Origin of the sequence: Cobetia sp. 1CM21F, from assembly GCF_023161745.1 — a bacterium.
Lineage (GTDB): Bacteria > Pseudomonadota > Gammaproteobacteria > Pseudomonadales > Halomonadaceae > Cobetia > Cobetia amphilecti.
In genome coordinates this window covers 115343-227839 of sequence record NZ_JALNTQ010000002.1, presented here as the reverse complement: position 1 = coordinate 227839, position 112497 = coordinate 115343, and the positions used below count along the sequence as shown (strand labels likewise).

The 112497-nt window shown below is 62.5% G+C and carries 105 protein-coding genes and 1 pseudogene (2 of these 106 only partly in view); 63 read left to right on the top strand and 43 right to left on the bottom strand.

From position 1 onward, the window contains the following. A protein-coding gene (locus MSG32_RS06600; RefSeq protein ID WP_248378842.1) for a DUF3445 domain-containing protein crosses the window boundary here: on the top strand, window positions 1–692 show its 3' portion. It extends 364 nt beyond the left edge of the window; 692 of the gene's 1056 nt are visible here — the last part of the coding sequence; its start codon lies beyond the left edge, outside the window; the stop codon is at window positions 690–692. A 118-nt stretch (window positions 693–810) separates the two neighbouring features. After that, a complete protein-coding gene (locus MSG32_RS06595) occupies window positions 811–2157 on the top strand; it encodes an ammonium transporter (RefSeq protein WP_248378841.1) in 1347 nt (448 codons plus the stop codon). Between the two features lie 251 nt (window positions 2158–2408). Here the strand turns inward: MSG32_RS06595 and MSG32_RS06590 are convergent, their stop codons facing one another. The 7 genes from MSG32_RS06590 to purU all read right to left on the bottom strand — a co-directional run bounded on the left by MSG32_RS06590 (window position 2409) and on the right by purU (window position 10737). Next, the gene (locus MSG32_RS06590; protein WP_107334959.1) at window positions 2409–3254 is read right to left on the bottom strand and encodes an IclR family transcriptional regulator; all 846 of its coding nucleotides are present in this window, start codon (window positions 3252–3254) and stop codon (window positions 2409–2411) included. 141 nt (window positions 3255–3395) lie between these two features. Then, window positions 3396–4091 (bottom strand): hypothetical protein, encoded by a 696-nt coding sequence (locus MSG32_RS06585; RefSeq protein WP_248378835.1) that lies wholly within the window; start codon window positions 4089–4091, stop codon window positions 3396–3398. A gap of 1 nt (window position 4092) precedes the next feature. Further along, window positions 4093–7101: a 2Fe-2S iron-sulfur cluster-binding protein gene (locus tag MSG32_RS06580; RefSeq protein WP_248378833.1), complete on the bottom strand. Its 3009-nt coding sequence runs from the start codon at window positions 7099–7101 to the stop codon at window positions 4093–4095. Next, window positions 7098–7409 carry a sarcosine oxidase subunit delta gene (locus tag MSG32_RS06575; protein WP_054555966.1) on the bottom strand — a complete coding sequence of 104 codons (312 nt, stop codon included), beginning with the start codon at window positions 7407–7409 and terminating at the stop codon, window positions 7098–7100. The genes MSG32_RS06580 and MSG32_RS06575 overlap by 4 nt, the downstream gene beginning before the upstream one ends. A gap of 114 nt (window positions 7410–7523) precedes the next feature. Next, window positions 7524–8765 (bottom strand): FAD-dependent oxidoreductase, encoded by a 1242-nt coding sequence (locus tag MSG32_RS06570; RefSeq protein WP_248378831.1) that lies wholly within the window; start codon window positions 8763–8765, stop codon window positions 7524–7526. 38 nt (window positions 8766–8803) lie between these two features. Next, window positions 8804–9751 carry a bifunctional methylenetetrahydrofolate dehydrogenase/methenyltetrahydrofolate cyclohydrolase FolD gene (folD, locus tag MSG32_RS06565; protein WP_248378829.1) on the bottom strand — a complete coding sequence of 316 codons (948 nt, stop codon included), beginning with the start codon at window positions 9749–9751 and terminating at the stop codon, window positions 8804–8806. Between the two features lie 107 nt (window positions 9752–9858). Then, on the bottom strand, window positions 9859–10737 hold the full coding sequence (purU, locus tag MSG32_RS06560; RefSeq protein WP_054555969.1) for a formyltetrahydrofolate deformylase: 879 nt from the start codon (window positions 10735–10737) through the stop codon (window positions 9859–9861). Between the two features lie 453 nt (window positions 10738–11190). Between purU and MSG32_RS06555 the strand changes: the two genes are divergently transcribed. The 6 genes from MSG32_RS06555 (at window position 11191) to phnE (MSG32_RS06530) (ending at window position 16807) form a co-directional block, all read left to right on the top strand. Beyond that, complete coding sequence (locus MSG32_RS06555; protein ID WP_248378827.1) at window positions 11191–11535, top strand: hypothetical protein; 345 nt, start codon at window positions 11191–11193, stop codon at window positions 11533–11535. 627 nt (window positions 11536–12162) lie between these two features. After that, window positions 12163–13110, top strand: coding sequence for a phosphate/phosphite/phosphonate ABC transporter substrate-binding protein (phnD, locus tag MSG32_RS06550; protein ID WP_248378825.1), 948 nt, complete (start codon window positions 12163–12165; stop codon window positions 13108–13110). A gap of 251 nt (window positions 13111–13361) precedes the next feature. Beyond that, window positions 13362–14309, top strand: coding sequence for a phosphate/phosphite/phosphonate ABC transporter substrate-binding protein (gene phnD, locus MSG32_RS06545; RefSeq protein ID WP_153635599.1), 948 nt, complete (start codon window positions 13362–13364; stop codon window positions 14307–14309). Between the two features lie 22 nt (window positions 14310–14331). Then, entirely contained in the window at window positions 14332–15168 is an 837-nt protein-coding gene (phnC, locus tag MSG32_RS06540) for a phosphonate ABC transporter ATP-binding protein (protein ID WP_153635600.1), read from the top strand. Window positions 15169–15224: 56 nt separating this feature from the next. After that, entirely contained in the window at window positions 15225–15986 is a 762-nt protein-coding gene (gene phnE, locus MSG32_RS06535) for a phosphonate ABC transporter, permease protein PhnE (protein WP_225996452.1), read from the top strand. Between the two features lie 5 nt (window positions 15987–15991). Then, window positions 15992–16807 (top strand): phosphonate ABC transporter, permease protein PhnE, encoded by an 816-nt coding sequence (gene phnE, locus MSG32_RS06530; protein ID WP_248378815.1) that lies wholly within the window; start codon window positions 15992–15994, stop codon window positions 16805–16807. Between the two features lie 189 nt (window positions 16808–16996). Here the strand turns inward: phnE (MSG32_RS06530) and MSG32_RS06525 are convergent, their stop codons facing one another. Next, the gene (locus MSG32_RS06525) at window positions 16997–17887 is read right to left on the bottom strand and encodes a LysR family transcriptional regulator (RefSeq protein WP_248378813.1); all 891 of its coding nucleotides are present in this window, start codon (window positions 17885–17887) and stop codon (window positions 16997–16999) included. 122 nt (window positions 17888–18009) lie between these two features. Here MSG32_RS06525 and MSG32_RS06520 point away from each other — a divergent pair, with 122 nt between their 5' ends. The 7 genes from MSG32_RS06520 (at window position 18010) to MSG32_RS06490 (ending at window position 23857) form a co-directional block, all read left to right on the top strand. Next, window positions 18010–18300 carry a putative quinol monooxygenase gene (locus MSG32_RS06520; protein ID WP_248378811.1) on the top strand — a complete coding sequence of 97 codons (291 nt, stop codon included), beginning with the start codon at window positions 18010–18012 and terminating at the stop codon, window positions 18298–18300. A 99-nt stretch (window positions 18301–18399) separates the two neighbouring features. After that, entirely contained in the window at window positions 18400–19128 is a 729-nt protein-coding gene (locus tag MSG32_RS06515) for a glycine betaine ABC transporter substrate-binding protein (RefSeq protein ID WP_054555973.1), read from the top strand. 166 nt (window positions 19129–19294) lie between these two features. Beyond that, window positions 19295–20461 carry a major royal jelly family protein gene (locus MSG32_RS06510; protein WP_248378809.1) on the top strand — a complete coding sequence of 389 codons (1167 nt, stop codon included), beginning with the start codon at window positions 19295–19297 and terminating at the stop codon, window positions 20459–20461. Between the two features lie 336 nt (window positions 20462–20797). Continuing rightward, window positions 20798–21811 (top strand): zinc-binding alcohol dehydrogenase family protein, encoded by a 1014-nt coding sequence (locus MSG32_RS06505; RefSeq protein WP_248378807.1) that lies wholly within the window; start codon window positions 20798–20800, stop codon window positions 21809–21811. 157 nt (window positions 21812–21968) lie between these two features. Then, on the top strand, window positions 21969–22364 hold the full coding sequence (locus MSG32_RS06500) for a VOC family protein (protein WP_348983963.1): 396 nt from the start codon (window positions 21969–21971) through the stop codon (window positions 22362–22364). 235 nt (window positions 22365–22599) lie between these two features. Further along, window positions 22600–23037 (top strand): RcnB family protein, encoded by a 438-nt coding sequence (locus MSG32_RS06495; protein WP_248378803.1) that lies wholly within the window; start codon window positions 22600–22602, stop codon window positions 23035–23037. Between the two features lie 391 nt (window positions 23038–23428). Further along, window positions 23429–23857: an RcnB family protein gene (locus MSG32_RS06490; RefSeq protein WP_248378793.1), complete on the top strand. Its 429-nt coding sequence runs from the start codon at window positions 23429–23431 to the stop codon at window positions 23855–23857. Window positions 23858–23955: 98 nt separating this feature from the next. Here the strand turns inward: MSG32_RS06490 and MSG32_RS06485 are convergent, their stop codons facing one another. From MSG32_RS06485 to MSG32_RS06460, 6 genes are all read right to left on the bottom strand, one after another. Beyond that, complete coding sequence (locus MSG32_RS06485) at window positions 23956–25347, bottom strand: amidase family protein (RefSeq protein ID WP_248378784.1); 1392 nt, start codon at window positions 25345–25347, stop codon at window positions 23956–23958. Then, window positions 25344–26027, bottom strand: a complete 684-nt coding sequence (locus MSG32_RS06480) for a DUF2848 domain-containing protein (RefSeq protein WP_248378782.1) — start codon at window positions 26025–26027, stop codon at window positions 25344–25346. Before MSG32_RS06480 ends, MSG32_RS06485 begins: the two co-directional genes overlap by 4 nt. Window positions 26028–26141: 114 nt before the next feature. Then, window positions 26142–27422, bottom strand: coding sequence for a TRAP transporter large permease (locus MSG32_RS06475; protein WP_248378780.1), 1281 nt, complete (start codon window positions 27420–27422; stop codon window positions 26142–26144). After that, window positions 27422–28027: a TRAP transporter small permease gene (locus MSG32_RS06470; protein WP_248378778.1), complete on the bottom strand. Its 606-nt coding sequence runs from the start codon at window positions 28025–28027 to the stop codon at window positions 27422–27424. Before MSG32_RS06470 ends, MSG32_RS06475 begins: the two co-directional genes overlap by 1 nt. 235 nt (window positions 28028–28262) lie before the next feature. Continuing rightward, window positions 28263–29309, bottom strand: coding sequence for a TRAP transporter substrate-binding protein (locus tag MSG32_RS06465; protein ID WP_248378776.1), 1047 nt, complete (start codon window positions 29307–29309; stop codon window positions 28263–28265). Window positions 29310–29490: 181 nt separating this feature from the next. Then, window positions 29491–30291, bottom strand: coding sequence for a putative hydro-lyase (locus tag MSG32_RS06460; protein WP_248378774.1), 801 nt, complete (start codon window positions 30289–30291; stop codon window positions 29491–29493). A 368-nt stretch (window positions 30292–30659) separates the two neighbouring features. Between MSG32_RS06460 and MSG32_RS06455 the strand changes: the two genes are divergently transcribed. Then, window positions 30660–31172, top strand: a complete 513-nt coding sequence (locus tag MSG32_RS06455) for a hypothetical protein (protein ID WP_248378772.1) — start codon at window positions 30660–30662, stop codon at window positions 31170–31172. A gap of 178 nt (window positions 31173–31350) precedes the next feature. Here MSG32_RS06455 and MSG32_RS06450 read toward each other — a convergent pair whose 3' ends face one another. Further along, the gene (locus MSG32_RS06450) at window positions 31351–32253 is read right to left on the bottom strand and encodes a LysR family transcriptional regulator (protein ID WP_248378770.1); all 903 of its coding nucleotides are present in this window, start codon (window positions 32251–32253) and stop codon (window positions 31351–31353) included. 132 nt (window positions 32254–32385) lie between these two features. Here MSG32_RS06450 and MSG32_RS06445 point away from each other — a divergent pair, with 132 nt between their 5' ends. The 6 genes from MSG32_RS06445 (at window position 32386) to MSG32_RS06420 (ending at window position 37920) form a co-directional block, all read left to right on the top strand. Then, a complete protein-coding gene (locus tag MSG32_RS06445; protein ID WP_043332127.1) occupies window positions 32386–32577 on the top strand; it encodes a hypothetical protein in 192 nt (63 codons plus the stop codon). Between the two features lie 102 nt (window positions 32578–32679). Then, entirely contained in the window at window positions 32680–33660 is a 981-nt protein-coding gene (locus MSG32_RS06440) for a LysR substrate-binding domain-containing protein (protein ID WP_248378768.1), read from the top strand. Between the two features lie 408 nt (window positions 33661–34068). Continuing rightward, complete coding sequence (dctP, locus tag MSG32_RS06435) at window positions 34069–35097, top strand: TRAP transporter substrate-binding protein DctP (RefSeq protein ID WP_054555987.1); 1029 nt, start codon at window positions 34069–34071, stop codon at window positions 35095–35097. Between the two features lie 214 nt (window positions 35098–35311). Further along, the gene (locus MSG32_RS06430) at window positions 35312–35878 is read left to right on the top strand and encodes a TRAP transporter small permease (RefSeq protein ID WP_248378766.1); all 567 of its coding nucleotides are present in this window, start codon (window positions 35312–35314) and stop codon (window positions 35876–35878) included. Then, window positions 35875–37152 carry a TRAP transporter large permease gene (locus MSG32_RS06425; protein ID WP_192838143.1) on the top strand — a complete coding sequence of 426 codons (1278 nt, stop codon included), beginning with the start codon at window positions 35875–35877 and terminating at the stop codon, window positions 37150–37152. The genes MSG32_RS06430 and MSG32_RS06425 overlap by 4 nt, the downstream gene beginning before the upstream one ends. Window positions 37153–37158: 6 nt before the next feature. After that, the gene (locus MSG32_RS06420) at window positions 37159–37920 is read left to right on the top strand and encodes a M15 family metallopeptidase (RefSeq protein WP_248378764.1); all 762 of its coding nucleotides are present in this window, start codon (window positions 37159–37161) and stop codon (window positions 37918–37920) included. Window positions 37921–38046: 126 nt separating this feature from the next. On the opposite strand, the gene MSG32_RS06415 is transcribed toward MSG32_RS06420, so the two are convergent. Further along, window positions 38047–39324 carry a Zn-dependent hydrolase gene (locus MSG32_RS06415; RefSeq protein WP_248378763.1) on the bottom strand — a complete coding sequence of 426 codons (1278 nt, stop codon included), beginning with the start codon at window positions 39322–39324 and terminating at the stop codon, window positions 38047–38049. Window positions 39325–39447: 123 nt separating this feature from the next. Beyond that, window positions 39448–40284, bottom strand: coding sequence for an FCD domain-containing protein (locus tag MSG32_RS06410; protein ID WP_248378760.1), 837 nt, complete (start codon window positions 40282–40284; stop codon window positions 39448–39450). Between the two features lie 229 nt (window positions 40285–40513). Between MSG32_RS06410 and MSG32_RS06405 the strand changes: the two genes are divergently transcribed. Further along, window positions 40514–41947, top strand: coding sequence for an FAD-dependent oxidoreductase (locus MSG32_RS06405; RefSeq protein ID WP_248378757.1), 1434 nt, complete (start codon window positions 40514–40516; stop codon window positions 41945–41947). Window positions 41948–42149: 202 nt separating this feature from the next. Here the strand turns inward: MSG32_RS06405 and MSG32_RS06400 are convergent, their stop codons facing one another. Continuing rightward, a complete protein-coding gene (locus MSG32_RS06400; RefSeq protein ID WP_248378755.1) occupies window positions 42150–43376 on the bottom strand; it encodes an alpha-hydroxy acid oxidase in 1227 nt (408 codons plus the stop codon). A 258-nt stretch (window positions 43377–43634) separates the two neighbouring features. Between MSG32_RS06400 and MSG32_RS06395 the strand changes: the two genes are divergently transcribed. The 14 genes from MSG32_RS06395 to MSG32_RS06330 all read left to right on the top strand — a co-directional run bounded on the left by MSG32_RS06395 (window position 43635) and on the right by MSG32_RS06330 (window position 59167). Beyond that, complete coding sequence (locus MSG32_RS06395) at window positions 43635–45455, top strand: aminoglycoside phosphotransferase family protein (RefSeq protein ID WP_248378752.1); 1821 nt, start codon at window positions 43635–43637, stop codon at window positions 45453–45455. Then, on the top strand, window positions 45448–46350 hold the full coding sequence (locus tag MSG32_RS06390) for a GAK system ATP-grasp enzyme (RefSeq protein ID WP_248378749.1): 903 nt from the start codon (window positions 45448–45450) through the stop codon (window positions 46348–46350). The genes MSG32_RS06395 and MSG32_RS06390 overlap by 8 nt, the downstream gene beginning before the upstream one ends. After that, the gene (locus MSG32_RS06385; RefSeq protein ID WP_248378746.1) at window positions 46347–47540 is read left to right on the top strand and encodes an HprK-related kinase B; all 1194 of its coding nucleotides are present in this window, start codon (window positions 46347–46349) and stop codon (window positions 47538–47540) included. Before MSG32_RS06390 ends, MSG32_RS06385 begins: the two co-directional genes overlap by 4 nt. 2 nt (window positions 47541–47542) lie before the next feature. Continuing rightward, on the top strand, window positions 47543–48535 hold the full coding sequence (locus MSG32_RS06380; RefSeq protein WP_248378744.1) for an NUDIX domain-containing protein: 993 nt from the start codon (window positions 47543–47545) through the stop codon (window positions 48533–48535). Window positions 48536–48652: 117 nt separating this feature from the next. Beyond that, window positions 48653–49381 (top strand): histidine phosphatase family protein, encoded by a 729-nt coding sequence (locus MSG32_RS06375; RefSeq protein WP_248378741.1) that lies wholly within the window; start codon window positions 48653–48655, stop codon window positions 49379–49381. Window positions 49382–49659: 278 nt separating this feature from the next. Beyond that, the gene (locus MSG32_RS06370; RefSeq protein WP_054555997.1) at window positions 49660–50952 is read left to right on the top strand and encodes a metallophosphoesterase; all 1293 of its coding nucleotides are present in this window, start codon (window positions 49660–49662) and stop codon (window positions 50950–50952) included. A gap of 20 nt (window positions 50953–50972) precedes the next feature. Then, a complete protein-coding gene (locus MSG32_RS06365) occupies window positions 50973–51254 on the top strand; it encodes an amphi-Trp domain-containing protein (RefSeq protein WP_054555998.1) in 282 nt (93 codons plus the stop codon). Between the two features lie 167 nt (window positions 51255–51421). Beyond that, window positions 51422–52417: a class A beta-lactamase gene (bla, locus tag MSG32_RS06360; protein WP_248378737.1), complete on the top strand. Its 996-nt coding sequence runs from the start codon at window positions 51422–51424 to the stop codon at window positions 52415–52417. Between the two features lie 210 nt (window positions 52418–52627). Further along, window positions 52628–53734: an NADH:flavin oxidoreductase/NADH oxidase gene (locus MSG32_RS06355; protein ID WP_248378734.1), complete on the top strand. Its 1107-nt coding sequence runs from the start codon at window positions 52628–52630 to the stop codon at window positions 53732–53734. A 434-nt stretch (window positions 53735–54168) separates the two neighbouring features. Further along, window positions 54169–55041 (top strand): DMT family transporter, encoded by an 873-nt coding sequence (locus tag MSG32_RS06350; RefSeq protein WP_248378732.1) that lies wholly within the window; start codon window positions 54169–54171, stop codon window positions 55039–55041. Between the two features lie 302 nt (window positions 55042–55343). Further along, complete coding sequence (locus MSG32_RS06345; protein ID WP_248378729.1) at window positions 55344–56300, top strand: NAD(P)-dependent oxidoreductase; 957 nt, start codon at window positions 55344–55346, stop codon at window positions 56298–56300. Window positions 56301–56456: 156 nt separating this feature from the next. After that, entirely contained in the window at window positions 56457–57206 is a 750-nt protein-coding gene (locus MSG32_RS06340; protein ID WP_248378726.1) for a class II aldolase/adducin family protein, read from the top strand. 99 nt (window positions 57207–57305) lie between these two features. Continuing rightward, window positions 57306–57980 (top strand): TetR family transcriptional regulator C-terminal domain-containing protein, encoded by a 675-nt coding sequence (locus MSG32_RS06335; protein WP_248378723.1) that lies wholly within the window; start codon window positions 57306–57308, stop codon window positions 57978–57980. 2 nt (window positions 57981–57982) lie between these two features. Continuing rightward, window positions 57983–59167 (top strand): pyridoxal phosphate-dependent aminotransferase, encoded by a 1185-nt coding sequence (locus tag MSG32_RS06330; protein ID WP_248378719.1) that lies wholly within the window; start codon window positions 57983–57985, stop codon window positions 59165–59167. Between the two features lie 163 nt (window positions 59168–59330). Here MSG32_RS06330 and MSG32_RS06325 read toward each other — a convergent pair whose 3' ends face one another. Then, entirely contained in the window at window positions 59331–59549 is a 219-nt protein-coding gene (locus MSG32_RS06325) for a TIGR02450 family Trp-rich protein (protein ID WP_248378716.1), read from the bottom strand. A gap of 108 nt (window positions 59550–59657) precedes the next feature. Beyond that, window positions 59658–60563 carry a LysR family transcriptional regulator gene (locus MSG32_RS06320; RefSeq protein ID WP_043332806.1) on the bottom strand — a complete coding sequence of 302 codons (906 nt, stop codon included), beginning with the start codon at window positions 60561–60563 and terminating at the stop codon, window positions 59658–59660. Between the two features lie 400 nt (window positions 60564–60963). Between MSG32_RS06320 and MSG32_RS06315 the strand changes: the two genes are divergently transcribed. From MSG32_RS06315 to MSG32_RS06285, 7 genes are all read left to right on the top strand, one after another. Next, a complete protein-coding gene (locus tag MSG32_RS06315) occupies window positions 60964–61977 on the top strand; it encodes a D-cysteine desulfhydrase (protein ID WP_054556003.1) in 1014 nt (337 codons plus the stop codon). Between the two features lie 128 nt (window positions 61978–62105). Then, the gene (hisD, locus tag MSG32_RS06310; protein WP_282460312.1) at window positions 62106–63422 is read left to right on the top strand and encodes a histidinol dehydrogenase; all 1317 of its coding nucleotides are present in this window, start codon (window positions 62106–62108) and stop codon (window positions 63420–63422) included. 9 nt (window positions 63423–63431) lie between these two features. Next, window positions 63432–64640 (top strand): aminotransferase class I/II-fold pyridoxal phosphate-dependent enzyme, encoded by a 1209-nt coding sequence (locus MSG32_RS06305; protein WP_248378713.1) that lies wholly within the window; start codon window positions 63432–63434, stop codon window positions 64638–64640. Between the two features lie 168 nt (window positions 64641–64808). Next, on the top strand, window positions 64809–65747 hold the full coding sequence (locus MSG32_RS06300) for a TRAP transporter substrate-binding protein (protein ID WP_213114127.1): 939 nt from the start codon (window positions 64809–64811) through the stop codon (window positions 65745–65747). Between the two features lie 135 nt (window positions 65748–65882). Continuing rightward, on the top strand, window positions 65883–66440 hold the full coding sequence (locus MSG32_RS06295; protein WP_077376958.1) for a TRAP transporter small permease: 558 nt from the start codon (window positions 65883–65885) through the stop codon (window positions 66438–66440). A gap of 4 nt (window positions 66441–66444) precedes the next feature. Next, on the top strand, window positions 66445–67725 hold the full coding sequence (locus tag MSG32_RS06290; RefSeq protein ID WP_043332797.1) for a TRAP transporter large permease: 1281 nt from the start codon (window positions 66445–66447) through the stop codon (window positions 67723–67725). A gap of 156 nt (window positions 67726–67881) precedes the next feature. Next, window positions 67882–68601 carry an amino acid racemase gene (locus MSG32_RS06285; RefSeq protein WP_248378710.1) on the top strand — a complete coding sequence of 240 codons (720 nt, stop codon included), beginning with the start codon at window positions 67882–67884 and terminating at the stop codon, window positions 68599–68601. 9 nt (window positions 68602–68610) lie between these two features. Here MSG32_RS06285 and MSG32_RS06280 read toward each other — a convergent pair whose 3' ends face one another. Continuing rightward, window positions 68611–69489: a helix-turn-helix transcriptional regulator gene (locus MSG32_RS06280; protein WP_248378707.1), complete on the bottom strand. Its 879-nt coding sequence runs from the start codon at window positions 69487–69489 to the stop codon at window positions 68611–68613. Between the two features lie 156 nt (window positions 69490–69645). On the opposite strand from MSG32_RS06280, the gene MSG32_RS06275 reads away from it, so the two are divergent. Then, window positions 69646–70914: an MFS transporter gene (locus MSG32_RS06275; RefSeq protein ID WP_248378704.1), complete on the top strand. Its 1269-nt coding sequence runs from the start codon at window positions 69646–69648 to the stop codon at window positions 70912–70914. A gap of 190 nt (window positions 70915–71104) precedes the next feature. Beyond that, window positions 71105–73015 carry a bifunctional 2',3'-cyclic-nucleotide 2'-phosphodiesterase/3'-nucleotidase gene (locus MSG32_RS06270; protein ID WP_248378701.1) on the top strand — a complete coding sequence of 637 codons (1911 nt, stop codon included), beginning with the start codon at window positions 71105–71107 and terminating at the stop codon, window positions 73013–73015. Window positions 73016–73180: 165 nt separating this feature from the next. On the opposite strand, the gene MSG32_RS06265 is transcribed toward MSG32_RS06270, so the two are convergent. After that, window positions 73181–73486 carry a hypothetical protein gene (locus MSG32_RS06265; protein WP_084208808.1) on the bottom strand — a complete coding sequence of 102 codons (306 nt, stop codon included), beginning with the start codon at window positions 73484–73486 and terminating at the stop codon, window positions 73181–73183. Window positions 73487–73663: 177 nt separating this feature from the next. Here MSG32_RS06265 and MSG32_RS06260 point away from each other — a divergent pair, with 177 nt between their 5' ends. Further along, window positions 73664–74506: an alpha/beta hydrolase gene (locus tag MSG32_RS06260; protein WP_225347979.1), complete on the top strand. Its 843-nt coding sequence runs from the start codon at window positions 73664–73666 to the stop codon at window positions 74504–74506. Between the two features lie 127 nt (window positions 74507–74633). Here the strand turns inward: MSG32_RS06260 and MSG32_RS06255 are convergent, their stop codons facing one another. Next, window positions 74634–75332, bottom strand: coding sequence for a GNAT family N-acetyltransferase (locus MSG32_RS06255; protein ID WP_248378698.1), 699 nt, complete (start codon window positions 75330–75332; stop codon window positions 74634–74636). A gap of 458 nt (window positions 75333–75790) precedes the next feature. Between MSG32_RS06255 and MSG32_RS06250 the strand changes: the two genes are divergently transcribed. From MSG32_RS06250 to MSG32_RS06235, 4 genes are read left to right on the top strand one after another with little or no spacing between them, the layout of a single operon-like run. Next, window positions 75791–77317, top strand: a complete 1527-nt coding sequence (locus tag MSG32_RS06250; protein WP_248378697.1) for an ABC transporter substrate-binding protein — start codon at window positions 75791–75793, stop codon at window positions 77315–77317. Then, the gene (locus tag MSG32_RS06245; protein ID WP_054556011.1) at window positions 77314–78240 is read left to right on the top strand and encodes an ABC transporter permease; all 927 of its coding nucleotides are present in this window, start codon (window positions 77314–77316) and stop codon (window positions 78238–78240) included. The genes MSG32_RS06250 and MSG32_RS06245 overlap by 4 nt, the downstream gene beginning before the upstream one ends. Next, a complete protein-coding gene (locus MSG32_RS06240; RefSeq protein ID WP_248378694.1) occupies window positions 78237–79154 on the top strand; it encodes an ABC transporter permease subunit in 918 nt (305 codons plus the stop codon). The genes MSG32_RS06245 and MSG32_RS06240 overlap by 4 nt, the downstream gene beginning before the upstream one ends. Continuing rightward, window positions 79151–80668, top strand: a complete 1518-nt coding sequence (locus tag MSG32_RS06235) for an ATP-binding cassette domain-containing protein (RefSeq protein WP_248378691.1) — start codon at window positions 79151–79153, stop codon at window positions 80666–80668. Before MSG32_RS06240 ends, MSG32_RS06235 begins: the two co-directional genes overlap by 4 nt. 216 nt (window positions 80669–80884) lie before the next feature. Here the strand turns inward: MSG32_RS06235 and MSG32_RS06230 are convergent, their stop codons facing one another. Beyond that, on the bottom strand, window positions 80885–81424 hold the full coding sequence (locus MSG32_RS06230) for a TspO/MBR family protein (protein ID WP_248378689.1): 540 nt from the start codon (window positions 81422–81424) through the stop codon (window positions 80885–80887). A gap of 181 nt (window positions 81425–81605) precedes the next feature. Next, window positions 81606–82499 (bottom strand): threonine/homoserine exporter RhtA, encoded by an 894-nt coding sequence (gene rhtA, locus MSG32_RS06225; protein ID WP_248378686.1) that lies wholly within the window; start codon window positions 82497–82499, stop codon window positions 81606–81608. Between the two features lie 148 nt (window positions 82500–82647). Here rhtA and MSG32_RS06220 point away from each other — a divergent pair, with 148 nt between their 5' ends. Together MSG32_RS06220 and MSG32_RS06215 are read left to right on the top strand one after the other, a co-directional pair. Continuing rightward, a complete protein-coding gene (locus tag MSG32_RS06220; protein ID WP_192838170.1) occupies window positions 82648–83220 on the top strand; it encodes an XRE family transcriptional regulator in 573 nt (190 codons plus the stop codon). A 96-nt stretch (window positions 83221–83316) separates the two neighbouring features. Continuing rightward, a complete protein-coding gene (locus tag MSG32_RS06215; RefSeq protein ID WP_248378683.1) occupies window positions 83317–84354 on the top strand; it encodes a hypothetical protein in 1038 nt (345 codons plus the stop codon). A gap of 319 nt (window positions 84355–84673) precedes the next feature. Here the strand turns inward: MSG32_RS06215 and MSG32_RS06210 are convergent, their stop codons facing one another. From MSG32_RS06210 to MSG32_RS06200, 3 genes are all read right to left on the bottom strand, one after another. Beyond that, window positions 84674–85189: a DUF3455 domain-containing protein gene (locus MSG32_RS06210; protein ID WP_248378681.1), complete on the bottom strand. Its 516-nt coding sequence runs from the start codon at window positions 85187–85189 to the stop codon at window positions 84674–84676. 292 nt (window positions 85190–85481) lie between these two features. Beyond that, window positions 85482–86021, bottom strand: coding sequence for a redoxin domain-containing protein (locus MSG32_RS06205; protein ID WP_248378679.1), 540 nt, complete (start codon window positions 86019–86021; stop codon window positions 85482–85484). A gap of 238 nt (window positions 86022–86259) precedes the next feature. After that, entirely contained in the window at window positions 86260–86829 is a 570-nt protein-coding gene (locus MSG32_RS06200) for a manganese efflux pump MntP family protein (RefSeq protein WP_225347988.1), read from the bottom strand. A gap of 384 nt (window positions 86830–87213) precedes the next feature. On the opposite strand from MSG32_RS06200, the gene yghU reads away from it, so the two are divergent. Beyond that, window positions 87214–88077: a glutathione-dependent disulfide-bond oxidoreductase gene (yghU, locus tag MSG32_RS06195; RefSeq protein WP_248378677.1), complete on the top strand. Its 864-nt coding sequence runs from the start codon at window positions 87214–87216 to the stop codon at window positions 88075–88077. Window positions 88078–88237: 160 nt separating this feature from the next. Here yghU and MSG32_RS06190 read toward each other — a convergent pair whose 3' ends face one another. Together MSG32_RS06190 and MSG32_RS06185 are read right to left on the bottom strand one after the other, a co-directional pair. Next, window positions 88238–89302 (bottom strand): alcohol dehydrogenase family protein, encoded by a 1065-nt coding sequence (locus tag MSG32_RS06190; RefSeq protein WP_248378674.1) that lies wholly within the window; start codon window positions 89300–89302, stop codon window positions 88238–88240. Further along, on the bottom strand, window positions 89299–89820 hold the full coding sequence (locus MSG32_RS06185; protein ID WP_248378672.1) for a TetR/AcrR family transcriptional regulator: 522 nt from the start codon (window positions 89818–89820) through the stop codon (window positions 89299–89301). Before MSG32_RS06185 ends, MSG32_RS06190 begins: the two co-directional genes overlap by 4 nt. 384 nt (window positions 89821–90204) lie before the next feature. Between MSG32_RS06185 and MSG32_RS06180 the strand changes: the two genes are divergently transcribed. Both MSG32_RS06180 and MSG32_RS06175 read left to right on the top strand, forming a co-directional pair. Beyond that, on the top strand, window positions 90205–92355 hold the full coding sequence (locus MSG32_RS06180; RefSeq protein WP_248378669.1) for a TonB-dependent siderophore receptor: 2151 nt from the start codon (window positions 90205–90207) through the stop codon (window positions 92353–92355). Between the two features lie 417 nt (window positions 92356–92772). Continuing rightward, entirely contained in the window at window positions 92773–93666 is an 894-nt protein-coding gene (locus MSG32_RS06175; protein ID WP_248378666.1) for a LysR family transcriptional regulator, read from the top strand. Between the two features lie 124 nt (window positions 93667–93790). Here the strand turns inward: MSG32_RS06175 and MSG32_RS06170 are convergent. The 4 genes and pseudogenes from MSG32_RS06170 to MSG32_RS06155 all read right to left on the bottom strand — a co-directional run bounded on the left by MSG32_RS06170 (window position 93791) and on the right by MSG32_RS06155 (window position 97666). Continuing rightward, window positions 93791–95091, bottom strand: a pseudogene (locus MSG32_RS06170) (ISL3 family transposase). A gap of 202 nt (window positions 95092–95293) precedes the next feature. Continuing rightward, on the bottom strand, window positions 95294–96205 hold the full coding sequence (locus MSG32_RS06165; RefSeq protein WP_282460311.1) for a pyridoxal-phosphate dependent enzyme: 912 nt from the start codon (window positions 96203–96205) through the stop codon (window positions 95294–95296). Window positions 96206–96326: 121 nt separating this feature from the next. After that, window positions 96327–97037: a PAS domain-containing protein gene (locus tag MSG32_RS06160; RefSeq protein ID WP_248378661.1), complete on the bottom strand. Its 711-nt coding sequence runs from the start codon at window positions 97035–97037 to the stop codon at window positions 96327–96329. Between the two features lie 194 nt (window positions 97038–97231). Then, window positions 97232–97666: a LysE family transporter gene (locus MSG32_RS06155; protein WP_348983977.1), complete on the bottom strand. Its 435-nt coding sequence runs from the start codon at window positions 97664–97666 to the stop codon at window positions 97232–97234. 320 nt (window positions 97667–97986) lie between these two features. On the opposite strand from MSG32_RS06155, the gene MSG32_RS06150 reads away from it, so the two are divergent. Together MSG32_RS06150 and MSG32_RS06145 are read left to right on the top strand one after the other, a co-directional pair. Beyond that, complete coding sequence (locus tag MSG32_RS06150; protein ID WP_248378656.1) at window positions 97987–98439, top strand: Lrp/AsnC family transcriptional regulator; 453 nt, start codon at window positions 97987–97989, stop codon at window positions 98437–98439. Between the two features lie 442 nt (window positions 98440–98881). After that, window positions 98882–99583 (top strand): HD domain-containing phosphohydrolase, encoded by a 702-nt coding sequence (locus MSG32_RS06145; protein ID WP_248378653.1) that lies wholly within the window; start codon window positions 98882–98884, stop codon window positions 99581–99583. Between the two features lie 107 nt (window positions 99584–99690). Here MSG32_RS06145 and MSG32_RS06140 read toward each other — a convergent pair whose 3' ends face one another. Together MSG32_RS06140 and putP are read right to left on the bottom strand one after the other, a co-directional pair. Further along, window positions 99691–100560: a DUF1989 domain-containing protein gene (locus MSG32_RS06140; RefSeq protein ID WP_054556025.1), complete on the bottom strand. Its 870-nt coding sequence runs from the start codon at window positions 100558–100560 to the stop codon at window positions 99691–99693. 163 nt (window positions 100561–100723) lie between these two features. Beyond that, window positions 100724–102208 carry a sodium/proline symporter PutP gene (gene putP / locus MSG32_RS06135; RefSeq protein WP_248378651.1) on the bottom strand — a complete coding sequence of 495 codons (1485 nt, stop codon included), beginning with the start codon at window positions 102206–102208 and terminating at the stop codon, window positions 100724–100726. Between the two features lie 328 nt (window positions 102209–102536). On the opposite strand from putP, the gene MSG32_RS06130 reads away from it, so the two are divergent. Then, window positions 102537–103469 carry a LysR substrate-binding domain-containing protein gene (locus tag MSG32_RS06130; protein ID WP_192838180.1) on the top strand — a complete coding sequence of 311 codons (933 nt, stop codon included), beginning with the start codon at window positions 102537–102539 and terminating at the stop codon, window positions 103467–103469. Window positions 103470–103604: 135 nt separating this feature from the next. On the opposite strand, the gene MSG32_RS06125 is transcribed toward MSG32_RS06130, so the two are convergent. From MSG32_RS06125 to MSG32_RS06110, 4 genes are all read right to left on the bottom strand, one after another. Next, the gene (locus MSG32_RS06125) at window positions 103605–104918 is read right to left on the bottom strand and encodes an arsenic transporter (RefSeq protein ID WP_248378636.1); all 1314 of its coding nucleotides are present in this window, start codon (window positions 104916–104918) and stop codon (window positions 103605–103607) included. A gap of 61 nt (window positions 104919–104979) precedes the next feature. Then, window positions 104980–105729 (bottom strand): arsenical resistance protein ArsH, encoded by a 750-nt coding sequence (arsH, locus tag MSG32_RS06120; protein WP_248378634.1) that lies wholly within the window; start codon window positions 105727–105729, stop codon window positions 104980–104982. 51 nt (window positions 105730–105780) lie between these two features. Next, the gene (gene arsC, locus MSG32_RS06115) at window positions 105781–106212 is read right to left on the bottom strand and encodes an arsenate reductase (glutaredoxin) (RefSeq protein ID WP_054556029.1); all 432 of its coding nucleotides are present in this window, start codon (window positions 106210–106212) and stop codon (window positions 105781–105783) included. Beyond that, window positions 106205–106609 carry a helix-turn-helix transcriptional regulator gene (locus MSG32_RS06110; RefSeq protein ID WP_107334903.1) on the bottom strand — a complete coding sequence of 135 codons (405 nt, stop codon included), beginning with the start codon at window positions 106607–106609 and terminating at the stop codon, window positions 106205–106207. The genes arsC and MSG32_RS06110 overlap by 8 nt, the downstream gene beginning before the upstream one ends. A 213-nt stretch (window positions 106610–106822) precedes the next feature. Here MSG32_RS06110 and MSG32_RS06105 point away from each other — a divergent pair, with 213 nt between their 5' ends. Both MSG32_RS06105 and MSG32_RS06100 read left to right on the top strand, forming a co-directional pair. Continuing rightward, on the top strand, window positions 106823–107206 hold the full coding sequence (locus tag MSG32_RS06105) for a hypothetical protein (protein ID WP_248378624.1): 384 nt from the start codon (window positions 106823–106825) through the stop codon (window positions 107204–107206). A gap of 60 nt (window positions 107207–107266) precedes the next feature. Further along, window positions 107267–108355: an NAD-dependent epimerase/dehydratase family protein gene (locus tag MSG32_RS06100; RefSeq protein WP_248378622.1), complete on the top strand. Its 1089-nt coding sequence runs from the start codon at window positions 107267–107269 to the stop codon at window positions 108353–108355. 6 nt (window positions 108356–108361) lie between these two features. Here MSG32_RS06100 and MSG32_RS06095 read toward each other — a convergent pair whose 3' ends face one another. Both MSG32_RS06095 and MSG32_RS06090 read right to left on the bottom strand, forming a co-directional pair. After that, complete coding sequence (locus tag MSG32_RS06095; protein ID WP_152965372.1) at window positions 108362–108778, bottom strand: hypothetical protein; 417 nt, start codon at window positions 108776–108778, stop codon at window positions 108362–108364. 115 nt (window positions 108779–108893) lie between these two features. Beyond that, a complete protein-coding gene (locus tag MSG32_RS06090; protein WP_175090234.1) occupies window positions 108894–109106 on the bottom strand; it encodes a DUF3820 family protein in 213 nt (70 codons plus the stop codon). A 135-nt stretch (window positions 109107–109241) separates the two neighbouring features. Here MSG32_RS06090 and MSG32_RS06085 point away from each other — a divergent pair, with 135 nt between their 5' ends. After that, window positions 109242–110708: an aldehyde dehydrogenase family protein gene (locus MSG32_RS06085; protein ID WP_248378620.1), complete on the top strand. Its 1467-nt coding sequence runs from the start codon at window positions 109242–109244 to the stop codon at window positions 110706–110708. 263 nt (window positions 110709–110971) lie between these two features. Here the strand turns inward: MSG32_RS06085 and MSG32_RS06080 are convergent, their stop codons facing one another. Further along, window positions 110972–111778 carry a sulfite exporter TauE/SafE family protein gene (locus MSG32_RS06080; protein ID WP_248378618.1) on the bottom strand — a complete coding sequence of 269 codons (807 nt, stop codon included), beginning with the start codon at window positions 111776–111778 and terminating at the stop codon, window positions 110972–110974. 306 nt (window positions 111779–112084) lie between these two features. Between MSG32_RS06080 and MSG32_RS06075 the strand changes: the two genes are divergently transcribed. Then, a protein-coding gene (locus tag MSG32_RS06075; RefSeq protein ID WP_131431957.1) for a response regulator transcription factor crosses the window boundary here: on the top strand, window positions 112085–112497 show its 5' portion. It continues 262 nt past the right edge of the window; only the first 413 of its 675 coding nucleotides appear in the window; the start codon lies at window positions 112085–112087; its stop codon lies beyond the right edge, outside the window.

Sequence of the window (112497 nt, the reverse complement as noted above, 5' to 3'; positions counted from 1 at the left end):
TGTGGCGCAACCATCTGCTGGGACTGGAGCAGGCCTTTTGCATGGGCGATGACGCCAGCCTGCCATTGCCGCCGCTGGACTATATCGGTCGTCAGATGCAGGGCGATATCGCGCTGCTCGACCAGCGCGACGGTGACCTGTTCATGGACGCCGGCATGATCACCTGTCCGGCGGACTGGTCACTGGCCTTCGATGCTGGCATGAGTTTCAAGCAGTGGCATGGCCCGGTGCCGCTGGCGCATGAGATGGGCGTGTTCGATCGCGCGCTCAAATACCTGTGCGCCATCCAGGTCGGCGGGCCGGTGCGGCGTCTGAACTGGACCATGACCATCCATCCGCGCATGGACAGCTCCCCGGAGACCTATGCCGAGTGGGGCAGTGATCGCACCACCATCACGCCAGAGAATGCTGGCCGTGATGTGCATCTGCGGGTCGAGCTGCAGACGCTGGTGCGCATGTCGCGCAGTCATGCGCTGTTCTTCGGTATCCGCACCTATCTGATCAGCCTGGAAGACCTGTGTACCAACCCGGTCTGGCAGACGCGGCTGTTGAAGGTGCTGAAGACCCTGCCGCCGGAGCTGATCGACTACAAGGGACTGACACGCTATCTGCCCAGCGTGCTCGAGTGGCTGGAAGCCCGCGAGGCGAGTGTCGCGGCCAACGCCGAAGCGACGGCGCAGGCAGCAGTCTAGGCCACGCTCTCGGCAAGCCGCTTCTGGCAAACAACTCTCGGCGCCGAGGGCGTGACAGGGAATGGATCGCAAGCCACTGACCAAAGCGCTTGCGGATAACAACAAAGGGGAAACGCTGGTGAATATCGATGTGCTGCAACTCAGCTACGCGCTGGATACGTTCTACTTCCTGATGTGTACCGCGCTGGTCATGTTCATGGCCTGCGGCTTCGCAATGCTGGAATCCGGGCTGGTGCGCTCCAAGAATACCGTCGAGATCCTGACCAAGAATGCGCTGCTCTACGGCATCGCCTGCCTGGTGTTCCTGGTGGTGGGCTACAACGTGATGTATCCCGGTGACAACGCCATCAGCAGCGTGATTCCGGGGCTGTCGTTCATGCTCGGTGCTGACAATAGCCTCAGCGACATCAGTGCCGGCGAAGGCGCCGCCTATTACTCCAGCATGGCGGACTTCATCTTCCAGGCGGTGTTTGCCGCCGCGACCATGTCCATCGTCTCGGGGGCCGTGGCAGAGCGCATGCGCCTGTGGCCGTTCCTGATCTTCGCGGTGGTGATGGTCGCGGTCATCTATCCGGTGGAAGGTTACTGGAAGTGGGGCGGCGGTTTCCTGGATGCGATGGGCTATCAGGACTTCGCGGGCTCGGTGGTCGTGCACATGGCGGGCGCGGCGGCGGCATTGGCGGCGGTATTGCTGGTCGGTCCGCGCAAGGGGCGCTATGGCGCGGACGGCAAGGTACGTGCCATCCCGGGCGCCAATTTGCCGATCGCCATGCTGGGCATGTTCATCCTGTGGATGGGCTGGTTCGGCTTCAATGGCGGTTCGATGCTCAAGATCGCCAGTCTCGATGATGCCAACAGCGTGGCGCGTATCTTCGTCAACACCAATGCCGCGGCCTCTGCGGGCATGGTGGCCGCGGCGCTGCTGTCACGCGCCATGTTCGGCAAGACCGACATGACCATGGTGATGAACGGTGCCCTGGCCGGTCTGGTCTCGATCACCGCGGAACCGCTGCTGCCGTCTGCCGGCCTTGCGGTGCTGGTCGGCGCGGTGGGCGGCATCATCGTGGTGCTGTCGGTGGTGGGGCTTGATCGCCTCAAGATCGATGACCCGGTCGGTGCGATTTCCGTGCATGGTTCCGCAGGCCTGTGGGGCATCATGGCGGTGCTGTTCTCCAATCCGGAGGCGGACTTCGGCACCCAGATCCTGGGCACGCTGATCATCTTCGCCTGGATGTTCGGCGCAAGCTTCGTGGCGCTGCTGGTGATCAAGAAGGTCTGTGGTGGCCTGCGTGTCAGCGAGGAAGAGGAACTGGAAGGCATGGACATGCACGAATGCGGCATGGGCGCCTATCCGGAATTCGTCAACATGTCCTCGCCGTCACAGGGGGAAGGCAATGTGTCCGGGCACGCCGGCAAGGCGAGCGCAGCGGCCTCGGCTGCGGTGCTCAAGGGGGCAACGCGCTGAGCCCGCACTCCAGGTGCTGGAGTCTCAGAGTCTGATGATTCAGAGGCGCAGAATTTGATGACTCAGAGCGTGATGCGCCCCGCCAGCATGTGATACGAGAAGGCCCGCCAATTGGCGGGCCTTCTCGTGTTCCAGGGCGAACGGCGGGGGAAAGGTGAGGAAAGGTGGGGAAAGGATAGGAAAGGCAGGCGGAAACAAGAAAGATGATGACAGGCCCGGGATGAACAAGCCGCGATCAGACGGACACGGCGTCAGCGGCGGTGCAGGCCACCCAGCTCATGATTGATATGGCGGGCGCAGTCCATCAGCGCGCCGCGCAACAGCAGGCGTCGGCGCTCATCGGCCATCATCGCATCAGGGCCCGAGATATTGATGGCGCCGACCAGATGGCCGGTATGGTCATAAAGCCCCGTGGCAATGGCGGTGGCGTAGTCGGAGCGACTCTCCACCCACCCCTGGCGGCGGGCTTCCTCGATGGCATCCTTCAGGGCAGGCAGATTCTGGGGCGCCGGCGGTGGGTAGTCATCCAGGCGGATCTGGCGGTAGAGCTGCTGCAGTTCATCCTCGCCCAGCACCGTGAGCAGAATGCGCCCCATGGCGCTGACATGACACGGCAGACGGGAACCGATGGGGATGTTGACCGACATGCGCTGTGCGGCGAAGGCGCGGTAGAGATAGATGGCATCCGTGCCCTCGCGAACGCTCAAGTGACACGACATGGTGGTCTGGTCGCGCAGGGTGTCCAGGTGGGGTGCGACCACCTCGACCAGGTCACGACTGGCCAGATAGCTGAAGCCCAGCGAGATGACCTGTGGCCCCAGTTCATAGGTATTGCGGGCGATCTTCTTGAGATAGCCCATGTCGGTGAGAGTGATGACGATGCGGTAGATGGCCGAGTTGCTGGTACCCAGCTCCTCGGCGAAGTCGTTGGTGGTCAGCACCTTGCGACTGCTGCTGAACATCTCGAGGATTCTCAGCCCGCGAAACAGCGCCGGCACGGTGTAATCGTTCTCGCGCGATGCCGCGAGCGAGGAAAGTGCTGTCGGGGCGCTCGCGACATCTTGCCCGCTGGAAAGCGACACTTGGGAATCGGACATACCTGGTTCCTTTGGCAACGTACGACAGGCGGTTGGCGAAACGCAGCGTCCCCGTCGCGGCCTGTGGGTCAGGCGGCGACGGGGAGCGGGTGGTAACGCGAGAGGCATCCGCGGGCGGATACCGGTGTCGCGCCGCAATCGCTAGCCGTGATGATGGGCCAGCAGGGCAGCGGCTGTCACTTTCTCGCCGGAGTATTCGCGCATGGCATCGAGCATGACGCCCCATAGATAGTGGCTGGAGGCGATGTCGAACAGCAGGTGGAAGCAGGGACACTCAAGGCTCCCCGCATTGACGATGATGGCATTGGTGCGTGCCACCGAGGTCTGGGCGACGCTTCCCGGCGGGAAGGCCTCGCTGCGCAGATCCACCCCACACAGCTTGGCCATCAGGGCGGGCAGGGTGCTGCCGCTCAGGCTGAACCAGGCGTGGGAATCACGCCGTGGCAGGGAATGCACGCGCATGCCCCGGGCCAGCGCTTCATCCGCCTGTGCGATGAGCGGCAGCTCGGCCACGCCCGCCTGTGGGCTGATGGCCGGCGCCAGGTGCAGAAACTCACCCACTGACAGCCTGACCAGCCAGCTGCCATCTGACTGAAGCGTTGCCGCATTGGGCGTGCCCGGCACCGTGAAATCCAGCGCGGCCAGCCAATCGGCGGCGTCGCGGCCGCGCACGCCTGCGCGTCCCAGGGCGCTCATGTCGGCGAGCGCACAGTGACTGAGGGCCGCCGTCGAGACATCTTCCGTCGCGGTCGTCATCGGGCTGACCAGGCTCTCGGGCAGTGGACAGCGTGCAAGCGGGAGGGCGCCGCCCAGCGTGTTCGTCATGGTTGTCGTCATCTCACAGCTCCTGGCGGGCAGACTCGGGATCGAAGAAGGGCAATGCGACGACGTCGGCCTGGACCAGTACGTCGCCCTGCGTGCGGATGGTGATCTTGCTGCCGGGCGTACTGCTGTCGATTCCGGCGTAGGCCAGGCCGATGATGGCACCCAGCGTCGCGCTGTACTCGCACGAGGTCACGTTGCCGGTGATGTCGCCGCCGGGCTTGGCGGCGTCTGCGCTCTGTTCACCTCCGCTGAGCACCAGCTGACCTTCCAGCGGTTGCGGGCTGTCCTTGGGCAGCATGAAGCCGACCAGCTTGCGGGTCTGGGGCTGGGCGGCAAGGATCTCGATCGCCCGTCGCCCGACGCAGAAGGGCTTCTTGTGGCTGACCGCCCACTCAAGGCCGATCTCACCGGGATGGCTCATGCCATCGGTGTCCTGACCGATGATGATATGGCCTTTCTCCAGACGCAGCAGACGCTGGGCCTCGACACCGAAGGGGCGGATATCGGCCTGCTCGCCTGCCAGCATCAGCAGGTCCCACAGTGCTTCGCCGAAACGGCTCGGCACATGGATCTCGTAGCCCAGCTCACCGACGAAGCCGACCCGCAGCAGGCGTGCCGGTATGCTGCCGGTGGTGCCCAGCAGCTCGGTCTCGATGTGGCCGGTGCGTAGTTCCAGATAGGGGAAGGCCTGGGGGCTCAGGTCGATATCGCGGCACACCTTGCTCAGCACCTCGCGGGCTCTGGGGCCGGCCAGATTGACGGCGCACCAGGCCGTGGTGACGTTGGTGATATCGACATCCAGCCGCCACTGGGCATTCCACTTCAGCATCTGCTGGTAGACCCGGTCCACGCCGCTGGTGGTGGCGGTGACATAGAAGTGTTCCTCACCGAGGCGACACGACACGCCGTCATCGATGATCACGCCTTGCTCGTTGGCCATGGTGGCGTAACGCGTGCGCCCCACCGGCTGCTTGAGGAAGGCGAAGGTGTAGAGGCGGTTGAGCAGTTCGGCGGCGTCCGGCCCGCGCAGCTCGATGCCCCCCAGGGTCGAGACATCGATCAGGCCCACGCCATTGCGCACGGCCAGTGCCTCGTTCTGCATGGCGTCATTGCGCTCCTCAGGGCGGCCATAGAAGGCCGGGCGCGCCCAGTGGCCGGCCGGCATCATGGTGGCGCCCAGATCCAGGTGGCGCTGATGCATCGGCGTCTGGCGGTAGGGGTCGAAGCTGCGACCGGCCAGCAACGGCAGCGGTTCGGCCACGAAGGGCGGACGCGCGGTGGTCACGCCGGTCTCGCTGATGGTGCACTGGGTGGCTTCGGCGACCAGACGCGCGGCCGGCAATGCCGAATGACGGCCCTGGGAGGGGCCCATGCCCAGCGTCGAGAAGCGCTTGACCAGCTGGATGTCGCGATAGCCGTGGCGGGTGGCATTGAGGATGTCGCGAATCTGCAGGTCTTCATCCAGATCGATGAATTCCTTGCCCTTGGGGTGCGCGAACAGTGGCCAGCCATGCTGACGGAAGGGGCGTGACGGCGTGATGGCCGCCGGCTCATTCGCCTCAGGCGTGACATCCACGACCTTGCCTGCGGCGGCCAGCCCGGCCAGTGCAGACCTGGCGGCACGCTGGCCATCGGCCATCACGTCCTTGAGGTGATAGAGGCCATTGGCGGAGCCAGCCATGTGCAGGTGTGCCGGCAGGCCGCTGAGGCTGAAGCGTGCATCGTCATCCAGATAGGAGAGCTTGGCGCCCGCCTGGCAGGCCAGCTGATAGACCGGCATGTAGCCCGCCGTCATGCAGACCAGATCACAGGGGATCACATCCCCCTCGGCGGCCAGTTCGCCGCGCGCGACGATCCTGCGTACCTCGACGCCCGTGACGTGATGCAGCGACTTCTCCGCCTGCGCTTCAAAGATGGCGTGCTCGAGCTTCAGGGCGATGCCACAGTGACGGACGGCATCGGCCAGACTTTCATCATCGGGCTGGGCGCGCATGTCGAGCAGGGCGACGATGTTGACGCCGTGCTCCATCAGGTCCAGCGCCGCCAGATAGCCATCATCGCTGCCGGTGATCACCACCCCTTGCTTGCCCGGCAACACGCCATAGTGCTGCATCAGGCGCTGGGCGGCACTGGCGAGCATGATGCCCGGCAGGTCGTTGTTGCGAAATACCACCGGCTGGTCGAAGGCACCGCTGGCGAGAATGCACTCCTTGGCCCGCACCTTGTAGAGGCGCTTGCCGCGGATCACCGGCAGGTAGTTGTCGGTGAACCAGGCATTGCAGGTCGCCTCGGTCATCACGTCGATGCGCGGATGCGCCGTGACGGCCGCGCCGAGACGCTCAAGCGTCTGGCTGGCCTCATGTCCTTCGGCATCGAAGCGCGCGTAGGTCAAGGCACCGCCGAGCAGGCGGCCCTGTTCGACCAGCAGCACGCTCGCGCCACCCTCGGCCGCCTCAAGTGCGGCCGTCATGCCGGCCGGGCCGGCGCCTACCACCACCACGTCGTGGAACAGATAGGCCTTGTCGTGATAGTCGCCGCGCACGTCCAGATTCAGCGTGCCGAGCCCGGCCTTGCGACGAATCAGCGGCTCCCAGTACTTCCAGACGCCCTTGGGCTTGTAGAAGGCGCGGTAATAGAAGCCCACCGGCATGAATTTCGAGAACTTGCCCAGGCGCATGTCGCGGTCGTTGTCCAGGCTGCCAGAGACGTTCTGGGCGGTGACTTCAAGCCCCGGGCTGATCTGGCGCTCATCGCCCAGCACGTTGGGCTCATCCGGCAACTGCACCAGGGTATTGGCATCCTGGCCGGCGAAGGTCAGGGCGCCACGCGGGCGGTGATACTTGAAGGAGCGCGACAGCAGCCAGCGGCCATTGGCGGCCAGAGCACTGGCGATGGTGTCGCCGGCAAAGCCCTGATAGCTCTTGCCGTCGAAGCTGAAGGTCACGGGCGTGTCACGGTCGATCAGTCGGCCCATCGGGGCCGGCAGACGTGCGCCTCGGGTCATGGGGACTCTGGCGTTCATGCGCGTTCTCCCGAGCTATCCGTGGTGTGCAGTGGGAACTCCACGCGCTGGGTGAAGCGCTCGGAGGGGTCGAAGGTGCGCAGGATCTCGTCGGTCACGGTGTGACGCTCGGCGAGGAACCAGTAGCTGGAGGCCGCGTGCATCCACCATTCGGTGACGACACCGGCGGTGTTGTCGCTGAAGAAGACGTAGTCGGCCCACTCGCGATCACTGCAGGTATCGGGGTCTGGCATGTCGGCAAGCTCGCCGCCATACACGAATTCGCTGATATTTCGGGGCCCATTGAGTGGGCAGGGCATGATCTTCATCGCGGAAATCCTTGACCGTTGTTCTTGTACATCCACCGTGGGTGCGCATTCCCGAGCAGTCATCGAGCCTTGTCGATCGAGCCGTCGCGAGCCGTCGCGAGCCGTCCAGAGGCATCAGTGGCTGGCGGCAGTCGCGCCCATCTCGTTGACCTGACGGAAGCGCGCGAAGCGTTCCAGCGCGAAGGGGGCAATCAAATCCGGGGTCTTGCCACCGGAGGCGACCAGCTCGGCCATGGTCTTGCCGCAGATCGGCGTCGCCTTGAAGCCCCAGGTGCCCCAGCCGGCATCCAGGTAGTAATTCTCGACGGGACTCTCGCCCATGATCGGGCTGTAGTCCGGCGTCATGTCGGTCGTGCCCGCCCATTGGCGCATCAGGCGGGCCTGGGACAGGAACGGGAACATCTCCAGCGCCGCCGCGATCAGGCTTTCCTTGAGATCCAGCGTCGAGCGGGTGTTGTAGAGCGGGTAGGGGTCGGAGCCACCGCCGAACACCACCTCGCCACGGCTGGTCTGCTGCACGTAGCAGTGCAGCGCCGAGGAGCTGACGAGCGGATCGAGGAACGGCTTGAACGGCTGGGTGACCATCGCCTGCAGCGGGTAGCTGATGATGGGCATGGTGAAGCCGGCCTTGCTGGCGAGTACCGAACTGTGCCCGGCCACCGCCTGCACCACGCAGCCGCACTGCACGGTGCCGCGATTGGTCTTCACGGCGCGGATCTTGCCGCCTTCGACCACCAGGTCCTGCACCTCGGTGAGCTGGTGGATCTCGACGCCGCGCTTGGCGGCTTCCTTGGCGTAACCCCAGGCGACCGCATCATGCCGCGCGGTGGCGCCATCGATGTGCCACAGGCCCGCCATGACCGGCAGGTGGCCGGGGTCCAGATTCAGGGCCGGTACCAGCTCGCGGATCTGCTGGCGATCCAGCATCTCGGTGCGCCCGCCGAAGTGGGTGTTGACCTCGGCGCGCTGGCGGAAGGCGCGCACGGTGGAATCGGTGTGCGCGAGGGTCAGCTGGCCGCGTTCCGAGTACATGATGTTGTAGTCGAACTCGTTGGACAGTCCCTGGAACATGCGCACCGATTCGCTGTAGAAGCGCACGCCTTCCGGCGTCAGGTAGTTGGAGCGAATCACCGCGGTGTTGCGCGCGGTGTTGCCACTGCCCAGGTAGGCCTTTTCCAGCACGGCGATATTGGTGATGCCGTGATACTTGGCCAGATAGTAGGCGGTGGCCAGGCCGTGCCCGCCGCCGCCGATGATGACCACGTCGTAGCGGGACTTCAGCTCCGTGGGCGGGGGGAGGTCGACTTCGGCCGGATACTCGGAGGACAGGCCGTACTTGAGCAGGGAAAAGGGCATCGGTGACTCCCGGTACGCGCAAACGTACCTCTAGTGGTTCAGGCCGACTGGCGACGCGCGGCAGTCAGGGTGTTGGCGAGCAGGCAGGCGATGGTCATCGGGCCGACGCCCCCCGGGACAGGCGTGATGGCGCCGGCGATCTTGCTGACCGCGGCGAAGTCCACGTCCCCGACCAGGCGGGTGCGTGCCTTGCCGGTGGGGCTTTGCTCGGCGGACTGCGCGATGCGATTGATGCCCACATCGATGACCACGGCGCCGGGCTTGATCCAGTCGGCGCTGATCATGTTCGGGCGCCCGACCGCGGCGACCACGATATCGGCCTGGCGGCAGAGTTCGGCGGGATTCTGGCTGCGCGAGTGCAGCTGGGTGACGCTGCAGTTGGCGGCCAGCAGCAGACTGGCCATCGGCTTGCCGACGATGTTGGAGCGGCCGATGATCACCGCATGCAGCCCGGAAAGGTCACCGCCGCGCTCGGCAAAGGTGTCGCGCAACAGGCGCATGCAGCCGGTGGGCGTGCAGGGCGCCAGGGCATCGGCGCCCTGCACCAGCGCCCCGACGTTCATGCGATGGAAGCCGTCGACGTCCTTGGCGGGGTCGATGGCCTCCAGCACCGCGTCTTCCTGGATATGCGCCGGCAGCGGCAGCTGGACGAGGATGCCATGCACCTCGGGGTCTGCATTGAGTCTGGCGACCAGGGCCAGCAACTCGGCTTCGCGGGTCTCGCTGGGCAGCACGTGCTCGAAGGACTGCATGCCACACTCGACGGTGCGCTTGAGCTTGTTGCGCACATACACCTGGCTTGCCGGGTCTTCGCCGACCAGCACGACGGCAAGCCCCGGTATCACGCCCTGTTGCGCGAGGCTTGCGACCTCTGCCGTGACTTCCTTGAGCAGTCGCGCCGAGGCGGCCTTGCCATCGATCACGGCGGCGGTGGGCTGTGCGAGTGTCTCGTCCGCGCTCGCGGTGGGTGTCGCTTGGGTATTCATGACTGCGCTTCCTCCCTTGGGTGACGGCCGATGATTCACACGTGGTCTGTCTTGCAGGCTTGTGCGACGCCTTGCTTGAGGACTTGTTTGAAGTCTTATTTGACGCCTTACTTGAAAATCACGGTGCGATCATTGGCGAGGAAGACGCGGTGTTCGATGTGATAGCGCACGGCATTGGTCAGTGCCTGGGTCTCGGTATTGCGGCCCGCTGCGACCAGATCTTCCGGGGCGAAGTTGTGTTCGACCCGCTGTACGGCCTGATCGATGATCGGCCCTTCGTCGAGATCCGCGGTGACGTAGTGAGCGGTGGCTCCGATCAGCTTGACCCCGCGGGCGTGGGCCTGGTGATAGGGCTTGGCGCCCTTGAAGCCCGGCAGGAAGGAGTGGTGGATATTGATGGCGCGCCCGGCCAGCTTCTGGCACAGCTCATCGGAGAGAATCTGCATGTAGCGCGCCAGCACCACCAGCTGAGTGCCGGTCTCGTCGACGATGTCCATCAAGGCCGCTTCCTGGCGCGCCTTGGTGTCCTTGGTGATCGGCAGGTAGACGAAGCGGATGCCTTCGCGCTCGACCATCGGGCGCAGGTCGAGGTGATTGGAGACCACCGCGGTGATCCGCATGTCCAGCTCACCCTTGCGGTAGTGATAGAGCAGGTCGTCCAGGCAGTGGTCGAACTTGGAGACCATGATCAGCACCGGCATCTTGTCCTGGCCACCGTGGATCTGCCATTGCATCTCGAAGGGAGCCGCCACGTCCTCGAAGGCCTGACGCATCTGGGCGATATCGCCTTCGACGCCTTCATTGAAGCGGAAGCGGGCGCGGAAGAAGAACTGCCCCTTGTCCTCATCATCGTATTGCGCCAGCTCACTGATGTAGCACTCATGGGTGGTCAGGAAGGTGGTGATGGCCGCCACGATGCCGGACGTCGCCGGGCAGCTGATGGTGAGAATGAAGTGATCGTCTGAGGTGCAGGTCGCGTGAGGCATTCTGGGCTCCGATGTCGGCAGAGAGGCATTGTTGTTGTGATGTGAAGAATGTCATTCACTGACGTGGCTGCGGCTCGGTTATTTCCTGTCAGTGACTTAATTTTCTTCTCAAGTAAATAACAATGTTTTTCTGGCGCTGGGTCAAGCCTGATCGACGCGCCAGCCGGCGTTAGTGCCCATGAAATGAAGACAATCGTTCACTGATGAATTTTTGTCGCTTTGGGGGAGTGCGGCGCAGGGCAAAGCCATGCGGCGGGCGAGGGTGGGACAGGTGCCAGATGAGACACGCTCGTCTCGAGATGGCTACAACTTTCGGATAAGGTGAAAGAAATCGTCATGTCAGGGATCGACAATTGCGAGCTTGAATATCAACACGTTAGTGTCTGCTCATGACAAACCTCGAGGGACGCCCTCCAGGACTCGCTATTCATGCAAGATGACGAGGTAGACACGATGCGCAAGTTGACGATCGCAGCACTGATGGTGGCCAGCATGGCCGGTTCCTCCGTGGCACTGGCCGGCAATCCGACGCTTGAGGCTCACAAGGACAGCGCCAAGACTCAGTACTCCCAGTCCAAGAACAGCGCCAAGTCCCAGTACAGCCAGTCCAAGAACAGCGCCAAGTCTGCCGCCCAATCCCACAAGGCCACGGCAAGCAGCAAGGCGTCGGCCAGGACATCACACGCCAGCCAGGCGGCCAAGTCAGCCAAGTCCAGTGCCAGCAACAAGGCGAGCGATACCCAGTCTCGTTACCAGAAGAAGAACTACGCCGACGTGCTCAAGAACGAGCGCCACTGAGGCATGACATCGCTGCCTGATGGCAGCTGAGTGCCCCGGGTGATGAAAACTCGAATGATGAAAGCCCCCCGCAGCCGCTGGCTGCCGGGGGCTTTTGCGTTTGGGCCTCTTTTGTTCAGATCCTGTCTCCAGACGCTGTGGCCAAGCCCTTTGCGTCAGGCCCTCGTCTCCAAGCCCTTTGCTTCAAGCTCTCGGATCAGCGCCATGCCCTCTGGCTCACGATGGCAGGGTGTAAAGAGCGAGTGGATATCAGCGTTCTCGAAAGCGCGACCTTCAAGACGTGCTGGGTGTCTGTCAGGCAAGACAGCTTCATCGCGTAGCGAAGTGCTCAGCTCGCCATCTTCAAATGAACGTCAATCAGCGGGGGAGAAGGCCACGATAGCGGGGCATCACGGGGCCTGTCGGCCTCGGCGCGAGCCGTTATCGGAAAATACATATGGAAATTCATATTTTCAGATAATCGTGAAAGTCGCCTTGTCACGCTCGCTCCAGGGCGTTGTCTTTGGACTGTCATGCGAGCGCATCACGTTCGCAATGCAAGCGTCATCCAATCTTCATACGAAGCGCCTACTTTACATCCGCAGCTGGATCTCGGTTCGAACGAAAAAAACTCAAGGGGCAGGGAATATGAAGACGCTTGGCTTGGTGGTAGGCGCGATGATGCTGGTTCCTTCGATGGCGCAGGCGGCGTTCAGTCTGGATAGCCGTTACAACGACGCCGATGGGGATCTGGTGGCGGATATTCCGACGGATGCCTCACAGCTCAAGGACCCGAGCACGCTGGTATTTGCCTATACGCCGGTGGAAGACCCGGCGGTCTATGCCGATGCCTGGTCTGACTTCCTGGATTACCTGGCCGAGAAGACCGGCAAGAAGGTGCAGTTCTTCCCGGTGCAGTCCAACGCTGCCCAGATCGAAGCCATGCGTGCGGGTCGTCTGCATATTGCCGGCTTCAATACCGGTTCCAACCCGCTGGCCGTGGCCTGTGCCGGCTATCGCCCGTTCACCATGATGGCGGCGGCGGATGGCAGCTACGGCTACGAGATGGAAATCATCACCTACCCGGGTTCCGGCATCGACAAGGTCGAGGACATCAAGGGCAAGGAAATGGCCTTCACCTCCGAGACCTCCAACTCCGGCTTCAAGGCACCGTCTGCCATCCTCAAGGCCGATTACGACATGGTCGCCGGTACCGATTTCACGCCGGAGTTCTCCGGCAAGCATGACAATTCCATCCTCGGCGTCGCCAACCACGATTACGTCGCCGCTGCCGTCGCCAATTCGGTGATGGGGCGCATGGAAGACCGCGGCGTGATCGAGGCGGACCAGATCAAGACGCTCTATACCTCGCAGACCTTCCCGACCACCAGCTACGGCGTCGCCTACAACCTGACGCCGGAGCTGCAGGCCAGGATCAAGGACGCCTTCATGAGCTTCCCCTGGGAAGGCTCCTCACTGGCAGCGGAGTTCTCCGAGTCCGGTGAAGCGCAATTCGTGCCGATCTCCTTCCAGAAGGAGTGGGAAGTCATCCGCAAGATCGACGACGCCAACAACGTTCAATACAACTGCCGTTGAACCCCGCAAGAGGGATCAGGCAGTGACATGACGGGCGTAACGCGACCTCCCGAATTGATGCCATATGTGGCTGGCCGGGAGGTCGTGAAGGGCCTAGGTCGTGAAGGGCCAGGCCCCTGAACGCCAGTGCCGCCAGTCTAAAATATTGGCTTATATGGATAAGTGAATATTGTCGGGTGGCGTCGCCAGCTGATGATATCTGTCCCGCGCGCGAGGCGGGGGGCAGACCAGAGAACACACGGGAGAAGGGAATGAAGCGTCTTGGATGGTGGTTGGGTTCATTGCTGTTGGTGCCGACGCTGGCGCAAGCGCAGTTCAGTCTGGGCGAACGCTACAGCGATGCCGATGGCGACATGGTGGCGGATATCCCCACGGACCCCGCCGAACTGAAGGACCCCGCCACCCTGGTATTTGCCTACACCCCAGTGGAAGACCCGGCAGTCTACGCCGATGCCTGGTCTGATTTTCTGGAGTATCTGGCCGAGAAGACCGGCAAGAAGGTGCAATTCTTCCCGGTGCAGTCCAACGCCGCCCAGATCGAGGCCATGCGTGCCGGCCGTCTGCAGATTGCCGGCTTCAATACCGGTTCCACCCCGCTGGCGGTGGCCTGTGCCGGTTTTCGTCCCTTCACCATGATGGCCGCGGACGATGGCTCCTTCGGTTACGAGATGGAAATCATCACCTATCCGGGCTCCGGGATCGACAAGGTCGAGGACATCAAGGGCCGCGAGATGGCCTTCACCTCCGAGACCTCCAACTCCGGCTACAAGGCACCGTCGGCGATTCTGAAATCCGACTACGGCATGACCGCCGGGACCGACTTCACCCCCGTGTTTTCCGGCAAGCATGACAACTCGGTACTCGGTGTGGCGAACAAGGATTACCCGGCCGCCGCGATCGCCAACAAGGTCGCCCGTCGCATGGAGCAGCGCGGTGTGATCAAGCCCGAGCAGCTCAAGACGCTGTATACCTCCCAGACCTTCCCGACCACCAGCTACGGCATGGCGCACAACCTGACGCCGGAGCTGCAGGAGAAGATCAAGGACGCCTTCAGAACCTTCCCGTGGGAAGGCTCGTCACTGGCAGAAGAATTCACGCCGGTGGGGGAAACCCGGTTCATCCCGATTTCCTTCAAGAAGGAGTGGGAAGTCATCCGCAAGATCGACGCGGCGAACAACGTTCAATACCACTGCCGTTGATCGGCAGGGGCGGGAGTCAAACGTGCTGAAACTAGAGAAAGTCACCAAGACCTACAAGACAGGCGATCTGGCGCTCAATGCCGTCAGTCTTGAGGTACCGGCAGGGCAGGTGGTCGGGTTGATCGGCCCGTCAGGGGCGGGCAAGTCGACCTTGATCCGCTGCATCAACCGGCTGGTCGAGCCGACCTCCGGCGAGATCAGTCTGGCCGGCGAGTCCCTGACGGGCCTCAAGGGGAGCGACCTGCGCCGCGTCCGTCGGCGTATCGGGATGATCTTCCAGGAATATGCGCTGGTCGAGCGTCTGACGGTGATGGAAAACGTGCTGTCAGGCCGACTGGGCTATGTCTCGTACTGGCGCTCGCTGTTGCGTCGTTATCCGGCGGCAGACGTGCAGCAGGCGTTTGCATTGCTGGAGCGGGTGGGGCTTGCGGGGCGTCACGACAAGCGTGCCGATGAGCTGTCGGGCGGGCAGCGTCAGCGAGTCGGCATCGCGCGGGCACTGGAGCAGAATCCGGAGCTGTTGCTGGTCGATGAGCCGACCGCCTCACTGGACCCCAAGACCTCGCGCCAGATCATGCGTCTGATCCAGGGCATGTGCCGCGAGCGTGGCCTGCCGGCGATCATCAACATCCACGATGTGATGCTGGCCCGCAACTTCACGGACCGCCTGATCGGGCTGCGTGCCGGGGAAGTGGTCTTCGATGGCCCGCCGGACGCACTGACCGACGAGGTGCTGACCACCATCTATGGTGCCGAGGACTGGACGCAGCTCAATCCGGAAGAGGGCGCCGAGGAGGCGGCAGATGAACCGGCGGTGCGCCCGCAGGCACCGCGCGAGCAGATGGTGGCGGCGACATGACAACGCCAGCTTCCTCTTCCTCCACCATGCCGACCCGCTGGCAGCGCCCGCCGGTGATGTTCAAGCGTCGCTGGCATGCCTGGCTGTTCATGCTGTGTGCCATCGCCTATCTGGTGGTGGCAACCTCGACCATCGAGGTCGACTGGGCACGGGTCCAGGAAGGCATGATCCGCGGCTGGCGCTTCCTGCAGGGCTTCCTGGTCCCGGATTTCACGTCGCGCTGGCGTGATATCCAGCAAGGGCTGATCGAGAGCCTGACCATGACCTGGACCTCGACGCTGGCGGGCATTCTGATCTCGATCCCCATCGGGATCGGCGCAGCACGCAATCTGGCCCCGGCGCCGATCTATTTCCTGTGCCGCTCCATCATCACGCTGTCGCGCTCCTTCCAGGAAATCATCATCGCCATCCTGCTGGTGGCCATGTTCGGCTTCGGGCCCTTCGCGGGCTTTCTGACGCTGACGTTCGCCAGCATCGGCTTCGTCGCCAAGCTGCTGGCCGAGGAGATTGAAGCCTGTGAGGCCGTCCAGATCGAGGCGATTCGTGCCACCGGTGCCGGATGGTGGCAGGTGGTCAACTATGCCGTGCAGCCTCAGGTCATGCCGCGCCTGATCGGCTTGTCGCTCTACCGTCTCGACATCAATTTCCGTGAGTCCTCGGTGATCGGCATCGTCGGCGCGGGCGGGATCGGCGCGACACTCAATACGGCGATCGATCGTTACGAATACGATTCCGCCGGCGCCATCCTGATCATGATCATCGCCATCGTGCTGGTGGTGGAATATTCCTCTTCCTATATCCGTCGGTGGGTGCAATGACAGTCATGACAGACAGTTCCTCGTCTCACGCCCCTGTCTGGCAGCGTTCTTCGTCGCGTCAGCGCCTGGTGAAGTGGGTTGGCCTGTTCTGGCTGGTGGCGTTCAGCGTCTACTGCTGGCAGGTGATGAATGAAGACACCATCTGGGCCTTCGTGGAGGATGCGCCCGCCCAGGCGGCCGATATCGGCGGGCGCATGTTCCCGCCTGAGTGGAGCTACCTGGGGCGCCTGTGGCAGCCGCTGTGGGACACCCTCAACATGGCGACGCTGGGTACCGTGCTCGGCGTGATCATGGCCGTGCCGGTCGCCTTCCTCGCCGCCAGCAACACCACGCCGAGCGTGCGCTTCATCCGTCCGCTGGCGCTTTTGATCATCGTGGCCTCGCGTTCGATCAACTCGTTGATCTGGGCGCTGCTGCTGGTCGCCATCATCGGCCCGGGGCTGCTGGCGGGGGTGATCGCCATCGGGCTGCGCTCCATCGGCTTCGTCGCCAAGCTGCTCTACGAAGCCATCGAGGAGATCGATGAGCGTCAGGTCGATGCCGTGCGTGCCACCGGTGCCTCGGGGCTGCAGGTGATGAACTACGCCGTGGTGCCGCAGATTCTGCCGGCCTTCTGGGGCATCAGCGTGTTCCGCTGGGACATCAATATCCGCGAGTCGACGATTCTGGGACTGGTCGGGGCCGGTGGACTGGGGCTCAATCTGCAGTCCTCGCTCAATGTGCTGGCGTGGAACCAGGTCAGCATGATCTTCGTGGTGATCCTGTTTACCGTGATCGCCTCCGAGTGGGTCTCGGCCAGGGTGCGCCAGGTCGTGTTGTAACCAGGCCCATCCCCAGATCCAGGCCCAGACCCTGAGGCATGTCCGCAACACGCGCAAAGCAAGACGCCAACACCTCTGTCGCGCGCAATGCGCACAGAGGTGTTGGCGTTCTGGTTGCGGCAAATGTCTCGCCAGATCGACAGACGACGAGCCAGCAAATGACGAGGCGGCTGTGCGCCTGTGCCCTGATCAGGCCGGTTCGCTGAAGGTCTCGACCAGGTGCTGGGCAAACGCCTGCACGCGACGCGGCTGGGCGCGCGCCGGCGGAAACAGCAGCTGCAGCGGCGAGGGCGGCGCGGCATGTTCCGGCAGCAGTTCGATCAGGCGACCCGCACGCAGATCCTCCTTCACATCGACTTCCGATTTCAGGGCGATGCCCAACCCTTCCAGGCACCACTGGCGCACCAGTTCGCCGTCATTGGCGATCCGGTTGCCACTCACGGTGACGATCTGCGGCACCTTGTGACTGCCGAAGCGCCATTCGTTGTCGAGGCTCTTGCCGAAGCGCATCACCAGGCAGTTGTGGTGCTTGAGGTCCACCGGCGTCAGCGGTGCTGGATGCTGCGCCAGATAGGCGGGGGAGGCGCATATCAGGCGGCGTTTCTGGCCCAGATGCCGCACGCGCAGCGTGCTGTCCATGATGGTGCCGAAGCGCAGGGCAAGATCGATCCCCTGGCCGACGATATCCACGTAGCTGTCCGACAGCAGCAGTTCTATCTCGATGGTGGGGTGCAGATGCTGGAATTCGGTGATGGCGCGTGACAGGGCATTGCGGCCCAGGTCGCTGGGCGCACTGACGCGAATGCGGCCGGTGAGGGTCTGGGCGCCCAGGCGGATGCGGGTCTCCAGTTCCGAGACGCTGTCGAGCAGGCCGCGAGCTTCTTCCATCAGTGTCCGGCCTTCTTCGGTCAGGCTGATGGCGCGCGTGGTGCGGTTGAGCAGCACCACCCCGTAATGGGCTTCCAGCGCGGCGAGGCGCTCGGACACGGTGGTGGGCGACAGCCCCGTCTCGCGTCCTGCGGCGGTCAGGCTGCCTTTCTCGATGATGGTCAGGAACAGGGCGATATTATCCAGCAGCATTGTACGGTTTTTCCGAATTATCTTTGCGTAAGTTGGATGTTTATACGGATGAGGCTTGTGGCTAGGATGACCACATCGCTTGCGCAACTCAAGCTTCCCGATCACGCCACGGAGTGTCTTTCATGACCCAGCTGACCATCATCGCCAATATCCATGCCAAGCCGGACCAGGTCGAGCAGGTCAAGGCAGCGCTTCTGGCACTGGTGCCGATCACCCGTGCCGAGGAAGGCTGCCTTGGCTATACCCTGCACCAGAACAACGATAACCCGGCGCACTTCACCTTTCATGAGAATTGGGCCTCGCGGGAACTCTGGCAGCAGCACATGCAGGCCCCGCACCTGGAAGAGTATGTGGCAGCGACCGAAGGCGCGGTCAGCGAATTCACCCTGCATGAAATGACCGCCTTCGACTGAGAGGCGGGCCTGGGCCCTGGATATGGGCCCTGGCTTACCACCGCGGCCATGCAGGCCTGCTCGCTTTCTTTCCCCTTCAACAATCCAATTGAGGCAGTCATGACAGACCCCATCCGTATCGGCCATATCGCGTTGTCCTTTCATGAGGCCAGTGCTCGGGAAGTGGCGCGTGTTCTGGAGAGCCACGGCCATGAGGTGACCTTCGCCTCTGCTCCCCACGAAGAGGCCTTCGCGATGCTGGGGCGAGGGGAGGTCGACATTCTGGCCTCCGCCTGGTTGCCGTCGAGTCATGAGACCTACCTGGCCCCCATGCTGGAGGACGTCGACAAGATCGCCGTCATCTATGAGCCGTATTGCATCTGGGGAGTGCCGGATTACGTGCCACAAAGCGCGGTGGCAAGCGTCACGGACCTGCTGCGGGAACCGGCGCTCAGCAAGATGGAGCTGATCATCCAGGGCATCAATCCGGGGGCCGGCATCAGTCGCTTCTCGGCCGAGATGATCAAGCAATATGGTCTGGACGCCGCCGGGTATGTCTTCCGCACCGGCAGCGAAGCGGACTGCTTCGATCGTTACGAAGCGGCGGTGGCGCAGGGGCGTTGGGTCGTGGTGCCGCTGTGGCATCCGCAGTTCCTGCATCACCGCTACCGGATTCGCGCCCTCAAGGAGCCCAAGGGGCTGCTGGGTACTCAGGATGACGCCACGCTGGTGGTGCGCAAGGAGGCTCGCCTGCGCATCGGCGCCGCGGCCCTCAAGGACCTCTCTCAGCTCTACATCGGCAATCCTCGCTTGAGCGAACTGGAAGACGACCTGCGTCGCCGCGCCTGATGCGTCGCACCTGATTTATCGCATCTGATTTATCGCACCTGAATCTTCTCGCCTGAGTCTCGACTAACCCCGGGCGATGGCCACGTCACCGCCCAGTCTCTTCATCTCATCATCATCGACCCTGCCGGGCTTGCGCACAGCGCCAACCGGCGGGCAAGGAGCCCCCATGCCGTTTTCTCGCCTCAAGACTGCCATTCTCATCGCCTCGCTGGGCGTTGCCACTGTCGCCGGCGCCACTCAGGCGGCCGCTGACAGCACGGCCGTGAACCCCCAGAATGCGCAAGCCGCCTCCCTGCGCGACGGTACGCTGACCACCGTCGCCGAATATTCGGACACCCGTCCTGGCAACATCACCTTCACGCCGGATGGCCGCTTGATCATGTCCCAGCAGCCTCTCGATGCACCGGCACTGCGCGTGGTCGAGATCACCCAGGACGGCAAGCGTGTGCCGTTCCCGAACCTGGACTGGGCCGATGGCCCGGAAAAGGGCGAGGTCGGCATCGCCTCGATCATCGGCGTGCACTCCGACAGTCAGGGCGTGGTGTGGATGCTCGACATGGGCAGCCAGGACAGTGCGCCCAAGCTGGTGGGCTGGGATACCCGCAGTGATTCGCTCAAGAAGGTGATTTCGCTTGCCGGTGACAGCGTGCTGCCGATCTCCTTCCTGCAGGATTTCGTCATCGATGAGCAGCGCGGCAAGATCTATATCGCTGACATGACCTTTACCGCGCCGGCCTCCAGCATGAAACCGGCCTTCGTGGTGGTGGATATCGCCAGCGGCAAGACGCGTCGCGTGCTGCAGAGCGATGAAAGGCTGATGCCGGTGGAACACGACATGGTCATCAATGGCCATCTGATGGCGGCCAAGGGCGACAAGAATGGTGAGCCGAAGCCCTGGTACCTGGGCTTGAATGCCATCGCCTTCGATCCGGCGGATGACGTCGTCTATTTCGGTGGCGTGAACGGCAGTGAGATCTATCGCCTGCCGGCGGCTGAGCTGGCCGATGACACTGCCACGGCGGCGGAACTGGCTCGCGCCATCACGCCTTACGCCCCCAAGCGCCCCAATGATGGCTTCATCTTCGATGCCAAGCGCGGCGGCATCATCTCCGGTGACGCGGAGCACAACGCACTGACCTTCTCATCGCCGGAGGGCATGTCGGTGATCGCCCAGGATGACGAGCGTCTGCGCTGGCCGGATGGCTTCGCCTTCGCGCCGGATGGCAGCCTCTACCTCACCACCAACCAGCTGAACGCCCACCCGGCACTCAATCAGGGTGTGGATGGCAGTGACAAGCATTACTACCTGCTCAAGCTGACACCCGCCAACTGACCCTTGCTCCCTTGGGGCTTGGTCCTCAGGCAACTCATTGCCTTGGCGCCATGGCTTTCTCGCTAGCCTGTGATCTGCGCAGGACGTGTCTCACGACCGTCCTGCGTTGTCGTTTTTATGTCTGGCCGGCGCATCTCGCATCGCAAGCCGATGACCCGTCGGCGTCTCCCTGCACGCAACACGCAAACTCGCCATACATTATCCGCTTTATCCGGATTAACCTTGCGGGTGAGGGCTGTTTTTACGCCAAGGCCAGAGAGTTAACATGCTGTCATCGCATCACGGCAAGGCCATTCAGTGCTGCCGTGACTGACATGATCTTTAGGAGAGACTCTGATGAAAGCCATTGGTTACTACGCTGCCGGTTCCGGTGATCGTGACGACGCCCTGGTCGATATCGAACTCGAGACACCGGTCGCCACCGGTCACGACCTGCTGGTCAAGGTTGCCGCGGTGTCGGTGAATCCGGTGGATTACAAGATTCGTGAGAGCCGCGAGCCGGCCGCCGGCGAAGCTGCCGTCATCGGGTGGGACGCCGTGGGCGAAGTCGTCGCCATCGGTGACCAGGTCACGGCCTTCGCCCCGGGCGACAAGGTCTGGTATGCCGGTGATCTCACCCGCGCCGGCACCAACAGCGAATTCCACCTGGTGGATGAGCGCATCGTCGGCCATGCGCCCAAATCCGTGGCGGCCCATGAGGCGGCTGCGCTGCCGCTGACCACGCTGACCGGCTTCGAGATGCTGTTCGATCGTCTGCGTGTCACCGAGCCGGTGCCGGGTGCTCAACGTGCCATCCTTATCATCGGCGGGGCCGGTGGCGTGGGCTCCATCACCATCCAGCTGCTGCGTGAGCTGACCGACCTGACCATCATCGCCACGGCGTCACGTCCCCAGACCCGCGAGTGGGTGAAGTCACTGGGCGCGCATCACGTCATCGACCACAGCCAGCCGCTGCCGGCCCAGATCGAGGCGCTGGGCATCGGTGCACCGGCCTTCGTGTTCTCGACCAACTTCTCCGAGCACTACGCGCCGCAGGTCGCCGAATTGATCGCGCCGCAGGGCCGTTTCGGCATGATCGATGACCCGGAGACCCTCGATGTGGTGCCGTTCAAGCCCAAGGCCGTTTCCATCCATTGGGAGCTGATGTTCACTCGTTCACTGTTCACTACCGCCGATATCACGCGTCAGGGCGAGATCCTCACCAAGGTGGCGGGTCTGCTGGACACTGGCAGAATCACCTCCACCGCGACGGAAACCTTCGGCACCATCAACGCCGAGAACCTCAAGCGCGCCCATGCCTTGCTGGAAAGCGGCAAGGCCAAGGGCAAGATCGTCCTCGAAGGCTTCTGATCGAAGCCACTGTCGAGGCGGTAATGTGAAAGGAGTGCGGCCGGGCAACCGGTCGCACTCCTTTTCGTGAAAGACACTCTCATTGCCACCCGGCACTCACAAGCCACCTTGTCTGCTGGTGAGTGCCGAGTGGCTGATACAATGATGGAACCCTGTCATGGGCATACAGCGCCTTGATCATGTGAACCTGCGAACCGGACAGCTGAGTGCCATGCTCCAGTGGTATGGCGATGTACTGGGGCTGTACAGCGGGCCGCGCCCCGATTTCCCCTTCGCCGGTGCCTGGCTCTACGCCGGGGAGGTGGCGGTCATCCATCTCATCGACATCGGTTGCCTGCCAGCGATCAGCAGTGATGCCAGTCTCCGGCTTGAGCATTTCTCGCTTGCCGCCACGGATATCGAGGCATTCGAGGCGCGTCTGGCGGCGTCCCGTACGCACTATCAGCGGATCTCGCTCGTGGGTGGCGGGCTTGTGCAACTGCACATGCGAGATCCGGACGGCAATCATCTGCATCTCGATTTTGCCACCGCACCCTGCCGCGCCGTGGCCTGATCTGGCTCTTGGAGGTCATATCTGGCGCTAGGAGGTCATATCTGGCGCCAAGGGGCTGCCAGACTTGAGGAAAGCGTGTAGATCGTGCGTTATCCAACCGCAAATTGCGCCGCTGACGCGATAAGCTGATGGTAGGGAATGGCGATCTGGAACGCAGGGTGTCCAGCCGTCAGCAAGATGGCCTGAGCTGGACTCAGCACAGCGCACGCATACGCAATCTGCCGAGGAGGCCAACATGGCGAAGCGGTCATTTGCGGTACTGACCCTGGTGTTGTCGTTGCTGGGTGCTGGCCTCGTGCAGGCTGACTCGGCGGGTGATGGCAATGATGACAAGGACGAGGAGCGTCTGCGCCAGAAGCATCATGATCTGGAAGGTCAGGTAAAGGCGCAGCGCGTTCAGGCGCAACAGATGCGGGAATTGAAGAAGATTCAGCACCAGGAAAAGCTGGCTGAGAAGAAAGCAGTGGCAGAGGCTTCGCCGGCACATGTCTGGAAGCGGGGCGGCAAGGTGCCGGACACTGTCGCCCGGGATGATGGCCTTCGGGTCGAGAACTGGCAGCAGCACAAGCTCTCGGAACCCGGCGCCAACCAGCGCTGGCTGCAGCTCAAGAATGCCTTCGTGCTGATGAATACCGAAAGCCAAGTCATCGATGAGATCGTGCTCGAGCAGTGATGCCGCGGATAGCGATGACATTACCTATCACCGATGCAAGCTGTCCTCATCTGGCGACGCTCTGATGGGGCACCCACCCCCTTGCGACCATGGAATGCGCAGGCACCAATGCTTGCCACGCGCCATGGCGTGCCATATCAGCCATTACGAATATCTGCTTCTCGATGTCGTCATTGCGCAACAAGGATGCGTCAACTGGCGACAAGTCGTTGCGAATTGTGCGCAAAAGTGGAGGTTGGCGCGCTGGCTTGCCGTGGCGAACACGAGACGATAGTGTTCTCTCATACCGTTTGTTAACACTGTTTCCTAACTCTGTCTCATGACCCCGTTTCATGACCCTGATTCACAGCCTCGGCATCCCTTGATGCCGAGTACGACGAGGAGGCCAGACATGCGCAATCGCACCCTGACCGTAATGATGATGATCTTCACCCTGATGACCGCGTCGCTGGCGCAGGCATCGCCCAACGACCGCGATAATCGTGGCGGTCAACACAACAGCCAAGGCAACCAGCACAACAGCCACGGCAATGGCCATCAGAAGAAAAAGCAGCAGACGCGTCACGACCAGTCTCAGCGTCATGATCAGCAAAAGCATCAGGCGCAGGCCAGGCATCAAGGTCAGAAGTCACACAACTGGCGTCGCGGCGACCATGTGCCGCGCAGCTACTACTCCAACAAGCGTTACTGGGTGAGTGACTGGCGTGCTCACAAGCTGTCTGCGCCGCCGCAGGGACATCGCTGGTTGAACATCGATGGTCGCTATGTGCTGGCGGCCGTGGCGGGCGGTGCCATTACCGCGATCATTCTCAATCATTGAGGACAGTCAGACTGTCCGCGTCATGACAAAGGGGCCTCCATCTGGAGGCCCCTTTTGCGTTTTTGCGGTCAGCCATTGTTGCGATTTGCAGCACAGCACTATTGCGCGAGCAGTGTCTCCAGCGCCTGGGCGACGCGCAGCAGCGCCACATCCTGGCCCTGAGGGCGCGACAGCATCAGGCCCAGCGGTTCTTCGTTCTGTGGTGCCGGCGCCGGAATCGAGATCGAGCTGGCATCCAGGTAGTTGAAGACGCTGGTGTTGCGCAGCGCGCGCTTGTTGAGCTGGGCGAAGAGCGCGCCATCCTGCTCCAGCAGGTCACGACGCGGGGCACGCATGGCAACGGTCGGCATCAGCACCGCATCGACGTCCTGCACCTGCTGGGCGAAGCGTTGCTGGATGGCGGTGCGCGGCCACAGGCGTGCCAGATACTCGCTGGAGGTGATGTCGCGTCCGCCGTTCAGGCGTTCGGCGATCAGCGGATCATACTGGGCTTCGTGGGCGGCCAGCAGTTCGTGATGCACGGCGGCCGCTTCCGGAATGACCAGCCCGCCGCGCTGGTTGATGGCGTAAGCGGCCTCGATGGCTTCGACCGGCGCAAGCTGGAGGCGAACCCCCAGACCATCGAGCCGTTCCAGCAGGGCGGCGAAGTCGGCGGCCACATCGGCGTCCACTTCACCGACCAGCTCGCTCTCCGGCACCAGCAGCGTCAGCGGGCGAGTGAGCGGCGTCGCGTCAGCGACCTCACCGCTCAGGACTTCCCACAGGCGGCGACAGCAGGCGACGCTGGGCGCGATGGGGCCGATGCAGTCCAGGCTGGGTGACAGCGGGAAGGCGCCATCCCCCGGCACGCTGGCCTGTGACGGCTTGAATCCCGTCAGGCCACAGAAGGCCGCCGGAATCCGCAGCGAGCCGCCGGTATCGCTGCCCAGGGTCGCGGCTGCCAGCCCGAAGGCGACGGAGGCGGCACCGCCGGAGGTCGAGCCGCCGGTGATGCGCTCGCCGTCGAAGGGGTTGGGCGGCGTGCCTACATGCGGGTTCAGGCCCAGGCCAGAGAACGCGAACTCGCTCATGCTGGTGCGGCCGGCATGCAGGATACCGGCGGCTTTCAGGCGGCTCAGCGCCACAGCGTCCTGATCGGCTGGTTGGCTTCCTGCCAGTGCCCGCGAGCCTGCCAGCGTCGTCATGCCGGTCTCGTCGAAGAGGTCCTTGATCGAGACCGGAACCCCCCCCAGCGGCAACGACGTCGCAGCCGCCTTGAGTTGCTGCTGAGCGGCGGCCTGCACGCTCATGCCAGCATCATCGCGGCTGATGATGCTGTGGCTTGCGCTCTCGCCCAGGGCCTGATGGCGCTCGGCAAGCACCGTGGCGGCCTGCTCGGGGCCGAAACTGCCTGTCTGATAGGCGGCCAGCAACTGCGTCAACGTGCGCTGGCGGGGCGGGCGCGCCCAGAATTCACGCGCCTGTTCAAGGCGCTTGTTCTCATCACTCATGCCACCACCTCAAGTTCTTCCACCTCGTAACGGTGCTCGATGCGACGACCGGTCTGCGGGTCGACCAGGCGCATGGTAAAGCTCGGGCTGGGGCGGATGCCACCGATTGCCGGCACGGTGCCGCACAGCAGCACGCTGTTGGGGGCCAGGCTGCCGTCCTTGGCGATACCGGCCGGCAGGCGCTCCATCAGGGTGGCGACCGGCAGCAGCTCGGCGAGAGTGCCCTGCTGATAGCGCACGGTCTTGCCGGCGTCTTCGATCTCGCTTTCGATCTCGAGGCTGTCCCAGTGGTCGATGACCTCACTGAGCTTCCAGGCGTGGCGGGCAATCGGCTTGGCGCACAGCTGCTTGGATTCGGCGACACCGACGGCTTCGAGCTTGCGGTCGGTGTGGTCCGAGGCGATCGTCACCCACAGGGTGCCCTCGGCGTCGCTGACCAGACAGGTCTCGACCTCACCGGAGCCTTCGCCACCGAGCATCGCGACCTGAGAGGCCTGGGTCAGGGTCTCGCGGGTCACGCGGTAGAACAGCGGGGTCTGGGAGGGCGGCGCCACGCCCAGCAGCTTGAGTTCGTCGATATGGTGCTGCACGCCCGCCTGGTCGCGTCCGGCCCAGCCGGCAATCGCGACGCGCTGGACATCAAGGGTGAATTCGCCGTTGTCATGGGTAAAGGTCAGCATGGGAATCGCTCCGTTATCGGGGGTTGTCGTTGTTCTGTGCAAGAAGTCTTTGGTGAACGGTGTTGCGTCAATGACACCTGCCGGCTTGCCAGCAGGTGTCAGGCAAAAGCGGCTTTACAGCGCCGAAGGCAGCCATAGCGCGATCTGCGGGAAGGCCACCAGCAGCGCGGCCATCACCAGCATCGCGCCCAGATACGGCAGGGTGCCGATGATGACGTCCGCGAAGGCTTCGCCACGCCGTGAGGCCTGCACGATGTAGAGATTCAGGCCGACTGGCGGGGTGATCAGTGCCAGCTCGACGAACAGGATCATCACGATGCCGAACCACACCTTGTCGTAACCGGCCGCCGCGATCAGCGGGGTGACGATGGGAATGGTGATGACCATCAGCGACAGGGTCTCGATGAAGAAACCGAGCACGATGAACAGCGCGATCACCGCCATCAGCAGCGCGAAGGGCCCCAGGTCATAGGCTTCGAGCAGGCCGGTGACCTGCTGGACCATGCCGGAGGAGGCCAGCGCGAAGTTGAGGAAGGAGGCCGCCATGATGATGAACAGGATCATCGAGGTGGTCTTGACGGTGCCATCCAGCGCGCGGCTGATCATCGTCATATTCAGCGAGCGGTTGATGGCGGCGAGGACCAGCGAGGCCAGCACGCCGATGGCAGCGGCTTCGGTCGGCGTCGCCCAGCCCAGATAGATGGAGCCGACGATGACGATGAACAGCACCAGCAACGGCAGCAGGAATGACAGGCTCTTGATGCGTGTGCTCCAGCTGGCGCTCTGGCGCGGGCCGCCCAGTGACGGCTTCCAGACACACAGCAGCAGCGAGGCCAGCATGAACAGCGCCGCCAGGCCGAGGCCCGGCACCAGGCCGGCCATGAACAGCTTCGGGATGGAGGTCTCGGTCAGGAAGCCATAGACGATCAGGTTGATCGACGGCGGAATCAGGATGCCCAGGGTGCCGCCCGCGGCGATGCTGCCGCAGAACAGCTTGGCGTCATAGCCGAGCTTCTTGCCTTGGGGGAGTGCCACGGTCGAGACCGTCGCCGCCGTGGCCACCGAGGAGCCGGAGGTCGCCGAGAATAGCGCAGAGGTGGTGATGTTGGCATGCAGCAGGCCACCCGGCAGCCACGACAGCCAGTGGTCCATGGCGCGGTAGGCCTTCTCGGCGATGCCGGCGCGCACGATGATCTCGCCCATCAGCACGAACAGCGGAATCGCGATCAGCAGGAAGGAGTCCGCAGCAGACCACAGGTTCTGGCCCAGCGCCTTGGTCAGCGGGAAGAAGGAATAGAACTGGTCGATCCCGAAGGCGAGCAAAAAGAGGGTGACCGCAACGGGAATGCCGGCCAGCAGCAGGGTGAGGATACCCACCGAAAGAAAGCCCAACATCAGCGAGTCTCCTTGGTCGTGGAGGCAGCCTGGGCCAGAGCCCCTTCGCTTTCTCCGTGATCGGGGCCGGCCAGTGTCTCGAGCGTGGTGGTATCACGCAGACAGGCGGCAACGAGAACGCGCAGTCCCAGCACGCTGGTGGTGATCGCGAACCAGGCATAACCGGACAGCCACAGCAGCTGCGGAATCCACAGCGGTGTCGCCAGCGGGGTGTTGGCGGTGGAGCCGTTGCTCAACGACTTGCCGAGCACCGGCCAGGCATTGATCAGAATCACCCAGGCCACCAGGTTCAGCGCCAGCATCGCGAGGATATCCAGGGTGTGGCGCGAGAAGGCCGGCAGCTTGCCGTGCACGACATCGATACGGATGTGGGCGCGCTCCATCAGGGTGTGGGAAAGGCCCCACGCCGAGAGCATCGCCAGCACATACCCGGCATATTCGTGCACGCCGGGCAGCGGATGATTGAACAGTTGGCGCATCAGGATTTCGGCGCCGATGAAGACCACGACGGCCAGCAGCAACAGGCCCATCAGGCGTGCGGCGTGGCGTGATATCGCGCGTGTCAGCGACACGAGGACATCGAGTGCGTGAATGAAGGAGTTCATGAGTCGGGTCCTGCTGGGGCGCTGAACGAAGGCCGCTTTCACGGAGCACGCTTTTTCAATCCACGCTGTCTGAAAGCGTGATTTTTGAAAGTCTGCTTTTGAAAGCTTGCGCTTGAATACACAGGCGCGAATCGTTCAGCGCTACGTCTCTGGGGAACATGTCTGCCACGTCGGTACAGGGCGGGGCTATCGGCACCTGCTCGCGAACAGGCTTCGGTGAGCAGGTGCCGCTGGATCACTCCGCGCTAGCGGTCAGGCCGACGACCTTGCCGACGCTCTCGTTCCAGGTCTTGCGGGTCTCGGCATCGACACGCGCCGCCCAGGCAGGCAGGACGGTGTCTTCGAGCGCCGCACGTGCGCGCTTGGCATCGTCATCGCTGAAGTCGACCAGCACCATGTCGGCGCTCTTGCCCAGCGGGCAATCGCCTACACCGGTCAGGCAGGCCACGCCACGCGCGGTCTCGCCACGCGCGTTTTCCCACACCGGCGCGGTGAACTCGCTATCCACCTGCTGCTGGATCAGGGTCTGGGTTTCGGCACCCAGGCCCTGCCACTTGTCCTGATTGATGGCGGTGATCACGTAATCCCAGCCACCCAGCGGCAGCGGCATCAGGTGGCTGGACACTTCATGCCAGCCGGCGCTGTAGCCGGAGAGCGAACCGGTGACGGCGCAGTCGATGACGCCACGCTCCAGGGAGCCGGGCACCTCGTTGAAGGCGATGTTGAGGCTCTGTGCGCCCAGCGCCTCGATGAACTCACCGGTGGAGCGGCCGCTGGCACGCACCTTCTTGTCCTGCAGGTCATCGAGCCCTTCGATCGGGGTGTTGCAGAACAGCACCTGAGCCGGATACGGCACGATCGCCAGCACGTGGCTGTTGAAGCGCTTGTTCATGGTGGACTCCGCCAGGGGGCGGAAGGCCTCGGCGACCTGCTGCGCTTCCTCGGCAGTGGGGGCCATCATCGGCAGGTCCAGCCCTTCGAGTTCCGGCGCATCGGACACGGTGTAGTCGGCCACGGTCATGCCGACATCGAAGACACCATCGCCCAGATAGCGATAGACGTCGGAGCCGGGGATACCCATCTGATCGAAGGTGGTCACCTGGGTGCTGAGATCGCCATTGCTGGCGGCCGGGAGGGTCTCGCTCCAGAACGGCTTCTCGAACTGACGGTTGAGCTCCAGGCTGCTCCAGCTGCCTACCACGTTGAGGGTGTCGGCAGCATTGGCGCTACCGGCGGCGGCGAGTGTGAGACCAAGGGCGGAGAGGGCAAAACGTGTCTTCATGGGAATCACCATTGTTGTTGTGCATCTGGTGTTATCGGAAAAGCTTGTTGGCTACATCTTTGCGGGGTGTGTCTTTCCCGCTGCTGTCCTGTGCGTTGCTGTGCTGTGTTTCGATTCGCGGTGCGTCCCTGCACTGCGCCGGGGGTGATGAGTGCGGATTTCTCTCATGCCCGGCAGCAGGTCATCCGTACTTGAGGCGATGATTGGGAATGTCGGTAATCAGCATGTGGCCCGGACTATGCGCGATCGCCAATGGCAGTCGGGCATTCTCCAGCGCCAGTTGTGGTGTGACGCCACAGGCCCAGAACACCGGCAGGTCGCCTGTCTCAAGCGTAGGCGCATCGCCGAAGTCGGGGCTTTCGATATCGGAAATACCGATCAAGGCGGGGTCGCCCAGATGGACGGGGGCACCGTGCACACGAGGCATGTCGGTGGTGATCTGGATCGCGCGAATGGCGTGCGCCGCCGACATCGGACGCAGGGATACCACCAGGTTGCCGTGGAAGCGCCCGGCACTGATCAGCGGAATATTGGTGCGATACATCGGCACGTTGCGCTTCAGGCGCGCATGGCGAACCTCGACACCCTCGTTGAGCAGCGCCTCTTCGAACGAGAACGAGCAGCCGATGGAAAACGCCACGAAATCGTCCTGCCACAGGGCGGCGATATCCTCGCGCGTTTCCTCAAGCTTGCCGTGACGGTAGATGTGATAGGCCGGCAGGTCGTGGCGCAGGTCGATGTTCTCACCGAGCCCTGTCGGGGCGGGAGAACCGACGGCCGTGACATCCAGCAACGGGCAGGCCTTGGGATTGGCCTGGCAGAATTGCAGGAATTCGCCGGCAGCCTCGGCTGGCAGGATGATCAGGTTGGTCTGGGCGTAGCCGGCAGCGATACCGCTGGTGTGGCTGACCCAATGACCGCTGCGGATCTGCTCGCGCGCCTCGCGGGGGGACGACGCGGCACTGAGAAGTGTCTGGGGCATCGTGGGGGCTTCTTGTGAAGTTATTGTTGTCTGTCTTCACCATAAGAAGCGCACCCGGATAAATCCAATCGATTTTTATCGAGTCAAGCCATCGGAAATTCCTTTCATAGGCAGGGCATAGTTTAGCCTGCAAAGCAGATAGTGATGAAAGTTAGATATTCCTATCCTCAAATATAAAAATTGTCCAGGAAATGATTATCGGCGATTGATTCCAGTCAATGTGTGCCATTTTAATATCAACAAAATCCTGAAAATAGTGTTGACGGTATGATGGTTAAAAAGTATCTTTCGCGCTCAATAATAATACAACTGCCCAGTTGCATGTTCTGAGTGCAGGGTAGGGATATTCCAATACGCAAGGGGAAGCAATGAAAGCCAAATATATCGTGGGCGCAATGATCAGCGTGTTGAGCTTGTCAGGCTGCGCCACAATTGTCGGTGAAAGGGACGAGTCCATTACATTGAATAGCTCTCCCAGCAACGCTGATATACTTATTACCGATGAAAAGGGACAGGAAGTTCTCTCGGCTACAACTCCCTCGACTGTTCAGCTCAAGAAGGCGGATGGTTCCTATTTCGGTGGCAAGACCTACACCGTGGAAGTGTCAAAGGCTGGCTATGATTCTCGTACGATCACTATCGAATCGTCAGCCAATGGCTGGTATATCGCTGGAAACCTTCTCTTTGGTGGTTTGATTGGCTATTTGATAGTGGATCCTCTGACTGGTGCGATGTACAACCTCTCACCAAACGACATCAACGCCTCTCTTGATGAGAGCGTTGCACGAGCTGAAGATGGGGGAAAAGTTCTCAATGTCGTGTTGCTGGAAGATGTTCCAAGCAGGTTGCGAGATGAATTGGTCCTCATCGGACAAGCTTGATTCAAGAAGCCCCGCATTGCGGGGCTTTTTCTTTTGTGTAGTAGTGATTCGCTTACCGTGCAAGCCCCCGAGGAAGATTTTCAGAGCAACTTCCGTAACGCCTCGAAGGTGATAATGGTTACGTTGGTAGCGCACCAGAGTGGCTTTTGAATGCCTCAAGCCCGCTGCAATCGGGATATTACCCTTGATGGTTATGCGCCTCCTGATCCTGGCGGGCGATCTCGATGGCGAGTTCACACACGCCTTCGGCGAGGGCGCTTTCCATATGGGTCGGCCAGGAGGCGGTGAAGGTCAGCTCGGGCAGGTCGCAGGGCAGGCTGAGCAGGGTGCCCTGGCGGATTTCCTCGGCGACGATACGTGGCGGGATGGCGCCGACGCCCAGGCCATCCAGGGTCATGCGCACGATGGTCCACAAGGAGCTTGAGCAATGCAGCTTCACGTCATCCAGCCCCATCTGATGGAGCATGGAGCCAAGTTCATGGTGCGGTCGGCTGTTGCGGGCAAACGAGATCAGCGGCAGAGAATTCAGGCGCCGCAACGAGAAATTGTCTTCGGTGAAGCCCAGCGCGGGGCTGATCACGAAGCCCATCGTGTAGTTGCAGAGAAAACGATTGAGCACGCTCTCAGCCGTCACCGGCCCCATCAGAAAGGCGAGGTCGATATCGCCGGCGGTGAGCATGGCGGCAAGCCCGGGGGAGCTGTCGACCTCGAGTTCCAGTGTGAGGTCCGGATAGCGGCGCGCCAGTTCGGCCAGAAAACCGGGCAGCCAGCTATGCGCGACGGTCTCGACGACGCCCAGTCGCAGCACGCCCTGGAAGGGCGTATTCAATTCCATCATGGATAGCGCTTTCTGGCGCGCTTCCAGCAGTGCCTCGGCGTGGCGATAGAATTCGCGCCCCTTGAGCGTCGGCTGTACCGGTCGGCGAGTGCGCTCCAGCAAGCGGGTCTCCAGCGTGGTTTCCAACTTGTTGATGCGTTCGGAAATCGAGGGCTGGGTCAGATGCAGATGCTGGGCGGCCAGTCGGAACGACCCCAGGCGCGTGATCCACACGAAGGCTTCCACTTCCTTGAAATCGAACATGGCCAGATCCTGTCGTGATTGATGCCGCAAGCTTGAGGCTCACATTACCACTCGTTGAGAAATTGCGTTCTCGATGGCGTACATTCCGGTACGATGTGGAGCATCGAGAAATGCGTATTTTCATGAAAAGGAATGATGATGAAGTCTAGCGTGCGAGTTGTCAGCCTGGTGATGCTGAGTGCCCTTTTCGTGGCAGGGTGCAGTTATACACCGGCGCGGATCGATGCCGAGCCAATCATCGAGATCGGTGATGGACACCATGACCACAAGCGGGGAGGCGGTGACTTCTGCCCGCCGGGGCAGGCCAAGAAAGGTAACTGCTGATCACGTCGAACCAGAAGGAGCCGCTCATGCGGCTCCTTTTTCGTTGTCGATCGCTTCCCGACATGGGCCTCTGGAGTCGCTCGGTCTGCAAGGATATCCTGCGTGATCCGAGTCTTGCCTCTTTCTCCACTGCTGCTGGCAGGTATTGTCTCCATGCTCAATCCCAAGGCGCTGACGGCGCTGAATGAAATCATCCGCCGAGGCTCACTGCGGCGCGCGGCGCGGCATCTGAATCTCGACCCTTCAGCGGTGAGCCGCCAGATCAAGCAGCTGGAAGAAGAGGTGGGTGTCGCGCTGTGCGAGCGCAGCGAGACGGGCATGCGCGCCACCCAGGCCGGGGTGTTGCTGCTGGATCACTTTCATCGCCAGCAGGCGGCAGAGGCGGCAGCGCTCTCGCAGCTGAGCGCCTTGCAGGGCCTGCGCAGTGGTGAGGTGAGAATCGCGGTGGGCGAAGGCTTCATTGCCGATCTGATCTCGCTGCCGTTGCAGAGCTTCATGGCACGTCATCCCGGCATCGAGGTCGTGGTGCGCATGGCGGGGGTGAATGAGGCGACCGAACTGTTGCGCGACTTCGAGGTGGATATCGCGCTGCTCTATGCCCCGCCCGTCGATCCGATTCTTTGCTGCCATGTGGAGACCTGCCAGCCGCTGGATCTGATCGTGCCGGCGGAGCATCCACTACTCGAGATCGCAGAGCCGTTGACGCTTTCGCAGGTGGCGCAATGGCCGCTGGCGTTGATCGATGAATGTACCGGCATGCGCCAGATGGTCAATCAGGCGGCGCAGCAGGAGCGGGTCTCGCTGAGCGCGCAGTTGCGCACCAATTCCGTATCGGTGCTCAAGAATTTCGTGCGTTCGGGAATCGGCGTGACCTTCATGCCGGAGTTGAGCGTGGTGGAGGAGCTGCGGCGCGGTGATATCTGCCTGCTGCCGATGCAGCACCCCGCGCTGGCGACGACCCGTGCGCAGATGTGTACGCGGCGTGGGCGCGAGATGACTGTCGCCGTCGAGGCCTGCGTCACCCATCTTCAGCAGGGCCTGCGATTCTTTACCGCGGATGCACCACGATTGCTGGGCAAGTGACGTCCGACAAGTGCCATTCGCCGCGTGATATTCAAGCAGCATCGCTTGACGCACAGGCCAGGGTATCGGTGCTGACGGGCGCTTGCCCAGCTTTATCTCCTCACACGACTTTCCCATTGCACAGGCCATTCTCTCGCTCAGTGCAGCATGTCACAGAACTTCCCGACTGCCCCGTACAGCCCATGCTGGCGGGGCAGTCGTCGTCAGGAAGGGCACTATTCAGGCACTTTTTCAGGTGTGGACGAAAAAACAACACTCAGGCGATTGATTAGTCTACAGCGGCAACGCTACTTTCGAGGTGTGAAGGCGAAAGTCCCTCACCTTGACTGGCCGCAAGGCCACACTGACAAAGGCGGCGTCACTCCCGCCGCATACAACGAATATTTACAACAACAAAAGGGAATCCACATGTCCTTGTCCAAGACATCTCTGCTGCGCAAGACGCTCACCGGTTCCACTCTGGCGCTCAGCCTGCTGGCGGCCAGCGTGCAGGCCCAGACCATCAACCTCAGCTACAACGGTGCACCGGATGCCGACAAGAACGCGGTGCATGTCTTCGCCAGCAATCTGAAGACCCTGGTGGAAGAGAAGACCGACGGCGAGCTGGAACTCAAGCTCTATCCCAACAGCATGCTGGGCGAGGAGCAGGAGCGCATGGAGCAGGTGATCAGCGCCCCGAACCTGAACATCGCCTCCTTCGCGGGCATGGCCCCCATCGTGCCGGAAGTCTATGTCAGCGCGACGCCGTTCATGTTCGACGGCTTTGATGAGGCGCGCCGTTTCTTCGATGAGGGTCAGTACTGGCAGCAGGTACAGCAGCTGTTTAGCGAGCGCACCAATGGCGCCGAGATACTGGCCGTCGTGGAGGAAGGGGGCTTTCTGGCCTTCACCAACGACAAGCGCCCGATCACCAGCCCTGATGATTTCGAAGGCCTGCGTTTTCGCGCGATGGACCCAAGCCAGGTAGCGCTCTACGAGGCCTTCGGCGCCTCGGGCACGCCGATTCCGTGGACGGAGGTCTACATGGCGCTGCGCACGGGGGTGGCGGATGGTCAGATGAACCCGCCGATGTACATCCTGCTGGGCAGTCTGCAGGAAGTGCAGAAGTACCTGACACTGGCCAACATCCAGTATTCCGATCAGTTCCTGGTCGCCAATGGTCAGCTGCTCGAGAGCCTGTCGGACGAGGAGCGCACGGCACTTCTCGAGGCGGTTCAGGAAGCCAATGCCCAGGCCCGTCAGGACAACCAGAGCCAGGTCGAGTCACGCATCGCCTCGCTGGAAGAGCAGGGCATGCAAGTGATCCGTCCCAGTGAGGCTGATCTCGAGGCATTTCGCAGCAAGGGCCAGCCGGCCTACCTCGAGTGGCTCAAGAGCCAGGACATCGCGCCAGAGCTGATCGACACCGCCATGAAGGATGCCGGCCTTTCTTCGTGATGGTCTGTTGCGATGGTCTTTCGATATGGCTTGTCGCGATGGTCTGTTGCGATGGCCCTTCGAGATGACCTGACACGCTGACTCGGTGAAAGGCGAGTGACGCTCAAGTATCAGCGAGCATCCCGCTGCGGTACCCGGTGCCCGGGCAATGACAGTCCGGGCATCGAGGCTCTGAATTTCCCTCCTTGCTGGTGGATTGCGGTAAATGACTTCCATGACTCCTTCACGACAGTCTTCCCTGCGGGAAGGCCTGCTGCTTGCCTGTGGCCGCGTGACACTGGCGATAGCGGCGGTACTGCTGGCTTCCACGGTGCTGATCATGCTTTACGGCGTGGTGATGCGCTATGTACTGGGCGGCGCGCCCATCTGGGTCGATGAGCTGACCCGCTATCTCATCATCGCCAGTGTCATGCTGGCAATCGGCGTCGTCTGGGCAGAAGGGGCGCACATGCGCGTGGCGCTGCTGGAACGGCGTCTGCCTCCGCGCATGGCCACGGCGCTGGTCCATTACCAGTGGTGGCTGACGCTCGTGCTGATGGCGGGCGCGACCTGGATGACCTGGCACTACGCCATGTCGGCAAGCATGTTCCGCACCATGGGGCTGGGCGTCAGCCGCAGCGTGCCGATGCTGTCGATGCCGATCGGCTTCGCGCTGATTACGCTGCAGGTACTGCTGCATGGCCCACGGCCACTGACATCCCCGGCGCTTGAGATCGCGCCGGACGCGGAGGTCGACGAATCTGCGACACACGATGACAGGACAGGAGGGCCACGCACATGATCTGGGCAATGTTGGCCATCTTCGTCGTGCACGTGCTGCTGGGCCTGCCGCTGTTTCTCTCCCTGCTCGTCACCGCCGTGACCGGCTTTCTGTTCGTCGATATTTCGATGCTGGAGCGCCTCGGGCCGCAGCAGTTCTTCGGTGGCATCAATGCCTTCTCGCTGATGGCGATTCCGCTGTTCATTCTCGCCGGCAACCTGATGAACATCAGTGGCCTGACCGAACGCCTCATGCGTCTGGCACGCCTGATGGTCGGACATCTGCGCGGTGGCATGGGCCATGTCAACGTCGTCTCCAGCGTGTTCTTCGCCGGCGTCAATGGCTCAGCGGTCGCAGATACTTCCGCGCTGGGCTCGCTACTGGTGCCGGCCATGCGCAAGGAGGGCTATTCGACTTCCTTTGCCGCGGGTCTGACGGCGGGCAGCTCGTTGATCGGGCCGATCATCCCGCCCAGCATCTTCATGATCCTCTACGCCTCGCTGACCAACACCTCCGTGGGCAGCCTGTTCCTCGCCGGTGTCGTACCCGGTCTGGTGCTGGCGGTGGCATTCATGGCGATGAATGCCTGGTATGCCCGGCGTCATGGTCTGCAGGCACGTGGCCAGGCACCGGCGCGTCGCGAAGTGATCGCGGCGATCATCGGGGCACTGCCTGCGCTGGTGGCACCGGTGATCATCGTCTCCGGTATCGTGCTGGGCATCGTGACCCCGACCGAATCCGGCGCCTTGATCGTGGCCTATGTGCTGCTCTGCGGCTTGTGCCAGGGGCCGCTAAAGCTTGTCGAGGTGTGGGGGGCCATCAAGGACACGGCCCGCCTGACCAGCGCCATCTTCGTGATCATGGCGGTGTCGTCCATCGTCAGCTGGCTGCTGTCCTATGCCCAGGTGCCCAATCAGTTCGTGGCATTGCTGACACCCTATATCGACAGCCCGATCCTGATCCTGTTGCTGCTCAGCGCCATCACCTTCGTCACCGGCATGTTCATGGAGGAAGTCTCGGCCTTGATGCTGCTGACGCCGATCTTCGTGCCCGTGGCCATGGCCGCCGGCATCGACCCCGTGCACCTGGGTGTCATCATCACGCTCAATATCACCATCGCGCTGATCACGCCGCCGATGGGCGCCTGCGTGTTCGTGGCCGCCGCGGTCAGCAAGCTCGAGATCACCTCGCTGTTTCGCACCATCTGGCCGTTCGTGCTGGTGGCGGTCGCGGTGCTGCTGATGCTGATCATCTTCCCGCCTCTTACCCTGTGGTTGCCGACCCTGTCTGGATAACAACTCATGACGTCAACATTGAATCGCCCAATTCCCCCCATCCCGAGTCATGACGAGCCGGACTGGACGCAGGTCAGCCGAATCCCCGTCAAGGGTTGTGACAGTACTCTGGTGCCGACCAGCCTCGGGCCGTCATGTCTGAAGGTCTATCCCGCCTACGCGCGCCTCGGTATCCCCGGGGCGGTCAATGAATGTCTGGTGCGGCGTGCGGTGTATCAGCGCCTGTTGCAGGCCGCGCGCGCCTTGCCGCAAGGGCTGTCGTTGGTGGTGATGGATGGCTGGCGTCCCTGGCGGGTGCAGCAGTATCTGTTCGAGACGCTGTATCAGTCGCTCAAGACGCATGACCCCGAGCTTGATGAGCCCCAGCTGCTGGCGCGTACGCGCGAATTCGTCTCGCTGCCCAGCCGTGACCCGGACGCGCCGAGTCCGCATCTCACCGGCGGCGCCGTCGATGTCACCCTGTGTGACGCTGATGGCTTGCTGCTCGAGATGGGGACGCTGTTTGACGAGGCGACCCCCGAGTCCCACGCCGATCACTTCGAGCGTCATCCGCCTGCCGGCGATACGCCCCAGGCCGAGGCACGTGACAACCGGCGTCTGCTCTATCACGTCATGACCGAAGCCGGATTCACCAATCTGCCCAGCGAATGGTGGCACTTCGATTTCGGTGATCAGCTCTGGGCCTGGTACCGCGGCGAGCCCGAGGCGCTGTTCGGTCCGGCGGAGATGGACAGCATCGAGAGTCTCTGGAAACGCTCACTGGCGTGAAGGTGTCAGAGCATGCCTGACAGCCGCTGACCTGCAAGACACGAAAGCCCCGCTCGATGGCGACTCGAGCGGGGCTTTCTTTTCAGCAGCTTATGCGATCAGCGTTCAGCGGGCCGTGCCTGATGCTCAGCTGACGATCTCGGCCTGATCGAGCATGGCATGGAAGAGCACGTTGCAGCCGGCGTGCAGGTCCTTGGGCGCGGCGTTCTCGATCTCGTTGTGGCTGATGCCGCCTTCGCAGGGCACGAAGATCATGCCGGCGGGGGCGATACGGCCCATGAAGATGGCGTCGTGGCCGGCGCCGCTGACGATGTCGAGATGCGAGTAGCCGAGCTGGCTGGCGGCATTGCGCACCGCGTTCACGCAGTTGTCGGCGAAGTGTTCCGGCACGAAGTCGGCGGTGGGGGTGAGCTCGTAGGTCAGGCGATGCCGCTGGCTGACGGCTTCGACGACTTCTTTCAGCTCCGCGACCATCGCGGTGAGGGAGTCGGGTTCCAGTGAGCGCAGGTCGATGGTCATGTTGACCTGTCCGGGGATGACGTTGCGCGAGCCCGGGTGGACCTGCATCACGCCCACGGTACCGCGACCATGCGGCGCGTGATCGATGGCGATGCGATTGACGGCGACGGTGATCTCGGCCGCGCCAAGCATGGCGTCCTGGCGCAGTGACATGGGCGTGGGGCCCGCGTGCGCCTCCTGACCGGTCAGGGTCAGATCGAACCAGCGCTGGCCCAGTGCGCCCATCACCACGCCTATGGTGGTCGCTTCATCTTCCAGAATCGGGCCCTGCTCGATGTGGCTCTCGAAGAAGGCGCGCACGTTCTCGCGGGAGATCTCATCGCTGCCGCGATAGCCGATGGCGTCCAGTGCCTCACCGGCGGTCACGCCGTCGCTGTCCTGCTGGGCGAGCATCTCATGCAGTGACAACTGGCCGGTATGCACGCCGGACCCCATCATGCAGGGCGCGAAGCGACAGCCTTCTTCATTGGTCCAGACCACCACTTCCACCGGGCAGCGGGTCTTGATGTCGTGCTGGTTGAGGCTGCGCAGGACCTCAAGCCCGGCCATCACTCCGAAGCAGCCATCGAACTTGCCGCCGGTCGGCTGGGTGTCGATGTGGCTGCCGGTCATCACCGCCGGTGCGTCCGGATCGGTGCCGGCGCGGCGCGCGAAGATGTTGCCGATGGCATCGATACGGATCGTGCAACCCTCGGCCTTGCACCACTGAATAAAGAGGTCGCGCGCCTGGCGGTCCAGCTCGGTCAGCGCCTGGCGGTTGACGCCGCCCTTGGGCGTGGCGCCCAGCTCGGCCAGGGTCATCAGTGATTGCCACAGGCGATCGCTGTCGGTGCGCAGCTCGCTCAGGGTATTCGCGGGCGATGTGTCCATCTGGGCAGTGGTCATCGGCTTCATCCTCTCGTGGATATTGTTGTTGTGCTTCCGGTTCCGCTCTCGGTTCTGCTCTTGTATCAATTCCGCTCTTGTTTTGGGCTCCGCTCCTGTTTCGGTCCAGGCTTCGGCTTCGGGTCAGGTTCTGCTGTCGGCCATCAGCTGCGCGGGGGTGACGAGCAACTGGTCGGCCATTTCCACCTCGAGTGCCGTCATGTGGTGCTCGGCATCCTGCATGTGTTCTGTCATGAGCTGTCTGACCTGCTTATGGTCCTCGTGGCGAAACGCCGTGATCAGGCCGGAGTGGTAATGCTGATTGGCCTGGTCGAACTGCTTGCGCTCCGGCAGGTAGGCCTTCTTGATGACGACCAGCTCATGCAGCATGTCGTTGAGGAACTGGCACATGAAGCTGAGCAGCGGGTTGGGGCAGGCGCGGGCCAGCACCTGATGGAATTCGATTTCCAGGAAGCGCTGGCGCCGCTGGTCCTCGTCCTGTGGCTGGTGGCAACTGCAGTCATGGACATTGTTCTCGAGCGCCACCAGGTCCTCTTCGCTGAGCAGGCCCACCACCGAGACCGCCATCTCGACTTCCAGCAGTCGGCGTAGCTGATAGACCTGGGCGCCATTGAGCGTCTTGAAATGCAGGAAGCTCCTCAGCATGCGGCTGGCCGGTTCCATGCTTGGCGCATTGAGTACGGCGCCGCCATTGGGCCCCGTCTTCAGGGTGATCAAGCCCTCGACCTCGAGAATCTTGAGGGCTTCGCGCAGCGTGCCCTTGGCGCAGCCGTACTGGGCCATCAGTGCCTTCTCGTTGGGCAGCCGGTCGCCTTCGCTCAACCCATCGCGCACGATGCTGCGCCTCAGGTCATCACTGATCAGCTCGGCCAGCTTCTGCCGCTTGGGCAGGTGGGTGCCGGAGGCGTTGGCACTGGTGCTGGCACGTGAAGTGTCCAGGGGGGAAGGCGATGTCGGCATGCGATGTCCTGAGCGGCAGCGAGTCAGTTATATTTATTCGTATAAATAAGCTTTAGTCGCGGACTCGAGCGCTGTCAAACCCCAAGGTGGCCTCAAGCGTTGCGCAGGCGATCACGCCGATGATGCGTCGCATCAAAGGCAGCGCATTGGCGAAGTCATGCGTGTCAGTCTTGAAAAGCGCCTGGTCTGACATAAGGTTTCTATATTCGACCCCGCTAAAGGAGGCCCTATGGAAACGCATGATCCTCAGCCAACGCGCGACGCCGATATCGTCATCGTCGGTGGCGGTGCCGGCGGACTGGAGCTGGCGGTTCGCCTTGCCAAGGCAGGCCACAAGGACGTCTTGCTGATAGACCGCGACACCAGTCACGTATGGAAGCCACGACTGCATGAGATTGCGGCGGGCCTCGGGCGGCGTCAGGTCGATGAGCTGGGGTATGCCGGTCTGGCCGAGCAGTGGGGGTTCCGCTATGAGTGCGGCACACTCGAAAGCGTGGACCCTGAACAGCGTCAGATCACCCTGGCCGCGATCCTGGGCAGGGAAGATCACGCGAGCGCCGAGGTGCCGGCGCGCGTCAGGGGCTATCGTCAGCTGGTGCTGGCCCTGGGCGGTGTGACGCCGGACATGGGGGTCGAGGGTGTGCTGGAGCATGCCTGCCTGCTGGATTCCCCCGACGATGCCGAGCGCATCGCCCAGCAGTTCTCGCGTGGCCTGCTGGCCAACCATGTGGCGATGGAAACAGCAGCGACAGGCGATGCTGGCGTGTCAGCCAGCCAGGGCGGCGCTCAGGTTGGCACTGAGGGAGGCGCGCAAGATAGTGCCAAGGAGTCCCCGGGGCGGCCGTATCAGGTGGTGATCGTCGGTTCCGGCGCCACCGGTGTCGAACTGGCCGCCTATCTGCATGAGGCGCGTGGCATGCATGACGCCCCTGCACCCAAGGGCGCGCAGGTCGAGATCACGATTCTCGAGGCCACCGAGACCTTCATGCCCGGTGTCTCACAGGAACTGCGCGAGTCGATCCATCAGCGACTCGAGGAGCAGGGCATCAAGATCGAACTGTCTCGTCAGGTCGCCAAGGTGTCCCCCGGCAGTGTCGAGATCAGTGAAGGCGACGAGTCGGTGACGCGGGACGCGGATCTGGTGGTCTGGGCGGCAGGGCGCGTCGGGCCTGCCATCGTCGAGGAAATTGACGTCCTGGAAAGCAACAAGAAGCGTCAATTCACGGTGACGTCTGGGCTGCAATGCCTCGGCCACGACAGCATCTTCGCGCTGGGCGATTGTGCCAACATCGATGAGGCGCCGCTGCCGCCCACCGCTCAGGTGGCCAGCGAGCAGGCCGAGTTTCTCGCCGATGAACTGCCGCGTCGCCAGCAGGGTGAGCCGGCTCAGGCCTTCGAGTTCAAGGACCGCGGTACCTTGCTGTCACTTTCCAGCGCCGGCAGCGTCGGTGAGCTCAGCGGCAAGTTGAGTGACAAGCTGGGCAATGCCCAGGGCAGCAAGGGCAATGATGATCTGCAGGTGAGAGGACGCTTCGCGCGCGCCGCCTATCAAGGGCTGCAGCGCCAGCACCAGTTCCTGCTGCTGGGGCCGCTGAAGGGCTCCGCCGAGGTGGTCAGTGACGTGCTGCGCCGAAGCATGGGGCCGCGTCTCAAGGTGCACTGAGTCTTGAGCGGCTCTAGAGTGTGCCTTGAGCGGGTATTGAGAGGCGCTTGAGTGATTCTGGAGAGGCGCTTGAGTGAGCCTTGAGAGAGTCGCCAGCCAGTGATGACAGGCCGACATGTGCCGTGGTGGATTCCACTGCTGCATGTCGGCCTTGTGCTTTTCCGGGCGTTATTGCTCCGCCGTCGTGTTCAGGAGGTCGTGTTCAGGAGGTCGTGCCCAGCGCGTCATGGGGTTCCTGGCGGCGTGATTCTCGCGCTGCTTCGGCTTCGCTCTGCGAGCTGGCCACCGGATAGGTGCCGGGCCTGAGAATCCGCGTGTCCACGTCATGGATATCACGCAGTCCGCACAGGGCCAGCGTGGTGTCGAGTTCCTTGTGGATGATCTCCAGGGACTTGGTCACGCCTTGTTCGCCCATGGCGCCGAGTCCATAGAGGAAGGCGCGCCCCAGATAGACGCCCTTGGCGCCCATCGCCACCGCCTTGAGCACATCCTGTCCGGAGCGGATGCCGCCGTCCATGTGGACCTCTGTCCTGTCGCCGACTGCCGCGAGAATGTCCGGCAGGGCGGAGATGGAGGAGGCGGCACCATCCAGCTGACGTCCGCCGTGGTTGGAGACGATCACCGCATCGGCGCCTGCCTGCACGGCCAGCTCGGCATCTTCCGGTTCCATGATGCCCTTGATGATCAGCTTGCCGCCCCAGCGGTCCTTGATCCACTTGATGTCGTCCCAGCTCAGGCTCGGATCGAACTGGCTGGCGGTCCATTTCGAGAGGGAACTCAGATTCTCGGCATCCTTCACGTGGCCGGCGATATTGCCGAAGGTGTGGCGCCTGGTCTTGAGCATGCCGGCACACCAGCGCCACTTGGTGGTCAGATCAAGCACGGTCGCCACGGTGGGGCGAGGGGGCACGCTCAGGCCGTTGATCAGGTCCTTGTGGCGCTGGCCGATGATCTGCAGGTCAGCGGTGAGTACCAGCGCGGAACACTCCGCGGCCTTGGCGCGATCGATCAGTCGTCCGATGTAATCCTTGTCGCGCATCACGTAAAGCTGGAACCAGAACGGCCGTGAGCTGACCGACGCGACGTCCTCGATGGAACAGATGCTCATGGTCGAGAGCGTGAAGGGGATACCGAAGTCACTCGCCGCGCGCGCGGCCAGCATCTCGCCATCGGCATGCTGCATGCCGGTCAGGCCAGTCGGTGCGATCGCCACCGGCATGGCCACCTCCTCGCCGAGCATCTTCGTGCGCAGAGTGCGATTGTCCATGTCGACCATCACCCGTTGGCGCAGCCCGATCGCGGCGAAGTCGGCCTCGTTGGCCCGATAGGTGGACTCCGTCCACGAGCCGGAATCGGCATAGTCGTAGAACATCTTCGGCACGCGGCGTTTCGCCAGGCGTTGCAGGTCATTGATGCAGGTGATGGTCATGCGGGTCTCCATCCGTGGTGGGTCGCGCGGGGGCTGGCAGGGTCGCTTGCGCTACTGTCACCGAATCCGGTCTTGTCCAGCTATAGGCGATACGTCTAGGGGGAAGCGTTCGGGTGGTGGAATTCAATGAAAAAACCGCGCTTCAGCCCGGCCGACCACCCACAAGACAGTCGATTCCTCCAGCGCGTGTCGCGGATTGTCATCTTTGCGTGGAATACTATGGCATTGGGATGATTTCCGGGTGGATGGAGAGATGGCATGGATCAGGCCTGGCCTGAAAGCACGCGCGACAACCTTCGATTTCTGTGTTCGGAAGTGGATAGTCAATATGGCTGGCTGCAGGCGTTCGTGTCCGCGCCGACGGCGGCCATGGCGCGCAAGCTGCTGGAGCGCCAGGGGTACGCCGAGAACCTCTGCCAGCGTATCGAACAGGCATGCCCTGAAGCCCGAAACCACAAGCGCTCGCACGCGCGGGCCCGCTTCCAGCAGAGCCTGGTCGAGGTCGCCAGTGGTCTGGCACGGCTCAGTGAGCTGGCGCGCAGTTGTCTGGAACAACTGATTCGCGTCGATGATGTCCAGCTGGTCGATGATGTCGTGCTGGTCAAGTCGCTGCGCCGTGTGCGTCGCGGCATTCTGCGCAGCGAGATGTCGCTGGAGAACGGCTCCCTGTCCCTGGCCCTGAAGCTCGCGCGCAGTCGCGAGAAGCTGAAGCGGGACAGTGAAGGCCGCATCCGGGCACTCACCGGCCAGCTCAAGAAGAAGCGCGCTCCCGCCGAAGACCTGACACATCTGCTGTTCGTGGCCCGTGAAATCAGCCAGATGGGCGAGGTGCTGGGGCAGTTGGGTGAGGCGGTCATCTCGGCAACCCTCGGTCAGTCACTCAACTTCGAGCGCTATGCCTCGCTGACGCACCTGGTCAATGAACTCGGTGATGGCAGTCAGACGGCGGGCGAGATGCGCGTCGACACTTTGGCCGAGACACGTTCCGGCAGCCGGATCTCGGGGATTGCCAGCGAGAAGCCCAGTGAGAGGGCTGTTGAGAAGGTCAGTGACAAGGGCAATGACAAGGGCAAGCCGGCCAACGACAAGCAACAGGGCAGCAAGGCTGGCGAGTCAGGGGGCAGCAAGCAAAAGGGCAGCAAATCCAAGGACCGCAAATCCAAGGACCGCAAGCCAGCCGGTGATCTGCCGCTGACCTCGCCGGAGTATCTGGCCATCTTCAAGGATGGCCTGGGGCGCAAGGTCGAGGAGGAGCGTCAGGGCGTCGAGCGCTGGCACGACATCTATCCCGGCATCGCCCCCCGCATCCTCTCGCATCATCAGCAGGGCGACAGCGCGGCACTCTTGATCGAGCACCTGCCGGGCATGACCCTCGAGCATCTGTTGATCAACGAATCGTCACGCCTCAATCGTACCGCCCAGCAGGCGCTGGTCGAGACGCTACACTCGGTGTGGACCACCACCCGCCGCGACAAGCCGGTCACTGCAGGGCACATGCGCCAGCTGCTCAAGCGGCTGAGTGATGTCTATCAGATCCATCCGGAATTTCGCCACTGCGGTGCCTCGCTGTGTGGGCGCGAGATGCCCTCGCTGGAAGCGTTGATCGAGCAGGCCGCAGGTCTGGAACGTTCGCTCGAGGCTCCCTTCGCCGTCTATATCCACGGCGACTTCAATGTCGACAACATCCTCTTCGATCCGGCGAAGCAGAGCATCCGCTTCATCGATCTTCACCGCTCGGCCTATCAGGACTATGTGCAGGACGTGTCCGTGCACATGGTGTCCCATTACCGTCTGCAATTGACGGATTCGGCGCTGCGGGCCCGTATTCTGGCGCTGGCCCTGAGTTTCGGTCAGCAGATGCGTCGCTTTGCCCATGAGCAGGGCGATACCACCTTTGAATGGCGTCTGGCACTTGGCCTGGCGCGCTCCTTTGCCACTTCGACACGTTTCATCCTCGATGCCGGGCTGGCAGGGCGCATGTTCAACCGCGCACGCTTTATACTCGAGCATGTGCTTGGCGCCGACCCTGAACGGCCGGCCGATTACCGTATTCCCCTGGAGGAGTTGTTCGTTGACTGATTTCAAGATTGGCGTCGTGGGTATTCCCGGCAAGTGGTCGACCGAAGTGCTGGCGGATGCCATCGAAGCACGGACGGGCTTTCGTCTCGTGATCGACATGGCGGCCGTCTCGCTGGACCTGACCCGCAACTGCCTCGAATTCCGTGACTCTGCCGGGGTGCATCATGACCTGACCGAGCTGGACGCCCTGATCGTCAAGAAGATCAGCGCGGAATATTCCCCGGGCAGCCTGGACCGCCTGGAGCTGTTGCGCGTCGCCGAAGCCAGGGGCGTGCGTGTCTTCAGCAGCGCGGAAAGCATGATTCGCCTGATCGACCGCCTGAGCTGCACCGTCACGCTGGCCAATGCCGATATCCCGATGCCGGCCACTCTGGTCACCGAGGACGTGACGGCGGCCTGCGAGGCCGTCAAGCGCTTCAAGGCCGCCGTCTTCAAGCCGCTTTTCTCCACCAAGGCACGGGGAATGTGCATCATCGAGGACACCGGCGATGATGCCGCGCTGGAAGCTGCCGTGCGTGAATTCGCCGCCGAGCACCCGATGATGTATCTGCAGCAGCGCCTCGACCTGCCGGGGCAGGATTACGGCATGGTCTTCGTCGGTGGCCGTTATCTGTGCAGCTACGCCCGTGTCAGTGGGGGCGATGCCTGGAATACCACCATCCATGCCGGTGGCAAGTACGCACCCTTCGAGCCCTCCGAGGAGCTGATCGCGCTGGCGCAGCGTGCCCAGGCGCCGTTCAAGCTCGACTTCACCACCGTCGATGTCGCGCTGACCGCCGATGGCCCGATCATCTTCGAAGTCTCGGCCTTCGGTGGCTTCCGTGGCGCGCTGGAAGGTGCCGGTGTCGATGCGGCCACCGCCTATCTCGATCACGTGATGGAGTGTCTGGCATGAGCGCGACGACCTGTGACAGCCCGGCCAGCCTTGCCACGCTGCCCTTTGCAGAGTGGACGGCCGCCGCCTGCTTCACGGCGCTGACGCCGTCGCGCCAGTGCCTGAGCGAGGCGCTGCTGTTCGAGGTGGATGACTTTCGCCTGTGCGTGAAGACGGACATGCCACGGCTGCTGCAACGTCTGGCGACATATTTTCGCCATTGCGCGCGCATTGTGGCGCTCGACAATGTGCCGAGGGGAGCCAGGCTCGTGCATGTGCTCGAGGCGCCGGCCCTCAAGGACACGCCAGCGGCAGCGAGACTCGGCATCGTGCCCGAGGCCTTCGTCGATTGGATGCCGGAGCCCGGCAAGACACGCCGCAAGGACGCCATCATCGACCTGGCCGACGGGCGCCTGATTCACAAGGTGCGCACGGGCATGGCCTTTCTGCGCAGCAACGACCACAACCTGGCGTTCGGGCCCTGTGAAGACAATGAAAGCCAGGTGATCAACTTCCTGCTCAATCTGCACATGTCGCATCTGCAGCAGAATGACGGCTTGATCTGTCACGCATCGGCGCTGTCGAAGGGCGATCGCGCGGTGGCCATCGCCGCCTTCTCCGGCGGCGGCAAGTCCACCACCATGGTGAAGGCGCTCGACAATCCCGAGTTCGACTTCATCAGCAATGACCGGCTGTTCCTGGACCGCCCCGGGCGGGAGGGAACGCTGCGTGCCCGCGGCGTCGCCAAGTTGCCACGCATCAATCCCGGCACCATGCTCCACAATCCGCGTCTGCGCCCGCTGCTGGACCCCGCGCGTATCGCAGGCTATGAAGCGATGCCGCAAGACGCGCTGTGGGACCTGGAAGAGAAGCACGATCTGATCATCGAGGACGTCTACGGCCCCGGGCGTATCCGCGCCAGCGGCGAGCTTGCGGCCATGGTGATACTCAACTGGACGCGCGGCAGCGAGGCGCCACTCGAGGTGCGCGAGGTCGAGGTCAGCCGCAGCGAAGCGCTGATACGCGCGGTGATGAAGACACCGGGGCCCTTCCACCAGCAGCGGGATGGCCGTTTCGTGCCCAATGGCGCAAGCCTTGATCCCGCGCCGTATCTGGAGCGCCTGGCGGGAACCCGCGTGCTTGAGGTGACCGGGCGCGTGGACTTCGCCGCGCTGGTCGAGAACCACCTGACCCCCTTGCTGGAGGCTTGAACATGCGTCGTGAACTGCTGTTGATGCGCCACGGAAAGTCGGACTGGTCAGTGGCAGCTGACGACTTCCATCGCCCCCTCAAGGAGCGCGGCAAGCGGGGCGCCCAGCGCATGGGAGCCTGGCTTGCCCAGGAGGCGCTGGTACCGGATGCCATCCTGAGCTCGCCGGCCCTTCGCGCGCGCGCCACGGCGGAAAAGTGCGTGAAGTCGATGGGCCTCGGCGTCGACATGATCGAGCTCAAGCCTGCGCTTTACTGCGAGGGCGAGGCGCCGCTGCTCAAGACGGTGCGTGCCTGCCCGGACAGCGTGCAGCGACTGATGATCATCGGCCATAACCCGGCATTGGAAGATGCGCTGGTCTGGCTGACCGGCAAGCGGCCGCGTCCGCCCAAGGAGACCAAGCTGCTGCCGACGGCGGCGGTGGTCAAGCTGACCTTCGAGGGGCGCTGGGAAGACCTGCGCTCCGGCCAGATGAGCCTGGAGCTGATCCAGCGCGTGCGTGCCTTGCCGGATGGCTTCCCCTGGCCATTCCCGGCCGGTGAGGAGCGCCGCGAACGCCCCGCCTATTACTACCGCCAATCGGCCGTCCTGCCCTGTCGTCTGCAGGGGGAAGGCGACGATGCCCAGTGGGAGGTGCTGCTCATCGGCTCTTCCTCCAACCGTCACTGGAGCCTGCCCAAGGGGATCGTCGAGCCGGGCATGAGTCCGCTTGAGTCCGCGCTCAAGGAAGCCCGCGAGGAAGCGGGCATCGAGGCGGAGGCGCTGGACCACGCAGCGCTGGAATTCAGTTACGAGAAGTGGGGCGCTCCGGTCGCGGCCAGTCTGCACGCCGTGAGAGTCGTGCATGAGCAGGAAGAGAGCGAGCGGGAGGAGCCGCATCGCAGTCGGCGCTGGGTGGCGGCGGAGGTCGTGCCGAGCCTGTTGAGGAACCACGAGATGGGGCACGCCGCCATGGCGCTGCTGGCACGGCTTGAGCAGTCGCGTCAGGCGACGTGAGCGCGGGAGACTGGCGCCACCAGCTCCATTGGCGCCACTTGCCCCGTACGAGGCGACGCATGGCGAGGACCGCCAGCATGAATCAATACCGAGTGAAGACGGGAAGAGCGACGGCCGATGACTGATGAACCGACAATCCGACGTGTGGCATTGATTCGTCATGCCGACTATCACCAGCAGATTGATACCCCGAGCGCGCTGCAGCCGTTTCCCTTGACCCGTCGCGGTGAGCGTCAGGCGCGTGAGGGAGCCGAGGAAGTGCTGACGCTGTGTCAGGCACATGGCTGGCAACCGGCCAGCACGGTACATGCCTCCAGTCTGTTGCGTGCCTGGCAGACGGCGCAGGTGATGAACGAGGTCATGGGAGACAGGACAGAGCGTGAGTTCTCGCTCATGGCACATGATGCCCTGTGGGAGCGCAGTCTGGGCAGCGCCGCCAATCTGACCACGGCACAGATCGCCGAAGCGGTGCGTCATGACCCGCGCGTGGATTTCCTGCCGGCCGACTGGAAATCCAACAGCCACTTTCGCCTGCCGCTGCCGGGGGCTGAATCCCTGATGCAGGCCGGTCAGCGGGTGGCCGACTTCATTGCTTCGCTACCGGCTTACCCATCAGCTACTGCCTCGGCTCCCACATCGGGCGCCTCGCTGACACTGGTCGTCGGCCATGGCGCGGCGCTGCGGCATGCGGCGCATCTGCTGGGCGTGCTGGACTTCGACCAGATTGCCGGGCTGAGCATGCACCATGCGCGGCCGGTGGTCATCGAGGAAACCCCGTCAGGGTCATGGCGGCATGTGGCTGGCGACTGGAAGGTGCGCCAGCGTCACGAGCCCGCGCAGGACTGAGTTGGCGGCCAGCCGGCGGGGTACTGAAGTGCCGGGAGCGGGCGGAGTGCTGGAGAGCAGGGGATGGGCGGAGTCATTGACAGCAGAGAAGCAGGCCAGCGCATCAGGTGATGCGAGTCTGTCATCTTTCTGTGATCAAACGGTCATAAGCTTGTCGCCCTGTGCTTGTGACCTCATTCCGCATGCCCGCGGATGGTCCCCAAGGAGCGGCAAGGCGCTTGCTTGCCACAAGCCGGTGAGTTCAACGAGGCAAGCAGATGCCACAAGGAGATAGCCCAATGACCCTCAGTCCCCCCATGAGCGACGCCGTACCGCGTTACCGAGGCCCGACGCGTTATCTGAAGGCGCTGCCCAGTCACGCGGCTCAGTGGCCCGAGACACATCAGCACCTGCGCGCCGGTGACAAGGTGTCCCGCGCCGCTCGCAAGCTGGGCAGCAAGGACTGGCCACGCCGCGATGTCATCTTCATCTCCGATGCGCATGCCGACGCGGAAGCCTTCATCGCGTCTCTGGTGGCCAGTGGCGGTGTGCGCCTGACCTCGCGGGACAACCTGGTATTGACGGCGCGGGGCAAGCGCAGTGTCTTCGTCATCGGCGGTGATTGCCTCGACAAGGGCCCCAGCAATCTGGAACTGCTGGAAGCCCTGCGCACCTTGATGCGCAGCGGAGCGCGTCTCAAGTTGCTGGCGGGCAATCACGACATGCGGCTGATGCTGGCGCTGATGCGGCTGAGTCATGATGATTCGGCGCGAACCGATCATCTGTTCGTGCGCATGGGCGCCAAGGGGCTGGCGCTGCTCAAGGAAGTCTTCGATCACTATCTCGCGGACAGACCGCGGGCGATGAAGAGCATTCCCTCGCGAAGTGAATGCCGTCGGCGCCTGTACCCGGGGCCGGACTGGGCGGAGCAGTTTCGCAAATCGGCAGGCCATGTGCTCAAGGGGGAGGCGCTGGAGAAGGAGATCACTCGCCTGAGCGCCAAGGCCGATGGCTTCGAGCATGCCTGTGAGAAACATGGTCTCTCGTTGCGCCAGACCTATGCCGCCGCGCTCAAGGCCCACGAGCTGTTTCTCAAGCCCGGCGGGCGATTTGCCTGGTTCTTCGACGAGATGCGCCTTGCCTATCGCAGTGGCGCCTTCCTGCATGTCCATGCAGGCGTGGATGATGCCTTCGCCAGACGACTCGGCCGCCAGAAGGTCTCGCAGGTCAATCAGGAATTCCGGCGCATCCTGCGCGAAGACCCGTTCACCTTCTATTACGGTGAGCTGGCCAATGTACTGCGCACCAAATATCGCAAGAGCGACATGGTGCTGAGCGCCGCAGGCGTCAAGCGCCTGCACAAGGTCGGCATTCGTGCCGTGATGCATGGTCACGTCAATCATCAGGCGGGCCAGCAGCTGGGCTGGCGCCACGGGCTTCTGCATATCGAGGGCGACGTCACCCTGGATCGCAATTCACGCCGCAAGGAAGGGCTGGATGGCGTGGGCATGGGGGCGACGCTGATAGAAGCCTGTGGACGCATCGTCGGCATCAGCAATGACCATCCCGAGGTCAAGGTCTACGCGCCCTGAAACACGCACAGGAGAGGCAGGTGAAAGACGACAAGCAGGACAAGTCGCTGTTCCGACATGAATCATTGCAGTCCATCGATGGCGTTCAGGACATTCTCAAGGCCATCATCAAGGGGCTGGGCAAGGGACTGCTGTCATTTCGCGATGAGGACGGCGAGATACGGCTGGCACCGCGCGGCCTGATGACCCTCAAGGTCACGGCGCGGCGAGAGGATGATCATCATCGCCTCGATATTCGCCTGTCATGGCATGCCAAGCCCGGCGCCAAGCGCAACAAGACGCTCAAGGTTCTCGATGAGTGAGGGCAGCGTGCGCTGGCATTGACCCAGATCAAGTCTCTGCCAGTCCGCGGCCCGTAGTGAGATGGCCGGCATGTCCGCGCTTAAGCGGCTATGGTACATGTAGCATGCTGCATATTGGTTGTGTCTGCTGCGACACGACCGCTCCCCATGATCAGGACATGTCATTGATGCCTTCATCCCCTCAGCGCCTGTGCGGTGCTGATCACCCCTCGTTTCGCTTGCACTCCGCCAGCTTCGCGGCAAAGCCTGCCGCCAGGCCCACAAGGCGCTGGCAGCAGTGGCTGGCGGCCGCCGCGCTTGCCTGTCTGTCGCTGAGCGCTCAGGCCGCAGACGATGCGCTGGCCGCTGACAAGCCGCTCTCGGCGTCGGCCATTCAGGCCATCGAATCAGAGGTCGGCGCGCGAATCGGTGTCAGCGTTCTGGATACCGCCGATGGCACCCGTTTCAGCTGGCGGGGGGATGAGCGCTTCCCCATGAGCAGCACCTTCAAGGTGCTGGCCTGTGGTCATCTGCTCTCCCGGGTGGACGAAGGCCAGGAATCGTTGTCACGCAAGGTGGAGATTCGCTCGGCGGATCTCGTGACCTATTCCCCCATCACCGAGCACCACACCCGGGATGGAGGCCTGACGCTCGAGGCGTTGTGCCATGCCACCATCACGACCAGCGACAATACCGCGGGCAACCTGATTCTCGACGCCCTGGGCGGCCCGGCCGCACTGACGGCCTATCTGCGGCGCCTGGACGATGACAGCACGCGGCTGGACAGACGTGAAACGGCGCTCAATGAGGCCACTCCCGGTGACCCGCGCGATACCACCACGCCGCACGCGATGGCGGCCACCCTGCAGCGACTTCTGGTGGGGGATGCGCTGAGCGAGCCATCGCGCCTGGCTCTGCAGGGCTGGATGCTGGCCAACACCACCGGCGATGACAAGCTGCGGGCGGCCTTGCCCGATGACTGGCAGATCGCGGACAAGACCGGCGGCGGGGGGTATGGCACCAACAATGACGTTGCCATCCTGTGGCCGCCGTTGCGTGCCCCGTTGATCGTGGCGGTCTATCTGACCGAAAGCGAGGCCGATCTGGCAGCGCGCAATGCCGCGATTGCCGATGTCGGGCGTCTGCTGGTCAAGGAAGTGCTGGAGGGTGAGGCGAGTCGCTGATGGTGGGGCGCTGGCAGGGCGCTGATGGTGGGGCGTGCGTGAAGCATGGGCAACTCAGCGTTGCCGCCACCATGGCCAACTTGCGCTTGTGGCGCCTGCCCGGTGCCCGCATTGTGCTTGCACTGCATTGGCTTTGGCAGCACGGACCTTCTCGCCATGTTCGCGCCTGCGCCTTGCCGAACCCGCCCTGTCTGCCTCCAGAGGAACTCCATGTCCACACTGTTTTCACCGCTCACCCTCGGCCCGCTCACGCTGGACAATCGCATCATCATCGCGCCCATGTGTCAGTACTCCGCTGAGGAGGGCCAGATGCAGGCCTGGCATGATCAGCATCTTGGCAATCTCGCCCAGTCAGGGGCTGGGCTTCTGATCTTCGAGGCCAGCGCCGTTGCCCCGGAAGGGCGCATCACCCATGGCGATGTCGGACTCTACGATGAGGCATGCCAGCAAGCCATGCAGGGGGGCGTCGAGCGTATCCGCCGCTATTCACCGATGCCGCTGGCGGTGCAGATCGGTCATGCGGGACGCAAGGCATCCTGCCAGAAGCCCTGGGAGGGCGGTGCCGCCATCGCGCCAGGCAACGACAATGGCTGGCAGGTACTTGCCCCCAGTGCGATTCCCTTCAGCGAAGGCGGGCCGCTCCCCGAGGCGATGAGTGGCGAGCAGATCCGCCGCACCATCGCGGACTTCGTGGCGGCGGCGCAGCGCGCCGTCGACATCGGCCTGGACGGCATCGAGCTGCATGCGGCGCATGGCTATCTGCTGCACGAGTTCCTGTCGCCGTTGAGCAATCAGCGCGACGATGACTACGGTGGCTCGCTCGAGAACCGCATGCGTCTGACGCTTGAGGTCTTTGACGCCGTGCGGGCCGCGATCCCGCAGCATGTGATGCTGGGCATCCGGATCAGCGCGACGGACTGGGTCGAGGGCGGCTGGGACCTCGAGCAGAGCATCGAGCTTGCCAAGGCGCTGGACGGTCGTGGCTGCCACTATCTGCATGTCTCCAGTGGCGGGCTCAGCGCGCAGCAGCAGATTCCGGTAGCGCCCAATTATCAGGTGCCGCACGCCGAGGCCCTGAAGGCGCAGGTGAAGATGCCGGTGATTGCCGTTGGCCTGATCACCGAGCCGCAGCAGGCCGAAGACCTGCTGGCGAACGAGAGTGCCGATGCCATCGCGCTGGCGCGTGGCATTCTCTACGACCCGCGCTGGCCGTGGCACGCGGCCGCTGCGCTGGGTAACACCGTCAAGGCCGCGCCCCAGTACCTGCGATGCCAGCCGCATGGTCTGAAGTCGCTGCTCGAGAATCAGCAGGACTGAGCCGTGTGAAGAGACTTTGAGGACTGACGCCCGCGTTCACGAGCTCCTGCTCGCTGATCGCGGGCGTCTTGCTGTGCGAGGCTTGCCGTGAAGTTCTGGCTTTCCTTGACGTTCAGATTCGAGCGCGCCGGGCGCCTGACGCCATATCTTTCGTCTAACAAGCGCGGTGCCAGCGCATCACTCGAGTGCCGGATAGCGTGGCCTTGCGCCATCATGGGGGTTTCTGAAACGCGTCTTTGCGGCAATCGCGCCTGTTTCACCTCACGCGCAGGGTGCAAGACTTGATGGCGTGATGGTGGGACGATGCCACCGATGATCAAACGGAGCCGCTGCCTGCCGTGGGGTGATGTTGCAGCGCGATACGCGCTTGATCCTGGCCGCCAGACCGTCTGGTGAATGTGACTTGAAAGACCAAGGGGGCTTGAGTGGACAATATGCGTGGCAGTGTTTTCATGGTCATCGCGATGGCAGCATTCGCGGTGGAGGATCTGTTGTTCAAGTTGGCGGCGGGGCATACCTCGACCGGTATCACCCTGATGCTGTTCGGTCTCGGCGGCATGCTGGTCTTCATGCTGTTGACCTGCCTGCGCGGTGAGTCCCTCATGCCTGCGGCGATCTTCTCGCGTCCGATTCTGGTGCGTGTCATCTGTGAAATCATCGCCCGCAGCAGCTTCGCCCTCGCCATCACCCTGATGCCGCTTTCCACTGCCTCCACCATCCTGCAGGCGACGCCGCTGGTCGTGGTGGCCGGGGCGGCAATGTTCTTCGGGGAGCGCGTCAGCCGCAAGCGCTGGCTGGCAATCGGTGTCGGCTTCATTGGTGTATTGCTGATCGTGCGTCCCGGTCTCGACAGCTTCAACATGACCTCACTGTTTGCGGTGATCAGCACGATCGGCTTCGCCGGACGGGACCTGGCGACGCGCGGCGCGCCAGCGTCGTTGTCCAACGTCCAGCTCGGCATCTATGGCTTTCTCGCCCTGATTCCGGCGGGGGGGCTGATCGCTCTCTACCAGCAGACCCCGCTTGCGTATGCGCCCGAGGCGACCTGGCTGATCGTGGGTGCTGTGATACTCGGGGTCATCGCCTACAACGCCTTGACGATTGCCATGCGCAAGGGCGAGGTCTCGGTGGTCACGCCATTTCGCTATACCCGCGTCCTGTTTGCCTTGGCGCTAGGGGTCATGGTGCTGGGAGAAAGCCTCGATGCCATGACCTTGCTGGGCGCCGCCATCGTGGTCGCAAGCGGTATCTACATCGTCACCCAGGGCAAGCAGCGCCCGCCAGTGGCGAAGGTGGCCACGCTGTGAACCCCCTCGCTGCCATCAGGCTGGCAGCGGCAGGCTGTCATCATCGCTGACGCCGGCTTGCACCATCGACCAGATGACACATGTGAAAGGAGAGGCGCTTGCGCCTCTCCTTTTGTCGTTGTGGCGCGCATGTTTCCTCCAGAACAGTGCGGTGACGGCAACACCCCATCGATCAAGGCATTGGCAAGGCGATGAGGGAGCAGGGGAGCACGTGACGGTTGGCAGTAGTTATACGAGTGTGCAATAGTGAAGGTGAATCCATGGCAACCCACTCGCTGCCAGTCGTGTCACAAGGAGAGCCAATGCAAAGCCAAGCCCCGATTCTGGGTGTCTATCTGAGTGAATCCCTGGACCTGGACAGCGTCTACGGTGAAGCACTGCGCCAGCTGGGCGACGATGTCGTGCTGCGTCATCCGCATGAGATCGAGGACCCGAGCGCGGTGCGGTTCGCCATCTGCTGGCAGCCGGGGGAGGACGCCTTCGCGCCGTACCCGAATCTTCGGCTTGCCATGTCGATCGCGGCGGGAGTGGATGCCCTGCTGGGGCATCCGGGGCTCTCGGCCGAGGTTCAGGTCGCACGGGTGCGCGACCCGCATCAGGCGTATCTGATGGCCGGTTTCGCCGCTCACGAGGTACTGCATCGCGAGCGCGAGTTTGCCGTCATGGCCGACAATGCCACGCGTGGCGAATGGCAGCCGTTGGCAATGCGTGCGCCAGAGAAGGCACAGGTGGCAGTGCTGGGCCACGGCAGCATGGGGCGCGCCGTGGTCACTTCGCTGACGAGCCTGGGATTCTCGGTGACGGTCGCCTGTCGCAGCGAACCGGCCGCGCCGGTGCCGGGTGTGCGTTACCTGACCGGTGACGCTGCCGTCATGGCGGCGGCTGACGGTGCCGATTACCTGATCAATATCCTGCCGCTGACCCCGGTGACCGAGAACGTGCTGAATGCTGCCTTGTTCGCCCGGCTGCGCCATGGCGCCTGGCTGGTGCAGATCGGTCGTGGCGAGCACCTGGTGGAAGCGGACCTTGAAGCCGCGCTCGATTCCGGGCAACTGGCAGGCGCGACGCTGGATGTCTTCCGCGAGGAGCCGCTGGCGCCCACTCACCGCTGGTGGCAGGACGCGCGCCTGCGCATCACGCCGCACGTGGCCAGCGACTCGCTCCCCGAGGTGGTGGCCGAGCAGGTGGTGGCCACGGCGCGTGAGTTGCGCGATGGCCTGCCGCTCACGCTGGGCGTGGATCGCCAGCGCGGCTATTGAGGGCCGCAGCGTTTGAAACCCGCAGCGATTGAGGCCCGCGTCGCTTGAAACCCGCGGCACTTGAGCCCCGAAGGTGAACGCTTCAATGCTTTTGAGGGCTCAGCCGAGCCTTTCTCGACCCCAGACAGCGACATTGTGACCACAGGAGACAGCAACATGCCGGCATCGACCATGAGTGACGCGGAGTGGCAAGCACGCCTGGACCTGGCGGCCTGCTACCGGTTGGCAGCGCACTATCGCATGACCGACCTGATCTACACCCACATCACGGCGCGAATGCCGGATGAGGAAGGGCATTTTCTGATCAATCCCTACGGCTGGCGCTGGGAGGAAATCACGGCGTCCTCGCTGGTCAAGATCGACGTCAACGGCCAGAAGGTCGATGACAGCGCCGCGCGGGTCAATCCGGCCGGTTTCACCATTCACTCGGCGATTCATGCGGCAAGTCACTCAGCCAGCTGGATCATGCATACCCATACCCGCGCCGGTGTGGCGGTGTCGAGCCTGGAAGAAGGGCTCTTGCCCCTGAATCAGATCGCCCTGCAGTTCCATGGCCGCGTCTCCTACCACGATTACGAGGGTATCGCGCTGGATCTGGATGAGCGCGAGCGCATCGTGGCGAGCCTTGGCGACAATCCGGCGCTGATCCTGCGCAATCATGGCCTGCTGACCACCGGCGCCTCTGCCGCCGAGATGTTCAACAACATGTTCTATCTCGAGCGCAGCTGCGAGATCCAGGTCGCGACCCTGTCCATGGGCCAGCCGGTGCGCCGCCTCTCGCCGGAGATCTGTGAGCATGTGGTCGGTCAGTACGACATGGCCATCCACGAGGAGGGAGATCTGGCGCTGGAGTGGGAGTCTCATCTGCGACTGCTGGAGAGCCTTGGCTGTGATTATCGTTGCTAAAAGCATCGTTGTTAAAGGCATCGTTGCTGAAAGCATCGTCGTTGATCAGCCCATCGAGTGCCTGATGCGCGGGGCAGCGACTGGACGGGAGACATCACGATGAGTCGCAAGGCATTCCAGCGGCTTTCCCAGGACCAGCGTCGTCGCGACCTGCTGGAAGCCACCTTGAGCTGTGTCGCGCAGCACGGTCTGGCCGGCGCCAGCGTGCGCCGCGTGGCCGAGGCGGCCGGCGTCTCGCCCGGGCTGATTCGCCACCATTTCGGCACCAAGGACGACATGGTGCGGGCCGCCTACGCCTACATGATGGGCCAGTTGACCTCCGATATCGCCGATGCCAGCCCGGCCAGTGATGAATCCCCGGCGTGTCGTCTGGCGCGCTTCATCGCGGCGAGCCTCACGCAGCCCAACCTGGCTGCCCACAAGATCTCCCTGTGGGCGACCTTCATTGGCCGGGTGCGCCACGATGCCAGCTATTCGGCGGTGCACCAGGAAACCTATCGCGAGTTTCTCGATCTGCTCGCACAGCTGGTCCAGCCGGTGCTGAGTGCCCACGCGCTGCCCGCCACCGAGAGCGATTGTCAGGAGCAGGCGATCGCCCTCAATGGCTTGATCGATGGCCTGTGGCTGGAAGGCGGGCTGGAACACGGCCTCTATCCGGTCGAGCGGCTGCCCGCGATCGCCATGCGGGCGGCAGAGGGCATTCTGCGGCTGCCACAGGGCACCTTGCTTGAGCACGTCGCTATTACGACATCACCCCCACCTCACAGGAGTTGAGCATGCGCTACGCCACCATTACCGAACGACTGAGTGATCTGGGCGGTGACAAATGGGCCGTTCACAGCGCTGCCCGCCAGCGTATCCAGGCCGGCGAGCCGATCATCGAGCTGACCATCGGCGAGCCGGATATCGCCACGCATCCGGCCCTGGTCGAGCACTGTGTCGAGGCGCTGCGCGCTGGCCGTACCCGCTACTCTGATGGCCGTGGTGAGCCGGGGCTGGTTGCGGCACTGGCCGAGCGCTACGCCGCGCGCATGCCCGAGATCAGCGCAGACAACGTGCTGTGTTTCCCCGGCACGCAGACGGCGCTGTTCGCGGTGATGCTGGCACTGGTGGAGGAGGGGGCCGGCGTACTGACCGGCGATCCCTACTACGCCACCTATGAGGGTGTGATCCGCGGCGCCGGCGGTGACCTGCAGCCGGTACCGCTGCGCATGGAGCATGGCTTCGTGTTGCAGCCACGGGATCTGGCCGCGGCCATCACGCCGCAGAGCCGTGTGTTGCTGCTCAATACCCCGCACAACCCGACCGGGGCGGTGATGGATCGGGCGACCCTCGAGCACATCGGTGCGCTATGTCGCGAGCATGATCTGTGGATCGTCTGCGATGAGGTCTATGAAGCGCTGATCTTCACGGGCGAATTCGTCTCGCCGCTGGAAATCGAGGCACTGCGTGAGCGCACCGTGGTGGTGTCCTCCATTTCCAAGAGTCACGCCGCTACCGGCTTTCGCAGTGGCTGGGCCATCGGCTCGGCGGAATTCTGTCGTCGGCTGTTGCCTGTCTCGGAAACCATGCTGTTCGGCAACCAGCCCTTCATCGCCGACATGACCGAGGCCGCACTGCGCGGGGATTTCGATACCACCGAGCGTCTGCGCGACTCTCTCGGGCGCCGCGCGCGTCTGGTGCATGAGGCGCTGGCGGCCATCCCGCAGCTGTCCTCCAGCCTGCCCCAGGGCGGCATGTTCCTGATGGTCGATGTCTCACGCACCGGTCTGAACGGTGAGCAATTCGCCTGGCGGCTGCTGGAACAGCAGCAGGTGGCGGTGATGCCCGGCAGCGTCTTCGGCGATTGCGGTACGCCGCTGGTACGTGTCGCTCTGACCGTGCCGGACGACAGCCTGCTGGAAGCGGTGCAGCGCATGGCGCTGCTGTGTGATCAGCTGGAAGCCGAGGTCGTGGCCTGAGGTCTTTTCTCAGTGACTTTCGGTCAGTCTCAATGCCAGCCAAGGTCAGTCAAGATCAGGCATCACCCCGTCTCATCCTCTGTTGCGTAGACGCATAAACGCCGCCCTCGGGCGGCGTTTATGCGTTCAGCGATGCTCATGTCAGGTCATCATTTCCAGCCCGTCATTTCCAGCCCATCTGCCAGACATCATCTGCCTTGAGCTCGCGCCAGGCGAGGGTGTAATCCCTGCGTGTCAGCACCGCCTGCAACACGACCTCGACCACATGTTCGTCCTGCTCATCGCGAATCAGGCGTGTGACGATGAAATGGCGCTCACGTTCCCGGGGTGACACGGCGGTCCATTTGCTCTGCAACAGCTTGTCGGGGTTGATGAGATTCATGCTGGTTCCTCAAGAAACGGTTGGCAGGTGCGTGCTGGTCCTGTCAGTGCTAGTGAAGTCAGTGCTGGTCAAGTCAGTGCTCGGCAGACAGGTGAGCGCCAGGTGGGCTTACACCGAGGGTGGGCTCTCGTTGAGCAGTTGCCACAGCGACTCGGTCGCCGCGCTGTGCTTGCCACGGCGACAATAGCAGGCCACCTCGAGGGTCGGGCCGCCCAGATCATCCAATAGCGAGACCAGTCTGCCGCTCTCCAGATCATCCTCGATCAGGCCGTGGGGCAGCCAACCGACTCCCAATCCGGCCATCACCAGTTCACGAATGCCCAGCGTGAAGGACGTCTCGCAGATGATGTCGATGTCCTGGGCGCGCTGCAGGTCCATCAGGTAGGGCGAGGCCAGAATCTGGCCCAGAAAACTCTCCGGATCATAGGCGATCAAGGGCAGGCGCTGGTCACTGCGCGGCAGGTGCAGGGGGCGCCCCTGGGCGTCCGGAGCACACACCGGCAGCAGCCGCTCCAGCCCCAGCGAGATGCGCTGGGTGTCGCCGTTGTCATCGAAGATCGGTGCGCCCTGCAGTTCGGAGCACAGCAGCAGGTCTGCCTGGTCATGCTCGAACAGTTGCAGGCATTCGCTGCGATCCAGTGATTTCACCTGCAGTCCGGCTTCGGGGGAGTTGTGGCGGAAATAGCGCAGCAACCGCGGCAGATAGCTGACGGTGAGGGTGTGCTGGGTGGTGATGATCGCCTTCGGCCCCTGGCGGGCCTCGCTACGCAGGCGGCTGCGCAGCGTGTAGAGCCGCGCCAGCCATTCCCGCATTTCCTGTTCATATTCCAGCGCGTGCTCGGTGAGGATCATGCGCTGCGACTGACGATAGACCAGCTCGACGCCCAGCCACTCTTCCAGCTGCCGTATCCGGCGCGAGAAGGCGGGTTGCGTCACGTTGCGTCGCTCGGCTGCCAGCGAGAAGGTCCCGGCCTCGATCAATGCGAGAAAGTCTTCGATCCATTCGATCTTCATGCGTCGCCTGAGGAGATGTCGGTTGTTGTTGGAGGTCGGCCATCATGCACCGAGTGCTTGTTGGGGTGAAGCCCGCACGCACACCTCGGGTGCATGACATATCAATAGTTCGTCAATGGTGCCTCAGCGCCGAAGGGCCAGGGGCCACAGGCAATGGATATGACTGCCGGTCGGCGTTGCGGGCATGGCGATCTTCTGGATGCCTTCATCGGACCAGAGCAAAGAGCTGGTCATGCAGAAAAGTAACAAACTTTGAGAAACATGGCATTGGGACTGGCGAGAATCGCGGCTTACTGTTGAGAAGACCGCTCGGCGGCGTGCCGGAGTGATGTCACACATTCGACGAACGTCGTTATGAGAGTAACCCCCTATGACAACAATGACTCGCCTGGAGGCTCGTATGCATCTGTCCCGTTTTCCCCGTGTTCGCCTTGGTCACCTCTCGACTCCGCTGGAGCCGATGGACAACCTGAGCAAGCTGTTGGGTGGGCCGCGTCTCTGGATCAAACGTGATGACTGCACCGGGCTTTCCACCGGTGGCAACAAGACCCGCAAGCTGGAATTCCTGATGGCGGACGCGCTGGAGCAGGGCGCCGACACCATCATCACCCAGGGCGCTACCCAGTCCAACCACGCGCGGCAGACCGCTGCCGCTGCCTGCAAGCTGGGTCTTGAGTGCCACATCCTGCTGGAAGACCGTACCGGCAGCGACGACCGCAGCTACAACTACAACGGCAACGTCTTCCTCGACCAGCTGCATGGCGCGACGGTCGCCAAGCGTGAAGGCGGTGCCGACATGGCGGCCGAGATGGAAGCGCTGGCCGACAAGCTGATCGGCAAGGGCAAGAAGCCTTACATCATCCCGGGTGGTGGTTCCAACGAGATCGGTGCGCTGGGTTACGTGAATGCCGCCCTCGAACTGCTGTCCCAGGCCAACGACATGGGCCTCAAGATCGATCACCTCGTGCACGCCACCGGCAGCGCCGGTACCCAGGCGGGCCTGGTGACGGGCCTGACCGCCTGCAACTCCGGCATTCCGGTACTCGGTATCGGCGTGCGGGCCCCGAAGGACAAGCAGGAAGGCAATGTCTTCGCGCTGGCACAGAAGACCGAAGCCAAGCTGGGCCTGTCTGACGTGGTCAAGCGTGAAGATGTCGTCGCCAATTGCGATTACGTCGGTGAAGGCTACGGCATTCCGACCGAAAGCATGGTCGAGGCCGTCACGCTGCTGGCTCAGCAGGAAGGCATCCTGCTGGACCCGGTCTACTCCGGCAAGGGCATGGCAGGTCTGATCGACCTGGTGCGCAAGGGACACTTCAAGGAAGGCGAGAACGTGGTCTTCCTGCACACCGGCGGTGCCGTGGCCCTGTTCGGCTACCCGGATGCCTTCAACTTCGCGGATTACCAGGCCTGATAGCGTTTGCGGCCAGTGATGCGTCCCGCCTGACGACAGCGGCGTGACTGACGCATCCCGTAACGACACGCTCCCCGGCCCAGCTGGCAAGGGAGCGTGATGATCACAGCAGTTTTCGGGGAATCACAATGACAATCAGACACCTCAAGCTGGCTGAAGCAGCCGACGGCGTGGCAGAGGAAGATCAGCGCACCACGGCCATCGTCCAGGACATGCTGCAGGACATTCGCTCGCGTGGTGAAGACGCCGTGCGCATGTATGCCGAGAAGTTCGACAACTGGAGCGGCGATTTCGTCCTCAGCGAGGAAAAGCTGGCCACGCTGATCGAAAGCGTGCCGCAGAGCGTCAAGGACGATATCGATTTCGCCCATCGCCAGATCCGTCGTTTCGCCGAAGCGCAGCGCGACAGCCTGACATCCTTCGAGATCGAGACCGAGCCGGGTGTCGTGCTGGGGCAGCGCGTGCTGCCCATCGATGCCGCGGGTTGCTACGTGCCGGGCGGACGCTACGCGCATGCCGCCTCGGCGCTGATGAGCGTCGCCACGGCCAAGGCCGCCGGCGTCAAGCACATCACGGCCTGTTCGCCGCCGCGTGGTGACAGCATCAATCCGGCGGTGGCCTATGCCATGCATGTGGCTGGCGCCGATCGCATCCTGGAGATGGGCGGCGTTCACGCGGTCGCCAGCATGGCCTTCGGCCTGTTCGGCGGGCGCGAAGCCGACATCCTCGTCGGCCCGGGCAACGCCTTCGTGGCTGAAGCCAAGCGCCTGCTGTTCGGCCAGGTCGGCATCGACGTCTTCGCCGGCCCCACCGAATCGGCGGTGATCGCCGATCACACCGCAGACCCGATGACCATCGCGGTGGATCTCGTCTCCCAGGCGGAGCACGGCCCGAACTCGCCGGTGTGGCTGTTCACCACCAGTGAAGAGGTCGCCCGCCGCGTCATCGAGCTGGTGCCGCTGGTCGGCAACGACATGCCCAACGCCGAGGTCATCCACGCCGCCTGGCGCGACTACGGCGAAGTCATCCTGTGCGACACCCGCGAAGAAGTGGTCCAGATCAGTGATCAGTACGCCTGCGAACACCTGCAGGTGCTGTGTGAGGACCTGGAGTGGTGGAAGCAGAACCTCAGCAACTACGGCTCTCTGTTCCTGGGCGAAGGCAGCACCGTCACCCACGGTGACAAGTGTTCCGGCACCAACCACATTCTGCCGACCAAGCGCGCCGGTCGCTACTCCGGCGGTCTGAATGTCCACAAGTTCATGAAGGTTCTGACCACGCAACAGCTCAGTGCCGAAGCCAACCTCAAGTTCAGTGCCATCGGTTCACGCATCTCGCGCACCGAAGGGATGGAAGGCCATGCGCGTGCCTGTGACTGGCGCCTTACCAAATACTTCCCCGAGCAGGATTGGGACTTCCCCGTCTATGCCCAGAAGCGTTATTGAGGAGGCCACATGCGTCGTTTTGCCAAGTCATTCACCCAGCAGGAAGCCATCTCCGACACCGCCATCGAGGCTGCCGTCGCCGTGATGCGCAGTGGTCGCCTGCATCGCTACAACCTGGCGGAAGGCGAGCAGGGCGAAACGGCGCTGCTGGAGCAGGAATTCGCGGCGAGTCTGGGCATTCCCCATGCGCTGGCCTGTGCCTCCGGCGGCTATGCCCTGCAGCTGGCGCTGCGCGCCTGCGGACTCGAGGCCGGTGACAAGGTGCTGTGCAACGCCTTCACCCTGTCCCCGGTGCCCGGCAGCATCGTCGCCGCCGGTGGCGAGCCGGTGCTGGTGGATATCCTCGAGGACACCACGGTCGATCCGGAGGATCTGGCGCGTGCGGCAGATCAGAGCGGGGCCCGCTTCTTCATGCTCTCGCACATGCGCGGCCATATCGGCGACATGCACGCGATCATGCAGGTCTGCGACAGCCGCGGCATCACGGTGATCGAGGATTGCGCGCATACCATGGGCGCGAGCTACGACGGCAAGCCCAGCGGCACCTTCGGCAAGGTCGGCTGCTACAGCACCCAGACCTACAAGCACGTCAATTCCGGTGAGGGTGGCCTGCTGGCGACCGCCGATGATGAGGTGATGCGACGCGCCATCATCCTGTCGGGCTCCTACATGCTGTACGACCGCCACCTGGCGGCGCCGGCCGCGGAGAGCTTCGCTGAGACGCGCCTGCAGACCCCCAACATGAGTGGTCGCATGGACAATCTGCGTGCCGCCATCCTGCGCCCGCAACTGGGGGAGCTGGCAGAGCGTCGTGAGCGCTGGAATGCCCTCTATGCCCGCATGCAGGACCGGCTCGCGGCCATGGAGGGCGTCACGCCCATCCTGCGTGGCCCGCTGGAAGGCTACGTCGGAAGCTCCATCCAGTTCACGCTGGCGCAGTGCTCCCACGAGCAGATCGCCGCCTTCATCGCAGGCTGTGAAGCGCGTGGGCTGCCGGTGAAATGGTACGGCAAGCCGCTGCCGGAGGATTACACCAGCCGCTACGACAGCTGGGCCTATCTGGGCGGCCATCGTGCTGTGCCCAATGCCGACCGGGTGCTGGCGACGCTGTGTGATCTGCGTCTCCCGCTGACCTTTGACGTGCAGGACTGTGAGGTCATCGCGGACTTGATCCAGGACGCTCTGCACAGTGCACGACCTGTCTCGACCGTCGCGTGACTACGCCCGGCGGCAGCACGTGACGGGGATGAACCCATAACGATAACGCTTTGAAAGCCACATGATCTTCAATCCGCATGTCCTGGTGACAGGCCATGCGGACCCGCAACCAGTGGAGTAATAACAATGTTCAATAAAGCTCTCTTGGCAACCGCAGTGATGTTGGCGATGTCAGCGACCGCTCAGGCAAAGACCTTCAAGGTCGGCATGGGCGATCCGATGGATTCGGATCAGGGCGCGCTTGCTCAGCGCTTCGAGGAACTGGTCGAGGACCTTTCCGATGGCGAGATGCAGGTGGAGTTGTTCCCGGGCGGTCAGCTGGGCTCCGAGACCGGCATGATCCAGGACACGCGCATCGGCAAGCTGGACTTCGCGCTGATCGGCGTCGGCAACCTGACGCCCTACGCGCCGCGCCTCGGCGCGCTCACCATGCCCTATGCACTGCGTAGCCATGCGGATGCCGTCAAGGCCACCACCGGCCCGCTGGCGGATGAATGGAACCAGATCGCCGAGAAACAGGCCGGCGTCCACATCGTCAGCTGGCTGTATTCCAACTTCCGTTATCTGACCAACTCCAAGCGACCGGTGACGTCGCTGGAAGACCTTGAAGGCATGAAGATTCGTGTGCCGCAGAACAAGATCATGCTCGCCACCTATCAGGCCTGGGGCGCCAGCCCGATCAGCATGTCGTGGCCGGAAGTCTTCACCGGTCTGCAGCAGGGCGTGATCGATGGCCAGGACAACCCGGACATCGTCAACTACACGATGAAGTTCCAGGAAGTGCAGAAGTATCTGACCGAGGTCCACTACCAGTACTCCCTGCAGCCGATCGTCATGGGGGTGCGTACCTACAACAAGCTCTCTGACGAGGAGCGCGAGATCATCGATCGCGCCGGCCTGGAAGCCCAGCTCTATGCGCTTCAATTCCAGCTGACCGAGGCCTCTCAGGCGCGTGCTGCCATGGAAGCTGAAGGGGTGCAGTCCGCCCAGCTGACCGACGAGGACAAGTGGATCAGCATTGCCAAGGAAGAAGTCTGGCCGCAGTTCTATGAAGAGATCGGCGGCAAGGAATCCTTCGACGAATTGCAGAAAGCATTGGGCCACTGAGCCCGAGTGGGCGGGGTCGCTCGCGGCGTCAGCGTGAATGACGTCTGAGTGACCCCCGCTGCGTTCAATGCTATCGAGCAGGGATACCAGACAGTGCTGGTATCCCTCTCACAGTTCATCGTGAAGGAGGCTCGCATGTTGGCCAGATTGAACAATATCGAGGATTACGCCTGCCGCTTTCTGCTCGCGGTCTTCGTACTCCTGCTGTTTTCCCAAGTGGTATTGCGTGTCGTGTTCGGTATCGGCATGGCATGGATGGAAGAGCTGGCACGCTACGCCTTCGTCTGGTTCGTCTTCCTGGGGGCTGCGCACGCGGCTCACTTGAGTGCCCACAATCGGCTGCAGACCCATATCAATCTGCTGCCGCGCAAGGTGGCCAACGCCATCCTGCTGTTCGTCGACCTCATCTGGGCGCTCTTCAGCCTGATCATCGCCTACAAGAGCCTGGATCTGATCGGGCTTCTCACCGAGTTTCCCTATGAGTCACCGGCGCTCGGCTGGTCGCTCGCCTACGTCTATTACATCTTCCCCGTGGCCTTCACCTTGATGGCCTTTCGCGTATTGCAGGTGCAGTTCCTCAAGCTGGTCAGAGGCATCGAGCCCGGCAACGTGGACGACGAGGAAGTGAAGCGCATCACGGAAGCGGCCCCGGATGCCGCCGATGACACCCGCACCGCCAAGATGGGAGGCTGATGCCATGGCCGCGACTATTCTGTTCTCTCTGTTCGGTGCACTGCTGTTTCTGGGCTCACCCATCGTCGTTGCCCTTGGGGTGGCGTCCATGGCGGTCTATGTCGTCAGTGGTGATGACATCACCTCACTGGTGGAGCTGGCGTTCTCGGCGATCAACTCCTTCCCGCTGATGGCATTGCCGTCCTTCATTCTGGCGGGCGCCCTGATGGGCGACGCCGGCATCGCGCGGCGTCTGATTCGTATCGCCGAAGAGCTGGCGGGCCCGGCCGCAGGTGGCCTGGGGGCGGCAGCGGTGATGGCCTGCATGTTCTTCGGCGCCATCTCCGGCTCGGGTCCGGCGACCACGGCGGCCGTGGGCATGCTGGTGATTCCGGCGATGATCGAACGTGGCTACGGCCGCAGCTATCCGGCGGCGATCACCGCCACCGCTGGCGGACTGGGCGTCGTGATTCCGCCCAGCATGCCGTTGGTCATCTACGGGGTGACCGCCAACGAGTCGATCTCGGCGCTGTTCATGGCGGGTGTCATTCCGGGCATCATGCTGGGGGCGGCCCTGATGATCGCCAACTACATCACCGCCAAGCGCAACGGCTATCAGGCCCAGGGCGAGCCGTATGACAAGGCGCGAGTCTTCAAGGTACTCAAGGAGGGCTTCTGGTCACTGATGGCACCGGTGGTCATCCTCGGCGGCATCTACAGCGGTCTCTTCACGCCGACCGAAGCCGCCGTCGTCTCGATCTTCTATGCGCTGTTCGTCGGTGTCTTCATTCACAAGGAGTCCTCGCTGCTGGGCTTGAATGAAGCCTTCCAGAACACGACCTGGCTGACCGGTCGCGTGCTGATCATCATGTTCACCGCCACCGCCTTCGGGCGCATCCTGGTGGAGCACCACATTCCGGCCATGATCGCCCAGGGCATCCTCAACATCACCGACAGCCTGTGGCTGGTGTGGGTGCTGGTGATCGCCTTCCTGCTGATCGTCGGCATGTTCATCGAGATTCTGGCCACCATCATGATCGTCACGCCGGTGTTGCTGCCGGTGATGGTGGAGCTGGGCGTCGACCCGGTGCACTTCGGGATCGTGCTGGTGGTGAGTCTCGGGATCGGCTTCTCGACCCCGCCACTGGGCGAGAACATGTTCATCAGCTCCAGCATCGCCAACGTGTCCATCGAGAAGATCTCGGTGCGGGCGCTGCCGCTGGTCGGCACCATGGTGCTGATCGCCTTGCTGCTGGCCTTCGTGCCGCAGCTGACGATGTGGCTGCCGGACATGATGGGCTTCTAGCGGCGCAGCGGAGGGCTGTGGCTCGTCATCACTGTTTTCGTCAACACAGCCCTTCGCAAACAGTGCCTCATGAAACAGTTTCTCGAGAGGATGCCGGCCACGTCGCCATCCTCTCGAGCCTTGATCTTCAGTGAGAGTTTTGTCGGAGAACGACCAATGAGAAGCTCGCATGACGCCTCGGGCGCAGAACATATCGTCGTGGGCGTGTTGGGCGGCATGGGGCCGGATGCCACGGTGGCCTTCATGCAGCAGGTGATCCAGGCCACACCGGCCGAGGACGACATCGATCATGTACACATGGTGGTCGACAACAATCCCAAGGTGCCGTCGCGCATCAAGGCTCTGCTGGAAGGGGGCGATGTCTCTCCGGGGCCTGCCATCGCGGAAATGGCCCAGCGACTGGAGCAGTCCGGGTGTGATTTTCTGGTCATGCCCTGCAACACGGCCCACTACTACTGGCAGGATGCGCAGGACGCCGTCTCGATTCCGGTGTGGCATATCGTCGAGCGCACCCTGGACCGGGTGGCGGCGCAGTGGCCGGGCGCACGTGTCGGCATGCTGTGTTCCCCGGCGCTGCGCAAGATTGGCCTTTACGAAGGCTTCATCGAGTCGCGTGGTCTGTCGCTGGCCTATCCCCAGGATGAGGACGCGATGCTGGAGGTGATCCGCAGCGTCAAGAAAGGCCAGGTGAGTGATGACGCCGTCGGGGGAGCCTTCCGTCAGGCCGCCGCTGACCTGGTGGCGCAGGAAGCCGATGTGCTGGTGCTGGCCTGCACGGAGCTCTCCATTATCAGCCAGCTGCTGGATGACCGGCTGCCGATCGTGGATTCCGTCGAAGCGCTGGCCGTCAGCGTGGCACAGGCGGCCACTCAGTAAGCGTCGCCGTCACGCGCCGCCCATGCCACTGCTCGAGCGGCGTTGCTCGCGTTCCTGCAGGTAGCGGGCGGGCGTGGTGCCGAGCAGCTTCTTGAACATGCTGATGAAGGCGTTGACGGACTGATAGCCGACGTCTTCCGAGACGCGCTGCACGCTCATGCCTTCGGCCAGCAGGCGAATCGCCACCACCAGGTGCAGTTGCTGACGCCAGCGGCTGAAGCTCAGGCCGGTGTCACGCTGGATAAGCCGGGCGAGGGTGCGTTCGCTCATCGCCAGTTCGCTCGCCCACTCGGCCAGGGTGCGTCGGTCGTCCGGGGTCTTGATCAGGGCATCGCTGATGCGGGTCAGCCGCGGGTCTTCGGGCAAGGGCAGGTGCAGACGTTCGCTTGGCATGCAGGCCAGTTCTTCCAGCAGCACGCCGACCAGCCGCGCTGTCGGCCCCTGTTCAGGATATGGCTGGGGTAGCTCCGCCAGGCGCAGCACCAGCTCACGCAGCAGGGGCGAGATCGACAGCGTGCAGCTGTGGCTTGGCATCTCGAGCGCACCGGGCTCGATGAACAGGTGGCAGACGCGGCCGCCACGGGTCAGATGATTGCTGTGGGGCAGGTTGCCGGGAATCCAGACCCCGCTGTGCGGCGGCACCATCCACAGACCTTCCGGTACGCGACTGGTCACCACGCCATGCAGGGCGATCACCAGCTGTCCCTTGCGATGCTGGTGGATCGGCACCTCCATCACCTGCTGGCCGGTCTCGACATGCAGGGCGCTGGCCGGAATCTCGTAGATGTCCGGGTCGTGCTCGCAGACGCTGCTGGAGAAGGGCACCTGATCGGGGCCGCGGGTGCTGACCCCGGGCGATGACGGTAGAACGGGTGTGGTCACTGACATGGCGGCTCGCAGATTGTCTGATTTCAGTGATCTGATGTCATGATGGCTCAATTCTGCAGTGGGCGAGGGGATTAAGCTAGCCTCACTCTGTGCGCGGACTCATCTCTTGGGTGTCGTCCCGCCATTACCCCGTTTCACGATCGCTGCGAGCGCCTCATGACTGAACTCTGCCACTCGTCTCCTGTCCGGCGACTGAGCCATCCGGCCGTATTGATCGCCGGTATCCTGTTGATCGCCATGAACCTGCGTGCGCCCTTCACCAGTATCGCGCCACTGCTGGAGCGTCTGCAGGCGGCGCTGGGCTTCAATGCCACGGCGGCTGGCCTGTTGATGATCCTGCCGCTGCTGGCCTTCGTCGTCGTCTCGCCCTGGGTGCCGCGCCTCGCCAGAGGTCTCGGGCTTGAACGCAGTCTCTTCCTCGCCTTGCTGACGATCGCCGCGGGCATCGTGCTGCGGGTGCAGGGCAGCATGCTGGCCCTCTATCTGGGTATCGGCCTGATCGGGGCGGGCATCGCCGTGGGCAATGTGCTGCTGCCCAGTCTGGTCAAACGCAGCTTTGCGCAGCATGTCGCGCTGCTCACCTCCTGCTATGTGCTGACCATGGGCATCATGGCCGCCATCGCCTCGGCGCTGATGGTGCCGTTGGCCCAGGGCAGCAGCGCTGGCTGGCAGTACGCGATGCTCATAGTGGTCGTCCTGCCATTGGTGACGATGGTGGTGTGGTGGCCGCAGTTGTCACGTCGCTCCCTGCCGGCTGCGGCGAAGGAAGCTGAGAAGGGGGCCGAGAAGGGTGCCGAGAAGGACGTCGAGAAGAGTGCCGCGCCTCCGGTGCGTCAGGCAGCGGTGTGGCATTCGCCACTGGCCTGGCAGGTGACGCTGTTCATGGGCATCAATTCGCTGCTGTTCTATACCGTCAACAGCTGGCTGCCGAGCATGCTGGCGGACAATGGCTTCTCTGCCGAGAAGGCGGGCTCGTTGCATGGTCTACTCCAGCTCGCCTCCGCATTGCCGGGATTGATTCTGGTGCCCCTGATGCCGCGCCTGAAGGATCAACGCCTGATCGCCTTCGCGACGCCCTGCATGTCGCTGGCGGGATTCATCGGGCTATGGCTGATGCCGGAGTGGGCACTGGTGTGGGTGCTGTTGCTGGGCGCGGGCTCCGGGGCCAGCTTCATTCTCGCCTTGTCATTCATGGGGCTGCGGGCGCGTGATGCCATGCAGTCGGCGTCACTGTCGAGCATGGCGCAGACGCTGGGCTATCTGCTCGCGGCCATGGGGCCGCCGCTGATCGGCGCGCTCTACGATATGCAGGGCAATTGGCAGCTGGCACTGATGGTCTGCGCCGTCCTCAGTGTGCTGATGGCGAGTGTCGGCTGGATGGCGGGCAGGGACCGCCAGTTGCCTGAGGCGTCGGCATCTGAATAATGGAGCGCTGCCCCAAGGGGCACTGGCACATCCCCCCATGACAAGGAAGTGAGAGATGGCGAATGCTTCATCGGCTAGCGAAGATCAACGGGCGTCTGACGCGCCAGGTGTTGCGCAGCACCCCGGACGTCGGCGCAAGCCGCCTTTGCGGGCAGCCATCCTTGGCCTGGCCAGTCTCGGAGGTATCTTCATGATCGCTCAGCCAGCCAATGCCGCGACGCTGTCACTGCGCGTGATCGAGACCACCGACATCCACGCCAACGTGATGGATTACGACTATTACAAGGACCGTCCCAGCGTGCGCATCGGCCTGGTCCGCGCGGCGAGTCTGATCAAGCAGGCGCGTGCCGAGGTGGCCAACAGCGTGCTGCTGGACAATGGCGACCTCATCCAGGGCAGCCCGATGGGCGATTACATGGCGGCAGAAGGTCTCGAGGAGGGCGATGTCTTCCCGGCCTACAAGGTCATGAATCAATTGGATTACGATGTCGGCAATATCGGCAATCATGAATTCAATTACGGGCTCGAGTATCTCGAACAGGCGCTGTCCGGCGCGCAGTTCCCCTATGTGAACGCCAACCTGCTGGACGCCACGACAGGCGAGCCGTACTTCACGCCCTACCAGATCACCGCCCATGCCTTCACCGACAGTGAGGGTAACGCTCAGACATTGAAGATCGGCTATATCGGCTTCGCGCCGCCGCAGGTGATGACCTGGGACCGCAAGCACCTCCAGGGCCGCCTGACGGCCGAGGACATCACCGAGAGCGCCAGGCGCTGGGTGCCCGAGATGCGCCGGGAGGGCGCGGATGTGGTGATCGCCATCCCGCACTCCGGCATCTCGACCGACCCCTACCGGGTGATGGCTGAGAATTCGGTGTATTACCTCTCGCAGGTCGAGGGCATCGATGGCATCGCCTTCGGGCATGCCCATGCCGTCTTCCCCAGCGAGGAATTCGCCGAGGTACCGGGGGCCGATATCGCCAGGGGCACCCTGAATGGCGTGCCGGCGATGATGCCGGGGCACTGGGGCAGCCATGTGGGCGTGATGGATCTCGAACTGAGCAATGCTTCGGGCCAGTGGCGGGTAGTGAGCGGCCAGACAGAGGCCCGCCCGATTCAGGTGGGTGGCGAGGCACAGGTGGCGGAAGATGCCGAACTGGCGGCGCTGGTCGATCATGAGCATGATGCCACGCGCGAGTACGTCAATCGCAGCATCGGCCGCGCCAGTGCGGCGATGAAGAGCTATCTGGCGCTGGTGCAGGACGACCCGACGATCCAGATCGTCAATCGCGCCCAGGCCGATTACGTCAAACGCTTCGTCGAAGGCGACCCGGACCTGGAAGACTTGCCGATTCTCTCGGCGGCTGCGCCGTTCAAGGTCGGTGGCCGTCACAATGACCCGACCCAGTTCACCGAGATGGAGGCGGGCGAGCTGAGCTTCCGCAATGCCGCCGATCTCTATCTCTATCCGAATACGCTGGTGGCGCTCAAGGTCACCGGCAAGGAAGTGCGGGAATGGCTCGAGTGCAGCGCCGGCCAGTTCCATCGCATTGATCCGGCGCTCGCCACGCCCCAGCCCTTGATCAACTGGGAAGGTTTCCGCAGCTACAACTTCGACGTGATCGACGGCGTCGACTATCGGGTGAATGTCACGCAGCCGGCGCGTTACGACGGCAATTGCACGCTGATCAACGCCGATGCCCACCGTATCCAGGGCCTCACTTATGAGGGCGAGCCGGTCAAGGACGACGATGTCTTCCTGCTTGCGACCAACAACTATCGCGCCTACGGCGAGGACTTCCCCGGCACCGGTGAGCCACATGTCGCCTTCGCGTCACCGGATGAAAATCGCAGTATTCTGGCCCAGTACATCTCGCGACAGACGCAGCAGCAGGGCGCGGTGGACCCCGCGGCGGACCACAACTGGCGGCTGGCCGCGATCGACACCGATACCCCGCTGGACATTCGCTTCACCACCGCCCCCGGCGAGGATGCGCAGCAATTCATTGATGCCCAGGCGGTCTACCCGATGACATTGGTGGATCAGGACGAGATGGGCTTTGCCCGTTATCGCGTCGGGCTGGACCGGATGAAATAGCCAAGGCAGCACATTGTCGAGCACGTCGTTACTGGCCTGGATTCAGGTGGGAAAGAACGCCAGTCAGCAATTGCTGACTGGCGTTTTTTTGTCGTCAGGCGCTACCCGCTATCTGTCTCATTATCCGCTTTTGCGTCAGGTTCTTGAGCGCAGTCCCATTGCGGGTCAGCGCCAGGGCGCGTGCAAGGCGATGCTCAGCAGTACGCGTTTGCCGCGCTCGATGCGGCTGACGCTGTGTTCGTGAAGGTCGGGGCGAAACAGCACCACGCGGTCCGCGAGGCGAAAGAGGCTGCCATCGGTCTCGAAGACACCGCCCTGGCGGGGCTTCTTGAGCACGATATTGAGCTTGTAGTAGCTGCCGCTGCCCATCGGGTCGTTGTGGCGCATCACGCTGTGGCCTTCGGGGTAGGTCACCAGGTTGATGGTCAGGCGGCGAAGATCGAGCAGACTGCGGTTGATGACACGGGCCATGGGCGTTTCCCTTGAATTTGATGGAGCCATTAAAGCGTATTTTGAGCAATCAATCAAAATCGTGCTTGAGTGGTCGCTCAAAAATCCGTAAGGTGGTCCCACGTTCACGGCAACACCGCGATATAGCACTGTTTCGCCAGGCCGTGATTGAGTATTCATCAAGCGAAGAGGTCAGCAATGAGCCACGACAACGTGACAATGGAAGCCCTGGAAACCCGTTATGCGATGATCGAAGGTCACCGCATTGCCTACAAGGAAATGGGTGAAGGTCAGCCGCTGTTGTTGATTCACGGCATTCCGACCAACAAGCTGATGTGGCGCGATGTGATGCCGGAATTGGCCAGGCATTATCGTGTCATCGCCCCGGACATGCTCAACTATGGCGAGTCGGACATGCCGGTGGATGCTGACGTTTCCATCAATGCCCAGACACGCATCTTCATCAAGCTGATGGATTCACTGGGTGTGGCGAGTGCGGATGTCGTCTCGCATGATATCGGCGGGGGCATCGGTCAGCTGATGGCCGTCAATCATCCCGAGCGTGTTCGCCGTCAGGTACTGATCGACAGCGTGTGCTTCGATTCCTGGCCGATCCCGGAGTTCAAGCAGCTGCTGGAGCCGGGCGTCGAGGAAGCGACCAGCGTCGAGGAATTCATCAGCACCATGCGCGGCTTCATGCCCAGTGGTGTGCATGATCCGGCCGTCGCGACCGAAGAGATGGTCGAGCGCTATGTGTCCCAGTGGAACAGCGAGCAAGGCAAGGCGGCTTTCTTCCGCAACATGCGTCGTCTCAACAAGGAATACACCCAGGCCATCGCCGGTGAGCTCAAGAATATCGAGATCAAGACTCTGGTGCTGTGGGGCGACAAGGACAACTTCCAGAAGCCGGATTACGCCCCGATGCTGACAGACGCCATTCCGGGTGCCGAGCTGATCTGGGTGAAGGATGCCGGTCACTGGGTGACGGATGAAAAGCCGCAGGATACCGTGCGCTATATCCTGGACTTCCTCGCCCGCTGAGGAGGAGCCCATCAGCCATCAGCGCAGTAAAATCTCACCCCTGATGGTGAATGAGCCCTGAACGACAATGCCCGGTCATAGGACCGGGCATTGTCGTATCTGGCGGAAATCGCGCACGGGAAATCGCCTAATGATGCGCGATATTCCGCGCGGCCGGAGGGGACTGTCGCTTGCGCTTGGCGGTGATCGTCAAGGCGTCTTCCTCGGTAAGGTCGTCGATGATCGTGTCGAGAGGCGCATTGCCCGACAGGGGCAGGGGCGCGTGATCACCCCGCGGGGCGAGCGTCGGCGCTGTCTGGAAGGCGAGGGGTCTTTCCAGTGCCATGATGCTGCCACTGCGCGTCGGGGTGCACTGCTCATTGACCAGGGTGAAACCGTGGCGCTGGTAGAGCGCCAATGCCGGGCTGTCGGAGAAGACTCTCAGGCGCAGCGCGCGCGGGCAGGGCTGAGCGCCCGGGGAGAGCTCGGAGGCTCGGTCTTTCATCAGCGACTGGCCGTACTCCTGCTGCGTTGCCAGCTGGATCAACCAGTTCAGGCAGGCGGAGCCGACACCACGGCCTTGCCAATGTGGCACCAGTTGCAGGTCGCGCAGATACAGGATGTCCGGCAGGGCCTTGAGGCTGATGAAGCCGACCCATTCGCCATTGATGCGTATCGCGTAGTTCTCGTTGTCCCGCCAGCGCTCGCTGAACAACTCCTCGTCCCAGCTCATGCCATGCCGTTTGTAGGTCGCGAGCATGTTGCCGCAGCACAGTCGCCGAGCCGCGGCGCTCAGATAGCTGCTGCAAGCCGAATCGCTGATAGGGGTAATGCTGAGATCATCCATGATCCTGTCGCTTATTGTTGAGGGTAGGGGCACAGATGCGCGGACTGATGACCATTCGTCCAGAATAGCGGACCAGTCGGTTAGCGCATACTAATGTAGTTTGCCATCTATCATCGGATGTTGGGTTGCCGCTGACAAGTGAATGCCTGTCCAGTACTTGTCCCGCATCTCTCAAGTGTCTCTCAAGCACCTCTCAAGCACCTCACAAGTGCCTCTCAAGTGCCTGTCCAGCTTTGCCCAGTCGTAGAAGGTGAGTCGAGAGTTGCCAAAACGTAATAGTTACACTATAACATTGCGTTTTTTGTTCGTCGGCGCCGGTTGCGCGTCGGCATCCATGCTCTTGCTCGGGACTCGCGATATCGATGGTCAAATTGCTCTCAAGGCTTCGGTGGCAATACCGAACCTTCCTTCACGATCGCAGGCAGCTGGCCGTCGCCAGCGTCGCGCTGAGCCTGGCCATGGTGCAGCCCAGCCATGCGCAAGATGCCTCAGCGGCGCAAGCGTCGGCGGCTGACACACGACGTCTGGAGATCGTGGCACCCTTCGACATCAAGGGGGCGGACCCGCTGCTCAGCGGCATTCTTTTCCAGCGCATGCAGATCGTCGAGACACTGGTCGAGGTGGATGCCACGGGAGAGCTGCAGCCGGGATTGGCGACCGATTGGGAGGTCTCGGATGACGGTCTGGAGTGGCGCTTCACGCTCCGCTCCGGCGTGCAGTTCCATGATGGCAGCCAGCTGGATGCCGAGGTGGCGCGTCAGGTGCTCGAGATCGCACGTGCCAAGCCGGGCCTTCTGAAGTCGGTGCCGGTCGAGCGGATCGTCGCCGAAGATGCCCAGACGCTGGTGATTGCCCTCAGCGAGCCCTTCGCCGCATTGCCCGCCTATCTGGCCGATTATCGCCAGCAGATACTCGCGCCGGCAGCCTTCGATGAGACGGGCACCGCCCAGCAGGTCATCGGCACCGGCCCCTATCGCATGCTGCGCATGACGCCGCCCTTGAGCCTGGAAGTCACCGCCTTCGAGGACTACTGGGGCCCGCAGCCCGAGGTGCGCCAGGCGCGCTATCAGGCGGTGAGCCGCGCCGAGGGCAGGGCATTGATCGCCGAGAGCGGAGATGCCGACTTCACCTACGGGCTGGACCCCGCCAGTCGCCAGCGTCTCTCCCAGTCACCGCGTGTGACTCTGGCGGCGGCCGCGACGCCGCGTACGATGCTGTTGAAGGTCAACGCCAATCATCCGGCCTTCCAGGACCCCGCTGTACGGCGTGCATTGAGTCTGGCGATCGATCGCACCGCCATCGCTCAGGTCGTGCTGCGCTATCCGCGTGGCGCCAGCCAGCTGTTCCCGCCGATGGTGGAAGGCTGGCATGACCCCGCACTGCCCGAGCTGCATCAGGATGTCGCCAAGGCGCGTGCATTGCTGGACGCCGCAGGTTGGAAGGTCGCGGAGGATGGCATCCGCCACAAGGATGGCCAGCGTCTCGCGATCAGCCTGATCACCTTCTCGGACCGACCGGAGCTGCCGCTGGTCGCCACGGTGCTGGAGCGCCAGTTCCACGCCATCGGCATCCAGGCGCGTCTGGATATCACCAACTTCTCGGCGATTCCGGCCGGCCACCACGACGGCAGTCTCGACATGGCGCTGTTCGCGCGCAATCTGGCCATGGTGCCGGACCCCATCGGCAACGTGCTGAGCGATTACGCGGGAACCCCCGAGTCCCCTGGTGGCGACTGGGGCGCGATGGGCTGGTTCGATGCGGACTTCACCGCCGAGCTTGAGCGCATGGCACGCGAGGGCTACGGGCCCACGCCCGCAGGGCAGGACCCGCGCGCCCGGGCCAGCGGCGTGATCCAGCGGGCGCTGCCCGTGATCCCCATCGCCTGGTACTACCAGAACCTGGCGATCTCCAATCGACTGCAAAGCGCTCAGGTAGATCCCTGGGAGCGTAGTTTCGGCCTTTCAGAATTGCGGTGGGCACAATGAATCTCCCTTCACGTCTGTTGCAGCTATTGATGGTGGTGCTGATGGTCGGCGGCGCCAGCTATCTGATGATGCAGAGTCTGCCCGGCGATGCCGCCTGGCGTATCGCGGCCGGCCGCTATGGCTATGATGCGCTGGATGCGGCCGCTGCGGCCTCGGTACGCGCCGAACTGGGCCTCGAGGCACAGGGCGGCTTGCACTTCCTTTACTGGCTGGGCGATATCCTGCGCCTCGAGCTTGGCACCTCGCTGATTTCCGGTGAATCGGTGTGGGTGGAGATTCGCCATCAGCTGGGCAACTCCCTGTCGCTCGCCGGTGCGGCGCTGGGCATCTCGCTGCTGATCGGCCCGCCGCTGGGGCTGCTGGCCGGTCTGCGTGCTGGTGGCTGGCTGGACCGTAGCCTGCTGGCCGTCTGCAGTCTGCTGCGCGCCACGCCGCAGTTCCTGCTGGCGCTGGTGCTGATCCTGCTGATCTCGGTGGAGATGGGGCTGCTGCCGGCCGCCGGCCACGGTGAGCCGCAGCACTTCATTCTGCCGGCGATGACGCTGGCGCTCGGGCTGGCAGCGGTATCGGCACGCCTGGCACGTGATGCCATGGCCGCCGTCACCCAGACGGCCTTTCATGATTTCGCGCGCTGGAAGGGCCTCAGCAACGCCCAGACCTTCTGGCGTCACGGCCTGCGCCATGTGGCCTTGCCGCTGGTGACCTATCTGGGACTGCAGTTCGTGACCCTGGTGGAAGGGGTGGTGGTGATCGAGAGCATCTTCGGCTGGCCGGGCATCGGCCATGCGCTGGTGCACGCCATCTTCTCGCGCGATGTGCCGATGGTGCAGGGCACCGCTTTGGTGCTGGGCGTCGGCTTTGTCTTGATCAATCTGCTGGTCGATCTGCTGGGTCGCCAACTGGACCCACGGGGTGTGAAATGAATCAGGTGGTGGAAGGGCTTGCGCCGCAGCGCGTGGAAGCCGCGCGTCGTCCACGTCTTGACTGGCCGTTGCGCCGGGTTATCGGGGCCGCGCTGGTCGCGAGCCTCGTGCTGCTGGCCTTGCTGGGCAATCTGGTGATACCGGGAGATCCGCTGGAGCAGCATCTCTATCGTGCACTGCAGGGCGCGGATGCCGTCGGTGTCTCTGACGCCGGCGAGGTGATCACCAGCGCCCCGCTGGGCTATGACCACCTTGGGCGCTCCCTGTACCACCGCCTGGTGGCGGCGCTTGGGCTGTCGCTTTCCATCGCCGCGGGGGCGGTGATTCTGGCCGCGTTTTCGGGCATCTCGCTGGGCCTGCTGGCCGCAGGACGCGGTGGCTGGGCCGAGCGCCTGTTGAGCCTGGTGGCAGACAGCCTGCTGGCATTGCCGGGGCTGCTGCTGGTGCTGATGGTCAGCGTCATTCTGCCGTCGACGCCGCTGGCATTGTGGTTGGGTCTGTCGCTGGTGCTGTGGGTGGAATTCTTCCGCCTGGCTCGCGCCACCGGTCGCAGCGTGCTGGCGAGTCCCGGCGTCGAGGCCAGCCGTCTGTTGGGCTTCGGGGCCTGGTACCGGTTTCGTCATCACCTGTGGCCGGAAATGGCGCCCGTGATGATGACGGCGATGGCCTTCGGCATGGCCAACGCCCTGATGGCGATTGCCGCGCTGGGCTTCGTGCACGTCGGCATTCCGGAGCCCACGCCAGAGCTGGGCACCATGATGGTCGAGCTGTTGCCGTACTGGCGTGAAGCGCCATTCGCGCTGCTGACGCCGGTGCTGGTCACCTTCATGCTGTTGCTGGGGCTGCTGCTGATGTCCGGCAGCAAGGCCAGAACGTCAACCGCCGCTGACACTCTCGAAGGAGCGCGCCCATGAATGTCGCGACAATGACCACGCCTGACTCTTACACGCGGCATGGGGCAACGGCGGATGATGTGGTGCTGAGTGCCGAGGATGTGAGCGTGCGGGTCCAGGGCGCGCAGACGGCGCTGTTGGAGCCTGTCTCGCTTGCGCTCAAGGCGGGCGAGCCGCTGGTGGTGATCGGTGAGACGGGGTCCGGCAAGAGTCTGCTGGCTCAGGCACTGCTGGGCACGCTGCCCCGGGAGCTTGTGGCCTCCGGCAGCCTGTGGCTCGACGACGAGCAATATCCTCTGCACACGCCAGAGAATCGTCGCCCGCTCTGGGGTCGCCGCCTGGCGGTATTGCCCCAGGAGCCCTGGCTGGCGCTGGACCCGCTGATGAAGGTGATTCGTCAGGTCGGTGAGGCATATCGACTGGTCGCGGGGCGTTCGGCGCAGGCCTCCCACGCGGCCGCGCGCAGTGATCTGGAGCAGCTGGGTGTCGCCGCGGCCAGCGAGCAGTTGCCGGGCAAGCTGTCCGGTGGCATGGCGCAACGTGTGGCCTTTGCGGCTGCCCGTGCCGGCGGCGCACCGCTGTTGATCGCCGACGAGCCGACCAAGGGTCTGGATGCCGCCCGCGTCAGCGAGATCGGCGAGCTGCTGCTCAAGTCATTGGCCGAGGCACCGCGTGCCGGCTTGATGGTCATCACCCATGACATGGCGCTGGCACACCAGATCGGGGGCCGTCTGATGGTGGTACGCAGGGGGCAGGTGATCGAGCAGGGCGCCACGCGTGACGTGCTGGCCGCGCCGACACATGCCTATACCCAACGCCTGGTGAATGCCGCGCCGCAGGCCTGGCCGGAGACCACCTTCAAGCCGGCAGCCGACAGTGCAAGTGGTGATGGCAAGGCGGCAGGCGAGACCATCATCCACGCCGAGAATCTGACCATCGCGCGCGGGGACACCACACTGCTGCGTGACGTGGAACTCAGCGTGAAGGGCGGTGAGATCATCGGCGTCCAGGGCGCTTCAGGCTGTGGCAAGTCATCGCTGGGCGATGCGCTGCTCGGCCTGTTGGCACCGCATTCAGGACGCGTGGTCCAGCATGCCGAACGCCTGGAGTATCAGAAGCTCTACCAGGACCCCGTGGCGACCTTCCCGCCACGCCGGACACTGGGGCGGCTGTTGAAGGATCTCAGCGCACGCCATCGTCTCGACGACAGCCAGCTGCCGCAGCTGATGGAACAACTGAGCCTGGCGCCGGAATTGCTCTCGCGTCTGCCGGGACAGGTCTCGGGTGGCGAGCTGCAGCGTTTCGCGCTGTTGCGTCTGATGTTGATCAAGCCGCGCTTCGTGTTCGCCGATGAGCCGACCTCACGCCTCGACCCGCTGGTCCAGCAGGAGGTGATCGCCTGCATGGTGAAGATGGTGCGCGAGCAGGGCACGGCGCTGGTGCTGGTCAGTCATGATGCGGCACTGCTGCGCAAGGTCGCGGATCGCGTGCTGGTAGTAGAGGAAGGTCGCTTGAAGGCGCGTCAGGCGATCTGATCGCTCACCAGGCCCGCACGGCGGCACCTGAGGACCGCAAGGCATCATCGCAACAGCAAGAATCGCAACAGCAAGATGACGCTTGATACGACAACGCCCGGCCGAGACTCATGCGAGTGTCGGCCGGGCGTTGTCGTTTGGTATCTGCGGGGGATGTTCTGGCGTCGGGGGCCGAGTGCTGGCCGCTCTTCTGTCGTCAGGTCGATCGCTGACGGTTCAGCCGCCCAGCAGGGCCGGATTGGCTTGCCAGACGGACCAGGTCAGCGCACTGGCCAGCGTTACCCACGCCAGATAGGGCAGCATCAACAGCCCGGCCAGGCGACTGATACGCCAGAAGGCGATCAGGGTGACGGCGATCAGCGTCCACAGCACCAGCACGTCGATGAACGCCGCCTGACCGAGATGCCAGGCGAAGAACAGCCAGCTCCACAGGCCGTTGACGACCAGCTGCACCACGAACAGCCCGAGCGCCAGACGATGGCGCCAACGGAAGCCATTGCTGGCATGCAAGCCATCGCGCGCGACACGCCAGGCGGCGAGCGCCATCATCACGAACAGCGCCGTCCACACCGGCCCGAAGGCACCCGCCGGCGGGGCCCAGGCCGGCTGGGTGAGGCTTGCATAGAAGGTCTTGGCGTCAACCGAGGCCAGCGCGCCGATGGCGGCAGTGAGGAAGCTCAACCCGAACCACACCACCATCTGGGCGGTGGAGCGCGCAGCGGAGGGTGGGGAAGACGCGGAACGTGGCGATGTCATCTGGCGGTCTCCTGTCTCGAAAAGCGTGATAGAGGAAAACACGATATCCCACGCTGCGTCCTGATTCACCGTCCCGTTCTTCCTGAAAGGGGCACCTGAACGGTTCAGCTGAGAGGTACGTCTGCACGGTTCAGCTGAACGGAACATCTGAACGGCTCAGCTGCAGACGGCAGCGCCATCCTCAATCCGGCACTGGTCCATCGAAGACTTCCTTGCTGCGACCGGTCAGCGTCGTGCCCACCGAGGCGGCGATGACCAGGCCGATGGCGAGCCATTGGAAGATGCCCAGCGTCTGACCGAGGAACAACAGGCCGGAGAGCGCCCCGATGGCGGGTTCCAGACTCATCAGGGTGCCGAAGGTGTGGGTCGGCAGGCGCGGCAAGGCCACCATCTCGAGGGTGTAGGGTAGCGCGGTCGAGAGTATTGCGACGGCCAGTGCCAGCGGCAGGATATCGAGGGAGAACATGGCGCTGCCGGCCTCCATCAGGCCGACGGGCGCAACGACCAGCGCCGCGATCGTGATGCCCAGCGCCGCGCTCTGGGTGCCATTGCCTGCGCCGGCCTTCTGGCCGAACAGGATATACAGCGCCCAGCAGAGGCCAGCGCCGAGGGCGAAGGCGGCACCGACGGGGTCGATCGGCGCGGCGGTGTCCTCACCCAGCAACAGCAGCAGTACCAGTCCGGTGATCGCCAGTGCCACCCAGCCAAGGTCGATCCAGCGGCGCGAACTCAGCAGCGCCACGGCCAGCGGGCCGGTGAATTCCAGTGCCACGGCGATGCCCAGCGGTACCGTCTTGAGGGCCTGGTAGAACAGCAGGTTCATCACGCCCAGTGCCACGCCGTAGATGGTGATGGACTTCCAGGCCTTGCGCGTCACCGGCTTGCGCCACGGGCGCAGTATGGCCAGCAGCAGAATCGAGGCGATGATCAGACGAATCGCCGTCGCGCCCGCCGCGCCGATCATCGGGAACAGGGAAGTGGCCAGCGAAGCACCGCTCTGGATCGAGCACATGGCGACCAGCAGCATGGCGACGGGCCACAGACGAGAAGAGGAGGCGGCGACGGCAACGGACATGGGGGGTCTCCTTGAGCGATCCAGTGGATGACGGGCATGGTCAGTCAAGAACACATGCGGCATGATTCAGGGACATTGAGGTAGCAAGGGAAGGGAGCTTGAGGCCAGTGGGATGCCGGCTTCCCTCATCGTCAGCGGGATTGTACGGATGCGCACTATATTGCACAACAGTAAAGATCGACCCGATGTTCTGGTCCATGTCGCGGCCAATGTTCGCCGTCTGCGTCTGGCCGCCGAGCTGAGCCAGCAGGCACTCGCGGATCAGGCCGAGATCAGCCGCCGCATGCTGGTGAACATCGAGAAGGGCGACGTCAATGTCAGCCTCGGCACGCTCGACAAGCTCGCCGAGGCGCTTGGGGTGCTCTTCTACGCGCTGGTGCAGCCCCCGGAAAGCGAAGATTCGGCACGCATCAATGAGGTGGCGTGGGTCGGGCAGGCGCCCGAAAGCCGCGCCGTGCTGCTGGCCAGCAAACCGGCGACCCAGGAAGTCGAGTTATGGGACTGGACCCTCGCCCCCGGCGAGCACTATGACTCCGCGCCCGATGATGCCGGCTGGCACGAGATGCTGGTGGTCACGCAAGGCGAGCTGACCCTCACGCTGGAACACGAGGAAATCGTCATTCACGCCGGGGATTTCCATGTCTATCCCAGTGATCAGGCCTACCGCTACCACAACACGGGCACCGGGATGCTGCGCTTCATTCGCAATGTGCTGCACTGATGATGATTGTGGTTCAAGGTCTTCAAGTGGTTAGTACGAACTCAATCCCGCATGGCCTGTCCCATTGTCATGACGTTTCATTTCAAGGAGCCATGCATGGCGAAGGTACGTATCACGCAACAGGGCACGATCCATTGTTTTCCGGCCGGCTTGAAGGATGAGGATGGCAAGCTGGTGAACGCGGAGATTTCCGCCGTGGCCTATAACGGCGAGCGTCTGTTGATGGCGAGTGACAAGCCGATTCCGGGCGAGGGGCGCTCGGCGGTCTTCTCCTTGCCACTGGATTCGCAAGGGCCCGATGACAGTCAGCTTGAGTATCTGACCACGCCGCTTATCCGTCAGGCGGTCAAATATGAAGACTTCGCGTTGACCACCGATGGCCGTCACATGTTGGCGACTACCGGGTTTGATCGCATCGACAGCGAGAGCCATGCCCTGAATGCCTACAACCACCTGTTGATCTGGCCGCTGGGCGAGCCGGACAAGGTACAGGTGGTCGACCCGGACCCGCGTGACGGGGTCGAGGGCTCACTGGAATTTCGTCAGAAGCTGGAAACGGCCATTGGCCAGCCGTACTACAAGATCGAAGGCCTGGCGGTCGTGCCGAGTGACAAGGGCGATGGGCTGATCCTGTTCGGGGTGCGCGAACAAGGCAACTCGCATGATGACTTCGCGTACGTGCGTCGCGTCATCGGGGCGCGCTATGCCATGACCGACAGCGACAATATCGAGTTCATCGAGGACCTTCACGACGTCTATGCCTTTGATCCAGCCGAGTATGAGGGCGTGAATCACGAGTGTGGTCTTTCGAGCCTGGAATATGATCCCTATCACGCACGTCTCTATCTGGTGACCAGCTTCGAGACCGAGCAGGGCAGTGAAGAGGTGATCGGGGGCTATCTGTGGGTGCTGTCGCTGGCCGACTTCCACGCAGGCAAACCCCCGACGCTGGTGACGCATGAGGATGGTCGCGTGCTGGAGTTCGAGCACAAGGCGGAAGGGCTTGCGGTACTGGATCGCGAACGGCTCTTCGTGGTCTATGACAATGATCGCAATCATGAGCTGGGTAGCGTGGATGAACGCGATGAGCGCCACTCCTGTGAAGCGCCCTATACGATGCTGGCGCTGGTCTGACGGCAGCTCGCTGGATCAGAGATCGGTTCACAGGCCGGGGGAATGATCTCACGGCTTTGGCACCGAAATGGGAGGCTTGACCGTCTTCGTGATGGCTTCCCTGATCACCTCTTTTAGCGTCGCTGTTATCGCCTGCATGATCACCGGATTTTGCTTGTTCAATTTCATGCTGAGTCGTCATTTCTCCGCCGGGATTGATGACGACAAAGCCCCGACATGCCTATGCATGTCGGGGCTTTTCATGATCGCACCTTCCCTGTGTCAATGCGCTTTGTCACACGACATCGAGTGGTGAATCCATTCTATTCAAGGCTTGAGATTACATGGCCTTGTAGAACAGATAATCGGCCTGGTACATCACGATTTCGATCTTGTCCTTGTGGGCTTCATCACAGGCCATGACAGGTGCGGCACCGCCCTGGGTATTGAGGCGCTGAACATAGGTGACGCCCTGCATATGCCCTTCACCTTCGGCCGGGTTGGCTTCGACAAGCTGCAGCGGAATATTGCCCTTGCCGTTGGGCTCAACCGCCAGCTGTGTGCCGGTGATCTTGGAGCCATCCATGGATTCCCAGGTGGCGGGCGGGCCATAGTATTTGCCGACCTGCTTGCCATCGGCATCATTCAGCGCGGCATCCGGACCCTTGAAGACCCAGCCCATGGTGCCATCGTCCTTGGCTTCGCAGGCCCATTTGATCTTGCCGACACCGACGGTTTCCATGGCGACTTCATTGCCTTTTGGCACCGTGACGCTCTCGGGAACCTCCATGGCTTGAGCCAGCGGGCTCAATGCGAGGGCAGCGAAAATACCAGAGATACAGGCGATTGTTTTCATCTTGACGACTCCGTAGACAGATAAGGTTCAGCTAGCGGTTGCAGGTGTGTCGTTGTCTCCCTTGCACTGTTCATAACGCTGGCCTTTCCCGTCTGGATGTCACGGGGTCACATTTTTTTCGTGGGTTATTCATGGCCTGTTTTCAGCGCTTATCAGCGGCGTCATGAAAAGAGACCAAAAGCGCAAAGCGGGCGAGGTGAAGGCCAGGTGGCAAGCAACAGACCCAGATATACAGACGCCCCGCAGCACGAGGCTGCGGGGCGTCTGTGTGACGGCGTGAACCCTGAAGGATTCAGTCGTAATCGCGGGTGCCGCGAATCGGGTAGTCGTTATCCGGCTTGCGGATGAACTCGATGCCACCGACGAGAGTATCCAGATCAGGGCGCACGAAGGGCGCGTTGGCGATCTCCTGAATCTGGATCTTGCCTTCGCCATTGACGATGAAGAAGGCAGGCTCCGGGAAGTCGTGATCGGTTTCCTTTTCGCTGCGCGGCGTCGAGATGAACAGTCCCAGCGATTGCATCTGTTCGAGGGTCAGCCCATACGCGAGCGGGAAGTTGACCTCCAGCGACTCGCGATGCTGCGTGAGCTGCTGCTCATCATCGGCAGACACGGCGACCAGATCGACGCCCTGGGCGCTGAAGCGCTCGCGATAGCTCTCCAGCTTGTTGAGAAACTTGGTGCAGATCGGGCAATGCTTGCCGCGATAGACCACGACCAGCTGCCAGTCATGCTCGCCCTGGGGCTTGCCGAGGGTCAGTGCCTCACCGTCGCTGCGTTTGACCTGGATGGCCGGGAATTCACTGCCTGGATGAAGCTTGCGTGTATACATGCAATCTGGCTCCCTTTGGAAGATCACGGCATTGGCTTTCATGTCATCGCTGATCAGGCGGCGGATATCACGTGCCTGGATATCAAGCGGCTTGAATGATCAGCGACAGAATACGCCATGTGTCCCCCTTGAATGACGCCATTGTCAGGGTTTTCAAGGGGGCCCTTGGCGCAACGCGAGGGTGCGTTCATCGCCAGGGGCCGCCACGGGGCCGTTCGGGGCGCTTTTCAGCAGAGGATCAACCCAGGTAGCCGGTGTGATCCAGCAGGATGGTCGTGCCGATGCCGATCAGCACCAGGCCACCGATGATTTCCGCGCGCTTGCCGACCATCTTGCCCAGCACACCGCCCAGCATCACGCCGGCGGTGGCCATCACGAAAGTGGCGGTACCGATCGCCAGCGCAGTGGTGACGATGTTCACGCCCGCAAAGGCAAGCCCGGCACCCACGGCCATGGCATCGATACTGGTGGAAAGGCCGGTCAGCATCAGACGGGGCAACGACTGAGGTGTGGTGCAGTCCTCGTCTTCCTCGTCCTTGGAGAGCCCCTCATGAATCATGTGCAGACCGAGCAGCAGCAGCAGGGCGAAGGCGATCCAGTGGTCCCACTGTTCGACATGGACGGCCAGTGAGCGACCGATCAGCCAGCCGATCACGGGCGTGATGGCTTCGATGACCCCGAAGATGAGGCCGATGCGCAGGGCGTCTTTCAGAGAGGGGCGACGTATGGCGGCTCCCTTGCACAGGGCGGCAGCAAAGGCGTCGCAGGACATGGAGAAGGCAAGCAGAAATGTCGGTAGCAGAGGCATGAGTCAGGATGTTCCAGGCCGGTTGCGAGTCAATAACAGAAAGACACCACCGGCCGGAAGCGTCTGACTGTCATTGGTCTCGCCGAACCTCGTCCTGACTGATCACGGGCATGATCGGATAGGTGGGTCCTCGGTGCCACGGCAATGCCTGCCGACCATGTTGACATCCGAGACTCTCGTTGGGTGACGAGAGCGGGCTACTCCCCAAAAACTGGTGGCATACTAGCAACAAAATCTTGTCATTTCATCCCCTTGTGTCACGAGCGCCTTACCGCCATAACATGTCTACCGAGTCAGAGCGGCGCCACGCCGACGTGTCTGACGTCACCGAAGTCTTGAAGTTTCAGTCTTGAAGCTTCAACAGGATGCCAAGGAGTCAAGGGTATGAGCGACAGTTATCAGCCGCCCAAGGTCTGGACATGGGAAAGCGAGAGTGGCGGCAAGTTCGCCAGTACCAATCGGCCGATCGCGGGCCCGACGCATGACAAGGAGCTGCCGGTCGGCGGGCATCCCTTCCAGCTCTACTCCATGGCGACACCCAACGGCGTGAAGGTCACCATCATGTTCGAGGAGCTGCTGGCGCTCGGGCATAGCGGCGCCGAATACGATGCCTGGCCGATCCGTATCGGCGAGGGCGATCAGTTCGGCAGTGATTTCGTAGCGATCAATCCCAATTCCAAGATCCCAGCGCTGATGGACAGAAGCGGCGAGACGCCGATTCGCGTGTTCGAATCCGGCTCCATCCTGCTGCATCTGGCCGAGAAGTTTGGCGCCCTGATCCCCAAGGACCTCGCCAAGCGTGTCGAAGTCATGAACTGGCTGTTCTGGCAGATGGGCTCTGCGCCGTACCTGGGCGGTGGTTTTGGCCACTTCTATGCCTACGCCCCGGAGAAGCTCGAGTACCCGATCAATCGCTTCGCGATGGAGACCAAGCGTCAACTGGACGTGCTGGATCGTCAGCTGGCCGACAACGCCTACATCGCCGGTGACGAATACAGCATCGCGGATATCGCCATCTACGCCTGGTATGGCGCACTTGTCGAAGGCAAGCTCTATGACGCTGCCGAGTTCCTCTCCGTGCAGGACTACACGCACGTGCAGCGCTGGGCCAGGTCGATTGCCGAACGCCCGGCGGTCAAGCGGGGTCGCATGGTCAATCGTTTCTGGGGAGAGCCGCAGGAGCAGTTGATCGAGCGCCACTCGGCGAGCGACTTCGAGACCAACACCGAAGACAAGCGTAGCGACTGATTATCGCGACGCGAGTGTATGGCTGTCTTGTTGTCAGGCAGTGACCGTCGAGCAATGATCATCGCGCAATGACTGCCGAGCAATGAGCGTTCAGTCACAACAAGGGCTACCCATCGGGTAGCCCTTTTGCATTCTGGCCAGTCGCGCGGGCAGGGCGCTTTCAGTCCTGACGGACCTTGAGCACGACCTTGCCCACGTGACCTTTCTGCTGGAAGACCTCCTGAGCGGTGGCTATCTCGGCCAGCGCGAAGGTGTCAGCGACCAGCGGCTTGATGTTGCCTTGCTCGATATGGCGCACGAGATTGGGGAAGACCTCCGGTTCCAGCACCGTGCAGCCGAAGAAGCTCAAGTCCTTCAAGTACAGCGTGCGCAGGTCGAGTTCCACCATCTCGCCACCGATGGCGCCCGCGACGGCGTAGCGCCCCTTGTAGCCCAGGATATCCAGCAGTTGCGGCCATTGCGGGCCGCCCACCAGATCGATGACCACCTCGACACTCTGGCCGTTGAGCGCCTCATCGAGTGGCTGATCGCGCAGCACGATGTCATCGGCTCCGAGATCGCGCAGGGCATCGGCCTTGGCCGCGCTGGTCACGGCAATCACATGGGCACCACGGGCCTTGGCGAGCTGGACGGCCGCGGAGCCGACCCCGCCGGAGGCGCCGGTGATCAACACGCGCTCGCCCTTGGCAAGCCGTGCGCGGGTCAGCATGTTCTCGGCGGTGGAGTAGGAGCAGGGGAAGGAGGCGAGTTCCACATCGCTGAGTGAGCTCTCGACGCGCAGGGCATGGCGCGCCGCTACCCGGGTGTATTCGGCAAAGCCGCCATCGCATTCGGCGCCGATATACCAGGCGGACTCCAGCGTCTGGCCGTCGTGCTCCCTCAGGCAGGGCTCGATCAGCACACGCTCGCCGAGGCGCGCCTGGCTGACGTCTGAGCCGACCGCGACGATCTCGCCGCAGATATCGGCCCCCTGGATGCGCGGGAAGTGGATCGGCTGCCCGGACCAGCTGGCATCTTCCGCGTCACCTTCTCCCTTGGAATACCAGGCCAGCCGCGTGTTGAGGTCGGTATTGTTGACGCCAGCCGCGCCGACCCGCACCAGCACGTCACGCGGGCCGGGTGTCGGGCGAGGAATGTCGTTACGCACTTCCAGCACTTCCGGGCCGCCATGCCCGGTCAGATAGACGCCGTGCATGCTGTCTTTGCTTGTGGCAAGTGAGCTCATCGGTGGGGTGCTCCCAACAGGGTCAGTGTGGTGGAAAGTGCGGCCTCGATGGCCTTCTCGCCCAGCACCAGCCAGGCGGAGGAGGCGCCTTCATGGATCAGGAACAGCTCGGTGGCGAGGTCCTCGCGGCGGCTGCGTTGGCCGAGCCACTCGAGAATCTCGTGCTTGTGGCGATCGACCGCTTCGCGCACCTGCGGGTTGTCGGGAAAGGCCGCCAGGGCATTGACCGACATGCAGCCATTGGGCGCCTCGAACGCCATCCAGTGGCCCAGCCGCTGGTAGAGGTGGCTGAGCGCCGCAGGGCCATCCTCGGGCACTCCCTCTTCGAGGAAGGCCATGTAGCGCTCGTGGCGATGCTGAAGCGCACCGATCACCATGCTCTCCTTGGAGGGGAAGTGGCGATAGAGGGTGCGCAGACTCACGTCTGACGCTGCCTTGAGCTCGGCAACACTCGGTTCTGCGAAGCCGCGCTGGCTGAAGAGCGTCTCCAGGCGGGCGGCGATATCGTGCTGGATCATGTCGGTGCCATGGTCGAATCAACGAGGGAGAGTGTTCGTTCTACCTATGCAGGGTAGAGCGTCCATTCTCCCTGTGTCAATGCAGCGTTTCCCAAGCCTTGTGTCATTGCGCCCATGTCCTGACGTCGCGCATTGCGCGTGTGACGCTTCGATGTCAGTACAATTACGCAAATAGAGGTTTGCTGAGCGTTAAATAAGGCAAAGCTCAGGTCATTCCGCGGAAAAATCACGCACTTTTCGTTGCGGTAGCATTTGATAAAGATTAGCATTCGCGACTCATTTACTGGCGCGGGGGGCGTCAGTCATGGCCACTTTCTGCTCATCGAGCGGATGAAAGGTGTGGTTCAGCAGGACGCTGTCGCATCGCGTACAAAGGGTTTTCAGGTGCCAAATCATTCTCGGGATAGCGCTGCAAGCACGAACAAGGGACATTTCTCCTGCCTGATCTTCAGCCTGATGGCATTGCCGGGCACTTCGCTGGCGGCAGAGGGTGCCACCTCAAGCGAGTCGCCAGTCGCGAATTCGGTGATCGTGGTGACCGGAGAGCGTGAAGGCGAAGTGGCGCCGGGCAGCTACCGCGCCGAGGCCTCGAGCCTGGCCAACAAGCAATCGGTGGACTTCCTCGAGCAGGCGCGCACCATCAATGTCGTGACCCAGCAGGTCATGCATGATTTCAATCTGGATGATCTGGAAGAGGCGCTGCAGCCGGTCGCGGGTATCCAGCTGGGCAACACCCTGGGGGGCACCGAAGACGGCTTCGTCAAGCGGGGCTTCGGCAGCAACAGCGATGGTTCGATGCTGATCGACGGCATCCGTCAGCCGCGCCGTACCTACACCACGGCGACCGTGGACCGCGTCGAGGTGCTCAAGGGGCCGTCATCGCTCTTTCAGGGCCAGCAGAACCCCGGCGGCGTGATCAACATGGTCACCAAGCGTCCGCAGTACGAGACGCATACCGAGATCAGTGGCGAGGTCAGCTCCTTCGGCGGTGGCAATACCACCCTGGACACCACCGGCCCCATCGAGGATACCGGCCTGGCCTATCGCTTCATCCTCTCGCATGAAGATGAAGACTCCTGGCGCGAGTACGGCAATGACCGTCGCACCACCATCGCCCCGTCACTGCGTTGGGAAGGCGAGCACAGCAGTGCCCAGATCAGCTACGAGTACCAGGACTACGAGCTGGATATCGACCGTGGCACCGTCTTCTACAACGGCAGCGCCGCCAACGTCACGCGTGGCACGCGTTTCGATGAGTCCTGGAACCGCGTCTATGGCCATGACGAGTCCGTCAATGCCTGGTGGAAGCAGGAAGTCACCGACAACTGGGACATGAAGCTGACCTACGGCTGGACGCGTCGTCAGTACAGCGATGCACGCGCCAATGTCACCGACGTCAGCGACAGCGGCGATGTGACCGTGCGCGCCGAGGAGAACCAGGGCTATGATCGCAGCGAGCACTACACGGCGCTGGACGCCATGGGCGATGTCGAGATTGCCGGCCAGCGTCACCAGCTTGTCATCGGGGCGGACTACGAGACCACTCGCGACTATCTGGATGAGCGCTATTTCGGCGATTCCGTCACGGTCTCCACCGTCACTGACGTGAACCACGGCCAGCTGGCCCAGGTGACCTCCGACGACATCAACACCTCGCGCAGCAATCGTCTCGACGAGACCCAGGCCATCGGGGTCTATGTCAGCGACCGCTGGTATCTGACCGACAAGTGGATTCTGGGCCTTGGCGGGCGCTACACCTGGTTTGATCAGCAGAGCGGGCAGGGCGAGGACTTCGTGTCTGACCCTGATTACAGCGACGACCTGTTCCTGCCCTCCGCGAATCTGCTCTATCGCATCGACGATGCGAGCTCCGCCTACATCAGCTACAGCGAATCCTTCGTGCCGAACGGCAGCGACAGTGACAGCGGCGAGAGCCTCGACCCCGAGCTCGGCAAGGGTTACGAGATCGGCTACAAGCGTCAGTGGAATCCGCGTCTGGCGACCTCCGTGGCGCTCTACCAGATCCGCAAGGAAAACGTCGCAGTCACTGACAATGGTGTGACTCGCACCATCGGTGAAGCCGGCTCGCAAGGCCTGGAATTCAGCCTCGATGGGGCCCTGACGGACCGCACTTCCTTGCTGTTCAGCTACGCCTACACCGATACCGAAGTGCTGGAGGATACCGAAGGCACCGAGGGCAATCGTCTGCCGAATGCGGCGCTCAACGCGGCCAGTCTCTATCTGGCACATGATCTGGCGATCGATCCGTCCTACGGCGAGTGGCGTGTCGGCGGTGGCGTGCGCTATGTCGGCGAGCGTGAAGGCGATGACGACAACAGCTTCTCGATGGACGCCTACACCGTCGCAGATGCCTTCGTCGGCTGGCGTCACGACTTCTTCGGCCCGGACACCGAATTCAAGCTGAATGCGAAGAACCTGTTCGATACTGGCTACTACTACGGCAGCGGCGGCGATACCCGCGTGCTGGTGGGTGACCCGATGGAAATCACCCTGTCAGCCAGCGTCGGCTGGTAATGCGGCCGCCTCTGGCAGGCTGACTCGCCAGGGGCGGCTAGATGCCAGGATAGTCACGACATATAGACAGTCACGACATATAGACAGTCACGGCATCCAGACAGGCAAGACGGACGATATAAGCCAGTTTCGGAAGTCGGGTGATCTGGTAATAGACTGGTGATCTAGAAATAAAAAAGGGGCGCTCATCAGCGCCCCTTTTTCATGTGTTGTTTACCGCTCACGATCCCCACGCGCCATCTGTCGTCTTGAAGACCTTGTGACAGAAGACGTCGATGCGGCTGGTAGACTGCTGGCATGATGCTCCGTGACTGACTGTCTTCGATTGCGTGTCTTCGGTCGAGTATCTTCGATTGAGTGTCTTGGCGTGCCTGCCTCTGTGTTCCCTTTCGACATTCCACCTGCCTGGAGAGCCCCATGCTCGAGTCGCTTCCTCTGGCCGATATTCGTGCCTTCGTCATGACGGCGGATCATGGCAGCTTCACCCGCGCCGCCGAGCAGTTGGGCGTGTCGCGGTCGCAGGTCTCCAAACAGGTGACTGCGCTTGAACAGGCACTGGGCGTGTCGCTGATGCAGCGTTCGACACGCTCGTTGCGACTCACCGAGAGCGGTCATCTGCTGCATGCCCAGTGTCGTAGTGCGTTGGGCGACATCACCCAGATCGTGACGCTGGTACGTGAGGAGCGCAACGCCATGCGCGGGAGGCTGCGCATCAACAGCGTCGGCGGGCCGATCGGCGAGCGGCTGCTGGCACCCGCCGTGCACGCCTTCATGCAGACCTGGCCGCAAGTGCAGGTGGAGCTGGATTTCAGCAGTCATCGCGTGAACCTGATTCGTGATGATTTCGATATCGCCCTGCGCATGGGCGCCCTCGAGGATGCCGATTTCATCGCACGTCCGTTGATGACATTGCCCTACGTGGTGGTGGCCAGCCCCGACTATCTCGCTCGCCATGGCGCGCCAGACACGCCCGGCGAGCTGGTGGATCACCGCTGCCTGGTCGGCTCGGTCTCGCGCTGGTCCTTCACCGCACGCGGGGCAGAGTCTCGCGAGTTGCAAGTGGATGTCGGGGCTCAGCTTGAGTGCCGCAACGGGCATGTACTGGTCAGTGGTGCCATCGCCGGCAATGGCATCATTCGCGTGCCCAGGCTCTACTGTGAATCAGCCATCGCGCGAGGAGAGCTGCAGGAGTTGCTGAGTGACTGGCAGCCGGCGGATGTGCCGTTGTCATTGATCTATCATCGTGAGCGCCATCGCCCGCTGCGCACGGTGCGCTTGATCGAGCATCTGCTGGAATGGTTCGCGAGATGATATGCGCGCGTCTCTGAGCGCGGTATGCGTCATGCTGCAATACGAATAAGGTAAAGATTTGATGAAGGAAACATTGGGTATCCGGATTAGCTGGTTGAAGGAGCCTCCAAGCCCCTCCGAACCCTTAATCCTCCCAGAAGGTTGATAGATCGACGCCGAAGTTCTTCTCGGGCTCGGGGAGACCCCTTCCGTAGGTCATGGTGGCCTTGCCCAGGAACGGGGACTCCTTGATCTGCGGTGCCTTCTTCTTGTGCTTGGTGGTGTAGAGCATCCGGGCCCGCATAACCTCGAATGAGTAGCCCCGGCCATCGCGGTTCTTGTCCTTGGCCAGCCGGTTGATCGACTCCGTGAAGGCGTTAGTGATCGGGATGTCAGTCTCGAAGTAGGTCAGCATCTCCTCACGCCAGCCACTGACGGCGCTGACGAGATCCTTCCAGACCTCCTTCTGCCCCCGAGGGATGTCGTCAATCCAGGCAGCCAGCGCCTCATCGGCATCACGCCGGTTAGCGCAGTCCCAGATGTGGAAGAAACGCTCCTTGTACTCATAGGCCGCCAGAAGCTGGGGAAGGCTCCTGTCCAGGTCTCCATGATGAGTCGTTCTCGGTCTGAGACGTCATAAGCGCGCTTCAACAGGATCTTCCGGTCCCCCTTGAGGGTTCGCCGCTGGTTGGCCGTCAGCCTCTTCCTGAGGCCTTTGCGGACCTTCTCCAGAGCTTCATTGGCCATACGCATGACATGGAACTTGTCGACCACGATGCAGGCCTGTGGCAACACCGCCCGAACGGCGTGGCGGTAGGGCTTCCACATGTCCATGCTGACTATCTCCACCTGGTGGCGGTCGGTCATGTTCATGAGGCGTCTTGTCACCGCGTCCTGTTGGCGACCGGGCAGCAGGTCCAGCAGGGTGCGCTCCTCTAGGTTGGTCAGGATGCAGCGGTAGCGACGGTTCAGATACAGCTCGTCGATACCCAAGCAGCGGGGCGTCTCGAAGCGATGCCAGCGACCCAAGAACTCGGCCTTCTTCCTGAAGATCTCGCGGACGGTCTTCTCGTCGAGCCCAGTGGTATCGGCCACGTAAGCATAGGGATGATTGAATGCCTCTTTCTCGACATGGGTGTACAGACGCTGAGTCATGCGACGATCATCGACCATATCGGGGAGGTCAGGCCGAAACGTCTTGCCACAAGCGCGGCACGTATACCGACGACGCACCACCCAGAGGGTGACCCGCTTGCCATGGATGGGAAGGTCTCGGTAGGCGACATCGCGCTTACCGAAGCGGACGAGCTCGCCTTCAACGCCGCATTCCTTGCAATCTTTAGGCTCTGGAGCTTCGACTTGGAAGTGATAATCATGCTCTTCCACCTTAGTGTCCAGAATATGGTATTCCGGCAGGTGCAGAATGTTGTCGGGGAGGCTAGTCACGCAACTCCTTTTCATTTCCTATCTTGCCCAAGGCGAGCCTCGTTGTACTGATTGATTTTCAAACAGCTACAGGGTGTGTACGAAATGACGTGTCTCACAACGGAAGTAAAACGGCACGGGTGGAGAGACTTTCGCCTAGGAGGAATCCTTGGTGTGGTGCGCTCTACCAGCGCCTAATTAGGGTTGGTTACAACTGGATTAATCAGCCGCTGAAGCGAGTCAGGGATTCAACGGTTGCCGTGGAGCCCCCGCACACAATGACCAACACGTTACCGAGGTCACTGATAGGGACCTTCTTGCCATAGAGCAGTGCCAAAGAGGCGCCGCAGGCAGGCTCAACGAGCATGCGATGATCATTGAGGAAGGCTAGGCAGGAATCGACGGCTTCATGGTCGGTGACTTGGACCGGCACGACCGGCCGTTCCTGTGCCAGTTCAAACGCGCGCTGGCATACTTGGCGGGCCCCAAGGGAAGTCGCCACGCCGGAAATCTCTGTTAACTCAGTCAGCTGGCCCGCCTTGATCGAGGCATTGAACGAAGCCATACCTTCGGTTTCAGCCGCATAGATAGGTACGTCGTCCAGGCCGTTGCGCCGCATACCTTCAACCACACCGGCTAGCAGACCACCACCACCCACAGAGAGAATCACCCCATCCGGGCACACTCCCTCGGCTACCACTTCGTCGATCATCGAAGCATGGCCATGCCAGAGAAGAGGGTCGTCGAACGGATGCAGGAATGCGTCACGAGGTGTCTGCATCGAAAGTGCGAGCTCGTTAGCTTCGAACCAGGACTTGCCGTGGACAAAGACTTGCGCTCCTTCCAACTCCAGCAGGAGCCTGGCCCTTTCAGAGGTTGTTTCCGGGACAACCACCACTACCGGCACGCCGAGTCTGCGACCGGCATAGGCCACTGCCAGCCCCGCGTTTCCGCCCGAAGACGAGATGAAACGCTGGGCGCCACAGGCATAATGCTGCTCACAGGCATGGCCGATTCCCCGGATTTTGAAGGAACCGGAGGGCTGCATGGCTTCCATTTTCATCCATACCTTCGTGCCATTGAGTTGACTCAAAGGGAGGGATTCTAGAAGAGGGGTTCTGATGCTCAAGGACATGCTTGGTGTCAACTCCGTAAATCAGGGGGATTCGTCAGGCCAGTGTCTCTGCTTCAAGCTCGGTAAGAGCAAGGTTCAGCCGGCGGACCTTCGTGCCGTGCGTCGGGCAGCGTTTCGGCTTTCAACTGTCTGCGTTTTTCAGCTCGTCCAAATAGTTGTAGATGGTGTAGCGGGTCACACCGAGGGCGCCCGCCGCTTTTTCCACACCACCCTTGATGAGAAAAATCCCTTTCTCCTGCATCTGCTGCACTGCAAGAAGGTTAGCCTTCTTGGTTTCCGCCCGGCTATTGCCTGGGTTGAGCGCAGTAGCCGTATTGATGATGTCGCGCATCAGGTCTTCGATGTTGTCGCGTGCTGGCTCGGTCGCAGAAACGCTTAGGCGCTGTGGTTCATCCCGTTTTGGCACCGATGCGCCGACCAACCCCTGCAGGACACTGATGGCGCTTTTGATCCCGGCGTTATCCACGTTGATGCAGAGAGCCGCAAAGGCTTTACCCTTTCTGTCATGGTAGAAGGCAGTGCTGCTACGCAGCGGGTTACCGTCACGAGAGAACGTTGGGTAGTCCAGCATATATGAGACCAGTTCCTGGCTCTCTTCTAGCGCGTTGATGAAAGCTTTGTCAGTCCTTGTCCCTGCGAGAACGGAGTCGCCCTGCTTCCTCCCTGTCACGTGGGCGTTCACGATCTCGGCGATCGAGTACTTAGGACTTCTCAGATCGTGTAAGACTATTTCTGCGTTGTCGGCTAGCACACTGCCGACGGCGCGTACGGTCCCTGCGAGGAGCTGAAGCACTCGCTCTTCGTACAGCGAATCGTCATCAAATGACGTCATAGGCCAACCAACCTTTCCGTTTACAACATTTGTTTAAACGGTACCACGCCTCTTGCATGTTATCAACAATTTGTTGATATAAGGAGGCAAGAGAATGCTCCCTAGCACCTTAGGTAAACAAATTGTTGAGCAAGCCATTGGCTCAGGTGCGGCTATGGCTAATTACTCAGCATGGTTAGCTCAGAAAGAAAACACTACCGGGGGAGAAACTGATCAGCGAGTAGTAGCATAGCGATGGCCACCATAGCCGCGCCCGAGGCGCGACTGACGAGCGCGGCAGCGACCGGCCAAGTCTTGAGAACGGCCTGCGAGCAGTGCCCAACCAGCAGGTAGACGATGCCGCTGCTGATGATGTGGACCAGCCCCAGTGCCACAATCTGCAGGGGCACCGGCCATAAAGCAGATGGATCGACGAATTGCGGTAGCAGCGCCAGGAAGAGCAGGGTGACCTTTGGATTCAGGCCACTGACGCAGGCGCCCTTGAAGGCCCAGCGTGCCCAAGAAGTGGATTGCTGCGCCATGCCGGCCTGCGGAACGGCTGGCCGAGTAAAGGTTCTGATACCCAGCCACATGAGATAGCTTGCACCCGCCACCGTCAGCGCCATTAGGGCAATAGGCTGACTGGCAATAAGCCCCCCCCACGCCTGCCGCTACCAGAATCGTCGCGATCAGGTGCCCGATCAGCAGCCCCCCCACGGCGGGCACGACGACACGTCCCACAGAGCCCGCTGAGATCGCATAGGCCCAGTCCATGCCTGGGGTGATCACAAAAAGAAGCGATACCGCCCAGAAGGCGGCGAAAGCGCTGATGCTCATGGAGGGGCCTCACAGAGTCCGATGGTTACGTGGGTAAGCAACCTTGAAATTCAGCGCAAGAATAATGGAGTATTGCTAGAATGTGCTCTTAAATATCACCCAATCTTGACCATCCTTGAGGAAATTATTCCGCGTGAATCCTGTTGGCAGAAAGATTCTTGCTGAGTTGCAGCGTGACGGGCGCCAGTCCCTCACCGATCTGGCCGAGCGGGTAGGCCTCAGCCTCTCCCCATGCCACCGCCGGGTGCGTGCCCTAGAGCAGTCCGGCGTGATACTCGGCTATCGAGCAGAGCTCAATGCCAATACTCTGGGCCTGGAATTTTCCGCCATGGTATTCGTGACTCTTCGCGAGGGCGATAGGAATGCCGTCAGTGCATTCGAAAGCGCTCTGGAAACGATCCCTCAAATCGTCGAAGCGCAACGGCTCTTCGGTGATCCAGACTATCTTCTGCAGGTCATCACCCGGGATCTGATGGCATTCCAGCGGCTCTACGACGAGCAGCTCTCCGCACTACCCAACGTCCAGCGCCTGACGTCTACGTTGGTCATGAGAAACGTGATTCAAAGCCGGGCGCTTCCTTTGTGATGGAGTGTGGGTCTCCCCACCTTGTCAGAGCGACAGGATTACATATCTAATCAATCAAATAATCCGGTTGGTAAGCGGTTAGGCTCACTCCTTTGATTTGAAGGTATCAACCACTTAATCCGGATACCCAAAACATTGAGGCACGTCATTATTATCGCCTAATATTCACCAAGTACCTTTTATCACGTGCTTTCTATCAAGTGCTGTCTATCAAGTCCTTTTTAGCAAGCCCTTTTTAGCAAGTGCAGGGTCTTGGAAGAGCTGGTCTTCAAAACGGATATGAAGGCCCGAGCTTGCGAGACGGATGTAAAACACAAATCTAAAAAACGAACGACAAATAGGCGTTCGTCATTCTGGGCTGATGCGACCCTATCTTGCGCATCGATCATGAGCCCCCTGATGACTCACGACCCTTGATAGGCAGATTGAACAGGGAGCCCCCATGAAAAATGCCCTGTGCGCGACGCGATTCGCGCCCGCCGGTGATGCCTGCTTGCCGGATTACCTCTTCAAGCCGCCCCCCGGGGCGAAGACGCTCGAACCCGGGGTCCTGGCCCTGGCGCGCCTCCTTCATCGTCATCATGGCGATACCCTGGCGCATTCCTGGCGGGTGGCGGGGCTGACGGTATTTCTCTACGCAAGGCTGTTGCCGTCCGATCAGCGCAAGGTGCCACTGCATGACCTGCATAGCGCAGCCTTGCTGCATGATATCGGCAAGGTCGGTATCTCGACGGAGCTTTTGAATGCCCCGCGTGCGCTCAGTGATGAGGAGCGCGTCACGATGCGCGATCATGCCAGTCACGGCGGGCGTCTGCTGTTTACGCTGCGCGGCCCCCTGAGAGCGTTGGCCAGCCTGGTGGCGATCACCCACCACGAGGGCTGGAATGGCCAAGGGTATCCTGCCGGATCCGCCGGGGGTGCCTTGCCACTGCATTGTCAGGTGGCCGCGATGATGGATGTCTTCGATGCTCTGGCCTCGCCGCGCGCCTACAAGCCGGGCTGGTCGTTGAAGCGTCTGGTCGGATTGTTCAGCGAGGAATCCGGCAAGCAGTTTGATCCTCGCCTGATTGCCCGCATGGCGCCGCTGTGGACATCGCTGCATGCCGAACATCGCCGTTTGTATGAGCAGACAAGCCGAGGGTGAGGCGGCGATGTCCGTACATGAAAGGCAAAGCCCCCTGTCGAGAGTGTCGGCAGGGGGCTTTGTTACATCAGTACCCGATAAAGGCGATCAGCGTGTCAAAAGCCGCATCAGCAGCAGCGCTCACGCTTGATGGCGGCCCAATCGGTGGTGGGGTGCTGGCGGCCGTGATTGCCGGCGTAAGCCGCGACCTTGGGCGACTCCCAGCCTGCGAGCACGTCGCCTTCCAGCCGGTAGATCTCGACACCAAGCGGGTTGCAGGTCTCGAGCGGGTCACGCGCATCAGGGCCCCACAGGTCCACTGACAGATCGCCACCCGGGCAGCAGGACATCGCGCACAGCAGATCCGTCTCGGCGAAGAACTCCAGGTAATCGCCCTTGCGTGCCGGGCAGGCCTTCATGAAGTACTTGTCTTCATTGTTGAGGCCGGTGCACTGGAAGATGTTGAGCACATCGTGGATATCGAATTCGGTCAGGCCCCAGGGCTCCACTGCGCGGACCAGATTGGAATGGCAGTGGTGATCGAAGTCCTCGCCGGTCAGCAGGCGATTGACGTAGGGGTCGCAGCGCGTACCCAGCAGATCATGCACGCGACCGCCTTCTGCATCGACGCCATAGTCGGCGAGGGTGTCATCGATGATGGTCGCCATCGGGCGCAGGTAGGGCAATGTGGACCACAGGCGATCATAGGTGCTGACATGCGCGCGCTGCAGCTGGCGGGTGCGAGATGCCCACATGCGCTCACGCGGGTTGTGCAGGTTCCACATGTTGAAATCGCCGACCTGTGAACCCTCGGTGATCTTGATGCGCAGCACGTGGCCCGCCGGCACTTCCCACGCCAGGCCATCGCGCAGCGGCACGGTGTGGGTCGCGACCAGGGTGCGCTCGGCCTTGCCTTCGGTGAGGCTGTCGTAGAAGTCGCGATCGACGTCCAGAATCGAACCCTTGCTGGCTTGATAGGCGGCAGGTACATCACTCATGACAGGACTCCTCGTAAATCGAAATTGGATCTGATGACCAGGCCGGACTGCCTGGAATTCGCTGCCCGGCTGGGGGCTTTCGTGCACTGCCGGCAAGTGTCATGGCCGGCAGTGGCGGTATCTGCAGGGCGCAGGGGGAGGTTCTCGGTCCCCCTGCGCGGGGTCAGGCCTGTTCGCGGCGCCAGTGCTTCATCAGGCGGTCGAAGCAGGCGCTGGCGGCAGGTTCTGCGTTCATGCGGCTGACGATGACGACGGCGATCAGGGCGAACAGGAAGCCTGGCACGACCTCGAACATGTCGAATATCTCCAGCGGGCCGCCGCTCAGCGGCTTCCAGATCGCGACGGTGAGGGCACCGACCAGCAGGCCGGCGATGGCGCCATTGCGGGTCATGCCACGCCAGAACAGTGACAGCAGGATGACGGGACCGAAGGCGGCGCCGAAGCCACCCCAGGCGTAGGACACCAGGCCCAGGATGCTGCTGTCACGCTCGCTGCCCATCACGGTGGCGAGCAGTGCGATGCCGATCACGCTGGCACGGCTCAGCCAGACCAGCTCCTTCTGCGTTGCCTTGGGGCGAATCAGGCCACGGTAGATGTCTTCGGCGATCGCGCTGGAGCAGACCAGCAGCTGGGAATCGACGGTACTCATGATCGCGGCCAGGACGCCGGCCAGAATGAAGCCTGCCACCCAGGGGTTGAGCATGATCTGGCTCAGGGAGATGAAGACACGCTCGCTGTCCGTGAGACCGCCACCCAGCTCACCGCCGAACCAGTAGTAACCCAGCACGCCCACTGATACTGCAGCCGCCATGGTGATGGCGGACCACAGCAGGGCGATACGCCGCGACACCTTGATATCTTCACGCTTGCGCACGGCCATGAAACGCACCACGACGTGTGGCTGGCCACAGTAGCCGATCGCCCAGCCGGCCAGCGACAGCATGCCCAGGAAGGTCACGCCTTCCATCAGGCCACCGATGGGGGCGACATCCTGCGCCGCTGCCGAGGCGGCTGCGCCATCGCCGAACAGCGCCACCGCCGTCATGGCAGCCACGGCACACAGCGAGGCGGCCATCATCAGGCCCTGGATGAGGTCGGTCCATGAAGCGGCGAGGAAGCCACCGAGGAAGGTATAGCCGACGATGACCAGCGCGCCCAACCACAGTGCGACGCGGTAATCGATGTCGAAGAGCCCTTCGAACAGCACGGCACCACCGACCAGACCTGCCGAGACATAGAAGGTGAAGAACACCAGCATGACCACGGAAGACAGGGTACGCAGCACGCGTGAGCGGTCTTCGAAACGCGCTTCCAGATAATCCGGCACCGTCAGCGCATTGCCGGCCGCTTCGGTGAACACGCGCAGTCGCTCGGCGACCAGGGTCCAGTTCAGGTAGACGCCGACCAGGGTCCAGACCGCGATCCAGGCTTGTGAGAGGCCACCACTGAAGATGGCGCCGGGCAGGCCCATCAGGGCCCAGCCGCTGAGATCGGAGGCGCCGGCACTCAAGGCCGCGACGCTTGGCGGCAAGCCGCGTCCCCCGAGTATGTAATCCGACAGATTGTGGGTGATGCGATAGAAGTAGATGCCGATGCCCAGCATCAGCAGCAGATAGAGCCCGAACGACAGCAGGACAGGTAAGTTCATCCTAGGAGACCTCATGGTGACGCCGAGGCGTCTTGTTATTGTTCACCAGTGGTGTCGTGTTGCAGCAGGCTTGCGCGGAACAAGCAGCGGGGAGCTGGCAATATCACTGACACCTTCACCTTAGCCATGAGGTGGATTGCAGAAAACTGACCATTTTTCGTTTAATCTATGACTCAATATCATGGGTTGCCGTCATATGCTGGTTGACGCCTTTCTTCCATCAGGGCGCTCTCGCAAGCGCTCAGCTCAGCACTCAGCCCAGCGCTTGGCACAGGCACCCAGCACCCGGTTTCTGGCCCCCGGCCAGGCCAGTCATCAAGGACATCCCATGCGACCCAGTCTGTCATCGCTCAATGCCTTCGAGGTCGTGTCACGCCTGGGAAGCATCACCGCGGCTGCGGATGAGCTCAACATCACCCAGTCGGCGGTGAGTCACCAGATACGCCGCCTGGAGGCCACGCTGGAGGTCAGTCTGCTGGAGCGGGCCGGACGCGGCGTGGTGCTGTCACACGCCGGACGCCGACTGGCCGATGGCCTGCAGGCCGGCTTTGCCAGAATCGAGCAGTCGGTGGCCGAATTCGAGGTCGACCCACAAGGCGTGCATCAGCGGCGCCAGCTGCGCGTCAGCTGTCTTCCCTCGGTGGCGGTGCGCTGGCTGATTCCGCGGCTCAACAGCTTTCGCGAGCAATGCCCCGATATCGCGGTCAGCCTGCAATATGCCGGCATCAGTGCGCGTGGGCTGCTGCCGGAGGTCGATGTGATGATCACCTGGCAGGACGAACTCCCGGACAAGGCATCACAGGCGTTCCGCTTGTTCTCGGGGGCCACTCAGCCGGTGGCCAGTCCGCTGTATCTGGAGCATCACCGCCGCCCGACCCAGCCGGCGGACCTGTTGAAGCTGGAGCTGATCCACGATCAGTCGCGCCAGCCCTGGCATGACTGGTTCAACAACTGCGGGCTGTATCCCTCCCAGCTCGACAAGGGCGATCTCTATCAGGATTTCAGTCTGCTGAGTGCTGCGGTGGTCGCGGGGCAGGGGGTCGCGCTGTGTCCGCCACGCCTGATCCGCAAGGAGCTTGAGGACGGCACCCTGGAATGCCTGTTCGAGATGGCCGCCAATCCCCAGCGTGCCTATTGGCTGTTCCATCACCCGCAGCCAGCCAGACATGTGCAGCAATTCTGCGACTGGATGCGCGCGGAGATCGCCGCCGAGGGAGAAGCGGCCGACAGCGGGGTCATCGTCAGCCGCCGCCAGCCCTGACGGCGGGCATCTCACTGCCAGTCAATGGCGCACGCAACGCAAAAGCCCCGCCGGGATTCGGCGGGGCTTTCTTGTGCAAGTGCTCATGTCATGACGGCCATGAGCCATGGCCCTTGGCCAGGAGATGGCGGCCTCTCAGCCATTGAGTACGCCCAGCCAGGCCCACAGGCCGAGCAGGGTGGCGACCAGCACCGGCGGCGTCAGCACCAGGCCGACCTTCATGTACTGTCCCCAGCTGATGTGATGGCCTTTCTGATCGAGCACATGCAGCCACAGCAGTGTGGCGAGACTGCCGATCGGGGTGAACTTGGGCCCCAGATCATTGCCGATCACGTTGGCGTAGACCATCAGCTCACGCGTCGCGTCACTGACCTGCTGCGCGGTGAGGTGGTCGATGGCCAGCGCGCCGATCAGCGTGGCCGGCATGTTGTTCATCACCGAGGCGGTGACGGCGGCCAGCACGCCGGTGCCGAGGGTGGCGACCAGCTCGCCCTGACTGGCAAGCCAGGCGAGGATGTCGCTGGCGTGATCGGTCAGGCCGGCATTGCCCAGCCCGTAGACCACCAGATACATGCCCACCGAGAACAGCACGATCTGCCACGGCGCACCGCGCAGCACCGGGCCGAGTTCGATCACGGCATCACCGCTGCCCAGCCAGCGCCCGGCGATGGCCAGCAGTATCAGCGCGGCGCTGCCGGTGACGACGGCGAGCGGAATGCCCAGCGGTGCGGTCACGAAGTAGGACACCAGCAGCACCCCCAGCAGCGGGAAGGCTGCGCGGAATACCTGAGGGTCCTTGATGGCGCTCGACGGTGCCTCGAGCTTCTCCAGCGCGTAGTGCGAGGGCAGCTCCTTGCGGAACATCAGCCATAGCACGATCAGCGTGGCGGCCAGCGCGATCAGATCGACCGGCACCATCACGGCGGCGTAATGCGTGAAGGAGATGTCGAAGTAGTTGGCACTGACGATGTTGACCAGATTCGAGATCACCAGCGGCAGGCTGGTGGAGTCGGCCACGAAGCCGGTGGCGATGATGAAGGCCAGTGAGGCCGCCGCCGAGAACTCCAGGCGCACCAGAATCGCGATCACGATCGGCGTCAGCAGCAGGGCCGCGCCATCATTGGCGAAGAAGGCCGCGATCACCGCGCCCAGCAGCACGATGAGCGGAAACAGCTTGCGTCCGTTGCCGCCGCCCCAGCGTGCGACATGCAGTGCGGCCCAGCTGAAGAAGCCCGCCTCATCGAGGATCAGCGAGATGATGATCAGCGCCACGAAGGTGAAGGTGGCGTCCCAGACGATGTCCCAGACCACCAGCACATCCGGCAGATTGACCACGCCGCAGGCCAGCGCGACCACGGCGCCGCCGAGGGCGCTGGTGCCGATGCCCAGCCCGCGTGGCTGCCAGATCACCAGTGCCAGCGTGATGGCGAAGATTGCCAAGGCAAGCATGACGTCTCCTTGTCGAGGGTGAAGAGTAAGTGAGAAGCCGCGTGTGCGACCGCGGATTGCGTCAGATCGTGCTCTGGTTGACGCGACGGGAGACCTCTTCGGGGCTCTCGACACGCTCCGAGTAGCGCTCGGTCAGATAGGCGCTGCGGTCGCGGTTCATCCAGGTGAACTTCATCAGCTCTTCACAGACATCGACGATGCGCAGATACAGCGGCGACAGGCGCATGCGGCCATGCTCGTCGAATTCATTGAAGGCCTTGGGCACGGATGACTGGTTGGGGATGGTCAGCATGCGCATCCAGCGGCCCAGAATGCGCATCTGGTTGACGCTGTTGAAGCTCTGGCTGCCGCCACTGACCTGCAGGATGGCCAGCGTCTTGCCCTGGGTGGGGCGCACGCCGCCCAGTGACAGGGGAATCCAGTCGATCTGTGCCTTCATGATCGAGGTCATCGCGCCGTGGCGCTCCGGGCTTGCCCACAGCATGCCCTCGGACCACTGGGCCAGCTCGCGCAGCTCCTGCACCTTGGGGTGATCGGCCTCGCAGTCATCCGGCAGTGGCAGGCCAGCTGGCGAGTAAAGGCGCACCTCGGCACCGAAGGCGCGCAGCAGGCGCGCCGCTTCCTCGGCGGCAAAGCGCGAGAAGGAACGCTCACGCAGGGAGCCGTACAGCACCAGAATGCGCGGTGCATGACGCGGGGCATCCGGTCCGACCAGGCGATCGATCTCCAGCGGTCGCCAGTGCTCGGCATCGATATTGGGCAGGTCGGCGAGTGCCGCTTTCATCTCATCGGTCATGAGTTCATTGGTCATGGTGTCGCCTGTGGGCAGGTGAGACGTGTCGGGAGTGTGTGCGTTCATGGTTCAGGTCCTGGGGGCGTGGACGACGTCGCCGTCTTCCTTGGTGTATTGCGCGACCGGGTTGTCCAGCAGCTCCAGTACCGCCTCCGACGGGCGGCACAGACGCGTGGCCTGCGGCGTGACCACGATGGGGCGATTGATCAGGATCGGGTGGGCCATCATGGCGTCGATCAACGCCGCATCGCTCAAGGCCGGGTCATCCAGATTGAGCTCGTCATAGGGCGTGCCCTTGCGGCGCAGCAGCGGGCGCGGACCGCCCCCCATGGCGGCAATCAGGGATTCCAGCGTCTCGCGCGTCGGCGGGGTGACCAGATACTCGATCACCTCCGGTGTCTCGCCGGAGGCCTTGAGCATGGCCAGCACATTGCGTGACGTACCGCAGGCCGGGTTGTGATACATCGTGATCTTGCCGGAAGAACGGACGGAATCAGTCATCGTTGCCAGGCTCCTGAGAAGCACAGGGGGTAGAAGAGGCGCTGCAGTCGGGCACGGTGAGCGAGGCCAGCAGTGGGTCGCAGACCACCGAGGAGCCCGCGCAGCAGTCACGTACCAGAAACTGCACGGTGGCGAGCATGTGCTCGAGGTTGGCGCGGTAGATCAGCGAGCGGCCTTCGCGCTGGGAGTGGATCAGCCCCGCGCGGCTCAATACGCCCAGATGGGTCGAGAGTGTGTTGTGCGGCACCTCGAGACGACGGGCGATCTCGCCGGCAGGCAGGCCTTGTGGCTCATGGCGGACCAGCAGGCGAAACGTGTCCAGACGCGTGGCCTGGGACAGCGCCGCGAAGGTGTCCAGCGTGGCCTGCGGGTCTGGCAGGCTGTCGGAGTCATTCATTTGATCTGTCCATATGTCGAGACTTGTCGAAATGACGATGGTCCGATGATAGATCAGCGTGCTGCAGATGGGAAGATGCTCGGCTACGAAGGCGAGCTTTGAGCCCTTGGCCAGGCTCGATTGTTTGCCGGGGCGTGCATTCCGGTCAGGCATTTGCCCGGCAGTATTGGTAGCATGTGCGCCATTGATTACCGGACAAGGGAAGATGGCACGATGATGATGGTATTGCAGATTCTGGGCGGCTTCGTGCTGACAGCAGGGGTACTGCTGGCGGCAGTGCCGGAGCTGGTCAACCGCTTCAAGGGCCCGAGCGACACGCCGCAGACCGTGCCGAAGGAGACCGGCGCGGCGATCTCGCGGCGCATTTGTTGGGGCTGGGTCATCGCGGTGGGGTATCTGCTGATGTATCCGCCGATCGGCCTGGGTGTGTTGCCGGTGCTGGTGACGCTCGCGGTGGCAGGTATCGCTGGCATCATGACGGCCCGTCTGATGGGGCTGATGCTGGATGGCATCGAGATGCGCCATCTGTTCCGCTTCGCCGCCGAGTCGCTGATTCTGGGCGGCCTGTGGACCTGGTTCGTCAAGCTGTCTGCCTGACGCCATTGCCGCGCACACTATGCCGTCAGATCGCCAATTACTGCATTCCGGGAGTCGTCCATGCCGCTCAATGCGTCTACGCAAGCCTTGTTGGCAGGGCTGGAGCGATCGCGTCCGGTACTGGTGACCGGCGCGACCGGCTATGTGGCGGGGCAGCTGATTCGTCGCTTGCTGGAAGAAGGCCTGACGGTGCATGCCGCCGTGCGCGATCCCGGCAATAGCGAACGTCTGGCGGCGCTCATGGCGCTGGGCGAGCGCTTGCCGGGGGAGCTACGTGTCTTCGCCAGCGATCTGCTCAAACCGGGTTCCTACGCTCAGGCGATGGCAGGCTGTGGGGTGGTCTTTCATACCGCCTCGCCCTTCGTGGTCAGTGTCCTGGACCCCGAGCGCGATCTGGTGCGCCCGGCAGTGGAGGGCACGCGCAATGTGCTGGAAGAGGCCAATCGTCAGGCCAGTGTCGAACGGGTGGTGCTGACCAGCAGCTGTGCCGCCATCTACAGCGACAATGCCGATGCGCAAGACACCCCGCGCGGCTGTTTCGACGAGAGTGTCTGGAATACCACGGCGTCGCTTGAGCATCAGGCCTATTCCCATTCCAAGACGCTGGCGGAACAGGCCGCCTGGCAGATCGCCGAGCGGCAGTCGCGCTGGCGGCTGGTGGTGATCAACCCCTCGCTGGTGCTCGGCCCCGCGATCAGCGATGACACGCGCGGCGAATCCTTCAGCCTGATGACGCAGCTATGCGATGGCACGCTCAGGATAGGCGCACCGGATTACGGCATGGGCGTGGTGGATGTGCGGGATGTGGCCGAGGCGCATCTGGCGGCGGGATTTCTGCCCACGGCCAATGGGCGTCACCTGGTCGCTGGACATTCCTCAAGCTTCATTGAGCTGGGGCGGGCCTTGCGCCGTCACGCCGGCCCGCAGTACGCGATTCCCACTCGCCAGCTGCCCAAATGGCTGGTGTGGCTGGCGGGTCCGCTGGCCAACAAGGCCGTGACCCGCAAGGTCGTCGCGCGCAACGTGGGCCATCCCTTCATCTTCGACAATACCCGCAGCCGCGAGCAGCTGGGTCTGATCTACCGGCCCCTCGAGGCGACGCTGCACGACATGTTCGATCAACTGGAGGCCAGCGGCCGCCTGTCGTGATTTTGGTCAATACATTGTCGGGAAAAGCCCCAGTGTTCCGCTTGGGTCATACCCCATTCTATAGCGTATTGTTGTATTGGGAGTAATGGTGTCTTTCACTTCTTTTACTCCAGTCTCACAAAGCCCTTGATCCGCTGAAGCGCTGACGATATATGTACCCGGAGTAAGATCCAGCGAGACAGTTTCTGCAGGGTCAAGCTTGGCGGTTAGAACTCCATTGATTTTTACAATGATCCCGCAAGCGCTGCCTAACAGCCCACTATCACGGGTCAGAGTCAATGTCCCATGCTCCTCCTGTAAAGGTTGATTGTGTGCATAGATTCGTTCAGGAGGGACGGGGTCGGCATCTAATGATGAAATTGGCGTAGTAGAGCAACCTGTAATGGTAAGCATGAGTACAGTTGTTATTAGTGTGCGTGTCATGATTGCCTCAGAAATGGTGGGCATGAAGTTAGGAGCATGCAAAGACCATCATATATTTTGGTTGCTCGCAGGTATATTTAAATCAACTTAATCGACAGCATAATTCTCTTTGGCTTTAGCGTTTTCTCAACGGCTCCAGCAGCGCATTCAACCCGTTGTGATCAATCTCGTGCATCAGCGCGAGCAGGCGACCGATCTCGCCCTGCGGGAATCCCTTGCGCGCAAACCAGCCCAGATAATCCCCGGGCAGGTCGGCAATCAGGCGTCCGGCATACTTGCCATAGGGCATCTGGCGGGTCGTCAGTTTCTGCAGGTCTTCAGGGCTCATCCTTTGACTCTCATTCGGTTTCGGTAGGGGGATGCTCTTCGCTGGCGGTGCCATTCTGGCATAGCTGAGTTGCGGTGGTTGGGTTTTGCCACACTATCGCCATGTCTCCTGTAACCCCATAGCACGGAGAGACTCATGCCTCGCGATTACCAGAACCTGGAGCAGCTACCTCTCGCCGGTGAATGGCGTGCCGGACGAGCCGGCAAGACGCTTGAGGTGTTGGACCCCTTCGATCAGAGCTCGCTGCTCTCGATTTCCATGGCCAACGCCGAGGATCTCGACGCCAGCTATCGCAAGGCGCGCGATGTCCAGCCTGACTGGGCCCAGACGCCGGCAAGCGAGCGCGCGGGCGTGATGCACAAGGCGGTGGAGCTGATGGACGAGCGACGCGAGGAGCTGCTCGGCTGGTTGATTCGTGAGTCCGGCAGTACTCGCATCAAGGCGCAGGCGGAACTGGCCGCGGCTCGCGCGATCACGCTGGAATCTGCCGCGATGGCCAACCGCGTGGCCGGAATGGCGATGGAGGCTCAGGTGCCGGGCAAGGAGAGCCGTGTCTTTCGCAAGCCGCTGGGTGTCATCGGCATCATCAGCCCGTGGAATTTCCCGCTGCATCTGACCCAGCGTTCCCTGGCACCGGCATTGGCGCTTGGCAACAGCGTCGTCATCAAGCCGGCGAGTGACACGCCGCTGACCGGTGGCCTGCTGCTGGCCAGATTGTTCGAGGAGGCGGGCCTGCCTGCCGGCGTCTTGAGCGTGGTGGTCGGTTCCGGCAGCGAGATCGGCGATGCCTTCGTGGATCACGAGGTGCCGCGGCTGATCTCCTTCACCGGTTCCACCCAGGTGGGCAAGGGCATCGGCGAGCGCGCCGTCGGTGGTGATCATCTCAAGCACGTTGCCCTGGAACTGGGTGGTAACAGTCCCTGCGTGGTGCTGGATGATGCGGATATCGAGCAGGCGGTGGACGCCGCTCTGGTCGGCAAGTTCCTCCATCAGGGGCAGATCTGCATGGCCATCAACCGCATCATCGTCGATGAGTCGGTCCATGACGCCTTTGTCGATCGCTTCGTGGCGCGTGCCCGTGCACTCAAGGTCGGCGATCCCGCACAGGACGATACCGTCATCGGGCCGATCATCAATGCCAAGCAGCGTGATGGTCTACTCGAGATGATCGAGACGGCCAAGGGCGAGGGCGCCCAGGTGATGCTTGAGGGCGAGACGCAGGGTCAGCTGGTGCCGCCGCATGTGTTCACCGAGGTCACCAATGACATGAGTCTGGCGCGCAACGAGATCTTCGGTCCGCTGGTCGGCATCCAGAAAGCCCGTGACGAAGCGCATGCGCTGGAGCTTGCCAATGGCACCGAATATGGCCTCTCGGCGTCCGTCTTCACCGCGGATATCGCACGTGGCGAGCGCTTCGCGCGCCAGGTCGAGGCTGGCATGGTGCACGTCAATGACATGCCAGTGAACGATGACCCGCGCGCGCCCTTCGGTGGCGAGAAGAACTCCGGCCTGGGGCGCTTCAATGGCGACTGGGTGCTTGAGGAATTCACCACCGACCAGTGGGTCAGCCTGCAGGTTGAGCCCCGCCAATATCCGTTCTGATGTCTCTTATCTGTAGTTGACGCATGACAAGCAACGCCCCGCTCAGCCTGATGCCTGAGCGGGGCGCTTTTGATGGTAGGTAATGCTGACGCGTCATGATGGGCGGAACAGGCAACAAGACCAGCTGAGCGTGATACCCGGGGCATCCCTGTCTAGAGGACAGGGGTGCAAGCTGTGATCATCAGCGCACCGGTGATGATCAACAGCGCAACCGCCAGATGTCCCATGTGCGAGAAGCGGATCAGGGCGTGGCTGGCGGCGGATCAATGACTGATCAGAGAAGCGCTACCCAGCCAGGCAAGCCTGAGCGCCAGCAACGACAGCGCCCATTTGAACAGGCCATCGAAATGCCGGTTGGAGACGCGATCCAGAAAGCGCAGTCCGAGGCGGGTGCCGATCAGGCCCGCGCCGATCATCAGCACGATCAGGGGCAACCACTCATGGAAGAGAAACCCTGCCATGCCGAAGATGAAGGCTTTGGTGAGGTGCTGCGCGACCATGCAGGCCGCGAAGGTCGCCACCTTGGCGTGACGCTCGCCGCCGCCTTGCTTGATGAAGCTCGCGACCAGTGGGCCGCTGGCACCGATCAGACTCGAAAGGAAAGTCGTGATGGCACCGGCGATCAAGGTGCCCGTGCGGCTCAAAGCTCGCTTGGGCAGTGCCGGCCCCCAGCAGGTGAACAGCACGAACAGCGCGATGGCAAGCTCCAGCACCCCTTCAGGCAAGCGGATCAATACCCAGGCCGCGACCAGCGCACCCAGCGCCACACCGGGCAGAAAGGCCAACAGACGGCGCATGTCGATATGGCGCCACGTCATCGCCATGCGCCCGCCGTTGGAACCCAGCTGCACCATGCCATGCACCGGAATCAAGGCAGCGGCAGGCATCAACTGCGCCATGAACATGATCAGCAGGGTGCCACCGCCGACCCCGACAGCTGCAGACATGGCTGACGTCAGCAGGGCAAGCAGCAGCAACGCGCAGACGATAGGCAGCGAGAGCGGGAAATACTGCGCGAGGCCATCAAGCAGGCTTGCGAGGTAGGGAATATCGGCGGGACTGGCGAGCATTGCGGGCATCCTGTGGAGATAGCCAATAAAGATGGATAGGGGGTCAGGCAGCCGACATGACGCATGACCTGCCTGACAGGCGTGCAAGGCTACCGTGACGGGGAGGCGCTATCCAGCCAGGCGTGCTTGGCTGAATAGCACATGGGAGATTCGAGCGGCTTCACGTGGTGGTGAGATTATATGTTGCTGTCTTTTCAGCCAGTGATCAGCTTTCCCCCATAGGATGGTGAGGCTTACCATGACATGTTGGTTTAGCACTATGCCGCAGTGTTCAGTGGGTGTTTTGTGGATCAGGAGAAAGCTGGCATGAAGCTGTTGTTGCTTGAAGATGATGACCTGCTGGCGGAAAGCCTGGCCGAACTGCTTGAGGACAATGGCTACCGGTTGGATGTCTCCTCGAACTTGAATGATGCGCAGGCCTTCATGGCAACCGAGCAGTACGCGTTGGCCATTCTGGATCTGGGACTACCGGATGGCTCCGGGTTGGATTTGCTCAAGCGCTGGCGTCAAGGACAGGTGGATATTCCGATACTGATTCTCACGGCCCGTGACACGTGGGAAGACAAGGTCGTCGGTTTGCGCAGCGGGGCAGATGATTACCTTACCAAGCCATTTCATGAAGCAGAGTTGTTGGCACGTCTTCATGCGCTTCTTCGGCGTCGCCAAGGGGCAAGTCATGGGTATCTTCAGGTAAGCGGAATTCAGCTGGATGAAGAGGC

What these genes read in the sequence shown, in the direction of transcription:
- MSG32_RS06260 (WP_225347979.1), top strand. Translation starts at nt 73,664, where the DNA reads ATGAGCCACGACAACGTGACAATGGAAGCCCTGGAAACCCGTTATGCG.
- MSG32_RS06240 (WP_248378694.1), top strand. Translation starts at nt 78,237, where the DNA reads ATGAATCAGGTGGTGGAAGGGCTTGCGCCGCAGCGCGTGGAAGCCGCG.
- MSG32_RS06230 (WP_248378689.1), bottom strand. Translation starts at nt 81,424, where the DNA reads ATGACATCGCCACGTTCCGCGTCTTCCCCACCCTCCGCTGCGCGCTCC.
- phnE (WP_225996452.1), top strand. Translation starts at nt 15,225, where the DNA reads ATGTTCAAGCGTCGCTGGCATGCCTGGCTGTTCATGCTGTGTGCCATC.
- MSG32_RS06340 (WP_248378726.1), top strand. Translation starts at nt 56,457, where the DNA reads ATGCCGGCATCGACCATGAGTGACGCGGAGTGGCAAGCACGCCTGGAC.
- MSG32_RS06295 (WP_077376958.1), top strand. Translation starts at nt 65,883, where the DNA reads ATGTTGGCCAGATTGAACAATATCGAGGATTACGCCTGCCGCTTTCTG.
- MSG32_RS06125 (WP_248378636.1), bottom strand. Translation starts at nt 104,918, where the DNA reads ATGCTTGCCTTGGCAATCTTCGCCATCACGCTGGCACTGGTGATCTGG.
- MSG32_RS06245 (WP_054556011.1), top strand. Translation starts at nt 77,314, where the DNA reads ATGAATCTCCCTTCACGTCTGTTGCAGCTATTGATGGTGGTGCTGATG.
- MSG32_RS06400 (WP_248378755.1), bottom strand. Translation starts at nt 43,376, where the DNA reads ATGACCATCACCTGCATCAATGACCTGCAACGCCTGGCGAAACGCCGC.
- MSG32_RS06080 (WP_248378618.1), bottom strand. Translation starts at nt 111,778, where the DNA reads ATGCTCGCCAGTCCCGCCGATATTCCCTACCTCGCAAGCCTGCTTGAT.
- MSG32_RS06395 (WP_248378752.1), top strand. Translation starts at nt 43,635, where the DNA reads ATGGATCAGGCCTGGCCTGAAAGCACGCGCGACAACCTTCGATTTCTG.
- MSG32_RS06095 (WP_152965372.1), bottom strand. Translation starts at nt 108,778, where the DNA reads ATGACACGCACACTAATAACAACTGTACTCATGCTTACCATTACAGGT.
- MSG32_RS06165 (WP_282460311.1), bottom strand. Translation starts at nt 96,205, where the DNA reads ATGTCCTTGAGCATCAGAACCCCTCTTCTAGAATCCCTCCCTTTGAGT.
- MSG32_RS06415 (WP_248378763.1), bottom strand. Translation starts at nt 39,324, where the DNA reads ATGACCACTGCCCAGATGGACACATCGCCCGCGAATACCCTGAGCGAG.
- MSG32_RS06505 (WP_248378807.1), top strand. Translation starts at nt 20,798, where the DNA reads ATGAAAGCCATTGGTTACTACGCTGCCGGTTCCGGTGATCGTGACGAC.
- MSG32_RS06145 (WP_248378653.1), top strand. Translation starts at nt 98,882, where the DNA reads ATGAAAAATGCCCTGTGCGCGACGCGATTCGCGCCCGCCGGTGATGCC.
- MSG32_RS06175 (WP_248378666.1), top strand. Translation starts at nt 92,773, where the DNA reads ATGCTCGAGTCGCTTCCTCTGGCCGATATTCGTGCCTTCGTCATGACG.
- bla (WP_248378737.1), top strand. Translation starts at nt 51,422, where the DNA reads ATGCCTTCATCCCCTCAGCGCCTGTGCGGTGCTGATCACCCCTCGTTT.
- MSG32_RS06090 (WP_175090234.1), bottom strand. Translation starts at nt 109,106, where the DNA reads ATGAGCCCTGAAGACCTGCAGAAACTGACGACCCGCCAGATGCCCTAT.
- MSG32_RS06255 (WP_248378698.1), bottom strand. Translation starts at nt 75,332, where the DNA reads ATGGATGATCTCAGCATTACCCCTATCAGCGATTCGGCTTGCAGCAGC.
- MSG32_RS06275 (WP_248378704.1), top strand. Translation starts at nt 69,646, where the DNA reads ATGACTGAACTCTGCCACTCGTCTCCTGTCCGGCGACTGAGCCATCCG.
- MSG32_RS06555 (WP_248378827.1), top strand. Translation starts at nt 11,191, where the DNA reads ATGCGCAAGTTGACGATCGCAGCACTGATGGTGGCCAGCATGGCCGGT.
- purU (WP_054555969.1), bottom strand. Translation starts at nt 10,737, where the DNA reads ATGCCTCACGCGACCTGCACCTCAGACGATCACTTCATTCTCACCATC.
- hisD (WP_282460312.1), top strand. Translation starts at nt 62,106, where the DNA reads ATGACAATCAGACACCTCAAGCTGGCTGAAGCAGCCGACGGCGTGGCA.
- MSG32_RS06250 (WP_248378697.1), top strand. Translation starts at nt 75,791, where the DNA reads ATGGTGCAGCCCAGCCATGCGCAAGATGCCTCAGCGGCGCAAGCGTCG.
- MSG32_RS06215 (WP_248378683.1), top strand. Translation starts at nt 83,317, where the DNA reads ATGGCGAAGGTACGTATCACGCAACAGGGCACGATCCATTGTTTTCCG.
- MSG32_RS06185 (WP_248378672.1), bottom strand. Translation starts at nt 89,820, where the DNA reads ATGATCCAGCACGATATCGCCGCCCGCCTGGAGACGCTCTTCAGCCAG.
- MSG32_RS06100 (WP_248378622.1), top strand. Translation starts at nt 107,267, where the DNA reads ATGCCGCTCAATGCGTCTACGCAAGCCTTGTTGGCAGGGCTGGAGCGA.
- MSG32_RS06515 (WP_054555973.1), top strand. Translation starts at nt 18,400, where the DNA reads ATGACAGACCCCATCCGTATCGGCCATATCGCGTTGTCCTTTCATGAG.
- MSG32_RS06270 (WP_248378701.1), top strand. Translation starts at nt 71,105, where the DNA reads ATGATCGCTCAGCCAGCCAATGCCGCGACGCTGTCACTGCGCGTGATC.
- MSG32_RS06570 (WP_248378831.1), bottom strand. Translation starts at nt 8,765, where the DNA reads ATGCCCTTTTCCCTGCTCAAGTACGGCCTGTCCTCCGAGTATCCGGCC.
- yghU (WP_248378677.1), top strand. Translation starts at nt 87,214, where the DNA reads ATGAGCGACAGTTATCAGCCGCCCAAGGTCTGGACATGGGAAAGCGAG.
- MSG32_RS06315 (WP_054556003.1), top strand. Translation starts at nt 60,964, where the DNA reads ATGCATCTGTCCCGTTTTCCCCGTGTTCGCCTTGGTCACCTCTCGACT.
- MSG32_RS06085 (WP_248378620.1), top strand. Translation starts at nt 109,242, where the DNA reads ATGCCTCGCGATTACCAGAACCTGGAGCAGCTACCTCTCGCCGGTGAA.
- MSG32_RS06235 (WP_248378691.1), top strand. Translation starts at nt 79,151, where the DNA reads ATGAATGTCGCGACAATGACCACGCCTGACTCTTACACGCGGCATGGG.
- MSG32_RS06375 (WP_248378741.1), top strand. Translation starts at nt 48,653, where the DNA reads ATGACTGATGAACCGACAATCCGACGTGTGGCATTGATTCGTCATGCC.
- phnD (WP_153635599.1), top strand. Translation starts at nt 13,362, where the DNA reads ATGAAGCGTCTTGGATGGTGGTTGGGTTCATTGCTGTTGGTGCCGACG.
- MSG32_RS06325 (WP_248378716.1), bottom strand. Translation starts at nt 59,549, where the DNA reads ATGAATCTCATCAACCCCGACAAGCTGTTGCAGAGCAAATGGACCGCC.
- MSG32_RS06220 (WP_192838170.1), top strand. Translation starts at nt 82,648, where the DNA reads ATGCGCACTATATTGCACAACAGTAAAGATCGACCCGATGTTCTGGTC.
- MSG32_RS06425 (WP_192838143.1), top strand. Translation starts at nt 35,875, where the DNA reads ATGATCTGGGCAATGTTGGCCATCTTCGTCGTGCACGTGCTGCTGGGC.
- MSG32_RS06280 (WP_248378707.1), bottom strand. Translation starts at nt 69,489, where the DNA reads ATGTCAGTGACCACACCCGTTCTACCGTCATCGCCCGGGGTCAGCACC.
- MSG32_RS06290 (WP_043332797.1), top strand. Translation starts at nt 66,445, where the DNA reads ATGGCCGCGACTATTCTGTTCTCTCTGTTCGGTGCACTGCTGTTTCTG.
- MSG32_RS06110 (WP_107334903.1), bottom strand. Translation starts at nt 106,609, where the DNA reads ATGAATGACTCCGACAGCCTGCCAGACCCGCAGGCCACGCTGGACACC.
- MSG32_RS06210 (WP_248378681.1), bottom strand. Translation starts at nt 85,189, where the DNA reads ATGAAAACAATCGCCTGTATCTCTGGTATTTTCGCTGCCCTCGCATTG.
- arsC (WP_054556029.1), bottom strand. Translation starts at nt 106,212, where the DNA reads ATGACTGATTCCGTCCGTTCTTCCGGCAAGATCACGATGTATCACAAC.
- MSG32_RS06350 (WP_248378732.1), top strand. Translation starts at nt 54,169, where the DNA reads ATGCGTGGCAGTGTTTTCATGGTCATCGCGATGGCAGCATTCGCGGTG.
- MSG32_RS06510 (WP_248378809.1), top strand. Translation starts at nt 19,295, where the DNA reads ATGCCGTTTTCTCGCCTCAAGACTGCCATTCTCATCGCCTCGCTGGGC.
- MSG32_RS06575 (WP_054555966.1), bottom strand. Translation starts at nt 7,409, where the DNA reads ATGAAGATCATGCCCTGCCCACTCAATGGGCCCCGAAATATCAGCGAA.
- MSG32_RS06590 (WP_107334959.1), bottom strand. Translation starts at nt 3,254, where the DNA reads ATGTCCGATTCCCAAGTGTCGCTTTCCAGCGGGCAAGATGTCGCGAGC.
- MSG32_RS06355 (WP_248378734.1), top strand. Translation starts at nt 52,628, where the DNA reads ATGTCCACACTGTTTTCACCGCTCACCCTCGGCCCGCTCACGCTGGAC.
- MSG32_RS06335 (WP_248378723.1), top strand. Translation starts at nt 57,306, where the DNA reads ATGAGTCGCAAGGCATTCCAGCGGCTTTCCCAGGACCAGCGTCGTCGC.
- MSG32_RS06520 (WP_248378811.1), top strand. Translation starts at nt 18,010, where the DNA reads ATGACCCAGCTGACCATCATCGCCAATATCCATGCCAAGCCGGACCAG.
- MSG32_RS06385 (WP_248378746.1), top strand. Translation starts at nt 46,347, where the DNA reads ATGAGCGCGACGACCTGTGACAGCCCGGCCAGCCTTGCCACGCTGCCC.
- MSG32_RS06320 (WP_043332806.1), bottom strand. Translation starts at nt 60,563, where the DNA reads ATGAAGATCGAATGGATCGAAGACTTTCTCGCATTGATCGAGGCCGGG.
- MSG32_RS06305 (WP_248378713.1), top strand. Translation starts at nt 63,432, where the DNA reads ATGCGTCGTTTTGCCAAGTCATTCACCCAGCAGGAAGCCATCTCCGAC.
- MSG32_RS06460 (WP_248378774.1), bottom strand. Translation starts at nt 30,291, where the DNA reads ATGCCCCAGACACTTCTCAGTGCCGCGTCGTCCCCCCGCGAGGCGCGC.
- MSG32_RS06140 (WP_054556025.1), bottom strand. Translation starts at nt 100,560, where the DNA reads ATGAGTGATGTACCTGCCGCCTATCAAGCCAGCAAGGGTTCGATTCTG.
- MSG32_RS06580 (WP_248378833.1), bottom strand. Translation starts at nt 7,101, where the DNA reads ATGAACGCCAGAGTCCCCATGACCCGAGGCGCACGTCTGCCGGCCCCG.
- MSG32_RS06495 (WP_248378803.1), top strand. Translation starts at nt 22,600, where the DNA reads ATGGCGAAGCGGTCATTTGCGGTACTGACCCTGGTGTTGTCGTTGCTG.
- MSG32_RS06380 (WP_248378744.1), top strand. Translation starts at nt 47,543, where the DNA reads ATGCGTCGTGAACTGCTGTTGATGCGCCACGGAAAGTCGGACTGGTCA.
- MSG32_RS06285 (WP_248378710.1), top strand. Translation starts at nt 67,882, where the DNA reads ATGAGAAGCTCGCATGACGCCTCGGGCGCAGAACATATCGTCGTGGGC.
- MSG32_RS06465 (WP_248378776.1), bottom strand. Translation starts at nt 29,309, where the DNA reads ATGAAGACACGTTTTGCCCTCTCCGCCCTTGGTCTCACACTCGCCGCC.
- MSG32_RS06200 (WP_225347988.1), bottom strand. Translation starts at nt 86,829, where the DNA reads ATGCCTCTGCTACCGACATTTCTGCTTGCCTTCTCCATGTCCTGCGAC.
- rhtA (WP_248378686.1), bottom strand. Translation starts at nt 82,499, where the DNA reads ATGTCCGTTGCCGTCGCCGCCTCCTCTTCTCGTCTGTGGCCCGTCGCC.
- phnE (WP_248378815.1), top strand. Translation starts at nt 15,992, where the DNA reads ATGACAGACAGTTCCTCGTCTCACGCCCCTGTCTGGCAGCGTTCTTCG.
- MSG32_RS06485 (WP_248378784.1), bottom strand. Translation starts at nt 25,347, where the DNA reads ATGAGTGATGAGAACAAGCGCCTTGAACAGGCGCGTGAATTCTGGGCG.
- MSG32_RS06470 (WP_248378778.1), bottom strand. Translation starts at nt 28,027, where the DNA reads ATGAACTCCTTCATTCACGCACTCGATGTCCTCGTGTCGCTGACACGC.
- MSG32_RS06160 (WP_248378661.1), bottom strand. Translation starts at nt 97,037, where the DNA reads ATGACGTCATTTGATGACGATTCGCTGTACGAAGAGCGAGTGCTTCAG.
- MSG32_RS06105 (WP_248378624.1), top strand. Translation starts at nt 106,823, where the DNA reads ATGATGATGGTATTGCAGATTCTGGGCGGCTTCGTGCTGACAGCAGGG.
- MSG32_RS06445 (WP_043332127.1), top strand. Translation starts at nt 32,386, where the DNA reads ATGATGATGAAGTCTAGCGTGCGAGTTGTCAGCCTGGTGATGCTGAGT.
- MSG32_RS06345 (WP_248378729.1), top strand. Translation starts at nt 55,344, where the DNA reads ATGCAAAGCCAAGCCCCGATTCTGGGTGTCTATCTGAGTGAATCCCTG.
- MSG32_RS06405 (WP_248378757.1), top strand. Translation starts at nt 40,514, where the DNA reads ATGGAAACGCATGATCCTCAGCCAACGCGCGACGCCGATATCGTCATC.
- MSG32_RS06370 (WP_054555997.1), top strand. Translation starts at nt 49,660, where the DNA reads ATGACCCTCAGTCCCCCCATGAGCGACGCCGTACCGCGTTACCGAGGC.
- MSG32_RS06585 (WP_248378835.1), bottom strand. Translation starts at nt 4,091, where the DNA reads ATGACGACAACCATGACGAACACGCTGGGCGGCGCCCTCCCGCTTGCA.
- MSG32_RS06265 (WP_084208808.1), bottom strand. Translation starts at nt 73,486, where the DNA reads ATGGCCCGTGTCATCAACCGCAGTCTGCTCGATCTTCGCCGCCTGACC.
- MSG32_RS06430 (WP_248378766.1), top strand. Translation starts at nt 35,312, where the DNA reads ATGACTCCTTCACGACAGTCTTCCCTGCGGGAAGGCCTGCTGCTTGCC.
- MSG32_RS06190 (WP_248378674.1), bottom strand. Translation starts at nt 89,302, where the DNA reads ATGAGCTCACTTGCCACAAGCAAAGACAGCATGCACGGCGTCTATCTG.
- putP (WP_248378651.1), bottom strand. Translation starts at nt 102,208, where the DNA reads ATGAACTTACCTGTCCTGCTGTCGTTCGGGCTCTATCTGCTGCTGATG.
- MSG32_RS06450 (WP_248378770.1), bottom strand. Translation starts at nt 32,253, where the DNA reads ATGTTCGATTTCAAGGAAGTGGAAGCCTTCGTGTGGATCACGCGCCTG.
- dctP (WP_054555987.1), top strand. Translation starts at nt 34,069, where the DNA reads ATGTCCTTGTCCAAGACATCTCTGCTGCGCAAGACGCTCACCGGTTCC.
- MSG32_RS06475 (WP_248378780.1), bottom strand. Translation starts at nt 27,422, where the DNA reads ATGTTGGGCTTTCTTTCGGTGGGTATCCTCACCCTGCTGCTGGCCGGC.
- MSG32_RS06525 (WP_248378813.1), bottom strand. Translation starts at nt 17,887, where the DNA reads ATGCTGCTGGATAATATCGCCCTGTTCCTGACCATCATCGAGAAAGGC.
- MSG32_RS06300 (WP_213114127.1), top strand. Translation starts at nt 64,809, where the DNA reads ATGTCAGCGACCGCTCAGGCAAAGACCTTCAAGGTCGGCATGGGCGAT.
- phnD (WP_248378825.1), top strand. Translation starts at nt 12,163, where the DNA reads ATGAAGACGCTTGGCTTGGTGGTAGGCGCGATGATGCTGGTTCCTTCG.
- MSG32_RS06455 (WP_248378772.1), top strand. Translation starts at nt 30,660, where the DNA reads ATGAAAGCCAAATATATCGTGGGCGCAATGATCAGCGTGTTGAGCTTG.
- MSG32_RS06490 (WP_248378793.1), top strand. Translation starts at nt 23,429, where the DNA reads ATGCGCAATCGCACCCTGACCGTAATGATGATGATCTTCACCCTGATG.
- MSG32_RS06330 (WP_248378719.1), top strand. Translation starts at nt 57,983, where the DNA reads ATGCGCTACGCCACCATTACCGAACGACTGAGTGATCTGGGCGGTGAC.
- MSG32_RS06410 (WP_248378760.1), bottom strand. Translation starts at nt 40,284, where the DNA reads ATGCCGACATCGCCTTCCCCCCTGGACACTTCACGTGCCAGCACCAGT.
- MSG32_RS06130 (WP_192838180.1), top strand. Translation starts at nt 102,537, where the DNA reads ATGCGACCCAGTCTGTCATCGCTCAATGCCTTCGAGGTCGTGTCACGC.
- MSG32_RS06205 (WP_248378679.1), bottom strand. Translation starts at nt 86,021, where the DNA reads ATGTATACACGCAAGCTTCATCCAGGCAGTGAATTCCCGGCCATCCAG.
- MSG32_RS06480 (WP_248378782.1), bottom strand. Translation starts at nt 26,027, where the DNA reads ATGCTGACCTTTACCCATGACAACGGCGAATTCACCCTTGATGTCCAG.
- folD (WP_248378829.1), bottom strand. Translation starts at nt 9,751, where the DNA reads ATGAATACCCAAGCGACACCCACCGCGAGCGCGGACGAGACACTCGCA.
- MSG32_RS06500 (WP_348983963.1), top strand. Translation starts at nt 21,969, where the DNA reads ATGGGCATACAGCGCCTTGATCATGTGAACCTGCGAACCGGACAGCTG.
- MSG32_RS06420 (WP_248378764.1), top strand. Translation starts at nt 37,159, where the DNA reads ATGACGTCAACATTGAATCGCCCAATTCCCCCCATCCCGAGTCATGAC.
- arsH (WP_248378634.1), bottom strand. Translation starts at nt 105,729, where the DNA reads ATGACCAATGAACTCATGACCGATGAGATGAAAGCGGCACTCGCCGAC.